This window comes from Streptomyces sp. NPDC055955 (assembly GCF_042270245.1).
Taxonomy (GTDB): Bacteria; Actinomycetota; Actinomycetes; order Streptomycetales; family Streptomycetaceae; genus Streptomyces.
Window position 1 is genome coordinate 402034 of the sequence record NZ_JBHJYS010000001.1, and the last position, 111719, is coordinate 513752.

The 111719-nt window shown below is 71.8% G+C and carries 102 protein-coding genes and 1 pseudogene (2 of these 103 only partly in view); 34 read left to right on the plus strand and 69 right to left on the minus strand.

Annotated elements, in window-relative coordinates:
• Together ACFC96_RS01635 and ACFC96_RS01640 are read right to left on the minus strand one after the other, a co-directional pair.
• Window positions 1–1329, minus strand: the 5' portion of a protein-coding gene (locus tag ACFC96_RS01635) for an MFS transporter (protein WP_376609555.1). The gene continues 1083 nt to the left of window position 1, outside the view; 1329 of the gene's 2412 nt are visible here — the first part of the coding sequence; it begins with the start codon at window positions 1327–1329; the stop codon falls past the left edge of the window.
• Between the two features lie 179 nt (window positions 1330–1508).
• The gene (locus ACFC96_RS01640) at window positions 1509–1952 is read right to left on the minus strand and encodes an SRPBCC family protein (protein ID WP_376251470.1); all 444 of its coding nucleotides are present in this window, start codon (window positions 1950–1952) and stop codon (window positions 1509–1511) included.
• Between the two features lie 143 nt (window positions 1953–2095).
• On the opposite strand from ACFC96_RS01640, the gene ACFC96_RS01645 reads away from it, so the two are divergent.
• The 3 genes from ACFC96_RS01645 to ACFC96_RS01655 all read left to right on the plus strand — a co-directional run bounded on the left by ACFC96_RS01645 (window position 2096) and on the right by ACFC96_RS01655 (window position 5481).
• Window positions 2096–3142 carry an Rv2578c family radical SAM protein gene (locus ACFC96_RS01645; RefSeq protein ID WP_376251469.1) on the plus strand — a complete coding sequence of 349 codons (1047 nt, stop codon included), beginning with the start codon at window positions 2096–2098 and terminating at the stop codon, window positions 3140–3142.
• Between the two features lie 135 nt (window positions 3143–3277).
• On the plus strand, window positions 3278–4852 hold the full coding sequence (locus ACFC96_RS01650) for an alpha/beta hydrolase (protein WP_376609557.1): 1575 nt from the start codon (window positions 3278–3280) through the stop codon (window positions 4850–4852).
• Between the two features lie 59 nt (window positions 4853–4911).
• On the plus strand, window positions 4912–5481 hold the full coding sequence (locus tag ACFC96_RS01655; RefSeq protein WP_376251465.1) for a GNAT family N-acetyltransferase: 570 nt from the start codon (window positions 4912–4914) through the stop codon (window positions 5479–5481).
• Here the strand turns inward: ACFC96_RS01655 and ACFC96_RS01660 are convergent.
• Window positions 5471–6070 carry an adenylosuccinate lyase gene (locus ACFC96_RS01660; RefSeq protein ID WP_376251463.1) on the minus strand — a complete coding sequence of 200 codons (600 nt, stop codon included), beginning with the start codon at window positions 6068–6070 and terminating at the stop codon, window positions 5471–5473. The two genes, ACFC96_RS01655 and ACFC96_RS01660, sit on opposite strands and share 11 nt — an antisense overlap.
• 354 nt (window positions 6071–6424) lie before the next feature.
• Between ACFC96_RS01660 and ACFC96_RS01665 the strand changes: the two genes are divergently transcribed.
• From ACFC96_RS01665 to pssA, 9 genes are all read left to right on the plus strand, one after another.
• Window positions 6425–8230: a 3-hydroxyacyl-CoA dehydrogenase family protein gene (locus ACFC96_RS01665; RefSeq protein ID WP_376609559.1), complete on the plus strand. Its 1806-nt coding sequence runs from the start codon at window positions 6425–6427 to the stop codon at window positions 8228–8230.
• A gap of 127 nt (window positions 8231–8357) precedes the next feature.
• Complete coding sequence (locus ACFC96_RS01670; RefSeq protein ID WP_376251460.1) at window positions 8358–9188, plus strand: TetR family transcriptional regulator; 831 nt, start codon at window positions 8358–8360, stop codon at window positions 9186–9188.
• Between the two features lie 826 nt (window positions 9189–10014).
• A complete protein-coding gene (gene ccrA, locus ACFC96_RS01675; RefSeq protein WP_376609561.1) occupies window positions 10015–11352 on the plus strand; it encodes a crotonyl-CoA carboxylase/reductase in 1338 nt (445 codons plus the stop codon).
• 20 nt (window positions 11353–11372) lie between these two features.
• Window positions 11373–13421, plus strand: a complete 2049-nt coding sequence (locus ACFC96_RS01680) for a protein meaA (protein WP_376251457.1) — start codon at window positions 11373–11375, stop codon at window positions 13419–13421.
• Window positions 13418–14383, plus strand: coding sequence for an HpcH/HpaI aldolase/citrate lyase family protein (locus tag ACFC96_RS01685; protein ID WP_376609563.1), 966 nt, complete (start codon window positions 13418–13420; stop codon window positions 14381–14383). The genes ACFC96_RS01680 and ACFC96_RS01685 overlap by 4 nt, the downstream gene beginning before the upstream one ends.
• 5 nt (window positions 14384–14388) lie before the next feature.
• The gene (locus ACFC96_RS01690; RefSeq protein WP_376251453.1) at window positions 14389–14892 is read left to right on the plus strand and encodes a MaoC family dehydratase; all 504 of its coding nucleotides are present in this window, start codon (window positions 14389–14391) and stop codon (window positions 14890–14892) included.
• 27 nt (window positions 14893–14919) lie between these two features.
• A complete protein-coding gene (locus ACFC96_RS01695) occupies window positions 14920–16125 on the plus strand; it encodes an acyl-CoA dehydrogenase family protein (protein WP_376609565.1) in 1206 nt (401 codons plus the stop codon).
• 171 nt (window positions 16126–16296) lie between these two features.
• Window positions 16297–16953 (plus strand): phosphatidylserine decarboxylase, encoded by a 657-nt coding sequence (locus ACFC96_RS01700; RefSeq protein ID WP_100591521.1) that lies wholly within the window; start codon window positions 16297–16299, stop codon window positions 16951–16953.
• Window positions 16940–17794 carry a CDP-diacylglycerol--serine O-phosphatidyltransferase gene (gene pssA, locus ACFC96_RS01705; protein WP_266935349.1) on the plus strand — a complete coding sequence of 285 codons (855 nt, stop codon included), beginning with the start codon at window positions 16940–16942 and terminating at the stop codon, window positions 17792–17794. The genes ACFC96_RS01700 and pssA overlap by 14 nt, the downstream gene beginning before the upstream one ends.
• Window positions 17795–17852: 58 nt before the next feature.
• Here the strand turns inward: pssA and ACFC96_RS01710 are convergent, their stop codons facing one another.
• Together ACFC96_RS01710 and ACFC96_RS01715 are read right to left on the minus strand one after the other, a co-directional pair.
• Entirely contained in the window at window positions 17853–18899 is a 1047-nt protein-coding gene (locus ACFC96_RS01710; RefSeq protein WP_376609567.1) for a zinc-binding dehydrogenase, read from the minus strand.
• Window positions 18896–20074 (minus strand): LLM class flavin-dependent oxidoreductase, encoded by a 1179-nt coding sequence (locus ACFC96_RS01715; RefSeq protein WP_376609569.1) that lies wholly within the window; start codon window positions 20072–20074, stop codon window positions 18896–18898. Before ACFC96_RS01715 ends, ACFC96_RS01710 begins: the two co-directional genes overlap by 4 nt.
• A gap of 123 nt (window positions 20075–20197) precedes the next feature.
• Between ACFC96_RS01715 and ACFC96_RS01720 the strand changes: the two genes are divergently transcribed.
• Complete coding sequence (locus tag ACFC96_RS01720; RefSeq protein WP_376251447.1) at window positions 20198–21049, plus strand: PaaX family transcriptional regulator C-terminal domain-containing protein; 852 nt, start codon at window positions 20198–20200, stop codon at window positions 21047–21049.
• Window positions 21050–21359: 310 nt separating this feature from the next.
• On the opposite strand, the gene ACFC96_RS01725 is transcribed toward ACFC96_RS01720, so the two are convergent.
• Window positions 21360–22511: a glycerate kinase gene (locus tag ACFC96_RS01725; RefSeq protein WP_376251445.1), complete on the minus strand. Its 1152-nt coding sequence runs from the start codon at window positions 22509–22511 to the stop codon at window positions 21360–21362.
• A gap of 258 nt (window positions 22512–22769) precedes the next feature.
• On the opposite strand from ACFC96_RS01725, the gene ACFC96_RS01730 reads away from it, so the two are divergent.
• The 3 genes from ACFC96_RS01730 to ACFC96_RS01740 all read left to right on the plus strand — a co-directional run bounded on the left by ACFC96_RS01730 (window position 22770) and on the right by ACFC96_RS01740 (window position 25201).
• A complete protein-coding gene (locus tag ACFC96_RS01730; RefSeq protein WP_376609571.1) occupies window positions 22770–23831 on the plus strand; it encodes an ADP-ribosylglycohydrolase family protein in 1062 nt (353 codons plus the stop codon).
• Between the two features lie 44 nt (window positions 23832–23875).
• Window positions 23876–24373 carry an NUDIX domain-containing protein gene (locus ACFC96_RS01735; protein ID WP_376609573.1) on the plus strand — a complete coding sequence of 166 codons (498 nt, stop codon included), beginning with the start codon at window positions 23876–23878 and terminating at the stop codon, window positions 24371–24373.
• Window positions 24374–24463: 90 nt separating this feature from the next.
• Window positions 24464–25201 (plus strand): NAD-dependent deacetylase, encoded by a 738-nt coding sequence (locus ACFC96_RS01740; protein WP_376609575.1) that lies wholly within the window; start codon window positions 24464–24466, stop codon window positions 25199–25201.
• 374 nt (window positions 25202–25575) lie between these two features.
• Here ACFC96_RS01740 and ACFC96_RS01745 read toward each other — a convergent pair whose 3' ends face one another.
• The 15 genes from ACFC96_RS01745 to ACFC96_RS01815 form a co-directional block, all read right to left on the minus strand.
• Window positions 25576–26814 (minus strand): cytochrome P450, encoded by a 1239-nt coding sequence (locus ACFC96_RS01745; RefSeq protein ID WP_376609577.1) that lies wholly within the window; start codon window positions 26812–26814, stop codon window positions 25576–25578.
• 24 nt (window positions 26815–26838) lie between these two features.
• Window positions 26839–28230, minus strand: coding sequence for an NAD(P)/FAD-dependent oxidoreductase (locus ACFC96_RS01750; protein ID WP_376251436.1), 1392 nt, complete (start codon window positions 28228–28230; stop codon window positions 26839–26841).
• On the minus strand, window positions 28220–28447 hold the full coding sequence (locus tag ACFC96_RS01755; protein ID WP_376251434.1) for a ferredoxin: 228 nt from the start codon (window positions 28445–28447) through the stop codon (window positions 28220–28222). The genes ACFC96_RS01750 and ACFC96_RS01755 overlap by 11 nt, the downstream gene beginning before the upstream one ends.
• Before the next feature lie 109 nt (window positions 28448–28556).
• Complete coding sequence (locus ACFC96_RS01760; protein WP_376609579.1) at window positions 28557–29195, minus strand: hypothetical protein; 639 nt, start codon at window positions 29193–29195, stop codon at window positions 28557–28559.
• A 457-nt stretch (window positions 29196–29652) separates the two neighbouring features.
• The gene (locus ACFC96_RS01765; RefSeq protein ID WP_376609581.1) at window positions 29653–30141 is read right to left on the minus strand and encodes a methylated-DNA--[protein]-cysteine S-methyltransferase; all 489 of its coding nucleotides are present in this window, start codon (window positions 30139–30141) and stop codon (window positions 29653–29655) included.
• 13 nt (window positions 30142–30154) lie between these two features.
• A complete protein-coding gene (locus ACFC96_RS01770) occupies window positions 30155–31621 on the minus strand; it encodes a DNA-3-methyladenine glycosylase 2 family protein (RefSeq protein ID WP_376251429.1) in 1467 nt (488 codons plus the stop codon).
• 88 nt (window positions 31622–31709) lie between these two features.
• Window positions 31710–32225, minus strand: a complete 516-nt coding sequence (locus tag ACFC96_RS01775) for an O-acetyl-ADP-ribose deacetylase (RefSeq protein ID WP_376251427.1) — start codon at window positions 32223–32225, stop codon at window positions 31710–31712.
• Window positions 32222–33631 (minus strand): phytoene desaturase family protein, encoded by a 1410-nt coding sequence (locus ACFC96_RS01780; protein ID WP_376251426.1) that lies wholly within the window; start codon window positions 33629–33631, stop codon window positions 32222–32224. Before ACFC96_RS01780 ends, ACFC96_RS01775 begins: the two co-directional genes overlap by 4 nt.
• A gap of 169 nt (window positions 33632–33800) precedes the next feature.
• Window positions 33801–34652, minus strand: coding sequence for an inositol monophosphatase family protein (locus ACFC96_RS01785; protein ID WP_376609583.1), 852 nt, complete (start codon window positions 34650–34652; stop codon window positions 33801–33803).
• Between the two features lie 111 nt (window positions 34653–34763).
• Window positions 34764–36608 (minus strand): gamma-glutamyltransferase family protein, encoded by a 1845-nt coding sequence (locus ACFC96_RS01790; protein WP_376251422.1) that lies wholly within the window; start codon window positions 36606–36608, stop codon window positions 34764–34766.
• A gap of 19 nt (window positions 36609–36627) precedes the next feature.
• Window positions 36628–37674 carry an ABC transporter ATP-binding protein gene (locus tag ACFC96_RS01795; RefSeq protein ID WP_376609585.1) on the minus strand — a complete coding sequence of 349 codons (1047 nt, stop codon included), beginning with the start codon at window positions 37672–37674 and terminating at the stop codon, window positions 36628–36630.
• Complete coding sequence (locus ACFC96_RS01800) at window positions 37671–38699, minus strand: ABC transporter ATP-binding protein (RefSeq protein ID WP_376609587.1); 1029 nt, start codon at window positions 38697–38699, stop codon at window positions 37671–37673. The genes ACFC96_RS01795 and ACFC96_RS01800 overlap by 4 nt, the downstream gene beginning before the upstream one ends.
• Complete coding sequence (locus tag ACFC96_RS01805; RefSeq protein ID WP_376609908.1) at window positions 38696–39517, minus strand: ABC transporter permease; 822 nt, start codon at window positions 39515–39517, stop codon at window positions 38696–38698. Before ACFC96_RS01805 ends, ACFC96_RS01800 begins: the two co-directional genes overlap by 4 nt.
• Window positions 39518–39567: 50 nt before the next feature.
• Entirely contained in the window at window positions 39568–40521 is a 954-nt protein-coding gene (locus ACFC96_RS01810; RefSeq protein ID WP_376252106.1) for an ABC transporter permease, read from the minus strand.
• A gap of 56 nt (window positions 40522–40577) precedes the next feature.
• Window positions 40578–42149 carry an ABC transporter substrate-binding protein gene (locus tag ACFC96_RS01815; protein ID WP_376609589.1) on the minus strand — a complete coding sequence of 524 codons (1572 nt, stop codon included), beginning with the start codon at window positions 42147–42149 and terminating at the stop codon, window positions 40578–40580.
• 325 nt (window positions 42150–42474) lie between these two features.
• On the opposite strand from ACFC96_RS01815, the gene ACFC96_RS01820 reads away from it, so the two are divergent.
• Window positions 42475–43335: a GyrI-like domain-containing protein gene (locus tag ACFC96_RS01820; protein ID WP_376251416.1), complete on the plus strand. Its 861-nt coding sequence runs from the start codon at window positions 42475–42477 to the stop codon at window positions 43333–43335.
• Window positions 43336–43371: 36 nt separating this feature from the next.
• On the opposite strand, the gene ACFC96_RS01825 is transcribed toward ACFC96_RS01820, so the two are convergent.
• Together ACFC96_RS01825 and ACFC96_RS01830 are read right to left on the minus strand one after the other, a co-directional pair.
• Window positions 43372–44055, minus strand: coding sequence for a response regulator (locus ACFC96_RS01825; protein ID WP_376609590.1), 684 nt, complete (start codon window positions 44053–44055; stop codon window positions 43372–43374).
• Window positions 44052–45215, minus strand: coding sequence for a sensor histidine kinase (locus ACFC96_RS01830; protein WP_376609592.1), 1164 nt, complete (start codon window positions 45213–45215; stop codon window positions 44052–44054). Before ACFC96_RS01830 ends, ACFC96_RS01825 begins: the two co-directional genes overlap by 4 nt.
• Before the next feature lie 200 nt (window positions 45216–45415).
• On the opposite strand from ACFC96_RS01830, the gene ACFC96_RS01835 reads away from it, so the two are divergent.
• Both ACFC96_RS01835 and ACFC96_RS01840 read left to right on the plus strand, forming a co-directional pair.
• A complete protein-coding gene (locus tag ACFC96_RS01835) occupies window positions 45416–46420 on the plus strand; it encodes a carboxymuconolactone decarboxylase family protein (RefSeq protein WP_376609594.1) in 1005 nt (334 codons plus the stop codon).
• 154 nt (window positions 46421–46574) lie between these two features.
• Window positions 46575–47228 carry a hypothetical protein gene (locus ACFC96_RS01840; RefSeq protein WP_376251409.1) on the plus strand — a complete coding sequence of 218 codons (654 nt, stop codon included), beginning with the start codon at window positions 46575–46577 and terminating at the stop codon, window positions 47226–47228.
• A 12-nt stretch (window positions 47229–47240) separates the two neighbouring features.
• Here ACFC96_RS01840 and ACFC96_RS01845 read toward each other — a convergent pair whose 3' ends face one another.
• The 9 genes from ACFC96_RS01845 to ACFC96_RS01885 all read right to left on the minus strand — a co-directional run bounded on the left by ACFC96_RS01845 (window position 47241) and on the right by ACFC96_RS01885 (window position 57967).
• A complete protein-coding gene (locus tag ACFC96_RS01845; RefSeq protein WP_376251407.1) occupies window positions 47241–48761 on the minus strand; it encodes an NCS1 family nucleobase:cation symporter-1 in 1521 nt (506 codons plus the stop codon).
• Between the two features lie 147 nt (window positions 48762–48908).
• Window positions 48909–49928 carry a TIGR03842 family LLM class F420-dependent oxidoreductase gene (locus tag ACFC96_RS01850; RefSeq protein WP_376251405.1) on the minus strand — a complete coding sequence of 340 codons (1020 nt, stop codon included), beginning with the start codon at window positions 49926–49928 and terminating at the stop codon, window positions 48909–48911.
• Between the two features lie 16 nt (window positions 49929–49944).
• Window positions 49945–51351, minus strand: a complete 1407-nt coding sequence (gene hydA / locus ACFC96_RS01855) for a dihydropyrimidinase (RefSeq protein ID WP_376609595.1) — start codon at window positions 51349–51351, stop codon at window positions 49945–49947.
• 25 nt (window positions 51352–51376) lie between these two features.
• Entirely contained in the window at window positions 51377–52219 is an 843-nt protein-coding gene (locus ACFC96_RS01860; RefSeq protein ID WP_376609597.1) for a nitrilase-related carbon-nitrogen hydrolase, read from the minus strand.
• Window positions 52220–52321: 102 nt separating this feature from the next.
• A complete protein-coding gene (locus ACFC96_RS01865; RefSeq protein ID WP_376609599.1) occupies window positions 52322–53866 on the minus strand; it encodes a PucR family transcriptional regulator in 1545 nt (514 codons plus the stop codon).
• 50 nt (window positions 53867–53916) lie between these two features.
• On the minus strand, window positions 53917–55203 hold the full coding sequence (locus ACFC96_RS01870) for an aspartate aminotransferase family protein (RefSeq protein WP_376252104.1): 1287 nt from the start codon (window positions 55201–55203) through the stop codon (window positions 53917–53919).
• Between the two features lie 47 nt (window positions 55204–55250).
• Window positions 55251–56093, minus strand: a complete 843-nt coding sequence (locus ACFC96_RS01875) for a nitrilase-related carbon-nitrogen hydrolase (RefSeq protein WP_376609601.1) — start codon at window positions 56091–56093, stop codon at window positions 55251–55253.
• Window positions 56094–56268: 175 nt separating this feature from the next.
• Window positions 56269–57597: a hypothetical protein gene (locus ACFC96_RS01880; protein ID WP_376609910.1), complete on the minus strand. Its 1329-nt coding sequence runs from the start codon at window positions 57595–57597 to the stop codon at window positions 56269–56271.
• A 118-nt stretch (window positions 57598–57715) separates the two neighbouring features.
• Window positions 57716–57967, minus strand: a complete 252-nt coding sequence (locus tag ACFC96_RS01885) for a helix-turn-helix domain-containing protein (RefSeq protein ID WP_227298150.1) — start codon at window positions 57965–57967, stop codon at window positions 57716–57718.
• A 52-nt stretch (window positions 57968–58019) separates the two neighbouring features.
• Between ACFC96_RS01885 and map the strand changes: the two genes are divergently transcribed.
• Window positions 58020–58787, plus strand: a complete 768-nt coding sequence (gene map / locus ACFC96_RS01890) for a type I methionyl aminopeptidase (RefSeq protein ID WP_376609603.1) — start codon at window positions 58020–58022, stop codon at window positions 58785–58787.
• 126 nt (window positions 58788–58913) lie between these two features.
• Here the strand turns inward: map and ACFC96_RS01895 are convergent, their stop codons facing one another.
• The 3 genes and pseudogenes from ACFC96_RS01895 to ggt form a co-directional block, all read right to left on the minus strand.
• Entirely contained in the window at window positions 58914–60167 is a 1254-nt protein-coding gene (locus ACFC96_RS01895) for a M48 family metallopeptidase (protein ID WP_376609605.1), read from the minus strand.
• 188 nt (window positions 60168–60355) lie between these two features.
• A pseudogene (locus ACFC96_RS01900) lies at window positions 60356–60574 on the minus strand (glycoside hydrolase family 75 protein); the annotation flags it as partial.
• 162 nt (window positions 60575–60736) lie between these two features.
• A complete protein-coding gene (gene ggt / locus ACFC96_RS01905; protein ID WP_376609607.1) occupies window positions 60737–62596 on the minus strand; it encodes a gamma-glutamyltransferase in 1860 nt (619 codons plus the stop codon).
• A 103-nt stretch (window positions 62597–62699) separates the two neighbouring features.
• On the opposite strand from ggt, the gene ACFC96_RS01910 reads away from it, so the two are divergent.
• Both ACFC96_RS01910 and ACFC96_RS01915 read left to right on the plus strand, forming a co-directional pair.
• A complete protein-coding gene (locus tag ACFC96_RS01910; RefSeq protein ID WP_165914593.1) occupies window positions 62700–63458 on the plus strand; it encodes a hypothetical protein in 759 nt (252 codons plus the stop codon).
• A 143-nt stretch (window positions 63459–63601) separates the two neighbouring features.
• A complete protein-coding gene (locus ACFC96_RS01915; protein WP_376609609.1) occupies window positions 63602–65167 on the plus strand; it encodes an alpha/beta fold hydrolase in 1566 nt (521 codons plus the stop codon).
• A 54-nt stretch (window positions 65168–65221) separates the two neighbouring features.
• Here ACFC96_RS01915 and ACFC96_RS01920 read toward each other — a convergent pair whose 3' ends face one another.
• The 5 genes from ACFC96_RS01920 to ACFC96_RS01940 all read right to left on the minus strand — a co-directional run bounded on the left by ACFC96_RS01920 (window position 65222) and on the right by ACFC96_RS01940 (window position 68964).
• Window positions 65222–66091: an amino acid ABC transporter permease gene (locus ACFC96_RS01920; RefSeq protein ID WP_376609611.1), complete on the minus strand. Its 870-nt coding sequence runs from the start codon at window positions 66089–66091 to the stop codon at window positions 65222–65224.
• Window positions 66088–66732: an amino acid ABC transporter permease gene (locus ACFC96_RS01925; protein ID WP_376251389.1), complete on the minus strand. Its 645-nt coding sequence runs from the start codon at window positions 66730–66732 to the stop codon at window positions 66088–66090. Before ACFC96_RS01925 ends, ACFC96_RS01920 begins: the two co-directional genes overlap by 4 nt.
• Before the next feature lie 9 nt (window positions 66733–66741).
• Entirely contained in the window at window positions 66742–67656 is a 915-nt protein-coding gene (locus ACFC96_RS01930) for a glutamate ABC transporter substrate-binding protein (RefSeq protein WP_376609613.1), read from the minus strand.
• A gap of 17 nt (window positions 67657–67673) precedes the next feature.
• Window positions 67674–68417 (minus strand): amino acid ABC transporter ATP-binding protein, encoded by a 744-nt coding sequence (locus ACFC96_RS01935; RefSeq protein WP_376251385.1) that lies wholly within the window; start codon window positions 68415–68417, stop codon window positions 67674–67676.
• Between the two features lie 106 nt (window positions 68418–68523).
• On the minus strand, window positions 68524–68964 hold the full coding sequence (locus ACFC96_RS01940) for a DUF6278 family protein (RefSeq protein ID WP_376251383.1): 441 nt from the start codon (window positions 68962–68964) through the stop codon (window positions 68524–68526).
• Between the two features lie 122 nt (window positions 68965–69086).
• On the opposite strand from ACFC96_RS01940, the gene ACFC96_RS01945 reads away from it, so the two are divergent.
• Window positions 69087–70904 carry an SGNH/GDSL hydrolase family protein gene (locus ACFC96_RS01945; RefSeq protein ID WP_376609615.1) on the plus strand — a complete coding sequence of 606 codons (1818 nt, stop codon included), beginning with the start codon at window positions 69087–69089 and terminating at the stop codon, window positions 70902–70904.
• Window positions 70905–70970: 66 nt separating this feature from the next.
• Here ACFC96_RS01945 and ACFC96_RS01950 read toward each other — a convergent pair whose 3' ends face one another.
• Window positions 70971–71750 (minus strand): exodeoxyribonuclease III, encoded by a 780-nt coding sequence (locus ACFC96_RS01950; RefSeq protein ID WP_376251379.1) that lies wholly within the window; start codon window positions 71748–71750, stop codon window positions 70971–70973.
• A gap of 192 nt (window positions 71751–71942) precedes the next feature.
• Between ACFC96_RS01950 and ACFC96_RS01955 the strand changes: the two genes are divergently transcribed.
• Window positions 71943–72515 carry an isochorismatase family protein gene (locus tag ACFC96_RS01955; protein ID WP_376609617.1) on the plus strand — a complete coding sequence of 191 codons (573 nt, stop codon included), beginning with the start codon at window positions 71943–71945 and terminating at the stop codon, window positions 72513–72515.
• A 24-nt stretch (window positions 72516–72539) separates the two neighbouring features.
• Here the strand turns inward: ACFC96_RS01955 and ACFC96_RS01960 are convergent, their stop codons facing one another.
• The 9 genes from ACFC96_RS01960 to ACFC96_RS02000 form a co-directional block, all read right to left on the minus strand.
• Window positions 72540–73175 carry an MBL fold metallo-hydrolase gene (locus tag ACFC96_RS01960; protein WP_340459644.1) on the minus strand — a complete coding sequence of 212 codons (636 nt, stop codon included), beginning with the start codon at window positions 73173–73175 and terminating at the stop codon, window positions 72540–72542.
• Between the two features lie 68 nt (window positions 73176–73243).
• Window positions 73244–74536, minus strand: coding sequence for a 4-carboxymuconolactone decarboxylase (gene pcaC / locus ACFC96_RS01965; protein WP_376609619.1), 1293 nt, complete (start codon window positions 74534–74536; stop codon window positions 73244–73246).
• Window positions 74537–74695: 159 nt separating this feature from the next.
• Window positions 74696–75274, minus strand: coding sequence for a sugar kinase (locus tag ACFC96_RS01970; protein ID WP_376251373.1), 579 nt, complete (start codon window positions 75272–75274; stop codon window positions 74696–74698).
• Entirely contained in the window at window positions 75274–76458 is a 1185-nt protein-coding gene (locus ACFC96_RS01975) for an ROK family glucokinase (RefSeq protein WP_376251371.1), read from the minus strand. The genes ACFC96_RS01970 and ACFC96_RS01975 overlap by 1 nt, the downstream gene beginning before the upstream one ends.
• Window positions 76459–76635: 177 nt before the next feature.
• The gene (locus ACFC96_RS01980; protein WP_376251369.1) at window positions 76636–77436 is read right to left on the minus strand and encodes an ATP-binding cassette domain-containing protein; all 801 of its coding nucleotides are present in this window, start codon (window positions 77434–77436) and stop codon (window positions 76636–76638) included.
• A complete protein-coding gene (locus ACFC96_RS01985) occupies window positions 77433–78482 on the minus strand; it encodes an ABC transporter permease (RefSeq protein WP_376609621.1) in 1050 nt (349 codons plus the stop codon). The genes ACFC96_RS01980 and ACFC96_RS01985 overlap by 4 nt, the downstream gene beginning before the upstream one ends.
• The gene (locus ACFC96_RS01990; protein ID WP_376251366.1) at window positions 78479–79483 is read right to left on the minus strand and encodes a sugar ABC transporter substrate-binding protein; all 1005 of its coding nucleotides are present in this window, start codon (window positions 79481–79483) and stop codon (window positions 78479–78481) included. Before ACFC96_RS01990 ends, ACFC96_RS01985 begins: the two co-directional genes overlap by 4 nt.
• A gap of 113 nt (window positions 79484–79596) precedes the next feature.
• Window positions 79597–80586, minus strand: coding sequence for a substrate-binding domain-containing protein (locus tag ACFC96_RS01995; RefSeq protein WP_376609623.1), 990 nt, complete (start codon window positions 80584–80586; stop codon window positions 79597–79599).
• A gap of 139 nt (window positions 80587–80725) precedes the next feature.
• Window positions 80726–81463, minus strand: coding sequence for a GntR family transcriptional regulator (locus ACFC96_RS02000; protein ID WP_376252100.1), 738 nt, complete (start codon window positions 81461–81463; stop codon window positions 80726–80728).
• Between the two features lie 127 nt (window positions 81464–81590).
• On the opposite strand from ACFC96_RS02000, the gene ACFC96_RS02005 reads away from it, so the two are divergent.
• Window positions 81591–82595, plus strand: a complete 1005-nt coding sequence (locus ACFC96_RS02005) for a Gfo/Idh/MocA family oxidoreductase (protein ID WP_376251362.1) — start codon at window positions 81591–81593, stop codon at window positions 82593–82595.
• 28 nt (window positions 82596–82623) lie between these two features.
• Here the strand turns inward: ACFC96_RS02005 and ACFC96_RS02010 are convergent, their stop codons facing one another.
• The 9 genes from ACFC96_RS02010 to ACFC96_RS02050 all read right to left on the minus strand — a co-directional run bounded on the left by ACFC96_RS02010 (window position 82624) and on the right by ACFC96_RS02050 (window position 93311).
• Entirely contained in the window at window positions 82624–83919 is a 1296-nt protein-coding gene (locus ACFC96_RS02010; protein ID WP_376609625.1) for an alpha/beta fold hydrolase, read from the minus strand.
• A gap of 65 nt (window positions 83920–83984) precedes the next feature.
• A complete protein-coding gene (locus ACFC96_RS02015; protein ID WP_376609627.1) occupies window positions 83985–85049 on the minus strand; it encodes a hypothetical protein in 1065 nt (354 codons plus the stop codon).
• A 59-nt stretch (window positions 85050–85108) separates the two neighbouring features.
• Entirely contained in the window at window positions 85109–86776 is a 1668-nt protein-coding gene (locus ACFC96_RS02020; RefSeq protein WP_376251356.1) for an OPT/YSL family transporter, read from the minus strand.
• Between the two features lie 222 nt (window positions 86777–86998).
• Window positions 86999–87775 carry an IclR family transcriptional regulator gene (locus ACFC96_RS02025; RefSeq protein ID WP_376609629.1) on the minus strand — a complete coding sequence of 259 codons (777 nt, stop codon included), beginning with the start codon at window positions 87773–87775 and terminating at the stop codon, window positions 86999–87001.
• Window positions 87776–88236: 461 nt separating this feature from the next.
• Complete coding sequence (locus ACFC96_RS02030) at window positions 88237–88683, minus strand: PaaI family thioesterase (RefSeq protein ID WP_376251352.1); 447 nt, start codon at window positions 88681–88683, stop codon at window positions 88237–88239.
• Between the two features lie 67 nt (window positions 88684–88750).
• Window positions 88751–89932 carry a cytochrome P450 gene (locus tag ACFC96_RS02035; RefSeq protein WP_376251350.1) on the minus strand — a complete coding sequence of 394 codons (1182 nt, stop codon included), beginning with the start codon at window positions 89930–89932 and terminating at the stop codon, window positions 88751–88753.
• Window positions 89933–89977: 45 nt separating this feature from the next.
• A complete protein-coding gene (locus ACFC96_RS02040; protein ID WP_376609630.1) occupies window positions 89978–91225 on the minus strand; it encodes an ROK family protein in 1248 nt (415 codons plus the stop codon).
• 82 nt (window positions 91226–91307) lie between these two features.
• Window positions 91308–91982, minus strand: a complete 675-nt coding sequence (locus tag ACFC96_RS02045) for a response regulator (protein WP_376609632.1) — start codon at window positions 91980–91982, stop codon at window positions 91308–91310.
• 126 nt (window positions 91983–92108) lie between these two features.
• The gene (locus tag ACFC96_RS02050; protein ID WP_376609634.1) at window positions 92109–93311 is read right to left on the minus strand and encodes a histidine kinase; all 1203 of its coding nucleotides are present in this window, start codon (window positions 93309–93311) and stop codon (window positions 92109–92111) included.
• A gap of 243 nt (window positions 93312–93554) precedes the next feature.
• On the opposite strand from ACFC96_RS02050, the gene ACFC96_RS02055 reads away from it, so the two are divergent.
• Window positions 93555–93755, plus strand: a complete 201-nt coding sequence (locus tag ACFC96_RS02055) for a hypothetical protein (RefSeq protein WP_376609636.1) — start codon at window positions 93555–93557, stop codon at window positions 93753–93755.
• 23 nt (window positions 93756–93778) lie between these two features.
• On the opposite strand, the gene ACFC96_RS02060 is transcribed toward ACFC96_RS02055, so the two are convergent.
• The gene (locus ACFC96_RS02060) at window positions 93779–94186 is read right to left on the minus strand and encodes a ribonuclease domain-containing protein (RefSeq protein ID WP_329569115.1); all 408 of its coding nucleotides are present in this window, start codon (window positions 94184–94186) and stop codon (window positions 93779–93781) included.
• Between the two features lie 177 nt (window positions 94187–94363).
• Complete coding sequence (locus ACFC96_RS02065) at window positions 94364–95266, minus strand: DMT family transporter (protein WP_376609638.1); 903 nt, start codon at window positions 95264–95266, stop codon at window positions 94364–94366.
• 357 nt (window positions 95267–95623) lie between these two features.
• On the opposite strand from ACFC96_RS02065, the gene ACFC96_RS02070 reads away from it, so the two are divergent.
• Window positions 95624–96355 (plus strand): SDR family oxidoreductase, encoded by a 732-nt coding sequence (locus tag ACFC96_RS02070; RefSeq protein ID WP_376609640.1) that lies wholly within the window; start codon window positions 95624–95626, stop codon window positions 96353–96355.
• Window positions 96356–96492: 137 nt separating this feature from the next.
• Here ACFC96_RS02070 and alc read toward each other — a convergent pair whose 3' ends face one another.
• Both alc and allB read right to left on the minus strand, forming a co-directional pair.
• Window positions 96493–97617 carry an allantoicase gene (gene alc, locus ACFC96_RS02075; protein WP_376251336.1) on the minus strand — a complete coding sequence of 375 codons (1125 nt, stop codon included), beginning with the start codon at window positions 97615–97617 and terminating at the stop codon, window positions 96493–96495.
• Window positions 97618–97622: 5 nt separating this feature from the next.
• On the minus strand, window positions 97623–98963 hold the full coding sequence (gene allB / locus ACFC96_RS02080; RefSeq protein WP_376609642.1) for an allantoinase AllB: 1341 nt from the start codon (window positions 98961–98963) through the stop codon (window positions 97623–97625).
• A gap of 304 nt (window positions 98964–99267) precedes the next feature.
• On the opposite strand from allB, the gene ACFC96_RS02085 reads away from it, so the two are divergent.
• Window positions 99268–100068, plus strand: coding sequence for an IclR family transcriptional regulator (locus ACFC96_RS02085; protein WP_376609644.1), 801 nt, complete (start codon window positions 99268–99270; stop codon window positions 100066–100068).
• Window positions 100069–100224: 156 nt separating this feature from the next.
• Here ACFC96_RS02085 and ACFC96_RS02090 read toward each other — a convergent pair whose 3' ends face one another.
• Window positions 100225–100980, minus strand: a complete 756-nt coding sequence (locus ACFC96_RS02090) for an ABC transporter ATP-binding protein (RefSeq protein WP_376609646.1) — start codon at window positions 100978–100980, stop codon at window positions 100225–100227.
• Window positions 100977–102053 (minus strand): ABC transporter permease, encoded by a 1077-nt coding sequence (locus ACFC96_RS02095; RefSeq protein ID WP_376251329.1) that lies wholly within the window; start codon window positions 102051–102053, stop codon window positions 100977–100979. Before ACFC96_RS02095 ends, ACFC96_RS02090 begins: the two co-directional genes overlap by 4 nt.
• A 135-nt stretch (window positions 102054–102188) precedes the next feature.
• Between ACFC96_RS02095 and ACFC96_RS02100 the strand changes: the two genes are divergently transcribed.
• Both ACFC96_RS02100 and ACFC96_RS02105 read left to right on the plus strand, forming a co-directional pair.
• Window positions 102189–103364: a sensor histidine kinase gene (locus ACFC96_RS02100; protein WP_376609648.1), complete on the plus strand. Its 1176-nt coding sequence runs from the start codon at window positions 102189–102191 to the stop codon at window positions 103362–103364.
• Entirely contained in the window at window positions 103361–103987 is a 627-nt protein-coding gene (locus ACFC96_RS02105) for a response regulator (RefSeq protein ID WP_376609650.1), read from the plus strand. Before ACFC96_RS02100 ends, ACFC96_RS02105 begins: the two co-directional genes overlap by 4 nt.
• A 174-nt stretch (window positions 103988–104161) precedes the next feature.
• Here ACFC96_RS02105 and ACFC96_RS02110 read toward each other — a convergent pair whose 3' ends face one another.
• Together ACFC96_RS02110 and ACFC96_RS02115 are read right to left on the minus strand one after the other, a co-directional pair.
• Window positions 104162–104695, minus strand: a complete 534-nt coding sequence (locus ACFC96_RS02110) for a universal stress protein (RefSeq protein WP_376609652.1) — start codon at window positions 104693–104695, stop codon at window positions 104162–104164.
• Window positions 104692–104835, minus strand: a complete 144-nt coding sequence (locus ACFC96_RS02115; protein ID WP_340459906.1) for a hypothetical protein — start codon at window positions 104833–104835, stop codon at window positions 104692–104694. The genes ACFC96_RS02110 and ACFC96_RS02115 overlap by 4 nt, the downstream gene beginning before the upstream one ends.
• Window positions 104836–104935: 100 nt before the next feature.
• On the opposite strand from ACFC96_RS02115, the gene ACFC96_RS02120 reads away from it, so the two are divergent.
• Window positions 104936–106429 carry a PLP-dependent aminotransferase family protein gene (locus ACFC96_RS02120; protein WP_376251323.1) on the plus strand — a complete coding sequence of 498 codons (1494 nt, stop codon included), beginning with the start codon at window positions 104936–104938 and terminating at the stop codon, window positions 106427–106429.
• A 50-nt stretch (window positions 106430–106479) separates the two neighbouring features.
• On the opposite strand, the gene ACFC96_RS02125 is transcribed toward ACFC96_RS02120, so the two are convergent.
• On the minus strand, window positions 106480–106794 hold the full coding sequence (locus tag ACFC96_RS02125) for a DUF5955 family protein (protein WP_376251321.1): 315 nt from the start codon (window positions 106792–106794) through the stop codon (window positions 106480–106482).
• A 224-nt stretch (window positions 106795–107018) separates the two neighbouring features.
• On the opposite strand from ACFC96_RS02125, the gene ACFC96_RS02130 reads away from it, so the two are divergent.
• Entirely contained in the window at window positions 107019–107624 is a 606-nt protein-coding gene (locus ACFC96_RS02130; protein ID WP_376251320.1) for an NTP transferase domain-containing protein, read from the plus strand.
• 226 nt (window positions 107625–107850) lie between these two features.
• Window positions 107851–109488: a malate synthase A gene (gene aceB, locus ACFC96_RS02135; protein WP_376609654.1), complete on the plus strand. Its 1638-nt coding sequence runs from the start codon at window positions 107851–107853 to the stop codon at window positions 109486–109488.
• Between the two features lie 89 nt (window positions 109489–109577).
• Here aceB and ACFC96_RS02140 read toward each other — a convergent pair whose 3' ends face one another.
• Window positions 109578–110492, minus strand: coding sequence for a HipA family kinase (locus ACFC96_RS02140; protein WP_376251316.1), 915 nt, complete (start codon window positions 110490–110492; stop codon window positions 109578–109580).
• Between the two features lie 168 nt (window positions 110493–110660).
• On the opposite strand from ACFC96_RS02140, the gene ACFC96_RS02145 reads away from it, so the two are divergent.
• Window positions 110661–111719: the 5' portion of an FAD-dependent monooxygenase gene (locus tag ACFC96_RS02145; protein ID WP_376609656.1), read on the plus strand. 201 nt of this gene lie beyond the right edge of the window; only the first 1059 of its 1260 coding nucleotides appear in the window; the start codon lies at window positions 110661–110663; the stop codon falls past the right edge of the window.

Here is a 111719-nt window from a genome sequence, read left to right on the forward strand (position 1 = left end):
GCCGACACTGCCGCCGATCTGCCGGAAGTAGTTGTTGGCGCTGGTCGCGGTGCCGATGTCGGCGGGGCGGACGGCGTTCTGCACGGCGAGGATCAGGACCGGCATGATCAGGCCGATGCCCGCGCCGAGTACGGCCATGAAGAGGCTGTAGTGCAGCCGCGTGGTGTCCACCTCGAGGCGGGACAGGAGCCACATGCCCACTGTCGCCAGGGCCCCGCCGACGATCGGGTAGATCTTGTAGTGCCCGGTGTGGCTGATGAGTTGGCCGGAGACGACCGAGGCGATGACGATGCCGCCCATCATCGGGAGCATGAGCAGCCCGGACTCGGTGGCGCTCGCGCCGTCGACCATCTGGAGGAAGGTCGGCAGGTAACTGGCCGCTCCGAAGAGGGCGACGCCGACGACCATGCCGACCAGGCCGGTGATGTTGAAGACGGGGTCGCGGAACAGCCGCAGCGGGATGATGGGTTCGGCGGCGAAGCGCTCGGCGACGACGAAGAGCACGGCCGTCACGGCCGCTCCGGCGGCGAGCCCCAGGATGACGCGCGAACCCCACGCGTACTCGGTCCCGCCCCAACTGGTCAGCAGCACGAGGCAGGTCGATGCCGCCGCGAGCAGCAGCGCCCCGAGGACGTCGAGCCTGGCCTTGACCTGGGGGCGGGGCAGTTTGAGTACCACGGTGACGACCGCGAGCGTGACCAGCCCGAAGGGCACGTTGATGTAGAAGCACCAGCGCCAGGTGAGGTGGTCGGTGAAGTAGCCGCCGAGCAGCGGGCCCGCGACGGACGCGAGGCCGAACGCGGCGCCGATGAGGCCCATGTAGCGGCCGCGTTCGCGGGGCGGCACGATGTCCGCGATGATCGCCTGCACGCCGATCATGAGGCCGCCTGCGCCGATGCCCTGGACGGCGCGGAACGCGATGAGTTCGTCCATGTCGCGCGACCAGCCGGCCAGCGCGGAGCCGACGACGAAGACCGCGATGGCGAACTGGAAGACGCCCTTGCGGCCGAAGAGGTCGCCGAGCTTGCCGTAGATCGGCAGACCGATGGTGGCGGTCAGAAGATAGGCGGTGATCGCCCAGGACATCTTGTCGAGGCCGTGCAGCTCGCCGACGACCTTCGGGAGCGCGGTGGCGACGATCATCTGGTCGAGCGCGGCCAGCAGCAGCGCCAGCATGAGTCCGATGAAGACCATCCGGACCCGGCTCGGGCTCAGGCCGTGGCCGGGGAACTGCCGCTGTTCCACGACCGGTTGGGGCTCGGCGTGCGGGGTCGGCTCCGTCGCCGGCACCGGCCCCGGCTCACTCGTCACCAGCGTCGTCGTGCCCACCTGCCGCTCCCCTCGTCGCGCCTGCGCCGCATATTTCTCGCATTACGCGACAACTGCGGGCAAGCGCGACGAGGGGCGGCTCCGGCGGGCTCCGGGCGCGAATGCGCCGGTGGGAGCCCTACGGCGTACAACCGCGCGCGAGCGGAAAACCACTCGAAACGGTGAGCACTACATCGGGGTCACTTCTCCACCTCGGCGGCGAGCTTCGCGAGGATCTGGTCGTAGATGCGGCCGAGGCCCTTGGGGGCGAAGGTCTTCTCGAAGAAGCCGCCGATGCCGCCCGCACCGTTCCACACGGTGCTGACGACGACGCGGGAGGCGCCCTCACCGGAGGGCGTCACGCGCCAGGTCGTGACCATCGAGGAGTTGCGGTCCTTCTCGACGAGCTCGCCGTCGGTGGGTTCGCCGACCTCCAGGAGGCAGTCACGGATCCGCTTGCTGGTGGCCTGGAGCTTCCAGTGGACGAGGGTGCCCTCGCCGTCGCCGCCCTCGCGGACCTCGTACTCACTGAAGTGCTCGGGCAGCAGCTTCGCGCGCGTGCCGCTGTAGTCGGCGAGCGCGTCGAATACGTCGTCCGGCTTGGCGGCGATGACCCGCTCCGTGATGGCCTCGACCTGCGCCATGACACTTCCTCCAGCAGTCGGTGTTCTCGGTGTTCGAGAGGGAGCCCAAGCCAACCACCCTCCGCGTCGGCCGCCAAAATCGGGGTCGCACGATCAAGGGAACATGTGTTCTATTCTGTGCCCAGTGCTAGCTAGGAGGCGTCATGCGCTGGGAGAACCTCACGGAGAATCCGGCCGAAATCCCTACAGGGAGGGTCACGGACGCCGCGCTGTTCGGCGCGGACACCGTGACGACCCGCACCTTCGACACACCCGAATTCGCCGGCGTGACCTTCCACGAGATCCGGGCCAGGTCGATCGTGAACCGCGTGCCCGGCGCCTCTCGCATGCCGTTCGAGTGGACGGTCAACCCGTACCGGGGATGCACGCACGCGTGCGTCTACTGCTTCGCCCGCAAGACCCACAGCTATCTGGACCTCGACACGGGCCTCGGCTTCGACAGCCAGATCGTCGTGAAGGTGAACGCGCCGGAGCTGCTGCGCCGTCACCTGGCCTCGCGCCGCTGGCACGGAGAGCACATCGCGATGGGCACGAACGTGGACTGCTACCAGCGCGCGGAGGGGCGCTACCGGCTGATGCCGGGAATCATCGAGGCGCTCAGGGACTACGCGAACCCGTTCTCGATCCTCACGAAGGGCACGCTGATCCTGCGCGACCTCGACCTGCTGCGGCAGGCCGCCGAGGTCACCGACGTCGGCGTCTCGGTGTCCGTCGGCTTCGTCGACCGCGAGCTGTGGCGCACCGTCGAGCCGGGCACGCCCGCGCCGGAGCGCCGGCTCGACGTCGTCCGCGCCCTCGGCGAGGCCGGCATCGGCTGCGGTGTCCTGATGGCCCCCGTGATCCCGTTCCTGGGAGACCACCCCGGGCAGCTGCGGGAGACCGTACGGGCCGTCGCGGCGGCCGGCGCGACCTCCGTGACCCCGCTCGTGCTGCATCTGCGGCCCGGGGCACGCGAGTGGTTCATGTCCTGGCTCGGGCAGCACCACCCGCACCTGGTGCGGCGCTACGAGCGGCTGTACGCGGAGGGCGCCTACGCGCCGAAGTGGTATCAGCGCCGGATCACCCGTCAGGTGCACGAGCTGGCGGAGGAGTTCGGCATCGGACCCTCGCGCGCGGAGGGCCCGCGACGGCTGCGCGCACGCCACGAGCCTGCGCCCGCCCCCGCGGCCACCCAGCTCACGCTCCTCTGATCGCGCGGCTCCCGGACACGTACACGCCAATCGGGTCAACTCTGCGCAGAATTGGACGATCTTGGTCTGGATGCGGGGACCATGCCGCGGGGGCCGCGCGCTCGCGGCCCCGAACCCTCCGTCCTGGGAGGCTCGATGAAGAAAAGCGCAGCCGCCGTGTGCGGCGCCGCCACCATGCTGGCCGGCATGCTCACCGCGGCACCGGCCGGCGCGGCACCGACCCTTTCCGTTCAGCGCGCAGCCCTCACCTGGAAGGACTGCGGCACCAAGAACTACCCGACGCTCCAGTGCTCCTCGGTGCGGGTGCCGCTCGATCACGACCGGCCCGGCGGTGAACAGATCACGCTCGCGCTGTCCCGGGTCCGGCACACCGCGAAGACGTCTCAGGGCCCGCTCCTGGTCAACCCCGGCGGCCCCGGCGGCAGCGGCCTGTCGCTGGCGGGCTTCGTGGCACGCCAGCTGCCGAAGAGCGTCGCCGCCCAGTACGACGTCGTGGGCTTCGACCCGCGCGGCGTCGGCAAGAGCAAACCGGCCCTGAACTGCCGGCCCAAGCACTTCGCCACCGTGCGCCCGCCCAGTGTGCCGGCCACCTCGGCGATCGAGCGCGCAGGCGTCGACCGCGCGCAGGCGTTCGCGAAGGCGTGCACCACGAAGTACGCGGACGTACTCCCGTACCTCGACACGGTGAGCACCGTCCGGGACATGGACGCGATCCGCAGGGCACTCGGCGCGCGGCAGCTCAACTACTTCGGCTACTCGTACGGCACCTACCTGGGCGCCGTCTACGGCAAGCTCTACCCGCAGCGTGTGCGGCGGCTGGTGCTCGACTCGATCGTCGATCCGGGCGGGGTCTGGTACGACGACAACCTGGGGCAGGACCTCGCGTTCAACGCCCGCCACCAGGCGTTCCTCGCCTGGGTGGCGCGGCACGACGCGGCGTACGCGCTCGGCAAGGACCCCGCGAAGGTCGAGGCCGAGTGGTACGCGATGCGCGAGGCCTTGCAGAAGAAGCCGGCGGGCAGGACGGTCGGTGCCGCCGAGCTGGAGGACACCTTCCTTCCGGGCGGCTACTTCAACGGCTACTGGCCCTATCTGGCCCAGGCGTTCGCGGCGTACGTGAAGGACAAGGACCCGGCCCCGCTCGTCACGGCGTACAAGAAGCTGGGCGCCGTCGACGCCGCGGGCGACAACGGCTACAGCGTCTACACGGCCGTGCAGTGCCGCGACGCCGGGTGGCCGCGCGACTGGAACCGGTGGCGCGACGACAACTGGCAGGTGGCCGAGAAGGCCCCCTTCTCCACCTGGAACAACGCCTGGTACAACGCGCCGTGCGCGTTCTGGCCGACCAGCCGGCTGGACCCGCCGGACGTGTCCAACGACGACCTGCCGCCGGCACTGCTCTTCCAGGCCACCGACGACGGGGCCACGCCGTACGAGGGCGGGGTCGCCGTCCATCACGAGCTGCGCGGCTCCAGCCTGGTGGTCGAGCGGGGCGGCGGGAACCACGGGGTCAGCCTGAGCGGGAACGCCTGCCTGGACCGGTACCTGGCCGACTATCTGCGCTCCGGGAAGGTGCCGCGCGGCAGCGGCGAGGCCGACGCGACGTGCGAGAAGCAGCCGGACCCGAAGCCGCTCACGAAGAAGGGCGCCCTCGGCCCGCCCCCGTCACGCGGTGTGCTCCTGCACGGACTGATGGGCTTCCGAGGCTGAGTACTTCCCTTTGACGCACACCCTGGCAGGGGCGGTGTCCGCCGGGTCACGATGGGCGCATGAGCGCTTCTCGGGCCCACGACACCGCCCCTGCTTCCCTCTCGGCGGCACAGATCCGCGTCCGGGACATGGCCGACGCCGACTGCGAGGCGGTGGCCGGGATCCGGATCCGCGGCTGGCGGACGGCGTACGCGGGCCTGATGCCCGCGTCCTTTCTGGCCGCGCTGAGCATCGAGGAGGACGCGGCTCGCCGCCGCGAGCGCCTCGCGCGGGCCGGTTCGTCCGTGGTGAACGTGGTCGCCGAGCGCGGAGGCGACATCGTCGGCTGGGCCTGCCACGGCCCGTCCCGCGACGACGATCTCCCGCCCGGGGAAGCCGAGTTGTACGCGATCTACGTGCACGACGGGCAGCTGTCCACGGGGGTCGGCCGCACCCTCCTGCGCAGTTGCCTGGACCGCTGCGCCGACGCCGGATACGAGCGGATCAGCCTGTGGGTGGTCAAGGGCAACACCCGCGCCCGCGGGTTCTACGAGCGCGCCGGGTTCACCCCGGACGGCGCCGAGGAGCCGTACGAGGTGGACGGGGAACTCGTGCCGGAGGTGCGCTACGCGCGCGCTGTCAGTCTCTGACGTCGCTCGGGCTCTCCCGCTGCCCGGGCAGTCGCGCGAGCGCGCGCACCGCGGCCTGTGCGAGCGCCGGGTGGGCGAGAGCCTCGGTCAGGACCGGCCGGGCGCGGGCGTCCCCGAGGCCGCCGAGCCCCTCCACACACGCGAGCGCGACCGCGCGGTACGGATCGCGGGGGCCGAGCCGCCGCTCCAGGGTGGTGATCAGCGCCGGCGCGGACTCGGGCGCGCGCAGTGCGGCCAGGAGCCGCACCGGGTGCAGCGCGTACGCCACCCGCAGCTCGTTCGTGGCGAGCGCCGCGGCCGCGCGTGCGGTGCGCGGATCGCCGAGCGCGGCCAGAGCGTGCGCGGCGGTGGCACAGCGTGCCGGGTCGCGGTGGTTGAGGAGCAGGACGAGCGCCTCGAACGCCCGGCGGTCCCCCGCCACTCCGAGGCGGTACGCGGCCAGCTCCCGCGCCCACAGCGGCTGCCCGGGCTCGGTCAGCGCGGCCGCGAGCTCGTCGACGTCGCCGGCCGCCGCGAGGCGGTCGAGAAGGGGGGAGGTGCCCGACTCGGCCCGTAAGCGCTCCGTGACCGAGCGCAACTCTTCGTCCATGCGGTCCAGCGTAGACAGGCCCGGGGTCCCGGCGACGTAGATCACAGGGACTGATGAACGCCGAGGACTGGCGCGCTCGTTACTCGCCGGTTAATCTCAATTGAGCGGGGCACACCCCCCGCACCCCACTCCTGGCGGCCTGGTGACGCAGCCGCCGAGAGTGTCAGTCGGTTCGGTGCCTCAGGTACCGCAGTACGGCGCGGCCCCGGGACAGGGCCCGCCGGATCTCCCTCTCAGTGATTCGCCGGACGCCTGTGTGCGCCGCGTCCGGGTTCGAATTCCCGCACTCCGTGCGCCTGTCGGCGTATCCGCGCGTGCCCCTCAGTCGTCACTCCTCCCTCCTGGAGTCCTCAGATGGACGCTCCCCTGTCCCCCGCATCCCCGGCCACCCTCCCGACCGTCGCGGTCGTCGGCCTCGGCACGATGGGCACCGGCATCGCCGAGGTGCTCACCCGCGCCGGCCGTGAGGTCATCGGTATCGACGTCAGCGAGGCCGCGGCCGCGCAGGCCGTCGCCGCGCTCGAGGCCTCGACGGCGCGTGCGGTGCGCCGCGAGCGCCTCACCGAGGACGAGCGCCGGGACGTCCTCGCCCGCTTCCGCACCTTCACGGACCTCCAGGCCGCGGCCGACGCCGACCTCGTCATCGAGGTGGCTCCGGAGTCGTACGAGATCAAGCAGCAGATCTTCCGGGAGCTCGACACCGTCGTGCGGCCCGAGACGATCCTCGCGACCGGTACGAACGCCCTGTCCGTGACGCGGCTCGCCGCCGACTCGGCCCGCCCCGAGCGCGTCCTCGGGCTGCACTTCTTCAACCCGGCACCCGCGATGAAGCTCGTCGAGGTGGTCTCGTCGGTGCTCACCGCGCCCACGGCCGTCGCGGCGGTCACGGATCTCGCCCTCGAACTGGGCAAGGAGCCCGTCGCGGTGGGCGACCGGCCCGGCTTCGTCGCCGACGGCCTGCTCTTCGGCTATCTCAACCAGGCCGCCGCGATGTACGAGGCCAAGTACGCCTCCCGCGAGGACATCGACGCCGCCATGAAGCTGGGCTGCGGCCTGCCCATGGGCCCCCTCGCGCTGCTCGACCTCATCGGCATCGACACCGCGCGCACGGTCCTCGACGCCATGTACGCCGAGTCGCGCGACCGCCTGCACGCGCCGGCGCCCGTCCTCAAGCAGCTCAGCGAGGCGGGTCTGACCGGCCGCAAGTCGGGGCGCGGCTTCTACACGTACACGGAGCCGGGCAGCTCCGAGGTGGTGCGGGACGCGCTCACCCCGCTCGCGGGCGAGGTCGCGGCCGACGCGCGCACGATCCGCTCGGTCGGCGTCGCGGGCTCCGGGACCATGGCGTCCGGCATCGCGGAGGTCTTCGCGAAGGCGGGCTACGACGTGGTGCTCGCCGCGCGCAGCGAGGAGAAGGCCGAGAAGGCCAAGTCCCGTATCGGCAAGTCGCTTTCGCGCTCTGTCGACAAGGGCCGCATGACCGCCGAGGCGGCGGCGCAGACCCTGGACCGGATCACTCCGGCCGGTTCGTACGACGCCTTCTCCGACGTCGACCTGGCCCTCGAAGCCGTGGCCGAGGACCTGGAGATCAAGCGGCAGCTCTTCGCGACGTTCGACAAGGTGTGCAAGCCGGGCGCGGTCCTGGCCACCACGACCTCGTCCCTGCCCGTCGTGGCCTGCGCCCGCGCGACCTCGCGCCCGCAGGACGTGATCGGCATGCACTTCTTCAACCCGGCCCCGGCGATGAAGCTCGTCGAGGTCGTGCGGACCGTGCTGACGGGCGACGACGTGCACGCCACCGTCCGCGAGGTGTGCGCGAAGATCCGCAAGCACCCGGTGGACTGCGGTGACCGCGCGGGCTTCATCGTGAACGCGCTGCTGTTCCCGTACCTGAACAACGCGATCAAGATGGTGGAGGAGCACTACGCGACGCTCGACGACATCGACGCCGCGATGAAGCTCGGCGGCGGCTACCCGATGGGGCCCTTCGAGCTCCTCGACGTGGTCGGTCTCGATGTCTCCCTGGCCATCGAGAAGGTCCTCCACCGCGAGTTCCGCGACCCGGGCCTGGCTCCCGCGCCGCTGCTCGAGCACCTGGTGGCCGCGGGCTGCCTCGGCCGCAAGACCGGCCGCGGCTTCCGCGAATATGCCCGGCGCTGACCGGCCCACGGGCAGCGGCACCGCCCGCCCCACGGACTGGGGCGGGCTGCTCCGGCCGCCCGGCCGCACACCCCCCGCCCCGGACCCGGGCGGGGGGAACCCCGCTCGGGCGCACGCCACCGCGCGTATGCAGTACGTTCATGGCATGTCCAAGGCCGCCAAGTCCTCCCGTACGACGCCCACGCCCGACGCTCCGGAGAGCGCCGCGGGGTCCCGCGCCGCCGCGCAGCGGCTCAAGATGCGCCGGGAGCTGGCGGCCGCGGCGATGGAACTCTTCGCGACCAAGGGCTACGAGGCCACGACGGTCGACGAGATCGCGGCCGCGGCGGGGGTCGCGCGGCGGACCTTCTTCCGCCACTTCCGCTCCAAGGAAGAGGCGATCTTCCCGGACCACGACGACACCCTGATCCGGGCGGAGGCGGTCCTCAACGCGGCGCCCGCGCACGAGCATCCGCTCGACACGGTGTGCCGCGGCATCAAGGAAGTCATGAAGATGTACGCGGCGTCGCCCGCGGTGTCGGTGGAGCGCTACCGCCTCACGCGCGAGGTACCCACTCTGCGCGAGCGCGAGATCGCCTCGGTGGCCCGCTACGAGCGGCTGTTCACCCGCTATCTCCTCGGCCACTTCGACGAGCACGCCCACCAGCACGGCAATGACGATCCACTGCTCGCCGAGGTCGCCGCGTCCGCCGTCGTCACCGCCCACAACCACGTGCTGCGGCGCTGGCTGCGGGCCGGCGGCCAGGGCGACGTCGAGAACCAGCTCGACCACGCCTTCGCGATCGTCCGCAAGACGTTCGGTACGGGCATCGGCGCGGGCCGGGACACCGCCACCGCCGCCTCTCCGGCCGCCTCGGTGAGTACCGGGGGCGACGTCCTGGTCACCGTGGCGCGTACGGACGCGCCGCTGGACGAGATCATGGGGACGATCGAGAAGGCGCTGCGGGACCGCGGCTAGCCTCCGTCGGAATTTTCTGAACTCCCCAGGAATCAGGGGCTGTTGACGCCTCTTTGAGGTCCGCCTCTTTGAGGTCCGCCTCGGAATTCCCGCCTCCACGGCACTCCACGACGCTCCCGGACGCTCCCGGACGCTCCCGGACGCTCCCGAGCATTCTCGGGCGGCGGCGCCCGCTCGGCGAGCGCCGCCGCCCCCGGCAGGCAGCCCGGCGCGATCGGCGCGCCTGACTCCCGGAGGGCGGCGGCACCCCTCCTCCACCACTCGGCCTGGAACGGACCCTGCCGAGCCGCCCGGTGAAGACCGGGCCTCCGCCCGGCCCCGCAGGGTGCGCGACCCGCCGTCCGGCCCCGAACGCGCGACCCGCCCACCGCCCTCTCGCCGCGTCTCACCCCTGCGTCGCCCCGGCCTCCCCAAGGCCCCTCGGAGGCCCTGTGGGCCCCCTCCAGAGCCCCTGAGGCGCAGTTCAGGGGCGTCGATGACCTTCGGTGCCACCGAGCCGCACCACCCCTGACCTGCACTGATCGATCATCGCTCAAAAAGTTGTGGCACCCAGTGTCTTGCCGACTGGCACGCGGTGCCATACGTTGAATGTGTCCGGGCGGCCGGCGTGCAGAGAACTTCCGTACGCCGGCTGTCCCCGCAAGCCACCCCAAACCGTGGCGAGTGCGCCCGGACGCCTGCGTCACAGGCAAACTTCTCGCGCCGACCAAGCGCTGCCGTAGCAACACCCCCGCCGAACCGACGGCACCTCTTCACCCACACAGCAGCACTCCACCCCGACGTACCCCTCAACGTCCCCCTGGGACGCATCGCCGGAGGCAATACCGTGAAGGAAATCCTGGACGCGATCCAGTCGCCGGAGTCGACCTCCGCCGACTTCGCCGCTCTGCCGCTCCCCGAGTCGTACCGCGCCATCACCGTCCACAAGGACGAGACGGAGATGTTCGCCGGCCTCGACACCCGGGACAAGGACCCCCGCAAGTCGATCCACCTGGACGACGTTCCGGTCCCCGAACTCGGCCCGGGCGAGGCGCTCGTGGCCGTCATGGCCAGCTCCGTGAACTACAACTCGGTCTGGACCTCGATCTTCGAGCCGGTGTCCACCTTCAGCTTCCTGGAGCGCTACGGACGCCTGTCGGAGCTCACCAAGCGCCACGACCTGCCGTACCACATCATCGGTTCCGACCTCGCGGGCGTCGTGCTGCGCACCGGTCCCGGCGTCAACGCCTGGAACCCCGGCGACGAGGTCGTCGCGCACTGCCTCTCCGTCGAGCTGGAGTCCTCTGACGGCCACAACGACACGATGCTCGACCCCGAGCAGCGCATCTGGGGCTTCGAGACGAACTTCGGCGGCCTCGCCGAGATCGCGCTCGTCAAGTCCAACCAGCTGATGCCGAAGCCGGACCACCTGAGCTGGGAAGAGGCCGCGGCCCCCGGCCTGGTGAACTCCACCGCGTACCGCCAGCTCGTCTCGCGCAACGGCGCCGGCATGAAGCAGGGCGACAACGTCCTGATCTGGGGCGCGAGCGGCGGACTCGGCTCGTACGCCACGCAGTTCGCGCTCGCGGGCGGTGCCAACCCGATCTGTGTCGTCTCCAGCCCCGAGAAGGCGGACATCTGCCGCTCCATGGGCGCCGAGGCCGTCATCGACCGCAACGCCGAGGGCTACAAGTTCTGGAAGGACGAGCGCACCCAGGACCCCAAGGAGTGGAAGCGCTTCGGCAAGCGCATCCGCGAGTTCACCGGCGGCGAGGACATCGACATCGTCTTCGAGCACCCCGGCCGCGAGACCTTCGGCGCCAGCGTCTACGTCACCCGCAAGGGCGGCACCATCACCACCTGCGCCTCCACCTCGGGCTACATGCACGAGTACGACAACCGCTACCTCTGGATGTCCCTGAAGCGCATCATCGGCTCGCACTTCGCCAACTACCGCGAGGCGTGGGAGGCGAACCGCCTGGTCGCCAAGGGGAAGATCCACCCCACCCTGTCGAAGGTGTACTCGCTCGAGGACACCGGGCAGGCCGCCTACGACGTGCACCGCAACCTCCACCAGGGCAAGGTCGGCGTCCTCGCGCTGGCCCCGAAGGAGGGCCTGGGCGTCCGCGACCAGGAACTGCGCGCCCAGCACCTCGACGCCATCAACCGCTTCCGCAACATCTGATCCCCAAGGAGTAGCGGAACATGACTGAGCGCCAGAAGGACCGGCCGTGGCTCATGCGCACGTATGCCGGTCACTCCACGGCTGAGGCGTCCAACGAGCTGTACCGGCGCAATCTCGCCAAGGGCCAGACGGGTCTGTCGGTCGCCTTCGACCTGCCGACGCAGACCGGCTACGACCCGGACCACATCCTCGCCCGCGGCGAGGTCGGCCGGGTCGGGGTGCCGGTCTCGCACCTCGGTGACATGCGCCGGCTGTTCCAGGACATCCCCCTGGAGCAGATGAACACCTCGATGACCATCAACGCCACCGCCATGTGGCTCCTGGCGCTCTACCAGGTCGTCGCCGAGGAGCAGGGCGCGGACATCACCCAGCTCCAGGGCACGACGCAGAACGACATCGTCAAGGAGTACCTGTCGCGGGGCACGCACGTGTTCCCGCCGGGGCCCTCCCTGCGGCTGACGACGGACATGATCGCGTACACGGTCCGGCACATGCCGAAGTGGAACCCGATCAACATCTGCAGCTACCACCTCCAGGAGGCGGGGGCCACACCGGTCCAGGAGATCGCGTACGCGATGTCCACCGCCATCGCCGTTCTCGATGCCGTACGCGACTCAGGGCAGGTCCCCGCCGAGAAGTTCGGGGACGTCGTGGCCCGCATCTCCTTCTTCGTGAACGCGGGTGTCCGCTTCATCGAGGAGATGTGCAAGATGCGGGCGTTCGGGCAGATCTGGGACCAGATCACACGCGAGCGATACGGCATCGAGAACGCGAAGCAACGCCGCTTCCGCTACGGCGTCCAGGTCAACTCCCTGGGCCTGACCGAGGCGCAGCCGGAGAACAACGTCCAGCGCATCGTCCTGGAGATGCTGGCCGTGACGCTGTCCAAGGACGCCCGCGCCCGAGCCGTCCAGCTCCCTGCCTGGAACGAGGCGCTCGGCCTGCCCCGCCCCTGGGACCAGCAGTGGTCCCTGCGCATCCAGCAGGTCCTCGCACACGAGAGCGACCTGCTGGAGTACGAGGACATCTTCGCGGGATCGCACGTCATCGAGAAGAAGGTCGACGAGCTCGTCGCCGACTCGTTCGCCGAGATCGAGCGGATCCAGGAGATGGGCGGCGCGATGGCCGCCGTCGAGTCCGGCTACCTCAAGTCGCAGCTCGTCTCCTCGCACGCCGAGCGGCGGGCACGGATCGAGGGCGGCGAGGAGAAGATCGTCGGCGTGAACATCCACGAGTCGACCGAGCCGAACCCGCTCACCGCCGACCTGGACGCCGCGATCATGACGGTGGATCACCAGGTCGAGTCGCGGGTCGTGCGGGCCATCGACGAGTGGCGCACCACGCGCCAGGAGTCGAGTGACCGGCAGGGCATGGGCGACCCGTTCCACTACCCGACCACCCAGCAGGCCGTGGAGCGTCTGAAGGAGGCCGCGGCCGGCTCCGAGAACCTGATGGAAGCCACGCTCGAGTGCGCCCGCGCCGGGGTCACGACCGGCGAGTGGTCGCAGGCGCTGCGCGAGGTGTTCGGCGAGTTCCGCGCCCCGACGGGTGTCTCGTCGGCGCCGGTCGCCGTCACCGCCGAGGAGGGCACGCCGCTCGCGCTCGTCCGCGAGAAGGTCCGCCGCACCGGCGACGAGCTCGGCGGCAAGCTGCGCCTCCTGGTCGGCAAGCCGGGCCTCGACGGGCACTCGAACGGCGCCGAGCAGATCGCCGTCCGGGCCCGTGACGCGGGCTTCGAGGTGGTCTACCAGGGCATCAGGCTCACGCCCGAACAAATCGTGTCCGCCGCGCTCGCCGAGGACGTGCACTGCGTCGGCCTGTCGATCCTCTCCGGGTCGCACTCCGCGCTCGTGCCCGACGTCCTCGACCGGCTGCGCGAGGCGGGCGCCGCCGAGATCCCGGTGATCGTCGGCGGCATCATTCCCAACGGCGATGCCGAGGACCTGAAGCGCGCGGGCGTGGCCGCCGTCTTCACCCCCAAGGACTTCGGCATCACGGAGATCATCGGACGTATCGTCGACGAGATCCGGCAAGCGAACCAGCTCGACCCTCTGGAGGTCCCCGCATGACCGCGCCCATCAACCGTCTCCGTCCCCGCCGCTCGTGTCTCGCGGTCCCGGGCTCGAACCCCCGCTTCCTGGAGAAGGCCCAGGGGCTGCCCGCGGACCAGGTCTTCCTGGACCTGGAGGACGCCTGCGCCCCGCTGGCCAAGCCGGAGGCGCGGCACACCATCGTCAAGTTCCTGAACGAGGGCGACTGGACGGGCAAGACGCGTGTGGTGCGCGTGAACGACTGGACGACCGAGTGGACGTACCGCGACGTGGTCACGGTCGTCGAGGGCGCGGGCCAGAACCTCGACTGCATCATGCTGCCGAAGGTCCAGGACGCCCAGCAGATCGTCGCGCTCGACCTGCTGCTCACGCAGATCGAGAAGACGATGGGCTTCGAGGTCGGCAAGATCGGCATCGAGGCGCAGATCGAGAACGCGCAGGGCCTCAACAACGTCAACGCGATCGCGACGGCCTCCCAGCGCGTCGAGACCATCATCTTCGGCCCGGCCGACTTCATGGCCTCCATCAACATGAAGTCCCTGGTGGTCGGCGAGCAGCCGCCCGGCTACGACGCCGACGCCTACCACTACATCCTGATGAAGATCCTGATGGCCGCCCGCGCCAACAACCTCCAGGCGATCGACGGCCCCTACCTGCAGATCCGCAACCAGGAGGGCTACAAGACGGTCGCGCAGCGCGCCGCGGCCCTCGGTTTCGACGGCAAGTGGGTGCTGCACCCGGACCAGGTCGCCGCGGCGAACGAGATCTTCTCGCCCTCGCAGGAGGACTACGACCACGCCGAGCTGATCCTGGACGCGTACGACTTCTACACGTCCGAGGCCGGCGGCAAGAAGGGCTCGGCGATGCTGGGCGACGAGATGATCGACGAGGCAAGCCGCAAGATGGCCCTCGTCATCTCCGGCAAGGGACGCGCCGCGGGCATGCAGCGCACCTCGAAGTTCGAAGCCCCGGAGGCCTGAGCATCATGCAGTTCGGACGCACGTACGAAGAGTTCGAGGTCGGCGCGGTCTACAAGCACTGGCCCGGAAAGACGGTCACGGAGTACGACGACCACCTCTTCTGTCTCCTGACGATGAACCACCACCCCCTCCACATGGACAGCAACTATGCGGAGAACACGACCGACTTCGGCAAGAACGTCGTCGTGGGGAACTACATCTACTCGCTGCTGCTGGGCATGTCCGTCCCGGACGTGTCGGGCAAGGCGATCGCGAACCTCGAGATCGAGTCGCTGCGCCATGTCGCGCCGACGTTCCACGGCGACACGATCTACGGCGAGACGACGGTCCTCGACAAGACGCCCTCCCGCTCGAAGAACGACCGCGGGATCGTCCACGTGGAGACCAAGGGCTACAAGCAGGACGGCACGCTGGTCTGCGTGTTCCGCCGCAAGGTCATGGTCCCCACCGAGACGTACATCAAGGAGCGCGGCGGCGAGCAGCCCGGCCGCCCGACGCCGTCCAATTAACCACGCAAAGTCGCAGGAGAAGCAGAGATGAGCCGACTCGCCCAGACCGCCGGTCTCACCGACGTCCAGCAGGAGATCCTCTCCACCGTCCGCGACTTCGTGGACAAGGAGATCATCCCGGTCGCGACCGAGCTGGAGCACCGCGACGAGTACCCGCAGCAGATCGTCGACGGCCTCAAGGAGTTGGGTCTGTTCGGCCTGATGATCCCCGAGGAGTACGGGGGCCTGGGCGAGTCCCTTCTCACGTACGCGCTGTGCGTCGAGGAGATCGCCCGCGGCTGGATGTCGGTCTCCGGCATCATCAACACCCACTTCATCGTGGCGTACATGCTCAAGCAGCACGGCACGCAGGAGCAGAAGGACTACTTCCTGCCGCGCATGGCGCTGGGCGAGACGCGCGGCGCGTTCTCGATGTCGGAGCCGGCGCTCGGCTCGGACGTGTCGGCGATCTCGTCGAAGGCGGTGAAGGACGGGGACGAGTACGTCCTGAACGGCCAGAAGATGTGGCTGACGAACGGCGGGTCGTCGTCTCTGGTGGCCGTTCTGGTCAAGAGTGACGAAGGACACCCCGAGGGGACCGCGCCCCACAAGTCGATGACGACCTTCCTCGTCGAGAAGGAGTCCGGCTTCGGAGAGGTCCGCCCCGGCCTCACGATCCCGGGGAAGATCGACAAGATGGGCTACAAGGGCGTCGACACGACCGAACTCATCATGGACGGACTACGCATTCCGGCCAATCGGGTGCTCGGCGGCGAGACCGGCCGAGGGTTTTACCAAATGATGGACGGAGTGGAAGTCGGCCGCGTGAATGTCGCGGCACGTGGCTGCGGCGTCGCGCAGCGTGCTTTTGAGCTGGGGGTTTCCTACGCCCAGCAACGCCAGACCTTCGGCAGGCCGATCGCCCAGCACCAGGCCATCCAGTTCAAGCTCGCGGAGATGGCTACCAAGGTCGAGGCCGCCCATGCGATGATGGTCAACGCAGCACGCAAAAAGGACTCCGGGGAACGAAACGACCTCGAAGCAGGAATGGCGAAGTATCTCGCCTCCGAATACTGCAAGGAAGTGGTCGAGGACGCCTTCCGGATCCACGGCGGCTACGGCTTCTCCAAGGAGTACGAGATCGAGCGTCTCTACCGCGAGGCGCCCATGCTGCTGATCGGTGAAGGTACCGCCGAGATCCAGAAAATGATCATTGGTCGCCGCCTGCTCGAGGAGTATCGATTCCAGGGCTGAATGTCCGCTACGGGGTGTTTTGTTCGAGAAGAAGATCACACCCTGTCAGCACTCTTCAGCCGCCGACTCAGCTTCCTGGCTTGCCCAGTTGTGGCTCGCAACCGATAGCATCCCGGAAAAGCCGCCGTCCCCCCGTACAGAGCGCGGCATCATCCGCTACGAAGGTCATCCATGCCCCACAGCCAAACCTCTGCACCACGCGACGGCGTCCTCGGTGGACGCATTGCGCGCGGAGCATCGCCGTGGCTCCTGCCGACCGTCGCCACAGCCGCCCTGAGCCTGGCCCGTTCGCGTCGCTCCAAGAAGGCCGCCGCAGTAGCCGTACCCGCCACCGCTCTGGCGGCCGGCATGCTGTGGTTCTTCCGCGACCCCGAGCGTGAGATCGCCCCCGGCCGGGTCATCTCCCCTGCCGACGGCGTGGTGCAGAGCATCATGCCGTGGAAGGACGGGAGGACCCGGGTCGCGATCTTCATGAGCCCGCTGAACGTCCACGTCAACCGCGCGCCCCTCGCGGGCACGGTGACGTCCGTGGAGCACATCCCCGGCGGGTTCGTCCCGGCGTTCAACAAGGAGAGCGAGAACAACGAGCGCGTTGTCTGGCACTTCGACACCGAGCTCGGCGACATCGAGATGGTGCAGATCGCCGGCGCGGTCGCCCGCCGGATCGTCCCGTACGTCCCGCAGGGCACCAAGCTCGAGCAGGGCGAGCGCATCGGTCTGATCCGCTTCGGGTCGCGCGTCGACATCTACCTCCCCGAGGGTGTCGAGGTCGCGCTCGAGGTCGGCCAGAAGACCGTGGCTGGGGTGACTCGCATTGACCGTGACTGATCCAGAGACGCAGGCCGGGTGGGTGCCCGAGGCCGAGGAGGCGGACGAAGCGGAGGAAATGCCGCTTTCACTGCGCCTGTCGATAGCGGACACCCTCACCCTCGGTAACGCGACGTGCGGTTTCATGGCCGTCTACTTCACGACGACCGGCATCCTGATCCCGCACATCCAGGGCAGCAACGACTCCGGCATGGCCCGGCACAGCGCTGCCACGGCCGTGATCCTGATGCTGGCCGCGGCGATCTTCGACCTGTTCGACGGCCTGGTGGCGCGCAAGCTCCGCTCGTCGCCGATGGGCGCCGAGCTGGACAACCTCTCGGACCTCATCAGCTTCGGCCTCGCACCCGCGTACTTCGTCCTCGTGTACGGCATGGTCGCGGACGACGCGCATCAGCGGGTCGCGGCGGTGGGCGCCATCGTGGTGCTCCTGGCCGTCGTGCTCAGGCTCGCGAGATTCTCGTGCGTGACGGTGAAGGACGGCACCTTCCAGGGCATGCCGAGCCCCTTCGGGGCGCTCACGGTCGTGTCGATCGTGCTCCTCGAGCTGCCCTTCGTGGCCACGGTCCTCGCGATCATCGGGACGGCCTGGCTGATGGTGAGCCGCGTCGAGTACCCGAAGCCGCGCGGTCCGCTCGCTGTCGCGATGCTGGGGTGGATCGTGGCGGCGATGGGGCTCCTGGCGGCCTGGGCGTTCGACGCCCCCGGCGGCCAGCTGCTGCTCCAGACCGGCTGCGCGCTCCAGCTGGTCCTCGGCGCCGTGATCCCGCTGTTCGCGACGGCCCGGAGGGTGAACAACTTCCGGGACAACCGCCGCGAGGCACGCGCCGCGCAGCTGCCGTAACCGGTACACGTAACGCCGAAGGGCCCCGAACCGCTTGGTTCGGGGCCCTTCGTCCGTCTCAGGGCGCGGGGTGCAGGCCGGTGCCGGGCAGGCCGGGGCGTACGAGGACCTTCACGTGGTCGTCGGGCCGGCGGAGCGTGTCCAGGGCCGCGGACACCCCGGCGAGGCCCACCTGGCCCGTGACGAGCGCGGCCGCGTCGATCGTGCCGTCCGCGATGCGCTCCAGGGTCCTGGCGAACTCCTCCGGCGGATACGCCATGCACATGGTCACGGTGATGTCCTTGTAGAGGCCCACCACGGGCGTGAAGACGTCCTCCGTCATGCAGGCCCCGATGAGGAGCACCCGCGTCCGGGGAGGCGCCCTGTGCAGGATCTCGTTGAACATGCCGGCCCGGCCGGAACACTCCAGGACCGTGAGCGGCGTGCCCGCGGGCGCGGCCGCCCGCCACGCGTCGAAGGGGTCGGCCGCCGCCGGGTCGACACACACGTGGGCGCCGAAGGCCTCGGCGAGGGCGCGCCGGCGCGGGGACGGCTCCGACACGACGACGGGCGCCACGCCCCGCTCCACGAGCGCGGCGACGGCTCCGAGGCCGATGGGCCCCGCTCCGATGACGACGGCCCCGGAGCCGGGCTCGGGCGCGGCCCGCGCGACGTTCCCGAAACCGACGGCGAGCGGCTCGGTGAGCGCGGCGACGTGCGGTGCCACGTGCTCGGGCACGGGGATCAGCGCGGCCTCCTGGAGCACGACGCGCTCCCCGAAGCCGCCCGGGAAGGCGGTGGCGTATCCGACGGTGCGCAGCGTGCCTGCCGTGTCGAGCGCCCAGGGCAGCCCGACGACGACCTTGCCCCGCCACTCGCCGGGGCTCAGCACCCGCGCGCACAGTTCGTGCCCCATGACCAGGTCGGCGTCGGGGTCGAACCAGAACGCCTCGGTGCCGGAGTCGCGGGAGGCGCGCAGGAAGGCGTCCGTGTGGCGGGCGGCGGACAGGTCGGAGCCGCAGATGCCGGTGGCGAGCGGCTCGGCGAGGACCTGGCCCGGTCCTGGCACGGGCTCGGGCACCTCGTCCTCGACGAACCGGCCGCGGCGCAGGACGGCGGCCCTCATCGGGCCTCTCCCCCGCCGCGCACGGCCGCCTCGGCGGCGCTGCGCATCGCGCCGACGAACCGCTCGCTGTTCTCGTGGGCCCAGGCGGCCGACGCGGTGCGGCGCCGGTTCGCGCCGGTGCAGTGCGGGACCACCTGTTCGGCGAAGAGCTCGTAGCTGCGGCGCTTGGCGGCGGGGGTGCCGGTCGGCAGGTCGAGCAGGAGGAGCGTGCCGAAGCCGCCGCAGGCCTCGGCGAGCGCCTCGATACGGGCCAGCGCGTCGTCCGGGGTGCCGATGGTGGCGACTCCGAAGACCGGGAAGCCGTCGGACGTCCACCGGTCGAGCGCGTCCTTCGCGGTCCGGCCCCAGGGCAGCTCCGTGCCGGACAGGCCCTCGATGTAGCGCACCAGATGCAGTACCCCGTACGCCGCCTGCTCCCGGGCGGCCTCGCGGGTCTCGGCGAGGTGCATCGGCACGACGAGGCGCCAGGCGGCGCGGTCGGCGGTGTGGCCGTGGCGGGCGCAGGACTTCTCGTACGCCGTCCAGTTCCCGTTCAGGGCCGCGAGCCCGGCCGGGTCCGCGGCGGCGAGGGACAGCAGGCCGATGCCGTGCCGGCCCGCCTGGACGGAGCCGGAGGGGGAGACGGTGGAGGCGACGGCCATGTCGAGGCCCTCGGGCCGGTAGGGGCCGAGCTGGAGGCGCGCGTCGGCGAGCTCGTACCAGTCGGTCCGCTGCGTCACCGTCTCGCCGCGCACCAGGCGCACGATCGCGTCGAGCGCCTCGGCCATCATGGCGCGCTGGCGCAGCGGGTCGATGCCCATCATGAACGCGTCGGAGGCCAGCTGGCCCGGGCCCGCGCCGAACATCACCCGCCCCATCGTCTGGTGGTCGAGCTGGAGCAGCCGGTCGGCGAGGATCAGAGGGTGGTGGTACGGCAGGGAGTTCACGCCCGTGCCGAGTCTGATCCGCCGTGTGAGCTCGGCGGCCGCCGCGATGAACACCTCGGGCGACGCGACGGTCTCGTGTCCGGCGGAGTGGTGCTCGCCGATCCACGCCTCGTCGTAGCCGAGGGTGTCGAGATGACGGACCAGATCGAGGTCGCCGCGGATCTGGAGGGCGGGGCTGCCGTCGGTGCCGTGGTACGGCGCGATGAACGCGCCGAAGCGCGTGGGCAGTCGATGCGCTGGAGAGTGCACGCGTACGCCTTTCGTCGGCGGAACATGAGACATAAGGTCGGGCATCGTGCTTCTTACGTCCTATAGCGGCGCGGCGTACAAAGCAACAGACGCACACGGCAACAGCGGCACAGGGAGCGGAAGTTGGAAGAGCCACGGACCCGGCGGCGGGGCGACGGTTCGCCCAGTGCGCGCACGCTCGCGCTCACCGTTCTCGGCGAGTACGTGCGCTATCCCGGCGACGGAAAGGTGTGGTCGGGGGCCGTCGTGGGCGCGCTCGGCGCCTGCGGCATCGGTGAGGCGGCGACGCGCCGGGCCCTGACGCGGCTCGCCCGGGAGGGCTGGGTGCGCACGGAACCGGCCGGACGCAGGACCCGACTCGTCCTGGAGCCGCGCCTGGTGACGCTGCTCACCGCGTGGACGCACCGGCTGGAGCGCGCGGTCCACGAGACCGCGTGGGGCGGCGAGTGGCAGCAGCTGCTGCTGCGGGTTCCGCCCGGAGCGTGGCGTGAACGGGCTCTGGTGGAGCAGCAGTTGGCGTTCGAGGGGTTCGGTCCGCTCGGGCAGGGGGTGTGGGTGGCCGCCGACGCCGGTGGTGTGCCGGTGCTGCGTGAGCTGCTGCGTGAACAGGGTCTCGCCCCGTACGCGCTGTGGCTGACGTCCCGCACGCCGGACGACGCGCGGCTCGTCGAGCAGGCCTGGGACCTGGCCGCGGTCCGGGAGAGCCACGAGCGGTTCGTGGCGCGCTTCGCCGACCTCGGCACAGCACGGAACGCGTCCGGCGACGCGGCCGCGTTCGTGGCGAGGACCCGGCTGGTGCACGCCTGGCGCGGGACCTTCGAGCGCGATCCGCGGCTGCCCGGCGCGCTGCTGCCGGACGACTGGCCGGGCCGCGCCGCGACCCGGCTGTTCGTCGACGCGTGGCGGACGCTGCGGGAGCCCGCCGACCGCTACTGGCGCGGCCTCACCGGGGATCAGGGCGCGGACGGTGTGTAGCCCCTCGGCGACCTCCGGCGCTCCGGGCCCGGTCTGCCGGAGCACGGTCCGTACGCGCGGTGGTGCTGCGCGCCGGCCGGCACGGCGGGCGTCCGCCGTTCCAGCGGCACGACGGGCGTGCAGCGGAAGCCAGAATCCGGACGTCCGGTTCATCCGGCGGATGCGGACGGCCGCGAGGTCGGTGTGGTCGCGCTCGGCAGCGGCGAGGGGTTCGACGAGCTGAATGCCCTGCCCCCCGACGCGCACCCGCTCGCGCCGGGATGCGAGTCACCCCTCACCCCGGCGCGCGTCAGATGTCAGGCGCCAGGCGTCACACGAGGAAATCGCGGGCGATCCGCTCCGCCACCGTCTCCAGGATCGGGCCCGCCTCGGCGATGCAGCGGGCCACGTCCGGCTCCACGTCCGTGAGGGCGTAGGCACGGCGGATGCCCGCACGGCCCAGGGCCTCCGGGGGGAGGGCGAGGCGGCCGCAGACCGCCACGACCTCGATGCCCGCCGCGCGGGCCGCCGCGGCGACGCCCGCCGGGGCCTTGCCGTGCAGCGTCTGCTCGTCGAGGGAGCCCTCGCCGGTGACGACGAGGGTCGCGCGGGCGAGCGCGGGCGCGAAGCCGAGGACGTCGAGCATGACCTCGATCCCGGCCCGGAAGCCCGCCCCGAGGCCCACGAGGGCGCCGTATCCGATCCCGCCGGCGGCTCCGGCCCCGGGCGACTCGGCGTACTCGAGTGCCTTCGGGCCGATCGCCTCGGCCAGGACCCGCGCGAAGTGGGCCAGCGCCGCGTCCAGGGCGGCGACGTCGTCCGCCGTCGCGCCCTTCTGCGGGCCGTACACCGCGGGCGCGCCCTTCGGGCCGGTCAGCGGGTTGTCGACATCGCTGGCGAGGACGATCTCCACGTCGGCCAGGCGCGGGTCGAGCCCCGAGAGGTCGGCCGTGGCCAGGTCGGCGAGGGGCCCGCCGCCCGGGCCGACGGGCTTGCCGTCCGCGTCCAGGAAGCGCGCGCCGAGCGCGGCCAGCATGCCGGCGCCGCCGTCGGTCGTGGCGCTGCCGCCCACGCCGAACACGATGGAGCGGGCGCCCGCGTCGAGCGCCGCGGCGAGCAGTTCGCCGGATCCGTACGTGGTCGAGGTCAGCGGCGCGAAGACGCCTTCGGGCAGCAGCTGGAGCCCGGACGCCTCGGCCATCTCGACGACGGCCGTGCCGTCGCGCAGGGCGTACGCCGCCGTGACCTCGTCACCGAGCGGCCCGGTCACCCGCACCTCGCGGCGCTCGAAACCGGCCGCCACGGCCGCGGCCACCGTGCCGTCCCCGCCGTCCGCGACGGGCACGGACTCGACCGTCACCCCGGGCGCGATCCGCCGCAGGCCGGCCGTGACCCGCTCGGCGACCTGCACGGCCGTGAGCGAGCCCTTGAACTTGTCCGCGGCGATGAGCACGTGCTCCGCCGTCACTCCAGCGTCCGCCACCTTGCATTCCCCTTGCTTTCGCGCCTTGCTCGCGCAAGGCAGTCGCGCCGCTGAGACCTTAACCGGAGGTGGGGGCCCCTGCCCATGGCTGTCCGGTCCGCGAAACGGCGCACGCGGACGATAAGCCCCGATATTCCCTCCCATAGCGGGGCGTCCTGAGCACGGAAATGATCGATCAGCCGGGCGCGTGCGGACGCTCCGGCGCCCGCGGCGGAACGCCTCGCCCCGCCACGCCCCCTCATCGGGTACACCAAGGACATGACCCCAGTGGGCAGCAACCTCCAGGACCGGGTGCACGGTGGCTGGCTCGGCCGGATCGCGGGCAACATGCTCGGCAAGCCGGTGGAGCAGGGCGAGTACTGGACCCGGGCGCGTATCGACGGCTATCTGCGGCGGGCCGCCGCCCTGCCGCTCACCGACTATCTGCCCGAGCCCGCCGACGAGTCCGACGGCCTCGCTCTGCGCCCCGAGTGGCGCCGGTGCGTGCGCGGCCGGATCCACGGCAGCTGCCGGGACGACGACGTGGACTACGCGATCCTCGGCCTGCACCTCCTGGAGACCTACGGCTTCGGCTTCTCCACGGAACAGGTGGGTGATCTGTGGCTGCTGAGGCTGCCGTATCTGCAGACGTTCACCGCGGAGCGGGTGGCGTACCGCAATCTCGCGAACGGGCTGAAGCCACCGCTCACGGCGACGTACGACAACCCCTATCAGGAGTGGATCGGCGCGCTGATCCGGGCCGACGTCTTCGGCTGGACCTGCCCGGGCGACCCGCGCCGCGCCGCCTCCCTGGCCCGCCGCGACGCGGTCCTGTCCCATACGGGAAACGGCGTGTACGGGGCGATGTGGGCGGCGGCGCTCGTCGCGGCGGCGTTCACGGCGCCGGGCCCGCGCGCGGCGCTCGACACCGCGCTCACCGTGATCCCCGCGAGCAGCCGCCTGGCCCGCACGGTGCGCCGCACGGCGTCGCTCCACGAGTCGCGGCTGAGCTGGGAGGAGACGCTGGCCACGCTGGAGGAGGAGACGGCCGGGCTCGGCTGGATCCACACGGTCCCGAACGCGGCCGTCATCACGGCCGGGCTCCTGTACGGCGACGGGGACTTCACCCGCACCCTCGCGCTCACGGTGCGCGGCGGCCTGGACACCGACTCGAACGGCGCGACGGCCGGGTCCGTGGCCGGAGTGCTGTGCGGGGCGGGGGCGATCCCGGCGCGGTGGAAGGACCCGCTGGAGGACCGGGTGCGCAGCGCGGTGTTCGGGTTCGACGGCGCGCGGATCAGCGAACTCGCAGCGCGTACGGTCGAGTTGGCCGAGGCCTAGTCCGGCGGGCGCGCGTTCCTGCACACGGTCGTTAGGCTTCCCGCATGACTGCCTCCGCCGAGTTCGCCGCGTACATCGCGGGTCTCCCCCGTGTCCTGTGCGGCGCCGCCGCGCTCTTCCGCGACTCCGGGGGGCGTGTGCTCCTCGTCGAGCCGAACTACCGCGACGGGTGGGCGCTGCCCGGTGGCACCGTCGAGTCCGACACCGGTGAGTCGCCGCGCCAGGGGGCCCGGCGCGAGACGGCCGAGGAGATCGGCCTCGACGTGGAGATCGGCCGGCTGCTCGCGGTCGACTGGGTGTCCGGCACGGCCGCGCGGCCGCCGCTCGTCGCGTACCTCTACGACGGCGGGGTGCTGGACGAGGACCGCATCAAGGCGATCAGGCTCCAGGAGGAGGAGCTGCTGTCCTGGCGCCTCGTGGACCGCGCCGACCTGCCGGAACATCTGCAGGGCTCGCTCGGACGGCGCGTCCTGGCGGCGCTGGACGTGCTCACCACGGGCGAGGGCACGGCCGAGCTGGAGGACGGCAACCGCGTGGCGTGACGCGGGCTCGCGCGGCAGGCGGCAGGCGGCAGGCGGCAGGCGGCGATATCGCCTCGCGGTTCCACCGGCGGGGCGCCTACCCTCGGCGGCATGAGCACGCAGCCTCTCGTCGCGATTCTCAGTGGTGCGGGCATCTCCACGGACTCCGGGATCCCGGACTACCGCGGGCCGAACGGTCTGTGGCGCACGGATCCCGAGGCCGAGAAGCTCGTGACGTACGAGTACTACATGGGCGACCCCGAGATCCGGCGGCGGTCGTGGCAGATGCGGCGCAGGAACCGGACGCTGAAGGCCGAGCCGAACACCGCGCATGTGGCGGTGGCGGAGCTGGAGCGGTCCGGGGTGCCGTTGCGGGTCATCACGCAGAACGTCGACGGGCTGCACCAGCTCGCCGGCATGCCCGCCCGCAAGGTGATCGAACTGCACGGCTCCGCACGGAGTTTCGTGTGTACCGGCTGTCATGCGCGTGGGCCCATGGAGGACGCCCTCGCCCGGGTCGAGGCCGGGGAGGACGATCCGCCGTGCCTGGAGTGCGGTGGCATCCTCAAGTCGGCGACCGTGATGTTCGGGGAGCGGCTCGATCCGGCGGTCCTGGGTGAGGCCGTCGCGATCACCAAGGCGTGTCAGGTGTTCGTCGCCGTGGGGAGCAGTCTCCAGGTGCAGCCCGCCGCCGGCCTCGCCGGTGTTGCCGCGGATCACGGGGCGCGGCTCGTCATCGTCAACGCCGAGGCGACGCCGTACGACGAACTGGCCGACGACGTCATCCGCGAACCCATCGGCACCGCACTGCCGAAATTGCTGCGCGAACTCGGCGTGGCGCGCTCCTAGGGCCTGTCGTCAGATTCCCGTCGTCCGCCCGAAGGGCGGGCCCGGCGGCGTCTGGTGCGTGCGATCGCAAGGCGCCGGAAAGTCCTTGTAGCGGAGCTGCCAGGGCTTTCCGGCAACGCCGCATGGGGGTCCCCCCTGCTCGAGCAAAGCCGAGAGCCAGGGGGAGTGCGTGCCAGACGCCGCCGGGCAGACGGGAAGGTGACGACAGGCCCTAGGGCCTGTCGTCTGGATCAGGCCGGATCAGGGAGCGGGTGCCGGAGCCGTGCGGGGCAAGGCGGACGCAGGAGCCCACCCGGAGCGTCGGCGACGCACGGACAACGCCCCGAGGCGCGGTGCCCGCACCCGCGAGCCCGGCGTGATCCGGACGGCAGACCCTAGGGGCGGATCCCGTCACAGGCGATGGGCAGATGCCGGGGCCCGCGCAGCACGGCGTTCTGCCGGTACGGCGGCGGGTCCTCCAGCAGCCGTGGGTTCTCCAGCCTCCTGGCCAGTTCCGACAGGGCGAACTGGGCCTCCAGCCGGGCGAGCGGTGCGCCGAAACAGCTGTGGATGCCGCTGCCCAGTCCCAGGTGCTGGATGTCCCGGCGGTCCGGGTCGAAGCGGTCCGGGTCCTCGAAGCGCTGGGGGTCGCGGTTGCCGGATGCCAGAACCAGCCACAGCGAGGCGCCCTTGGGAATGGTGACGCCGCGGACCTCGATGTCGGCGAGGGTGGTGCGCTGCGGCACGAGTTGCACCGGCGGCTCGAAGCGCAGCAGCTCCTCGACGATGGGCACGGCCAGCCGCGGATCCGCGCGCAGCCGCTCGAGGACATCGGGGTTGCGCAGCAGGGTCAGCATTCCGTTGGTGACCAGGTTGACGGTCGTCTCATGGCCCGCGATCAGCAACAGCGCCGCGGTGCTGAGGAGTTCCATCGTGGTCATCGAGCCGTCTTCGCCCTTGGCCGTCGCCAGCTCGGAGAGCATGTCGTTGCCGGGGTTCTTGCGGCGCTCCTCGATCAGGCCGGCCAAGTACATGCCCAGTTGCATCCGGGCGTCGCGCGACGTCTTGCCGCGCTCGGTGGGATCCGCGTCCGGGTCGGGGTCCAGGCTCGCGGCGATCGTGTCCGCCCAGGAGTGGAAGCGTGCCTCGTCCTCGCGCGGAATCCCGAGCAGCCGGCAGATCACTGTCACGGGGAAGGGGTAGGAGAACTGGTCCACCAGGTCGAACCGGCCCGGATCGCCGATGCCGTCGATGAGGCCGGAGACGATGCCCTGAAGTTCTCCGCGCATCCCGTCGATCCGGTGGGGGGAGTGCGGCGGGCCGAAGGGCCGGTTCGTCATACGCCGCAGCCGGTCGTGTTCCGGAGGGTCGAGCCTCAGGAAGCTGGGCGGCAGGGCACTCTCGTCCTCCTGGGCCGACTCGGCCAGCGGGTCGCCGGCGGTCGAGGCCAGATTGCGGGCGTCGGAGCTGATCCGGGGATCGTGCAGGAGGCTGCGGATCTCGTAGTAGGTGCTGACGACGTACGGCCCGTCCTCTTCGTGGTGGACCGGCGTCTTCCGCAGCTCTTCGTAGATCGGGTACGGGTTGGCGCGGTTGGCGTAGTCCAGGATCTGGTGCAGGGGGGATTGCGTCATGGCGAGTCCTCGTGGCCGTGCGGGTCAGTGCGCGGGGGTGAACGTGATCCGGCGGTCGGCCGGCGCGTAGCCGCCGAGGGTCACGGTCGGACCGTGGGTGGGGACCGACGGGTCGGGGAAGTCGGCGTCGACCGGCCGCTGTCCGTCCGCGCACCGGTCGACCGTGTGGAACGGCGGCGGGAACGCCGCGGTGGTCTCGATCAGCTCCTGGTAGAACGGCAGCCACCGGGCCTGGTCGAAGGCGACCGCGCCGATGACGCGGCCCTGGTACCCGTAGACGCCGATGAACCGTTGATCCTTGAGCGCCCCCTGCGAGATGAGGACCTCCGTACCCAGCGACGGCACCCCGACCGACTTGATGTTGACTCCGAACTGCGAGGACCAGAAGGCCGGCACCTCCATGTGGGGGATGCGGTCGGTGCTCTCGCTGACCATGTTGTGCGCCGCGACCCGGGCCTGGGAGACGGCGTTGCCCCAGTGCTCCAGAGAAAGGAACTGGTAGCCGAACAGGGGGTGCGGACTGCGGGCGACGTCGCCCGCCGCATAGATGTCGTCGGTGACGATTCCGCGGACGTCGAAGGCGCGGCAGCCGGCGTCACAGGCGATGCCGCGAGGGCCCGCCCCCAGTCCGGATCCGGCGAGCCAGTCGGTGTTGCGCACGGCGCCGAGCGAGACCACCACCACGTCGGTCTCCACGGTGGAGCCGTCGGACAGATGCGCGGCGCGCACCCGCCCCGAGGCATCACCCTCCAGAGCGGTCACCATGACCCCGCACCGCAGGTCCACACCGTGCTCGCGCTGCATCTCGGCGGCGACCGCGCCGACCACCCCGCCGAGAGCGCCGACCAGGGGCGCCGCGCCGCGCTCGGCGACGGTGACCGGGAGGCCGCGTTCGCGGCAGGCGGAGGCGATCTCCGAGCCGGTGAACCCGGCGCCGATGACGAGGACCCGCTTCGGCCCCTCGTCGAGCCTGCGGGCGAGCGCGGCCGCGTCGTCGCGGGTCCGCAGCACGAAGACGCCGTCCAGTTCCGCCTCGGCCTCGCGGGGCCACGGTCGCGCCCGTACCCCGGTGGCGATCAGCAGCCGGTCGTACGGCACTTCGTCGCCGTCGGCCAGCCGCACCCGTCTGGCGGGCATGTCCAGGCCGGTGGCCGGGACCCCGAGCCGCCAGGTCGCGTCGACGGACCTGGTCCTGGGCAGCGCAGTACGGTCGGCGGCCGCCCTGCCCAGCAGCACCTGCTTCGACAGCGGGGGGCGGTCGTACGGCTCGTGGGGCTCGTCACCGATGATGGTCAGGGAGCCCGCGAAGCCCTCGTCCCGCAGGGTTTCCGCAGCCCGCAGGCCCGCCAGCGAGGCGCCGACGACGACGATGCGGCCTTCGCGCTTGAGCCGTTCCAGGGTTCCGTCACCGTCCACCGGACACCGCCTCGGCCGGTACGTCCACGGCGTCGACGAGGATGGCCTGGACCGGGCAGGCCGCGGCGGCCTGGGCCAGCTTCGCGCGCTGCGCCTCGTCGGCCTCCGGTGCGTACAGCAACGCCTCATCGCCGTGCATGGTGAAGATCTCGGGGGCGAGGAACGCGCACTGCGCGTACCCCTGACAGCGGTTCAGGTCGACGGCAATCCTTACCACGGGATCGGTCCTCTCCAAGGGCCCGGTCAGCCCTCTGTGACCACCCTCGGTGGCCGGACGGGATGCGGCGACGAGAAGGAAGCCGTTCGGGTGAGCGGTGCGGATCGGCTCAGGCCGACGGGGCCGGCCGTGGCCGGGCGGGCCGCCCGTCCCTCAGGATGTTCAGACTGAGCAGCAGCGCCCAGGCCGGGAAGACCAGTTCGGACCAGGGCACGTTCGCTCCCAGCACGAGCAGCGCGAGGCCCGCCAGATAGCCGATGGCGACGAGCGGGCGCGGGAGGGTGCCGCGTCTGCGGCCGATGGTCGAGGTCGTGATGATGAACACGGCCGCCATCCGCATGGCGTACGTGGTCAGCAGGGCGTAGGCGAACTGCCGGCCGAAAGGAGGGTGCTGCTGACTCTCCCCGAGCACGGTGCCGGCTGCCGCGGCGGCGCCGAACAGAGTGGCGACGAAGACCAGGCCGCTGCCCAGGAACACGGTGGAGAAGAACCGGTCCTCACCCTCGCCGCCCTGCTCGCGCAGGGCGCCCATGAACCACAGGAAGGCGATCCCGGCGAACGGGAGCAGCGCCAGCGCCGTCCGCACGGCGCTGCGCTGTGCGGCATCGACGGTCACCTCGTTCCCCTCGGGGCCGGCGGGCAGAGCGAGGCGCATCAGGACGATCGCCGCGGCCATCAGGATCGCGAACACCACCCCGGCCACCCCGGCGGCCCAGAGCGTCGCGAGGCGCTCGTGCTTTCGCTCCATGGGTCACTCGCTTTCTGCCCGGTCCTCCTTCGTACAGACATCAGCGATCGGGGGCTCGCGCCACCGGGGTCACTCGGGAGGAAGACAGCGATGCGCCATACAGGCCATGGGCACCGGGGTGCGACGGCGGACGCCTTCGCACGGGTGGAGGCGGGCGAGGACGGTCCCGCCTGCCGGGCGTGCCGGGGGATCCCGAAGTCGGCGACCGTGATGTTCGGGGCGGCCCGACACGGTGGCGCCGGCGAGGCGGTGTCGGTCACGAAGGCGAGCCAGATGCTCTTCGCCGTCGGCGGGAACCTCCCGGCAGGGCCCGCCGCGGCACTCGCGGCGGGCCACGGAATGCGCCTCGTCGTCCCGCGTTCCGAGCCGACGCCTCACGACGACCAGGCCGCCGAGGTCCGCGCGAACCCATCGGGACGGCGCTCCCCCGGCTGCCCGGGCACTCACCCCGTAAGGACTAGAACAGCGCCGCGCCCCGTTCGAAGTCGAGGAGGCGCTGCTTGCGCTCCAGGCCGCCGCCGTAGCCGGTCAGGCCGCCGCTCGCACCGATGACGCGATGACAGGGGACGATGACGCCGACGGGGTTCTTTCCGTTGGCGAGGCCCACCGCGCGGGACGCGTTCGCGTTGCCGAGGGCCTCGGCGAGTTCCCCGTACGTACGGGTCTCCCCGTACGGGATGCGCTGGAGCTGCTCCCAGACGCTGCGCTGGAACGGGGTTCCCTCGAGGCGCAGCGGCAGGTCGAACTCCTTCAACTCGCCCTGGAAATAGGCTTCCAGCTGATCGACGACCGCCCCGAAGGGCCGTCCGTCGCGCTCTCCGAAGGTCTCCTCGGCGGGGCGGTGGCGCTGGTCGGTCATGTAGAGGCCGCTGAGCGTGCCGTCGGTGGCGACGAGCGTGAGCGGCCCGTAGGGGCTGTCGAGGACGTGGTGCTGCTTGGCTGTCATGGTGCCGAGTCCCTTACACGGGGAGGAAGTTGATCGGGTGGTCGTCGGTGGCCCACAGGTACTGGACGGCGTACGCGCGCCAGGGGCGCCAGGAAGCGGCCCGCGCGGTGAGCGCGGCCGGGGTGTGGGGAAGCCCCAGCTCCTGAGCGGCGCGGCGCATTCCGAGGTCGGTGGGCAGGAAGGCGTCCGGATCGCCGAGGGCGCGCATCGCGATGACCTCGACCGTCCACGGCCCGAAGCCGGGCAGCGCCATGAGCCGTTCGCGTGCCTCGTCCCAGTCGCTCTCGGGGCCGAGGACGAGGGTGCCCTCCGCGAGTTCGCGCACCAGCGTGGTCAAGGTGGTGCGGCGGCTGCGTGGCAGGGCCAGCGCGTCGGGGTCGAGGGCCGCCAGGGCCGCCGGTGAGGGGAAGAGATGGGTGAGGCCGCCCTCGGGGTCGTCGACGGGCTCGCCGTGCGCGGTGACGAGGCGGGCGGCGTGGGTGCGGGCGGCGGCCGTGGACACCTGCTGGCCGAGCACGGCGCGGACCGCGAACTCGGACTCGTCGACGGTGCGCGGCACCCGGCGGCCCGGCGCCTTGTCGACGAGCGGCGCGAGCAGCGGGTCGGCGCGCAGCTGCTCGTCGACGGCGACGGGGTCGGCGTCGAGGTCGAGCATGCGGCGGCAGCGGCTGATCGCGACGGTCAGATCGCGCTGGTCGGTGAGGACGAGGCGGCAGCCGATGTGGTCGGGGGCGGGTGTGAGGGTCACGATGCCGTGCCCGTAGGGCAGGCGCAGCGTGCGCCGGTACGCGCCGTCGCGCCACTCCTCCACGCCCGGTACGGCGGTCGCGGCGAGGTGACCGAAGAGGTTGTCGGGGTTGAGCGGGGCACGGAACGGCAGGCGCAACGTGATCGCGCCGGGCGCCGCAGCACCGTTCCTGGGCGCGCGGGTGCGCAGCTCGCTCGGGGACAGCGCGAAGACCTCGCGGACCGTGTCGTTGAAGGTGCGGATCGAGGAGAAGCCGGCGGCGAACGCGATGTCGGCCATCGGCAGCCCGGTCGTCTCGACGAGGATGCGCGCGGTCTGCGCGCGCTGGGCGCGGGCCAGGGCGAGAGGACCCGCGCCCAGCTCGGCGAGGAGCTGGCGTTCGACCTGGCGGGTGCTGTAGCCGAGGCGTCCGGCGAGGCCGGGCACACCCTCGCGGTCGACGACGCCGTCGCCGATGAGGCGCATGGCACGGGCCACCAGGTCGGCGCGCTGGTTCCACTCGGGGGAGCCGGGGCTCGTGTCGGGGCGGCAGCGCTTGCAGGCCCGGAATCCGGCCTGCTGACAGGCCGCGGCGCTGGGCAGGAAGGTCATGTTCTCGGGCTTCGGAGGCACTACCGGGCAGCTGGGCCTGCAGTAGATCCGGGTCGTCAGGACGGCGGTGAAGAACCAGCCGTCGAAGCGGGCGTCCTTGGACTGGACGGCCCGGACGCATCGGTCGGTGTCGGTGTGCATGAAGCAAGCATGGCCGAAGGCGGCCGCCCCCGGCTGGCGAGAATCCGACATCAACGTGTGCGCCGGTCCGGCACCCGAAGGAGGGCCGTCAGTCGGCGAGAGCCTCGGCGAAGGCCGTGTACGCCCTGTCGTCGAAGAGGACGAACCGCACTTCTTCGACCGGCGGCCCGGCGACCTCCCGCACGGTGCGGACCGCGATGCGCGCCCCGTCGTCCAGCGGCCAGCCGTAGATCCCGGTCGAGATGGCGGGGAAGGCCACGGTCCGGGCGCCGAGCCCGGCCGCCACACGCAACGACTCGCGGTAGCAGGAGGCGAGCAGCTCGGATCGGTCCAGGGAAGCGGACCACACCGGGCCGACGGTGTGGATCACATGCCCGGCGTCGAGGTTTCCGGCCGTCGTGGCGACCGCCTGCCCGGTGGCCAGGCCCTTGCCGTAGTGCGAGGCGCGAAGTCGGCGGCACTCGGCGAGGATCTCGGGGCCGCCGCGCCGGTGGATCGCGCCGTCGACCCCGCCGCCGCCGAGCAGCGAGGAATTGGCCGCGTTCACGATCGCGTCGGCGGTCTCGGCGGTGATGTCGCCCTTGACCAGTGTGATTCGGGTCATGACGCGCGGATCCTCCTCCACACGGCCTTGGCCGCGTTGTGCCCGGACATGCCGTGGACGCCCGGCCCCGGCGGGCTCGCGGACGAGCAGATGAAGACAGCGGGGTGCGGCGTCGTGTACGGCGACAGGGACAGTTTCGGCCGCAGCAGCAGCTGGAGACCGCTCACCGCGCCGCAGGCGATGTCACCGCCCACATAGTTCGCGTTCCGCGCGGCCAGCTCGGGCGGTCCCGCGGTGGCCCGCGCCAGGATCCGGTCGCGGAACCCGGGCGCGAAGCGCTCCAGCTGCCGCTCGACGGCGTCGGTGAGGTCACCGTCCCAGCCGCTCGGGACATGCCCGTACGCCCAGAAGACGTGCCGGCCCTCCGGGGCTCTGGAGGGGTCCATGACACTGGGCTGGACGGTGATGAGGAAGGGCTTGTCCGGGGCGCGGCCCTCGCGTGACGCGGCGCGCAGGGCCGCCGCGACGTCACGGCTGCCGGGCCCGACCTGGACGGTGCCCGCGCTGCGGGCCTCCTTCGCCGTCCATGGCACGGGTCCGTCGAGCGCGTAGTCGAGCTTGAAGACGCTCGCGCCGTACCGGAAGCGCTCGTAGTAGCCGCCGAGCCCGGCGATGCGGGCGAGCGCCGTGGGCGAGGTGTCGAAGATGTAGGCACGGGCGGGCGGCAGGTCGTCGAGGCGCTTGACCTCGTAGTTCGTGTGGACGGCTCCGCCGAGGTCCTTGAGGTACGCGGTGAGCGCGTCGGAGATCGACTGCGAGCCCCCACGGGCGACGGGCCAGCCGCGCGCGTGGCCGGCGAGCGCGAAGACGAGGCCGACGGCCCCCGTGCCGAGGCCGCCGAGCGGGGCGATGGCGTGGGCGACGAGGCCGGAGAACAGAGCGCGCGCCCGGTCGTCGCGGAACCGGCGCATCAGCCAGGTGGACGGCGGAAGCCCCGCGAGCCCGAAGCGGGCCAGGGTGAGCGGGTCGCGCGGCAGCGTGGTCAGCGGCAGCGCCATGAAGTCCCGCACGAGTGCGTCCCACTTGGGCAGGAGAGGGGCGACGAGACGGCGGTAGGCGCCCGCGTCGTGCGGGCCGAACGAGGCGGCCGTCTCGGCGACGGAGCGTGACAGCACGGCCGCGCTGCCGTCGGGGAAGGGGTGCGCCATGGGGAGGTCGGCGTGCAGCCACTCCAGGCCGTACCGGTCCAGCGGCATGTCCCTGAACGCGGGCGAGTTGATCCCCAGAGGGTGAGCGGCCGAGCACGGGTCGTGGCGGAATCCGGGGAGGGTGAGCTCCTCGGTGCGCGCGCCGCCGCCGACGGTGTCCCTGGCCTCGAAGACGGCCACGGAAAGACCTCGGCGGGCCAGCTCCACGGCAGCGGTCAGGCCGTTCGGTCCCGCCCCCACGACGACGGCATCGAGCATCGACGGCACCTTCGGACTCCTTTGTCAGCCGAGGTCACTGGCCGCCAGGATATGCCGCAGGGCTGACACTGCCGGGGCGCGGGGCGTTCCCGGACGGGCTGCGCGGGGGTGTGCCGAGGGTCGGCGCAGGTCATGGGCGCGGGCGCCGGTCGGGCGTCCGGCCGCCGGGTCACTCGCCGCCGAACAGCTCCACCACGCGCCGGGCCGTGGCCCTGTCCCGGGCCGCCGTGAACGGCAGCGCGTTCCCCCCGGTGATCCGGAAGGGCTCGCCGTCCTTCGTCAGGTGCGTGCCGCCCGCCTCCTCGACGAGCAGCAGCCCCGCCGCGTGGTCCCAGGCTGCTTCCCACGAGAAGGCGGTGGCGTCCAACTCGCCGCGGGCGACGGCCAGATACTCGAGGCCGGCCGAGCCGCACGGGCGCGGGCGCACCCCGTCGGCCCACAGGCCCAGGAGGTCGCGCTTCTGCGCGTCCGTCGTGTAGTCGGGGTGCGACGTCGCCACGTCGATGGGCTCGTCCGCATCGGGCGAACCGGCGTGCAGCGCCTCGCCGTTGAGCCAGGCCCCCTTGCCGCGGACCGCCACGGCGAACTCGCCGAGCGCGGGTGCGAACGTCCAGGAGGCGAGGACCGTGCCGTGCTGGGCGAGCGCGACGAGCATGCAGAACCCGGGGTCTCCGTGGACGAACTGGCGGGTGCCGTCGACCGGGTCGACGATCCACACCGGGGCGTCCTCGCCTATCGCGTCGTAGACCGCGTAGTCGGCGTGCACCGCCTCCTCGCCGACCACGACGGAGCCGGGCAGCAGGGCGCCCAGTTCACGGGTCAGGAATTCCTCGGCGAGCCGGTCGGCCGTGGTCACGAGGTCGTGCGGGCCGCTCTTCTGGGCGACGTCACCCTCGGCGAGCTGCCGGAAGCGGGGCATCACCTCTGCGGCTGCGGCGGCGCGCACGGCGCGCTCCACCTCGGTGACCCCGTGTACGAGAAAGTCGTCGATGCTTTCCGTCGTTTCCTGTGCTTCGATCATGCGTCCATGAGAGCACGCTCCACTGACAATGCGTACCCGCCCGGTGTACGCGGGGTGGAATCCCAGTGAAAACCGCGGAACTCCACCCCTGTCCGTACACCGCCCGATCCGTCAGCGGCCGACGGCGTACCCCTGCATGCCGCGCGGGTTGGCCGCGGCCGACAGGACGCCGGTCTGCGGGTCACGGGCGACGGCGCACAGGCGGCCCTCCGACCAGGGCTCGCCGACCGTCACGTCGTGGCCGCGGCGGCGCAGCTCCTCGACGACGTCCTCGCCGACGCGGGACTCGACGGTGACGCTGCCGGGCCGCATGCCGCGCGGGTAGAAGGAGCCGGGGAAGGAGTCGTTGTGCCAGTTCGGGGCGTCGACCGCGCCCTGGAGGTCGAGCCCGCCGCGCACGGCCGCGCGCAGGGCGACGGCGAGGAAGAAGTGGACCTGCCACTGGTCCTGCTGGTCGCCTCCGGGCGTGCCGAACGCGAGGACCGGCACGCCGTCCTTCAGCGCGAGAGAGGGCGTCAGCGTCGTCCGGGGGCGGCGTCCCGGAGTGAGCGAGTTCGGCAGGCCCTCCTCCAGCCAGGCCATCTGGAGACGGGTGCCGAGCGGGAAGCCGAGCTCGGGCACGACGGGGTTCGACTGGAGCCAGCCGCCGGAGGGCGTCGCGGCGACCATGTTGCCCCAGCGGTCGACGACGTCGAGGTGGCAGGTGTCGCCACGGGTCGCGCCGTCCGCGGCGACCTCCTGGTCCCCGCTCTTGGCGACGGTGGGCTCACCGGCGCCGGCGCCCGCTATCCCCATGGCGTCGAACCCGTCGTCGCCCGCCGCCACGGCGTGCGCGTGCGCGGAGATCCGGGGCTCGGCGCCGCGCGGGCTGCCCGGACGCAGCTCGTGGGACGCCTTGTCGCCGATGAGGGCGCGGCGCGCGGTGTTGTACTCGTCGGACAGGAGCTCGGCGACGGGCACGTCCTCGGGGCCGGCGTCCCCGTACCAGGCCTCACGGTCGGCCATGGCGAGCTTGCAGCCCTCGACGAGCAGGTGGACGTACTCGGCGGAGCCGTAGGCGGGCAGCTCGTCGGGGAGGAGGGCGAGCTGCTGGAGGAAGGCGGGGCCCTGGCTCCAGCCGCCGGCCTTGCACAGGGTCCAGCCGTTCCAGTCGTACGTGGCGGGCGCCTCGTAGGTCGCCGACCAGCCTGCCAGGTCGGCGGCGGTGAGCGTGCCGGTGTGGTGGGTGCCGCTGGTGTCCATGGTGGGCCGGCCGGCCTGCCGGACGAGGGCCTCCGCGATGAAGCCCTCGCGCCAGATCGCGCGGGCGGCCTCGATCTCGGCGACACGCTTGTCGGCGGCGTCGCCCGCGATCTCCTCGGCCTCCTCGATGACGCGTCGCCACGTCGCGGCGAGCTGCGGGTTGCGGAAGAGCTCGCCGGGCTTCGGGGAGGCGCCGTCCTTGAGGTAGACCTCGGCCGAGGAGGGCCACTCGTTCTCGAACAGGGCGCGCACGGTCTCGACGGTCTCACCGACGCGCTCCACGGGCGCGTGCCCGTCCTCGGCGTACCCGATCGCGTAACTCAGCACCTCCGCGAGGGACTTGGTGCCGTGGTCCTTCAGCAGGAGCATCCAGGCGTCGAAGGCGCCGGGCACGGCGGCGGCCAGGGGGCCGGTGCCGGGGACGAGGTCCAAGCCGAGGGAGCGGTAGTGGGCGACGGTGGCCCCGGCGGGCGCGACGCCCTGCCCGCACAGGACGCTGACGTCCCCGCCGGCGGGGGCGAGGATGATCGGGACCTCGCCGGCGGGGCCGTTCAGGTGGGGTTCGACGACGTGCAGGACGAAGCCCGCGGCGACGGCGGCGTCGTAGGCGTTGCCACCGCTCTCCAGGACGGCCATGGCCGACTGCGAGGCGAGCCAGTGGGTGGACGAGACCATGCCGAAGGTGCCTTGCAGGGTCGGCCGGGTGGTGAACAAGGGTGGAGCTCCTCGGGCGTCAGGCGGATGCGGGGCGGCTGTGAGGGATCGTACGAAGAGGGGTGTCGGCGTCAGCGGGACGGGGTGCCGCGGCGTCGGGCGCGGTGCCGTCGTCGGCGACGAGGTGGCAGGACACCTCGCGGCCACTGTCCAGCGTGCGCAGGGCCGGGACCTCGGTGCGGCAGCGGTCGACGGCGAGCGGGCAGCGCGTGTGGAAGCGGCAGCCGGGCGGGGGCGCCAGCGGGCTGGGGAGTTCGCCGCTGAGGACGATCCGTTCGCGGGTGCGCTGGGTGACCGGGTCGGGCACGGGCGCCGCGGACAGGAGGGCCTGCGTGTAGGGGTGCTTGGGGTCGGCGAACAGCTCGGCGGTGGGGGCCTGTTCGACGATCTGGCCGAGGTACATGACCGCGATCCGGTCGGCGAGGTACTCGACGGCGGCGAGGTCGTGGGTGATGAACAGGCAGCCGAAGCCTCGGTCGCGCTGAAGGTCGGCGAGCAGGTTGAGGACGGACGCCTGGACGGACACGTCGAGGGCGGACGTCGGCTCGTCGGCGACGAGGAGCGCCGGGTCGACCGACAGGGCGCGGGCGATGGAGATGCGCTGGCGCTGGCCGCCGGACAGCTCGTGCGGATGCCGGTCGGCGTGCTCGGGGCGCAGGCCCACCTGGGCGAGGAGTTCCGCCACACGCGCGCGTGCCGCCTCGCCCTTCGCGATGCCGTGCAGCCGCAGCGGCTCGGCGACGATCTGCCCGACGGTCATGCGCGGGTCGAGGGACGACGACGGGTCCTGGAAGACGAGGTGGAAGTCCTTGCGCAGGGGGCGCAGGGCGCGCCGGGACAAGGTCGTCACGTCGGTGCCGTCGATGCGTACGGTGCCGCCGGTGGGCTCGTCGAGGCGTACGGCGCAGCGTCCGACGGTGGACTTGCCGCTGCCCGACTCGCCGACCAGGCCGACGACTTCGCCGCGGCCCACGGTCAGGGTGACGCCGTCGGCGGCGCGAACGGTGCCGCCCGGCGCGCTGAAGTGCCGCTCCAGGGAATCGAGTTGCAGGACCGGGGTGCTCACTGTGCGGCCTCCTGGAGGGTGTTCGGGTGCCAGCAGGCGGTCAGGTGCGGGGTGCCGTCGCCGGCGTCGGCGGCGGACTCGAAGCCGGGCCTCGCCGTCGTGCACCGCTCGTCGGCGCGGGCGCAGCGCGGGGCGAAGGTGCAGGCGTCGGGCTGGGAGTCGAGGCTCGGCACGAGGCCGGGGATCTCGGGCAGGCGCCGCTTGCCGGCACCGTCCTCGGCGGCCGAGGCGCCGGGCCGCAGGACCGCGGAGAGGAGCCCGCGGGTGTACGGGTGGCGGGGCGCCGCGAACAGCTCGTCCACGGGGGCCTGTTCGACGGGCCGGCCCGCGTACATGACGAGGACCCGGTCGGCGATGTCGGCGACGACGCCGAGGTCGTGCGTGATGAGGACGATCGCCGTGCCGAGGCGTTCGCGCAGCGACTGGAGGACCTCCAGGATGCCCGCCTGCACGGTGACGTCGAGGGCGGTCGTCGGCTCGTCGGCGATGAGGACGGCCGGGTCGCAGGCGACCGCGATGGCGATCATCACGCGCTGGCGCATACCGCCGGAGAGCTGGTGCGGGTACTCGTCGACGCGCTGGGCCGGGGCGGGGATGCCCACGAGGTCGAGGAGTTCGACGGCACGCGCGCGTGCCTCCTTCTTGCTCAGGCCCTGGTGGCGGCGGAGCACCTCGCCGATCTGCCGGCCGATGGTGAGGACCGGGTTCAGGGAGGTCATCGGCTCCTGGAAGATCATCGCGATGTCCTTGCCGCGGATCTTCCCGTACGCCTTGTCGTCACCGCCCGCGAGTTCGCGTGTCCCGAGCCTGATGGACCCGGTGATGTGCGCGGTGGGCGGGAGCAGGCCCATGACGGCCATGGAGGTGACGGACTTGCCGCAGCCCGACTCGCCCACCACGGCGAGCACTTCACCGGCGGCGAGGTCGTAGGAGACGTGGTCGACGGCGTGCACGGTGCGGGCGTCGGTGCGGAACGAGACCGACAGGTCACGGACGCTGAGCACGGCTTCGGGATTCGGGCTCATCGGGTCGCTCCACGGGGGTCGAGTACGTCACGCAGGCCGTCGCCGAGCAGGTTGAACGCCAGGGTGGCGGCGACGACCGCGAGGCCGGGGAAGACCGCCATCCAGGGCGCGGGGGCGAGGAATGCCTGGGCGGAGGACAGCATCACGCCGAGGGACGGCTCGGGCGGCTGGACGCCGAGGCCGAGGAAGCTCAGCAGGGCCTCGCCGATGATCGCGGCGGGGATGCCGACGGTCGCCTGGACGACGAGCGCCGAGGTCGCGTTGGGCAGGATGTGGCGGAACAGGACGGTGCCGTCCCCTCCCCCGTTGGCGACGGCGGCGTCGACGTAGTCGACGTGCTTGAGCCGCAGGGTCTCCGCGCGGGTGATGCGGATGACGGCCGGGATCTGTGAGATGCCGATCGCGATCGTCGCATTGGTGAGGGACGGGCCGAGGACGGCGGCGAGACCGACGGCCAGGACCAGGAAGGGGAACGCGAGCATCGTGTCGGTGACGCGCGAGACGACGCTGTCGGCGACCTTGCCGTAGTACCCGGCGAGCAGCCCGAGAGGGACGCCGACGACGAACGCGAGGATCACCGCGAGGACGCCGACCTGCATGGACGCGCGGGCACCGAACACGACCCGGGAGAGCTGGTCGCGTCCGAGGTCGTCGGTGCCGAGCCAGTGCGACCAGTCCGGCGCGGCGAGCACGTTGCCGAAGTCGGGCTGCGCCGGGTCGTAGGGGGCGACGAGCGGGGCGAGGAGCGCGGCCAGGACGAAGACGGCGGCGATGACACCACCGGTCATCGCGAGCCGGTTCTTGCGCAGGGCGCGCAGCTTGGCGCTGCCCGCGGCCCGCGAACGGACAGCTGTCAGGGAAACCGTGGTCACTTGGCGCCTCCGAGCCGGATGCGCGGGTCGATGACCGAGTACGCGACGTCGACCAGCAGGTTGATGAGGATGTAGGCGGCGGAGGTGCACAGCACCACGCCCTGGAGGGTCGCGTAGTCGCGGGTGAAGACGGCGTCGATGGTGAGCTTGCCGAAGCCGGGCAGGACGAAGATCTGCTCGGTGACCACGGCGCCCGAGATGAGGTGGCCGAGCTGGAGTCCGAGCACGGTCACCACGGTGACCAGGGAGTTCCTCAGCGCGTGGCCGCCGATGACCTCGCGGCGCGTCAGGCCCTTGGCGCGGGCGGTGCGCACGTAGTCGGCGGAGAGGGAGTCGAGCATCGCGGCCCGGGTCTGCCGCATGACGACGGCGGCGAGTCCGGAGCCGAGCACGATCGCGGGCAGCACCATGCGGCGCAGGTTGTCGAGCGGGTCGGTGCCGAAGGGGACGTAGCCGGAGGCGGCGAAGACCGGTACGGCGATGGCGAACGCGAGGACCAGGACCATGCCGAGCCAGAAGGTGGGGACCGAGAGGCCGAGCAGGGCGAGACCGTTGGCGATCCACTCGGCGGGCCTGCCGCGGCGGACGGCGGCGACGACGCCCGCGCCGATACCCAGCACGACCGCCAGCAGGAGGGAGAGCGCGGCGAGTTCGAGGGTGACGGGCAGGGCCTGGCCGATGGCGTCGGAGACCGGCAGGCCGGTGCGCGACGAGGTGCCGAGGTCGCCGGTGAGGGCGTGCCCGATGAACCGGCCGTACTGGATGACGATGTTGTCGTCGAGGCCGTACTCGGCGCGGATCGCGGCGAGCGCGGCGGGGCTGCGCTCCTCGCCCGCGAGCGCGAGGGCCGGGTCGCCCGGCAGCGCGCGGATGCCGGCGAAGACGACGATCGAGACGAGGAAGAGGGTGATGACGGACTGGCGTACGCGGGTCAGCACGTAGGCGGCCATGGGATGCCCCGCGAAGAAACCGGACCGCGCCTTGGGCAGGGCTATTTCGCTGGTCGTCACTTGGTGTACCCCGCATCCTTCACGCGGACGAGGCCGTCGCCGTAGACGCGGACGCCCGCGACGTCCTTCCCTGCGACGACGTAGTTCTTCTGGCGGTAGAGGTAGATGAGCGCGTGGGCGTCGTTCGCGCGGCGGGTCAGCTTGCCGTAGATCTTGGCGCGTTCGGCGGGGTCGGCCTCGGTGCGGCCGCGCTCGATCAGCGCGTCGGTCTCGTCGTCCGAGAACCCGTAGGCGTTCATGGCACCCTTCGTCTGCAGGAAGCTGGCGATGTTGCCGTCGGGGTCGAGGCGCCCGGACCAGCCGCTGGTGAAGGCGTCGTAGTGACCGGAGTCGGTCTCTTCGAGCATCGTCGCGTACTCGGTGGGGCGCAGGGAGACGGCGAAGCCGGCCTCCTTGGCCATGGCCTGGACGACCTGGCCCAGACGGCTGTTCTCGGGCGTGGTGGAGGTCTTGAGTTCGATCTTGAGCGGGGTCTTCACGCCCGCGGCCTTGAGCAGTCGCTTCGCCTTGGCGACATCGCGCTTGGGGCAGGCGGAGGCCGCGACACCGGGCGCGATGGCGGACTCGGGCGAGACGGGCCCGCAGGCGGGCTCGTACATGCCCTGGAAGACGACCTTGTTGATCAGGTCGCGGTCGATGGACAGCTCGAAGGCCTCCCGCACGCGCACGTCGCGGGCGAGGGGGGTGTCGAGCTTGCCGGGCTTCTGGCCGAGGCCCTTGACGTTGCCGACGTTGAGCCCGATGCCCTGATAGCCGAGCGAGGGCGAGTTGAACAGCTGGAGCTTGGGCTCGGTGAGCGCGCTCTTCACGTCGACCGGGGCCATCTGGTCGCCGACCTGGACGTCTCCGGAGCGCAGGTTGGCGAGGCGGACGCTGCCGTCGGGGATCGGCTTGTAGATCACCTTGTCGAGGTGGACGTCGCGCGCGTCGTAGTAGTTCGGGTCCTTGGCGAGCACGATGCGGTCACCGCCGACGCGCTCGACGAACTTGAACGGGCCCACGCAGGAGGGGTGGTTGGTGAAGTTCTTGCCGTACTTCTTGAGCGCGGCCGGGGACATCACCATGCCGGAGCGGTCGGCGAGCACGGCGGTCAGCGGGACGTAGGCCTGCTTGAGGGTGAGTTTCACGGTGTACGCGCCGGTGGCCTCGACCGCCTTCAGCGGGGCGAGTTCGGTGGCGCGGGCCGATCCCGGCAGGTCGCGGTGGCGCAGCAGCGAGGTGACGACTGCGGCCGCGTCGAGGGAGGTGCCGTCGCTGAACTTCAGGCCCTTGCGGACGGAGAAGGTGACGGTGCGGCCGTCGGACGAGGTCTTCGGCAGCGCGGTGGCGAGCTGCGGGACGACCTTGCCCGCCTCGTCGACGTCGTAGAGCTTCTCGCACATCCCGGCGAAGACCGTGCGGCCTACGAGGGTCTGGGCGAGCGAAGGGTCGAGTTTGTCCGGGTCCGCGTTGAGGGCGACGGTGAGCGTGCCGCCGTCCCGTACGGGCCGGTCGTCGGTCATGCGCTCCCCGCCGACCTCGGTGGCCGAGGACTGGAGGGAGCCGCAGCCGGCCGTTGTGGACAACACCAGGGCAACTGCCGTGCAGGCAACCGCTGTTCGGCGCACGAGGAGATACCTCCGCCAGGGGACGAGTGTGCGGGACATCCTGTGGGTGATCCGTGTGTGATCAAGGAATACCGCAGAACGTATTTCGCATACAGTCCACAGGCAAGGGGGTTGTCCGCATGGCGGAACACATTTGATGAAGATTGAATAACCGGCCCCGACAAAGAAGGTCACAAGGCCCCAAGCGGCCGGAACGGGCACGTCCGACCGGAACGGGCACAGGATGTCGGGTCCGCGACCATGGGTCCTCCCTAACGTGAGCGAGGTCAACAGGAAGGAGCCCGGGGTGCTTGACCGGCTCAACGAGGCCATGGACCACATCGAGCGCCACCTCGACCGGCGGATCGACATCGCCGATCTGGCCCGCATCGCGGCGACGTCGGAGTACCACTTCCGGCGGATGTTCTCCGCGCTCGCGGGACTGCCGCTCTCCGAGTACATCCGGCGCAGGCGGCTGACCGTCGCGGGCGCGGAGGTGCTCTCCGGGGAACCGACGCTCCTCGAGATCGCGGTGCGCTACGGCTACGGCTCCGGCGAGGCGTTCGCGCGGGCCTTCCGGGGGCTGCACGGCGTGGGCCCCGGCGAGGCCAGACGAACCGGTGCGGCCCTGCGGTCCCAGCCCCGGATGTCCTTCCGACTCATCGTCGAAGGGAGCAGCACCATGCGATACCGGGTGACGGAGAAGCCCGAGTTCCACGTGGTCGGCAGGAAGGCACGGGTCCCCCTCGTCCACGAGGGCGTGAATCCCGCGATCGCCGACTTCATCAGGGGCATCGACAAGGAGACCGTGCGCCGGATCCACGCGCTGTCCGACCAGGAGCCCGAGGGGATCGTCTCGGTGAGCGACGGGCTCGACCCGAGCCGCGCGGAGGGCACCGAACTCGACTACTACCACGCGGCGGTGGCCTCCGCCGCCGGCCCCGACGACCTGGACACCCTCACCGTCCCGGCGGGCACCTGGGCCGTCTTCGACAGCTCGGGCCCGTTCCCGCAGACGCTCCAGCATCTGTGGCGGGACGTGTTCACACAGTGGTTCCCGTCCAACCCGTACCGGAGCAGGCCGGGCCCCGAGATCCTCAGCACCCGCCTGTCACCCGACGCGGCGCAGGCGGACGCCCAGCTGTGGATCCCGGTCGAACGGGAGTAGCCCCCGCACGGGCGCGCACCCCGGGCGCCCCGCGTCTCACCGTGTGCGCGCCGCGACCAGGCCCGACTCGTAGGCGAACACGACGAGTTGGGCCCGGTCGCGGGCGCCGAGCTTCGTCATCGCACGGCTGACATGGGTCTTGGCCGTGAAGGGGCTCACGACCATGTGCGCGGCGATCTCCTCGTTCGTCAGGCCGCGCGCCGCGAGCGCGGTCACCTCGCGTTCGCGGCGCGTGAGGCACTCCAGACCCGGCGGCGTGGCGCGGTCGGGTGGCCGGGACACGAACTCGCCGATGAGGCGGCGCGTCACGGCCGGCGACAACAGGGCGTCCCCGCGGGCCACGACCTCGATCCCGGCCAGCAGGTCCTCGGGCTCGGTGTCCTTGAGCAGAAAGCCGGACGCCCCGGCGCGCAGCGCGTCGAAGACGTACTCGTCCAGGCCGTAGTTGGTGAGGATGACGACGCGGACGCCACTCAGGCCCGGGTCGGCGGCGATCCGGCGGGTCGCCTCGATGCCGCTCATCACGGGCATCTGCACGTCCACGAGGGCGATGTCGGGCACACGCTCGCGCACGACGGCGACCCCCTGCTCCCCGTCGGCCGCCTCGCCGACCACGTCGATGCCGTCCTCCGCCTCCAGGAGCGCGCGGAACCCGGCCCGCATGAGGGCCTGGTCGTCGACGAGCACGACCCGGATCACGGGACGCCCACCACCACTCATCCGACCGCCTTCTCCGCCATGTCCCTCTCCTTTTCGGGGAGGTGCGCCGAACCGTCCACCGGAAGCCGGGCCCGCACCGCGAAGCCGCCCTCCGGGCGTGGCGCGGCATGGAGGACTCCGCCGAGCGCGGCGACCCGTTCGGCCATACCCTTCAGGCCGTTGCCCGAGACCGGTGGGCACGCGGGGTCGGCGGCGCCGCCGTCCTCGACCCGGATCAGCAACTCGTTCTCTCCGTATGCCAGTTGTACGGACACTTCGGTCGGGCCCGCGTGCCGGGCGACGTTCGTCAAAGACTCCTGGACGATGCGGTACGCGGCACGGTCCAGGGCTGCCGGAAGCAGCCGCTCGCGGCCCGTCACCACCAGCTCCACGTCGAGGCCGGCCGAGCGGGCACGCTCCACGAGGAGTGCCGGGCTGCCCGTGGGCTCGTCGGCCCGCAGCACATCGAGGGTGGAGCGCAGCTCGCGCATCGCCTCGCCGCTGGCCTCCTGGATCGCGAGCAGCGCGGGCGACACCTCCTCGCCGCGCTTGCGCGCCAGGTGCACGGCGACACCCGCCTGCAGCTTGACGATCGAGATGCTGTGCGTCAGCGAGTCGTGCAGCTCGCGGGCGATGCGCAGGCGCTCCTCACCGGCCCGGCGCAGCGCGGCCTCCTCGCGGGTGCGCTCCGCCTCCAGGGCGCGCTGCTCGGTCTGGCGCAGATACGCCTGCCAGTTCTTGTCGGCGAGCCCCGTGACGACGGCGCACAGGAACCAGCCGGCAAGGAGCAGACAGCTCTCCAGTGGCCGTCCCGCCGCGCCGCACACGACGAGGAACGCGGCGCCCGCCAGCGCGGCGAGCAGACGGTGCCCCGCACGAGAGGCCGTGTGGACGGACGCCAGGACGGGCAGCGCGGCGAGGGCTCCCGGCTCCGCGTGGAGGACGTAGCCCGCGGTGCACGCCGTGCTGAGCGCGAGGACCGTGCGCGGCGCCCGCCGGTAGGCGGCGAGCGTGAGCGAGCCCGCGGTGATCAGGACGGCATCGGGCGGCGTCACTCCCCCGTCGGCCATCGCGGCGGCCACGACGAGCGCCCCGATGACGACGGCCAGTGTGACGTCGCCGATCAGAACCTTGCGGTCCGCGCCGACCGGACCTGTGCGGCGCCTTCGGTCCCCCTCCATGCCAGCACCATAGACCGGGCCGCCGACAAGGGCGTCACCCCTGGGGACCGCCCCTGGACTACTCCCTGTGCAGTAGTGGGCGGCCGGTTCGGCCTCCGGGGCGCAGCTCGGACCCACCCCCGTCGTACGACGCGTGAGGGTGCCGTGTCCGGCCACTGTGGGGCGTGCCGGAAGCGGCTCGCAGCCACCAGGAGGACCCGATGTCACGGACGTTCCGCTACACCAGCCCGCCACCCCCTCGGTCGGCCACCGGTCGCGTGGCCGAGGTCTACCGGCAGCTCGGCGAGGACTTCGGGATCGAGCGCGCCGCCACCTTCGTGGTCCTGGCGTCGGCCCCCGAACTCCTCGTCCCCGCCTGGGCGCTGATGCGGGAGTCGCTGATCGCGGGTGCGGGAACCCGTACCGACAGGGAGCTGGTCGCGGCCGGGGTGTCGCTCGCAAACCGATGCCCGTTCTGCGTGGACGCGCACACCATGCTGCTGCACGCCACGGGCGACCACACACTCGCCGAGTCCCTGGCGCGCGGCGAGGCCCCGTCCGAGGAGCGGCACGCGCGCGTGCTCGACTGGGGCCGCGCCACCCGCACACCCGGCTCCCCCGGACTCACCCCGCTCCCCTTCCCGAGTGCCGAGGTCCCCGCACAGCTCGGGACCGCGTTCGCCTTCCACTTCATCAACCGCGTCGTGTCCGCCCTGCTCAGCGAGAACCTGCTGCCCTGCAACGCCCAGCGCCTGCGCCCCGTGCGCAGCCTCGGGGGCCGGAGCCTGGCGCGGACGGTGCGCCGGGACCACGTGTCGGGCGCGAGTCTCGCCCTGCTGGACGATCCGGGCCCCGGCCCCGCCTGGGCGGCCGGCACGGCTGTGGGCCCGGCGTACGCCGCGCTGCTCGACGCCGCGTCCACGGGCGCGGGGCTGCTCGACGACGTCGACATCGCTCTGGTCGAGGAGGCCGTCGCCGCCTGGGACGGCTCGCATCCACCGCTCGCGTGGGACGAGTTGCCCGACCGCGACCGGCGGCCCGGGGCGCGCCTGGCCGTGCTGGCCGCTGTCGCCCCGTACCGCATCACCGACGAGGACGTGGCGGCCTGGCTGAAGCCGCCCTTCACCGATCACTGTCTGGTCCATCTGATCGCGTACGGCGCCTTCGCCGCGATCGACCGCATCGAGTCCGCGCTGCCCCTGCCCGCCCTCATGGAGAGGCCCTGACCGCGTGCGCGGAAGGCCTCTTCGGGGTGAAGGCGCGGCGGTGCGAGCGTACTGAACTGCGTGGGGGACGCATGAGGGGCGAGGGGGCGGTGTTGTCACGGGGTAACTCGTGTGACACTGGCGTCCCCTCCCCCTCGCACAAGGGGCGTACGCCGTGCGTTCTCTCCCTCTCCCCCTCGCGCTGACCGTGCGGGTCCTGCCGGTCGTGGTGCTCGCATGCGCCGGCTGGGCCTGGTCCTCGGGCCCGATGGCGGACTCGTCCGCTCAGCCCGCCGCTGCCCCGCAGCCCACGCCGAAGCGTGCCGCGCAGTCGACGGGGTCCGCGACGAGCCGCGCCTACGACAAGCCGCCCGAGCCGTGCTCCGCCGTCACGGCGGACACGATCGCGGACCTGGTGCCGAAGGCCGACCCGGCGGGCAAGGAACTGGCCGCCGCCGACCGCTCGTTGCGCCGCGGCTGCTCGTGGAGCGCGCTGAAGGACTACGACTACCGCTGGCTCGACGTCTCCTTCGAGATCAAGGAGTCGGCCGCCGCGGCGAACACCTCCTTCGCCGTGCGCGGCAAGGGCGAAGTGGCGCCCGGCCTCGGTGACGAGGCCCGGATCGCCGTCGCCCTCACGACGCACGACAAGCAGAACACCCGGGAGGCCGTGGTGACGGTCAGGGCCGGCAACGCCCTGGTGACCGTCACCTACAACGGCAGCAACTTCGAGTCCCACGGCGCGCCCCCGACGGACGGCATCTACAAGGGCGCCCTGAAGGCGGCCGGGGACGCGGTGGCGGCGCTGACCGGCAAGGAATCCGGCTGAGATCGGCGGGCCCTAGGTCCGGGCCCCGCGCGCCTTGGTCAGAGCCACGTAGAGGATCAGCGAGGAGCCGAGCCCGACCGCCCAGCCGTAGTCCGCGAGCGGCTTGAGGAACGGGATCAGGCCGTCCACCGGGAACGGGCCCTGCTTGGCGCCCTTCGCGTCGACCGTCGAGTACGAACCGCCGACCGCGAGGACGCCGCCCACGGCGAAGGCGATCACCGCGTTCCAGTTCCAGCCGCCGGAGTACCAGTACCGGCCGTTCGGCAGATACAGGTCGGCGAGGTGGAGCACCGTGCGGCGGACGATCCAGTAGTCGGCGATGAGGATGCCGGCGACGGTACCGAGCAGTCCGCCGACGACGCCGAGCCAGGTGAAGATGTACAGCTCGGGCGTGGACGTCAGCTTCCACGGCATGACGAGGACGCCGATGACACCGGTGATCAGCGCGCCGGTGCGGAAGTTGATGAGCTTGGGCGCGAGGTTCGCCAGGTCGTACGCGGGTGACACGACGTTCGCGGCGATGTTCACGGAGATGGTGGCGACGAAGACCGTGATGAGCGCGAACAGCAGCCCGAAGACGTTGTCGGTCTTGCCGGCGAGCGCGACCGGGTCCCAGATCGCGGCGCCGTAGACCTTCTCGGATCCGGACGTCACCAGGACGGACATCAGGGCGAACAGCGTCATGGTCGTCGGCAGGCCGAGGGTCTGCCCCCAGACCTGGGCGCGCTGTCCTTTGCCGAAGCGGGTGAAGTCCGGGATGTTGAGGCTGAGTGTGCTCCAGAAGCCGATCATGCCCATGAGGCCGGGGAAGAAGATCTTCCAGAAGTCGGCACCCCAGCCGACCTGGGACGGTTCGTCGAGGAGTGTGCCGAAGCCGCCCGCCTTGTGCGCGATCCACACGAGCAGGACGACCGCGCCGACCAGGACGAAGGGCGCCGCCCAGTTCTCGAAGCGGCGCAGGGTGTCCATGCCCCGGTAGATGATGGCGAGTTCGAGGACCCAGAAGAGCACGAAGCACAGCCACAGGGTCCACGGGTAGCCGCCGACCTTCGACACGTCGGCCCAGCCGCCGAAGACCTTCCCCAGCAGGACGAACACGCCCTGCCCGCCGATCCAGGTCTGGATGCCGAACCAGCAGCAGGCCACCGCCGCCCGGATCAGCGCGGGCAGATTGGCTCCCCGCAGGCCGAACGAGGCGCGGGCGAGGACGGGGAAGGGTATGCCGTACTTGGGTCCCGCGTGCCCGGTGAGCAGCATCGGCAGGAGCACGATGACGTTGGCGAGGGCGATGGTGAGGACGGCCTGCTTCCAGTCCATGCCCAGCGCGACGAGGCCCGAGGCGAGGGTCCAGGACGGGATGCAGTGGGCCATGCCGATCCACAGGGCCACGAAGTTGTAGGTGGTCCAGCGGCGTTCGGCGAGGGGAACGGGTCGCAGGTCGTCGTTGGCGTAGCGGCTGTCGGAGGGGTAGGCGTCGGCGCTGAGGTCGATGCCGCCGCCCGCGGGCAGCGTGGGTGGCACGGTGTCGGTCATGAGCAGGCCATTCGTTCGGGAGCCGGGGGCTCGGACAGCGGGGAGGTGCGAACGGGCCGTGCGGGTGCGGGCGGTGGGGACCCTGGCGGGGAGGACGGGGTGACGGGTGCACCGAGATGGGGCTCAGGTGCGGCCCGGGGGATCACCTCAGGCGTTCACCGCCGCGATGATGTGCTCCCCGTACGCGTCGATCACCTCCTCCTTCGCGTCGTGCATCGCGTAGAGCGCGAACTGGTCGACGCCGAGGTCACGCAGGGCGCGCAGCTTCTCGACGTGGTCCTGTGCGGTCCCGATGACGCAGAACCGGTCGACGATCTCGTCCGGTACGAACGCGGTGTCGGGGTTCCCGGTCCTGCCGTGGTGGGCGTAGTCGTAGCCCTGTCGGGCCTTGATGTAGTCGGTGAGCTCGTCGGGGACCATCGACGAGTGCTCGCCGTACTTGGTGACGAGGTCGGCGACGTGGTTGCCGACCATGCCGCCGAACCAGCGGCACTCCTCCCGCGCGTGGGCGAGGGCCTCGGGCGAGTCGTCGGCGGTGACGTAGGCGGGCGCCGCCACACAGATCTTCACCTCGGACGGGTCGCGGCCCGCGCCGGCGGCCGCGTCCCGCACGGCCTTGATCATGTACTGGGTCAGATACGGGTCGGCGAGCTGGAGGATGAACCCGTCGGCCTCCTCGCCGGCCATCTTCAGAGCCTTGGGCCCGTAGGCGGCCATCCAGACGGGCAGTCGGGCACCGTCCCGCACCCACGGGAAGCGGATCACCGTGCCGCCGAGGTCGGCCTCGTCGCCGCTGCCGAGGGCCCTGATGACCTTCATGGCCTCGCTGATCCGGGCGAGCGTGTTGGGTTTGCGTCCGGCGACGCGCATCGCGGAGTCCCCGCGGCCGATGCCGCAGACGGTGCGGTTGCCGTACATGTCGTTGAGGGTGGCGAAGGTGGAGGCGGTGACCTCCCAGGTGCGGGTGCCCGGGTTGGTCACCATCGGGCCGACGGTCAGGTGCGAGGTCTCGGCCAGGATCCGGCTGTAGATGACGAAGGGTTCCTGCCACAGCACGGCCGAGTCGAAGGTCCACCCGTAGGTGAAGCCCTCGCGCTCGGCGCGCTGCATCAGGGAGACGACGCCGGAGGCCGGGGGGTCGGTCTGGAGGACGAGTCCGAAGTCCATGGGATCCACCACGTTTCTAGTTCAGGTACTGGCAGGTGGAGCGCGCGGTGTACACGCCGTGACCGGCGCGGCCCGTGAACTCCCTCTCGGAGATGACGAGTTCGCCGCGGGAGAGCACGGTCTCCACGCGGCCGGTGATCCGCTTGCCCTCGTACGCCGAGTAGTCGACGTTCATGTGGTGGGTCTCGGCGGAGACGACCTGCTCGGCGTGCGGGTCGTAGATGACGACGTCGGCGTCGGCGCCGGGCGCGATGGTGCCCTTCTTCGGGTAGAGCCCGAACATGCGGGCCGGGGTCGCGCAGGCGATCTCGATCCAGCGGCGGCGCGAGATGTGCCCGTCGACGACGGCCTGGTGCAGGAGGTCCATGCGGTTCTCGACACCGGGCATGCCGTTGGGGATCTTCGAGAAGTCGCCGCGGCCCAGCTCCTTCTGCCCGGTGAAGCAGAACGGGCAGTGGTCGGTCGAGACGACCTGGAGGTCGTTCGTGCGCAGGCCCCGCCACAGGGCCGCCTGGTGGTCCTTGGGCCGCAGGGGCGTGCTGCACACGTACTTGGCGCCCTCGAAGTCCGGCTCGGCGAGGTTGTCCGTGGACAGGAAGAGGTACTGCGGACAGGTCTCGCCGAAGACGTTCAGACCCTCGTCGCGGGCGCGCGCGATCTCGGCGAGCGCCTCCTGCGCCGAGACGTGCACCACGTACAGGGGCGCGCCCGCGACCTGGGCGAGCTTGATGGCGCGGTGCGTCGCCTCGGCTTCGAGGAGCGCCTTCCTGACCTCGCCGTGGAAGCGCGGGTCGGTCTCGCCGCGCTCCAGAGCCTGCTGCACGAGGACGTCGATCGCGATGCCGTTCTCGGCGTGCATCATGATGAGGCCGCCGTTCTCGCCGGCCCGCTGCATGGCGCGCAGGATCTGCCCGTCGTCGGAGTAGAAGACGCCGGGGTACGCCATGAACTGCTTGAAGGACGTGACCCCCTCGGCGACGAGCAGGTCCATCTCCTTGAGCGTCTCGTCGTGCACGTCGGAGACGATCATGTGGAAGCCGTAGTCGATCGCGCAGTTCCCGTCGGCCTTGGCGTGCCAGGCGTCCAGGCCCTCGCGCAGGGTGTGCCCGACGGACTGGATGGCGAAGTCGACGATGGTGGTCGTGCCGCCCCAGGCCGCGGCCCGGGTGCCCGTCTCGAAGGTGTCGGCGGCGAAGGTGCCGCCGAACGGCATCTCCATGTGGGTGTGCGCGTCGACACCCCCCGGGATGACGTACTTCTGCCGGGCGTCGATCGTCCGGTCCGCGGTCCAGGATTCCGCGGCGTCGGTGCCCGCAGCGGCGAGGGCGGCGATGCGCCCGTCCTCGATGAGTACGTCGGCGTGGATCTCGTCGGCGGCGGTGACGACGAGTCCGCCGCGGATGACCGTACGGCTGCTGCTCATGCTCCCTCTTCCGTGTCTGCGCTTCCTACGGGTTGGTCAGCGGCGTGTACGCGCCCGGCGCGCGGTCGCGGTAGAACTGCCAGCGGTCGCGGACCTCACGCAGCTTGGCCATGTCGAGGTCCCGTACGACGAGTTCGGGTTCCTTGTCCCCGGCGACCTCACCGACGAACCGGCCCTCCGGGTCGACGAAGTAGCTCGTCCCGTAGAAGTCGTTGTCGCCGTACTCCTCCTGGCCGACGCGGTTGATCGCGCCGACGAAGTACTCGTTCGCGACGGCGGACGCCGGCTGTTCCAGCTGCCACAGGTAGCCGGACAGGCCGCGTGAGGTCGCCGACGGGTTGAAGACGATCTGCGCGCCTTCGAGGCCGAGCGCGCGCCAGCCCTCGGGGAAGTGCCGGTCGTAGCAGATGTAGACGCCGACCTTCCCGACGGCCGTGTCGAAGACGGGCCAGCCGGAGTTGCCCGGGCGGAAGTAGAACTTCTCCCAGAACCCCTTCACCTGAGGGATGTGGGTCTTGCGGTACTTGCCGAGGTAGGTGCCGTCGGCGTCGATCACGGCGGCCGTGTTGTAGAGGACGCCGGGCTGCTCCTCCTCGTACATCGGCAGCACGAGGACGATGCCGTGCTCGGCGGCGAGCGCCTGGAAGCGGCGGACGGTGGGGCCGTCGGGGATCGCCTCGGCGTATTCGTAGAACTTCGCGTCCTGCACCTGGCAGAAGTACGGGCCGTAGAACAGCTCCTGGAAGCAGAGGACCTCGGCCCCCTGCGCGGCGGCGTCGCGGACGGCCTGCTCATGGACCTGGATCATGGACTCTTTGTCGCCCGTCCAGGCGGTCTGGAAGATCGCGGCGCGGATCACGGTGCTCATCGGGGACCTCCGGTCGCTCGGTGTGCCGTGAGCCTAGGAAGTCCGCGCCGCGTACCGGAGTTGCACCGTGTCACGTCTGGAGCCGTACGGCGTTCCACGCTGTCACCCTCTCTGCGCGTCATGGGCGAGGAGGGCGATGTGGACGGACGCGGCCTGCTCGAAGTCGTCGAGGTCGAGGCCGAGGAGCGACTCGATCGCCTCCAGCCTGCGGTAGAGGGCGGGTCGGCTCATGTGGTGGAGCTGCGCCGTGCGCGACTTGTTGCGCCCGGTCGCGAGGTAGGTCCGCAGCACGGGCAGCAGCCCCGGGTCGTCGGCGTACAGGAGCCCGTCCAGCTCGCGTTCGGCGAAGGCCTGGACGTGCGGGTCGTCGCGCAGGAGCCGCACGAGGCCCCGCAGGCGTACGTCGCGCAGGCGCACGACGGGCGGGACGTCCGGGGTGCCGGCCGCGGCCTGCGCGATGTGCAGCGCCTCGCGCAGCCCGGCGGGCACGTCGTCCCAGCCGGTGCACGGCTCGGCGGCCGCCACGACGACCCGCTCCCCCGCCCCGGTGCGCAGGCGGGCCGCGAAGTGCTCGGTGAGCGGTCCGGCCGCCTGGTCGCGGGCGAGGCTGAGCAGGACGGCGGTGGCCCCGTCCGCGAGTTCGGCGGCGAGTCCCGGCAGTCCCAACAGGCGCAGTACGCGGTCGAGTTCGGCCGGGTTGCCGTCGCGCACGACGAGCGGGGCGAAGGTGCGGCGGTTGACGGGGAGCCCGGCGGCCCTGGCCCGGGGCAGGAGCTGGCGGGCCGGTACGACGCCGGAGACGAGGTCGGTGAGGATGCTCTGCGCCGACTGCTCCTCCCAGGTGTGGGCGGCGCCGCCGAGCATGCGGTGCAGGACGAGGGCCTCGGCGGCGCGTTCGGCGAGGAGCCGTCCGGTCGGGCCGTCGCCCCGGTAGCCGCACAGCACGACGCTGCCCCAGCGCTCGCCGCGCCCGTCGAGGTCGGCGCGGTACCAGTCGGCGCCGTCCGCGCAGCCCGCCCGGCGCGCGATGCGTTCCCAGTCGCGCAGCACGTCGTCCACCGCGGACCTCTCACCGGCGGTGGCGAGGACACGGTGGGCGAGGTTGGCGACGACGACGGGACAGCCGCTGTGCGCGGCGACCTCGTCGAGGAGCCGCTGGAGCGGGGCGCCCGCCGTGATGAGTCCGGTCAGCGCGGTGCGGATCCCCTCGGAGAGGCTGACGGCGGCGAACTTCCGCCTCACGAGCCTCGACTGGACCTCCTCCGTGAGTTCGGCGAAGGGGAACGGGCGGTGCAGGACGACCATCGGCAGCCCGTACCGCTCGGCCGCGCGCCGCATGTCCTCGGGCGGTGCCGGGAAGGCACGGCCGAGCCCGAGGACGACGGCCGCCGCTTCCGCGCGGTGCAGCGACTTGATGTACTCGGTCCTGGCGTGGGCGTTCCCGGCCAGGAGGACGCCGGTGGTGAGGACCATCTCGCCGCCGCTGAGCATCACCCCGACGTCCGCGGCCTCGGCGACGTGCACCCAGCGGACGGGCCGGTCGAGGTGACCGGCCCCCGCGACCACCTCGGGGTCCCCCGCCGCGATCCGCTCCAGGGCGAGTATCTGCCGTACGGACAGGGCGTGTTCGGCGGCGGTGACGGTCATCGGGGCCCCTTCTCTAGCACTGCCTTCGGCCGGCAGACCCGCTGCCTCGGCTAACAGGCGCCGCGCAGGGCCCGCTCCAGGACGGCCGCGCCCTCTTCCGCCTCGGCGACGGTGAGCGTCAGCGGTGGCGCGATGCGCAGCACGCTGGTGTTGTGCCCGCCGCCCTTGCCGACGAGGAGTCCGCCCTCGCGGGCCGCCTCGATCACGCGCGCCGCCGCGTCCGGGTCGGCCTCGTCCGTGCCGGGTTTCACCAGCTCGATGCCGATCATCAGGCCCCGGCCGCGCACTTCTCGTACACACTCCGTGGTGGCGCCGATGGCCCTCAGCCGCTGGATGAGGAGGCCGCCGACGCGGCGGGCGTTGCCCTGGAGGTCGTGTTCGAGGAGGTAGATGAGGTTGGCGAGGCCGGCGGCCATCGTCACCGGTGAGCCGCCGAACGTCGAAATGGAGTTGGAGTCGAGGCAGTTCATGACCTCGGCGCGCGCGACGACACCGCCGATGGACATGCCGTTCCCGATGCCCTTGGCGAAGGTCAGGATGTCGGGGGGACCGTTCTGTCCGTGCGCCTGCCAGCCCCAGAAGTGGTCGCCGGTGCGGCCCCAGCCGGTCTGCACCTCGTCGGCGATCCACAGGATGCCGTGCTCCCGCAGCACCTCGCGGAACGCCGCGTACAGTCCGTCGGGCGGCGAGGTGAACCCGCCGACGCCCTGGATGGGTTCGGCGATCAGCGCGGCGACGCCACGGGTCTGGCCGAGGATGTCCCGCAGGTCGTCGACGCACGCCTCGATGAACTGGGCGTCGGTCAGCTGGGCGTACGGACCCCGGCTGCGCACCCCGCCGTGGACGTACAGCGTCTGGAGCGGGGAGAGGCTGGTCGGGGACCAGCCGCGGTTGCCGGTGATGCCGACGGCGGAGAAGGACCGGCCGTGGTAGCTGTTGCGCATCGCGAGGATCTGGTTCGAGCGGCGGTACGCGGTGGCGAGCAGCAGCGCCGTGTCGTTGGCCTCGGTGCCGGAGGTGGTGAAGAAGACGCGGGCGTCCGGGATGCCGGACAACGAGGCGACGCGCTCGGCGAGTTCGACCATCTGCCGGTTGAGATAGAGGGTCGAGGTGTGGATGATGCGTCCGGCCTGTTCGCTGACCGCCTTGGTCACCTCCGGCAGGGCGTGCGCGGTCATCGTCGTCAGGATGCCGCCGAAGAAGTCGAGGTACTTGTTCCCCGCGGCGTCCCAGACGTGGCGGCCCTCGCCGTGGGTGATCTCGAGGGGACGGTCGTAGTACAGGGCGAGCCAGTCCGGCAGGACGGCGCGGTGACGGGCGTGGAGGTCGGGGGTCATCGAGGTCGCACGGGTCCCTTCGTCGGCTCCTTCACGAGTGTCAGTGGTCATGGCTGCACCAGCCCTTCGTACGCGTCGGGCCTGCGGTCCCGGTAGAACGCCCACTGCTGGCGTACCTCGTCGATGAGGCCGAAGTCGAGGTCCCGTACGAGGAGTTCCTCCTCCTTGTCGCTCGCGGCGTCGCCCACGGTCTGCCCACGGGGGTCGACGAAGTAGCTCGTGCCGTAGAAGTCGTTGTCGCCGTACTCCTCCACGCCGACGCGGTTGATCGCGGCGACGAAGTACTCGTTCGCGACGGCCGCGGCCGGCTGCTCCAGCTGCCACAGGTACGCCGAGAGGCCGCGGCTCGTGGCGGACGGGTTGTACACCAGCTGGGCGCCGTTGAGGCCGAGCTGTCGCCAGCCCTCCGGGAAGTGCCGGTCGTAGCAGATGTAGACGCCGACGCGGCCGACGGCGGTCTCGAAGACCGGCCAGCCCAGGTTTCCCGGCTTGAAGTAGTACTTCTCCCAGAAGCCCTTCACCTGCGGAATGTGGTGCTTGCGGTACTTGCCGAGGTACGTGCCGTCGGCGTCGATCACGGCAGCGGTGTTGAAGTAGAACCCGGACTGCTCGACCTCGAAGACCGGTACGACGACGACCATCCCGGTCTCGCGGGCCAGCGCCTTCATCCGGGTCACGGTCGGCCCGTCCGGCACGGGCTCGGCCCAGCGGTAGTGCTCCGCCTCCTGGACCTGGCAGAAGTAGGGGGCGTTGAAGACCTCCTGGAAGCCGATGATCCGGGCGCCCTGCCGGGCTGCCTCCCGCGCATGTTCCTCATGCTTGGTGATCATGGATTCGGTGTCGCCCGTCCAGGTCGCCTGGACCAGCGCGGCGCGTACGACGTGGGCCATGTGCCGCTCCTTTGCCTGTTGCCCCCGCCGGGGGGACGTCAGAGAGCCTCTACGCCCGTAGACACAGGCCGTAGAGGGACGAACGTAAGCCTCACCGGCGGCCTTGCCAAGACCATCGCCGTTAACCGGCGGAATCGATCATGTTTCGCACCCGTGCGGGTGAGAAGCGACCGGACTACGCGTGAAACCCGGCGACTCTGAGCGCGTGCACGACGTCCCAGTACCGCTCGTCGGACACGCCGCGCGCCGCCTCGACGAGGAGCGGGACGAGGCGCCCGGGGTCGTCCCGCACACTGCGGGCGGCCTCTTCCGGGGTGCGTACGCGAACGTACGCGTCGAGGAGCGCGCGGGTCTCGCGATGACGGCCCTCGTCGGCGAGACGGAGCACGGACGCGCCGATCTCGGTGGCGGGGCGGGCCACCCCCTGGCGCAGGATCTGCTGCGCGTCGGCGGTGCGTCCCGCGGCGGCGAGCGCGTCGGCGGCGGCCACGAGGAGGTCGGCCGGGAGCGAGGCCGTCTCCCAGAGCAGGGTCGCCCAGTCGGCACCGAGGCCCACGCGGTTCAACTCGGCGGCGAGCAGCGGGAATCGGGCTGCGGGCCAGTGGGCGGCCTCGACGAGCACGCCGTGCGCCTCCCCGCCGCGGCCCTCGGCGCGCAGCCGCTGAAGGGTGCCGACGCAGGTGGCGATGGCGGCGCGCGCCTCACTGTCGAGGTGCTGCGGGGCGGGCTGCGCCGTCGCCTCCCCTTCGGCGGCTCCGGCGAACCGGGCGCCGCGCGGGCTCGCGGCGGAGTCCCGTAGCAGGCCCTGCGCGGCGAGGGCGGCGGGCAGGGGCGCGTCGGCGGCGGGCGCGGCCTCGTCGAGCATCCCGGCGAAGCGGGCGCTGCCGCGGGGGCGGCGCTTGCGTTCCTTGGGCGGTTTGGAGCGCCCCAGAGGTTCGGGCGGCTCCGGCCGCCGGCGCTGCTGCGGTACGGGCACGGGTGGCGGCGGCGCCTGGCGGTCCAGGTCCGCGATCCTGCGGTGGAGCTCCGCGCAGCGGGCCGTCGCGCGTTCGTGGTCGTCGCGCGCCCAGGCCAGGTCGAGACGCACCGCCTCCGCCTGCTCGCGCGCGTCGGCCGTCCGCAGGAGCCGGGCCAGTTCCACCTGGCGCTCGGCGGCGTACCGCTGCTCACGGAGCATCACGTCGAGCCGGTCACCGAGCAGGTCACGGCCGCCGGGCCGCGCGTCGAACGCGGTGAGCGAGGCACGGTGCAGGACACGGGCCCGTTCGGTCTCCGCCTCGATCTCGGCCCCGTGGGACCCCCCGCCCCCGCCCAGGTCCTCGAGCAGGGCTTCCACGACATCCCAGGGAGGCACCTCGGCGCCCGTGAGGCAGACCCGCATCCCGTCGGGGTCGCGCTGCCAGAAGATGCCGCACCAGCCGGCGTCCTGGTCCAGCCGGGCCAGCAGGTTCCGCAGGTACACCGCGAACTCCCGGACCCGGTCGGGGAGTTGTTCCACTTCCATCACACGCCGCCCGATCCCTCCGCAAAGTGGAGTCTTCCGGTTCGGAAGAAAACACCCTTCGTGTTTCGAGGGGGCTACGGGCGCTTTTCCGGAGTGGCACCGTCCTCACTCGCCGCAGCTAGACGGTCACCGGTGAGCAGCTCGCCACGATCTCGTCCATGGAGAGGCCGAGGGTCCGGGCGAGGGCCGCGACCGTGAAAAAGGCGGGGGTGGGCGCACGGCCGGTCTCGATCTTGCGGAGCGTCTCGGCGGACAGGCCCGCGCTCGCGGCGACCTCGACCATGCTCCGCCCACGCCGGGCCTCGCGCAGCAGCAGCCCGAGCCGCTCGCCGCGCTCGCGCTCTTCGGGGGTCAGGGGGGTTCGGACCATGCGCCCAGTCTACTGGCAGAAGCCCCATTCAAATACCGGTATTGTAATTGGCATGGTGGAACTCAAGACAGACACATCGATCGACGAGATGCGAGAAGCGGGCAGGGTCGTGGCCCAGGCGCTCGCGGCGGTCCGCGAGAAGGCGGCCGTAGGGGTCTCGCTCCTGGAGCTGGACTCGGTGGCGCACGACGTGCTGCGCGCGGCCGACGCGAGCTCTCCCTTCCTCGGCTACCGCCCCTCGTTCGCCCCGACCCCCTTTCCGGCGGTCCTGTGCGCGTCGGTGAACGACGCGATCGTGCACGGCATCCCCGACGGGTACCGGCTGCGCGACGGCGACCTGCTGTCGGCCGACTTCGGCGCCCAACTGGGCGGCTGGGCCGGGGACTCGGCGATCAGCTTCACGGTCGGCACGGCGCGGCCCGAGGACGTACACCTCATCGAGACGGCGGAGCGCGCCCTCGCGGCGGGCATCGCGGCGGCGGTCGTCGGCAACAGGATCGGAGACATCGCCCACGCCATCGGCAGGGTGTGCCGGGCGGAGGGGTACGGCATCCCGGACGGCTTCGGCGGGCACGGCATCGGCCGCGCGATGCACGAGGACCCAGCCGTCCCGAACGAGGGACGGGCGGGCCGGGGCATGCGCCTCAAGCACGGCATGGTGCTCGCCATCGAGCCGATGGTGATCGCCGGAGGCATGGACGACTACTACGCGGCCCCGGACGGCTGGACCCTGCGCACGGGCGACGGCACCCGCGCCGCCCACGCCGAACACACGGTGGCCATCACGGACGCGGGGCCGCGCATCCTGACGGCACTGTGAGCGGGGCGCGCCCGGGGCACGTCCCGGCGGATGCCTTCCGCCGGGCGGAGGTGCGGCAAAGACCGCTGGGGCTTCCGTTCAAATCAGGCCTCGCCGCCTTGTGAGGCCCGATCCGAACGACAGGCCCTAGCCGCGCAGCACGCGCCGCGCCACCACGTGGCGCGCGTCGGCCAGCTCAGCGGTGATGGCGGCCACCGCAGCGGCATCGACGCGGACCGCGGCCGGTTCGGCCGCCCTCGCGAGGAGGCAGGCGCGGCGCAGGTGGGTCGGCGGGTGGGTCGCGTCGACGCTGTGACCCCGCAGGCCCCCCACCCGGCGCCTGCGCTCGTACTCGCCCTCGGGGATCGACTCGATGTACGCGGCAAGGCGGTCCCACAGACCCCGCTCGGGCTGCTCACGCTTCGCCGAGCCGCGCACCTGGCGCGCGTTGGACTCTCGCAGCAGCCAGGTCTCGGCCGAACCGCACACGAGGAGACGGTCCTGGAGGGTCACCGCCGCCTCCGTGGAGGCGGTGCGGGCCGAGGTCGCGTCGGCCAGGTACTCGGCGCGTTGCGCGGCACGCAGCGTCAACTGGTCGAGAAGCATCGTCACGCCCTGGACGGCGAGGAACGGCGGCAAGTAGAGGGCGTTGAGGATTACTTCGAGACCACTCGGGTTGCTGATGGGCGCCACGAGGTAGCGCCAGGAGTTCAGGGAGTGCAGCGCGTTGGCGATGATCACGCCGTGGCGCGTGTCGCCGTGTGCGAAATGGCCGAGCTCGTGCCCGAGCAGCGCGACGCGCTCCTGCGGTGTCGTGATTTCCCACAGCCCGAGCCCGAGGGTGAGCAAGCGGCGCTGCCGGACCCCGTACGTGCTCACGCTCGCGTTCACCTCGGCCGTGACCGCGACGGCGTGCACCCCGGAGGTCGGCGCGCAGGCGGCGACCTCGTCGATCAGGGCGAACAGCCGGGGCGCGTCGGCCCGGTGCAGTACGGGAACCTCATCGGGAAGCCGCCCGAACCTGGGCCGAAGCAGCCAGGCGAGACCCAGCAGGAAGGCACCGAGCACGGGCAGCGCACCGCCCCAGCCGAGCGTCACGAGCAGCACAGCCGCGACGAACAGAGCGACCGTCACTCCGTGCACGCACAGCGCGACGGTGTAGGCGAGGACGCCCGCCACGTCACGCCGTGGCCGTGGCGACTGCCCGCGGGTCACCTCGTCGAGCAGCCGCTCACCGTAACGGTGGGCGATGCCGCGCCGCACCCTCTCGACGCGGCCCGGCCGCTCGTCCGGCCCGACCGGGTCGACGTTCCAGTCGCACGCGGAGCACCACGTGGTGAACCGCCGGTCGGTCCTGATCTCCGTCCCGCACTGCGGGCATGGCTGAACGGTCTGTTCCATGGTGCTGTGCACCTGCGAGGCCCCCCTCGTCCGGCGACCCTCCCCCGGGCCGCACTGTCCCGTCGACGCATTCGAACGAGCACGCGACAGCGCAGCGTAAACCTGGAGGAGGCCCTCTGGGGCAGGGGCGTCACCTTCGTCCGCAGTTGCCCTGAAGGGACCCCTTGAGTCGTCCTGGCGGGACTCGTTCAGTTGTCCCGCAGGAACTTCCTCGCCAGGGAGTCGCCCAGGGTCACCGCCGCGTCGTGGCTCTCGATCGGGGACGTCTGGTTGTTCTTGAACACGATGTACGTGACGCCGGAGTCCGTACCGCCGGTCTCCGGGTCCGGGTCGATGCCGAGGGCCTTCGCGGTGGCGTAGGACGCCTCGCCGATGATCTCGTCCGGGCCGGTGTCGCCGACCACCGCATTCTGTTAGGAAAGTTCCCTTACCTTCTGGCTCCCCAAATTTCGCGTCACCTCAGGTACCTGTCAACCCCTCGAATGCACCAAGAGGCCCGCGGCTCCCGCCAGTTGACGTCGATCACCCGTCAACCGGCGAGACCCACGGGCCCCTCACCGCACGTTCGGTCAGCCGCCGGAGGCCGGCGTCACCACCATCGCCGAGCCGCCGCCACGCCGCACCTTCTCGGCCGCCGCGAGCCACTCGCCGTTCTTCAGGCGCTGCACACCCGTGGCCGCGCCGATCTCCGGGTTCTGCTTGAAGACGTGGCCGAGCGCCTCCAGGCGCGCCCGCACCGGCGAGTCCCACAGACCCGGTTCGAGCTCCGTCGCCGCCGCGTTGCGCTGGCTGGCGCGGGGCGCGGCGATCGCGTCCACCAGGGGCAGCCCGCGGTCGACGAAGCCGGTCAGCGTCTGCAGGACGGTCGTGATGATCGTCGCGCCACCGGGCGAGCCGAGGGCCACGACCGGCCGGTCGTGCCGGTCGAGCACGATCGTCGGGGAGATCGACGAGCGCGGGCGCTTGCCCGGCCCCGGCAGGTTCGGGTCATGCACCGCCGGGTTGGCCGGCGCGAACGAGAAGTCCGTGAGCTCGTTGTTGAGCAGGAAGCCGCGCCCCGGGACCGTGATGCCGCTGCCGCCCGTCGACTCGATCGTCAGCGTGTACGCGACGACGTTGCCCCACTTGTCGGCGACCGTCAGATGGGTCGTGTTCTCGCCCTCGAACGTCGTCGGGGCGGCCTTGTCACCCGGCTCACCGCACGTGCCGGGGTGCCGCGGGTCGCCGGGCGCCAGCGGGCTCGCCAGGACCGCGTCGTCCTTGATGAGGCACTCCCGCGAGTCGGCGAACCGCTGCGAGAGCAGCTCCTTCGCCGGCACGTCCTCGAAGGCGGGGTCGCCGACCCAGCGCCCGCGGTCGGCGAACGCGATCCGGCTCGCCTCGATGTAGCGGTGCAGATACTGCTCCTGCGTGGCCTTCGACAGGTCCGTCCGCTCAAGGATGTTGAGCGCCTCACCGACCGTCGTGCCGCCCGAGGACGACGGCGCGATCGAGTAGACACCGAGCCCGCGGTACGAGGTCCGCGTCGGGGCCTGGAGCTTCGCCGCGTACGCCGCGAGGTCCTTGACGGACAGCTTGCCGGGCCGCGCGACCCGGCCCGACGCCGGGTCCACGGGCGGCTTGTTCACGGCGCGTACGACGTCCTCGCCGATGTCCCCCCGGTAGATGGCGCCGACGCCCTTGTGCGCCAGCTCCTCGTAGGTGCGGGCGAGATCGGGGTTCTTGAACGTGGAGCCGACCACGGGGAGCGCGCCGCCCGGCAGGAACAGCTCGGCCGTGGCCGGGAAGTCCTTGAACCGCGCCTGGTTCGCCTCGGTCTGGGAGCGGAACGTGCCGTCGACGGTGAACCCGTCCCGCGCCAGCTTCTGCGCGGGCCGCAGCACCGTGCCGAGGCGCTCACTGCCCCAGGTGTCGAGCGCGGTCTGCCAGGTGGCGGGCGTGCCCGGCGTCCCGACGCTCAGTCCGCTCGTCACCGCGTCGTTGAAGTCGAGCGGCTTGCCGTTCTCCAGGAACAGTCCCGAGTCCGCGGTGAGCGGGGCCCTCTCCCGGCCGTCGATCGTGTGCACCTTGCGGGTCTTCGCGTCGTAGTACACGAAGTAGCCGCCCCCGCCGACGCCCGCCGAGTACGGCTCGGTGACGCCGAGCGCCGCGGCCGTGGCGACGGCGGCGTCGACGGCGTTGCCGCCCTTGCGCAGGACCTCGATGCCGGCGGCGGACGCGTCCGCGTCGACGCTGGAGACCGCGCCCCCGTAGCCGACGGCCAGCGGCACCTTCTGCGCGGGCGCGTCATGGGCCTCGGACGCGGGGGAAACCGGAGGCGCGGCAGCGCCCACCGTCACCAGCGTGGCCGCGACGGCCAGCCCCGAGAGATTCCGCAGATTTCGCCGGCTTCGCCGATTTCGTATCTGCCGCGCAACAGGACGTCTCATCCGTACCTCCAGTCAACAGCCGTCCGCGCAGCGTAACTTCAGTTCCGGATGGCGTCAGGACCCCCTCGAACAAGGATCCGCCCGACCGCTACCATGCGCCCCCATGACGGAAGACGTGCGCAACATCGTCCTCGGCGTGATCGCAGCCGGGATCAGCGCCGCCCTTGGCTGGCTCGCCCGCACCTACCTGTGGAAGCGCAAACTCCGCCGCAGGCAGGCCTTCTTCGGGCTGCCCGACAACTCCGAGTCGCTCCTCGTGGTCAACCGCGACGCGGGCGGCCCCGAACTGACGGTGAAGCGTCATGACGTCTTCGCCCTGCTCGAACTCTCGGCGATCATCAAGGACTGCGGGGCGCACGCGCAGGTCGTCGCGCACGACACGGCCCAGCAGGGCTTCGGGGAGCGCACGGAGTTCTGCGTGGGCGGACCGGCGTCGAACCGCCGGATGGCCGCCCACATGCACAGCCTTCTGCCGGGCGTACGCGTCAACACGGACCCGGAGCCCGGCCCCGACCGCGGCGCGTTCCAGATAGGCAGCGAGCGCTACCGCCTGGAGCCGGGGATCACGGAGTACGTGCTGCTCGCCCGGCTGACGGCGGGCCAGGGGCAGGGCTCGCGCCCCGTCTTCCTCTTCTGCGGCCAGCTGCCGGTCACCAACCAGGCGGCCACCCGCTATCTCGCCCGCCACCACGAGCGCCTGGCCCGCAAGCACGGCGGGAACGCGTTCGCGCTCCTTCTGAAGGTCGTCAACTCCCAGGCGTACGGCCCCGACGTGGTCGAGCTGGTCGGTGACGTCACCCGCGCCGCCCAGGCTCCGGCTCCGGCGGCGACGCCCCGCGCCTCCTCGCACCGGGCGAAGTGACGCACGCCCGGCCTGCCGTCCGGCGGACGCCGTTGAACAGCTAAATATCGTTACCCGTACGTAACTTACCGACGGGTTACCTACGGTAAGACACCACGGTTACCGTCGGGTCACTTTGCACTGACACGAGTGAGGAGTGACCCGTGGGACACCCGCGCAGAGCGCTGCGTACGACCACTGTTGGCGCCGCGTCCGCGACCCTGATCGCCGGGGCGGCACTCGGTCTGGCCCCCGCCGCGCAGGCGGCGCCGGGGCCGGGCGTGCGCTTCGTCGACATCAGCGGCGCCGGCGGAACCGTCCTCAAGGCCAATGTCGTGGCCCCCTCCGACACCTCGCGCAGATACCCGGTCGTCGTGCTCCCCACGAGCTGGGCCCTGCCGCAGGTCGAGTACCTCGCCCAGGCCAAGCAGCTCGCCGACTCCGGCTACGTCGTGGTGAGTTACAACTCGCGCGGCTTCTGGCAGTCCGGCGGCGAGATCGAGGTCGGCGGCCCCGAGGACATCGAGGACGCCTCGAAGGTCATCGACTGGGCCCTCGCGAACACCCGGGCCGACCCGGACAAGGTCGGCATGGCGGGCGTCTCCTACGGCGCGGGCATCAGCCTGCTCGCCGCGGGACACGACAAGCGCATCAAGGCCGTGGCGGCGCTCAGCGGCTGGGGCGACCTGATCGACTCGATCTACTCGGGCCGCACCCAGCACTTCCAGGCCGCCGCCCTGCTGTCCGGCGCCGGCTACCTCACGGGCCGCCCGAGCCCCGAACTCCAGCAGGTCATGAAGGACTTCCTCGGCTCGAACCTGGCCAAGGAGGACGACATGATCGCGTGGGGCAAGAAGCGCTCCCCCGACACGTACATCGACAGCATCAACAAGAACGGCGCCGCCATCCTGCTCGGCAACGCCTGGGGCGACACCATCTTCCCGCCCAACCAGTACGCGGACTTCTACGAGAAGCTGACCACACCCAAGCGCCTGGAGTTCCGCCCCGGCGACCACGCCACGGCCGAGGCGACCGGACTGCTCGGGCTGCCCAACGACACGTGGCAGGACACACACCGCTGGTTCGACCACTACCTCAAGGGCGACGACAACGGCGTCGACCGCGAGCTCCCCGTCCGCATCAAGTCCCGCTCCACCGGAGCGTACGAGAGCTACCCCGACTGGAAGTCGGTCGGCGCGACGAAGAAGAAGATCGCCCTCACGGGCACGACCACGATCCACACGAACGTCGACTCGGGCGCCGACGGCGGGATCCTGGAACTGTCGAACATCCTCGACCAGTTCCTGCGACTGCCCCCGACGGCCTCGGTGCCACTGCTGCCGCGCCGCTGGGCGGGCGTGTGGCAGTCGGAGAAGTACACGTCCGAACAGCTTGTGCGCGGGACGGCGAAGCTGCACACGACGCTCACCCCGACCAAGGAGAGCGGAACCCTCGTCGCGTACCTCTACGACGTGGGCCCGCTCGGCCTCGGCAAGCTGGTCAGCAACGCGCCGTACACCTTCCACGGCAAGACACCCGGTGCTCCGTTCGGCGTGGACCTGGAGTTGTTCTCCACGGCCTACGACGTCCCGGCAGGGCACCGGCTCGCCCTGGTCGTCGACACGGTCGACCCGCTCTATATCGAGCACAACCCGACCGGCGCGCAGCTGACCTTCTCCTCGCCGAAGGACGACCCGTCATACGTGTCGATCCCCCTGCGCAGGCAGTGATCTCCGGCTGCTGCCGGGCGGGCATGGCCCTGTGGTCTGTGCAAGGAGCCCTTGCTACTGCACCCCCGGCAGCAGCGTCCCCGGTTCGGCCGGGGCGACTTCGGCCGCCTCGACCTTGGGGTTGCGCCGCTGGCGCTTGGACACCCACTGGGCGAACCACGAAAGGAGCATGCACATCCCGATGTAGATCGGAGAGATCACCATCACCACGGGGATGAAGGGCAAATCGTAGTCGAGGTTCGAGGCGATGAGTTTCCCGGCGTGGAGGAACTCCTCGTAGGTGATGAGATAGCCGAGCGAGGTGTCCTTCAGGGCGACCACCAGCTGGCTGATGATGGCGGGCAGCATGGCTCGCACGGCCTGCGGCACGAGGACGTGCGTCATGACCTGGGTCTTGCGCATGCCGAGCGCGAACGCGGCCTCGCCCTGGCCGCGTTCGACGGAGTTGACGCCGGAGCGGAAGACCTCGGCGAGCACCGAGCCGTTGTAGAGGGCGAGCCCGGCGACGAGGGCGGGCAGCGGCTGGACCTTCAGCGCCACGAAGATGAAGAAGATCATCACCAGGACGGGCATCGCGCGGAAGAACTCCACGACGAGCGTCGCGAGCCAGCGCACCGGCCGGTGGACGGACAGGCGCCCCACCGCGAGGACGGTCCCGAGCACGAGCGAGAGCACCGCGGCGAGGGCGAAGGCCTTCAGCGTGTTGCCGAGCCCGCGCAGGAGCAGCTCCTGGATGCCCTTGTACTCGAACGGCATCCACTTCGTGTACGTGAACTGGTCGGTGTCGAACAGGAGGTAGAAGATCCAGGCGAGCAGGCCGAGCACGATCAGCGTGGACAGCACCCCGTACAGCCGGTGCCGGCGCTCGGTCTTCGGTCCCGGTACGTCGTAGAGGGCCGTCGCGTCGTGGGCGAGAGCTTTCATCGGGGAACTCCCCAGCGCTTCTCGAGCAGGTTGAAGATCGCGCTGATGGTGAGGGTGATGATCAGGTAACCGACGGCGATCCAGAAGAAGGTCCAGATGATGTTGTAGCCCAGCTCGCTGAGGGTCTTGTAGGTGCCGAGCAGCTCGTTGACGCTGAACGCGCCGGCGATCGCCGAGTTCTTGGCGAGGGCGATGAGGGTCGAGCCGACGGGCGGGATGACGGACCGGAAGGCCTGCGGGAGCACCACCATCGACAGCGTCTGGCCGAAGGTCATGCCGAGACTGCGGGCCGCCTCGCCCTGTCCCCTCGGCACGGTGTTGATGCCGGACCGCAGCGCCTCGCAGATGAACGCGGAGGTGTAGCAGCCGAGCGCGAGGATCGCGAACACCTTGAAGGGCAGCACGAGTCCGAAGCGCGGCAGGCCGAGCAGCACGGCGAAGAACAGCAGGGTCAGCGGGGTGTTGCGCAGGACCGTGACCCACACCGTCCCGAAGGCCCGGAAGGATCCGACGGGCGCGACCCGGAACGACGCCATCACGAAGCCGAGGACGAGCGCGAGGATCGAGGCGTAGACGGTCAGTTCGACGGTCCCGAGGAACCCCTTGGCGAAGGTGGAGAAATTGCTGGTCAGTACGTCCACCGGGCCTCCTCAGCTCGCCGGGTAGCGGTCGATGGGGGGCGGCTTGGGCGCGGGCACTCCGGACAGGCCGAGCGTCGCGTCGTACGCCTTCTTCCAGTCGCCGTCGTTCTCGCGGGTCTGGAGCGCGGTGTCGATCGCGAACCGCAGCGCGTTGTCGCTCTTCGGTACGCCGATGCCGTAGGGCTCTTTGGAGAACGGCTTGCCGACCACCTTGAGCTCGTCGGGCACCTTGGCCGCGTAGCCGAGCAGGATCGCGTCGTCGGTGGTGACGGCGTCGACCTGGTAGGTGAGCAGGTTGTCGACGCAGACCGAGTACGTGTCGTAGGCGACGAGCACCGCCTTCGGGTAGTCCTTCTGGATGCGCTGGTAGGGGGTCGAGCCGGCCGCGGAGCAGACGCGTTTGCCGTCCAGGTCCTGCGGTCCGTTGATGTCGTGCTCGTCAGTGCGGACGAGGAGCGACTGGCCGGCCATGTAGTAGGGGCCGCCGAAGCCGACGAGCTTCTTGCGGTTGGCGTTGATCGTGTAGGTGCCCACGTAGTAGTCGATCTGCCCGTTCTGCAGGGCGGTCTCGCGGTTGGCCGAGGCGATCGTCCTGAAGGAGATCGACGAGGGCGCGAAGCCGAGGGACGCCGAGATCATCTTGGCGATCTCGATGTCGAAGCCGGAGTAGACACCGGTCGCCGGGTCCTTCTCGCCGAGATAGGGCTGGTCCTCCTTGGCCCCCACGACGAAGTGCCCGCGCTTCTTGGCCTTGCGCCATGTCTTGGAGTCGGGCAGCTCAAACCCTTGTGCCACCTGGTACTTGGGCAGTTGCGCGTCCGACGGGCCCTTGGTCGGCGGGCTGCCCTCCTTGCCGCAGGCCGCCGCCAGGGCGGTGAGCGCGAGGGTGGCGACGGCACGGAACACACGTGTCTTGCGCAGCATGGATCGGTCCACCCCCGTCAGTGCTTGAGGATCTTGGAGAGGAAGTCCTTGGCCCGCTCGCTGCGAGGGTCGGTGAAGAAGTCCTCGGGGGTGCGGTCCTCGACGATGCGGCCGTCGGCCATGAACACGACGCGGTTGGCGGCGGAGCGGGCGAAGCCCATCTCGTGGGTGACCACGACCATGGTCATGCCCTCGCGGGCGAGCTGCTGCATCACTTCGAGGACCTCGTTGATCATCTCCGGGTCGAGCGCCGAGGTCGGCTCGTCGAAGAGGAGGGCCTTGGGGTCCATCGCGAGGGCGCGGGCGATGGCCACGCGCTGCTGCTGGCCGCCGGAGAGCTGGGCCGGGAACTTGGCCGCCTGTGAGGCGAGCCCCACCCGGTCCAGGAGTTCGCGGGAGCGTTTGTCGGCCTCGTCCCTCTTGCGGCCCCTGACCTTCATCTGGGCGAGGGAGACGTTCTGCAGGACCGTCTTGTGCGCGAAGAGGTTGAAGGACTGGAAGACCATCCCCACCTCGGCCCTCAGATGGGCGAGGGCCTTGCCCTCCTCCGGGAGCGGCCGGCCGTCGAGCCTGATGTCCCCCGACTGGATCGTCTCGAGCCTGTTGATCGTCCGGCAGAGCGTCGACTTTCCCGACCCCGAAGGGCCGATGACCACCACCACCTCCCCCTTGCCGACGGTGAGGTTGATGTCCTGGAGGACATGCAGCTCCCCGTAGTACTTGTTGACGTCACGCAGCTCGATCAACGGATCGACGGTCATGGCAGACCTGCCCACTCTCAGCTGTGTCGGTCCGCGCAAACTATCCGCGCCAATTTTGGACGTGACCGACGACACGCACGTAGGGGCATTAACAGTATTTGCGGGTCTACGTCTCCGATGTCTCGGCGTAGAACTGGGACAGCTCGGGAGCCCCGCTCGTCGCCCACTCGTGGCCCGCGGCGACGACGTCGACCTCGCGGCCGGAGCTGAGCCGCACCACCGGCTGCCCGTTGGGCCAGATCACCCACCGCGCGCCCGGCACCCGGCGGACGAGGACCGTACCGAGGTACAGGCCCGCGTCGTTGCCGAGCCACGGCAGCGCTTCCTCGTCCTCGCGCCAACGCGGCACCAGTTGGTCGAGTGCCTCCAACGACGCGACGGTGTCGTCCAGTTCGATCCCCGCCTCGTGCGCCTGCGAGCGCAACAGTTCGCACTCGGAGAGAAGCTCCGCGACGCCCTCGGCCCCGCCGTCACCCTCGGTGAAGACGGCCACTCCGAAAGCGGAGCCGTGCTTCTTGCGCCAGTTGTCCAAGAAAGGGATGTTCATACCACTCACCCTGACATCCCCGCAGGCCGTCGCACCACAGGGCGCGCGGAGCCCCGGCACGGAGAGTTCGGGCCACGTTCGCACGCGGCTCATTGACGCGAACCCGTCCCGTCTTTAGCTTCATGGCGCACCTGTCACGTCTCACCCACCAGCGGAGGGAGTCGGTCGTGCGCCGACGCGTCTGGGGAACGGCAGCTGTTCTGGCGCTCTTTACGGGCTTCGCCCCCACCGCCGTCGCGCAGGCCACCCCGCACAGACCCGAGCCGCTCCCCCTGGAGCGGCTCTTCGACAACAGGGCGGTCAGCGCCGACGACCGGGCCCAGGAGGCCGACTTCGACGGCTCGGGCAGCTCGCTGTCCGCCGGGGATCTGACGGCGGCCGGCTGGACTCCCGGGCGCGCCCTGGGTGTTGAGGGCGCCCGGCTCACCTGGCCGCGCACGGCGTCGACGGGCCCCGACAACGTGCGCGCCGACGGCCAGCGCGTCCGCGTGCACGGCCGGGGCGACGCGCTCGCCTTCCTGGTGGCCGGAACCGGCGGCGACGCGACCGGTTCGGGCACCGTGCGCTACCGGGACGGCTCGCGCTCCACGTACCGCCTCACCGCACCCGACTGGCGTACGGGGCCGCTCGCGACCAAGTCCGTGGCGCTTCCCCACCGCAACACGCCCGACGGCCAACTCACCGAGAAGACACGCCTGTTCGTCGTCACCGTGCCGGTGACCAAGGGACGCGCGATCTCCTCCGTGGACCTGCCCCTGGACCCCGGCGCCCCCGATCTGCATGTCTTCGCCCTGTCGGTGCGCTCGCCCGCGCTGGGGTGGACCGGCACCTGGTCGGCGTCCACCGCCGGATACACGGCCGTCGGGCCCTGGGCGGACCGTACGGTGCGGCTGGTCGTGCACACCAGCGTGGGCGGGCCGCGCGTGCGGATCCGGCTCGACAACACGTTCGCGTCAGCGCCGGTGCGGGTCGGGAGCGCGACGGTGGCGGCGCAGGAGGCGGGCGCCGGGGCCGAGGCCGACCCGGTGCCGCTGACGTTCCGGGGCTCGGCGGGTACGGAGATCCCCGCGGGGGCACAGGCCTTCAGCGACGCGGTGGGCTTCGATGTGCCGGCGGGCGCGAATCTCCTGGTCAGCTTCCATCTGCCGGAGACGGTCGCCACGGCGCCGGTGCACAGCCAGGCGATCCAGCGCTCGTACGTGAGCCTGCCGGGTGATCACGCGGCGGAGGCCTCGGCGGCCTCGTACACGTCGACGATCACGTACTGGCCGCTGCTCACCGGTGTCGACGTGAGCGGCGGGCCCGGGTCGGTGGTCCTGCTGGGCGACTCCATCACGGACGGCGTGAAGTCGACGCCGGACGCGAACCACCGCTGGCCCGACGTTCTCGCCACCCGGCTGCGCGAGCAGGACGCGGTGCCGCACTACGGGGTCCTGAACCAGGGGATCTCGGCGAACCGGGTGACGGGCGACCGCTACGCGGGGGACGGCGTCTCCACGGACACGGGCGGCGTGAGCGCGCTGCACCGCCTCGACCGTGACGTGCTGTCCCAGACGTCGGCCCGCACGGTCGTCGTCTTCCAGGGCGTCAACGACGTACGGGCCGGCTTCTCCGGGGCCCAGGTCGTCGCCGGGCTGAGGGAGATCGCCGCCCGCGCCCACGCGCGGGGCCTGCGCGTGGTCGGGGCGACGGTCACTCCGTGCGAGGGCGAGACCCTGTGCACGGCCGCGGCGGACCGGGAGCGGGAGGTCGTCAACGCGTATGTGCGGGACAGCGGGGGCGACTTCGACGCGGTGGTCGACTTCGACGCCGTGGTGCGCGATCCGGCACATCCCGCGCGGATCCGGCCCGAGTACGACAGCGGGGACCACCTGCACCCCGGGGACGCGGGGCTCGACGCGATGGCCCGGGCGGTGGATCTGGGGGCGCTGAAGCCGTAGGACTCCGGGCCTCTCGGATCGCGGGGCGTTCGGGCCTTCGCCTCCGGCCCCCGGAGCGACCTCGCCCTACACGTCCAGGTCCACGACCACCGGCGCGTGGTCCGAGGCACCCTTGCCCTTGCGCTCCTCGCGGTCCACGTACGAGTCCTTCACGGCCTTGGCGAACGGCTCGTTCCCGTAGACGAGGTCGATGCGCATGCCGCGGTTCTTGGGGAATCCGAGCTGGCGGTAGTCCCAGTACGTGAAGGGGTGGTCGTACTTCAGGGGGCGCGGGACCACGTCGGACAGGCCCGTCTCCCGGAGCGCGGAGAGCGCGGCGCGCTCCGCGGGGGTGACGTGCGTGGCGCCGTCGAAGAGGGAGATGTCCCAGACGTCGTCGTCCGTCGGCGCGACGTTGTAGTCGCCCATCACGGCGAACGGGCGGGAGCCCGCGGCGTCGCCCGCGACGGCCGCCTTGAGCGCTTCGAACCACTGGAGCTTGTACGCGTAGTGCGGGTGGTCCACCTCGCGGCCGTTCGGCACGTACACCGACCAGACGCGCGCGGGGCCGCACGTGGCGGAGATCGCGCGGGGTTCGTGGACGCCCTCGTAACCGGGGTCGCCGGGCAGGCCGGTGACGACGTCCTCCAGGCCGACCCGGGAGATCAGCGCCACGCCGTTCCACCGCCCGGTCGCGTTCACCGCGGACTCGTAGCCCAGCTCGCGCAGCTCGTCCGCGGGGAACTGCTCGGCCGTGCACTTGGTCTCCTGGACGCACAGCACGTCCGTCCCGGTGCTCTCCAGCCAGGCGAGGAGCCTGGGCAGCCGGGCGGTGATCGAGTTCACATTCCAGGTAGCAATCCGCATGCCCACAACCTACCGGGCGGGTACGACAACGCCCGCCGACCCCAGGTGCGGCCGCCGCAGACGAACAGACAGCCCGGCACGCAGGCCCGCAGGCCCGCAGACAGGGCGCGATAGGCAGGCTACCTTGCAAGTTTCCCTGCTCGAAAGTTAGCCTGTCGAAGCATCTCCCCCGGATCCGCAAGGAGCACCCCCATGCCCGCCACCACTCTCGACGAGCGCACCGCCCTCGTCCTCATCGACCTCCAGAACGGCATCCTCGGCCTGCCCACCGTGCACCCCGCCGACGCCGTCCTGAAGAACGGGGTCACGCTGGCGGAGGCTTTCCGCGCCAAGGGCCTGCCCGTCGTGCGGGTCCGCGTCGCCTGGTCCCCCGACGGCGGCGACCTGCCGGTGAGCCGGTCGGCCGCCCCGGGGCTCACCCAGGCGCCGCCCGCCGCGTTCTCCGAGTTCCCGGACGAGCTCGGCCCGCTCGGCGACGACATCGTGATCACCAAGCGCCACTGGGGCGCCTTCACCGGGACGGAGCTGGACCTCCAGCTGCGCCGCCGCGGAGTGACCCAGATCGTGCTCGCGGGAATCTCGACCTCGATCGGCGTCGAGTCCACCGCCCGGTCCGCGTTCGAGCTGAGCTACCACCTCACCGTGGTCGAGGACGCGACGACGGACACGGACGCCGCCTCCCACGAGCACAGCTTCGGCAAGATCTTCCCGCGGATCGCGGAACTCGCCACGACCGACCAGGTCGTCGAACTCCTCGGCCGGTAAAGGAAGTTCGCGGGCGGGAAACGCTCAGAGCGTCGCGTACTCCTCCGGCGTCAGCCGCAGGTTGTCCGTGCCGCCGAGCGCCCCGATCTGCCCGTCGTAGATGGGCCACGCGAGGTCGGTCAGCAGCGCGTCGTGAATGTCGTACGCGCGCTGCGGACCGACCTCGCGGAGGTAGTCGATGACCTCGGAAATCTTGTTCCAGGGGGCCATCACCGGCACGAGGAGCGTCTCGACGGGCTGGTCGGGGACGGTGAACGCGTCGCCCGGGTGGAAGACGCGACCGTGGTCCAACAGAAAGCCGACGTTCGTGATGCGCGGGATGTCCGGGTGGATGACGGCGTGCAGTTCGCCGTGGACCTGGATGTCGAAACCGGCCGCCTCGAACGTGTCCCCGTGCCCGACCGTGTGCACCCGCCCCGGGAACGCCGACGAGATCTTGTCGGCCACGGACTTCAGGGTCCAGATCTCGGTGGCCGGGTCGGCGTCGAGAGCCGCCCGCAGCCGGGCCTCGTCGAAGTGGTCGGCATGCTCGTGCGTGACGAGGATCGCCTCGGCGCCGACAGCCGCGTCCTCCTCGCAGAAGCCGCCCGGGTCGATGACGAGCGTCCGCCCGTCCTTCTCCAGGCGGACGCAGGCATGGATCTTCTTCGTGAGCTTCATACGAACCATCCTGCGCTCCCCGCCCGCGTCCGGCCCCTCCCGGCGCCCGTCTTCCACTCCTGCGGCCGCTACTCCTGCGGCGTGGTCTCCTCGCGGATCACGGCCTGGGCCACCTTGAACGCCGAGTTCGCCGCGGGCACACCGCAGTACACGGCGGCCTGGAGCAGCACCTCCTTGATCTCGTCGGCGGTGAGGCCGTTGCGCAGGGCGGCCCGGGTGTGGAAGGCCAGCTCGTCGAGGTGGCCGCCGGCCACGAGCGCGGTGAGCGTCACGCAGCTGCGCATGCGGCGGTCGAGGCCGGGCCGGCTCCAGATCTCCCCCCACGCGTAGCGGGTGATGAACTCCTGGAAGTCGCCGGAGAAGGCGTCCGAGGAGGCCAGGGCCCGGTCGACGTGCGCGTCGCCGAGCACCTCGCGACGCACCTTGAGACCCAGGTCGTGCCGGTCGGGCCGGGTAGCCGCCTCGGGCTGGCTCTCCGTGGGGCCGATCTCCGCGACGGGGGCGACCGGCGGGGGCGGCGGCGCGAGGACGGGCTTGACGGGCGCGGCGGGGATCGCGTGCTGCCCGGTCTCGTACGCGGGCTGCCAGGCGGTGGAGAAGTGCCGTACGAGGAGGTCGGTGACGGCGGCGGGCTGCTCGACCGGGGCGAGGTGCGAGGCGGCGGGCACCACGGCGAGCCGGGCGTCCGGGATGCCGGCGACGAGCGTGCGCGCCTGGGCGGGGCCCGTCACCTGGTCGTCGGAGCCGACGAGGACGAGCGTGGGGGCCCCGATGGAGCCGAGCTCGGCCCGTACGTCGAAGGACGCGAGCGCCTCGCAGGCCGCGATGTAGCAGCCCGGGTCGGTGGTGCGCACCATCTGCACGGCCCAGTCGGTGATGGCGGGCTGGGCGGCCGCGAAGCCGCTGGTGAACCAGTGCTCGGGGGAGGTGCGGGCGATGGGGTCGAGGCCGTTGCTACGGACGATCACGCCGCGCTGGCGGAACTCGTCGGCGGTGCCGAAGCGGGGCGAGGCCGCGATCAGCGCGAGGGACGCCACGCGCTGGGGGTGGCGCAGGGCCAGCTCCGCGCCGATGGCGCCGCCCAGGGAGCAGCCCGCGTAGCCGAAGCGCTGCACGCCGAGTTCGTCGAGCGTGGCCAGGAGCCGTGCGGCGAGGTCGGCCACGGAACCGGCCGGATGGGCGGGGGCGCCGCCGTGCCCGGGAAGGTCGAAACGGAACACCCGCCACTGCCGGGCGAGCTCGGGTACCTGCCGGTCCCACATGTGCCAGGTGGTGCCGAGCGAGGGCCCGAGGATGAGCACCGGGGCGTCGTCCGGGCCGTCGAGGCGGTACTGGAGGGCAGGTGTCTTCGTCTCACTCACTTGCTCCACGCTATCCAGTCGCTCTGTGAGGGTTCGGGGCGGGGCCCGTGAGTGTGCACAGGATGTACGTCTGGGGCTGATGGTGCAGAGGGTTCGGGGAGACGGCGTGAAGGCCGCCGACGGCGAGGGGCCGTGGGCGGCGCCGGGCACGCGCCGGAGCTACGGCGTCGTCGTCGACACCACGTACACGAAGGGCTTCGCGGGGTTCGCGCGGTTCACCACGATGTCCAGGGTCGGCTCGGGGTTCTTCTGTCTGTGCGTGAGGCCCCAGTACGGGCCGGGCCCGTCGAAGACCCAGCCGACGACCTTCTGGTTGCGCGGGCTGATGGCCATCTCGTCCTTCTTCAGCTGGGACGAGCTGGTACCGATGGTCTTCAGGAACTTGTCGAGTCCCGCGTCGGTCGTGCGGAAGCGCGCGTAGAGGCGGCTCGTCCTGAGGTTGTTCGTCTCGTAGTACGCGACGCCCTTGGCGGAGGAGACCGGGATCGGCACCTGGTACAGCCGGCGCTGGACCTTGGAGGGCCAGCCGATGGTGAGGCCCGTCGCGGAGTACTTGGCCTCCTTGTCCTTGCCGCTGCTGCGGCTCTGGTCCGCGGAGATCACCAGATAGCCGGCGGGCACGCCGATGAGCAGCACGATCGTGAGCAGCGTGAGCGCGCGGCGGCGTATGACCCGCCGGCGGCTCTCAGGGGGGCGCTGCCCTTCGTCGGGGGACGAGGGCTGGCGGGGCACGGTCATTACTTGGGTCCCTGATTCTCGCCGGCGGCGCTCGCCGGGCTTTGCGGGCCGGGGCCGAAGTCCTGACCCTGGTGGTAACGCTCGTAGCGCTCGTACCGTTCCACGCGACGGCGCTTGGCGCGGCGGAAGCGGCGGGCCACGAGCCGGGCGAGGTCCGCGGCGCCGACCATACCGGCCTCGGGTCCGAGCTGGGCGCGGGCGATGCGGGCCTCGGGGCGGTAGCCGCGGCCGGTGAGGTGGCGCTTGAAGGCGTCGCGGGCCGGGCCGATCAGAAGGTCGTCGGCCGCGGAGACGCCGCCGCCGATGACGAAGCAGGACGGGTCGAGGGCGGCCGCGAGGTTCGCGATACCGACGCCGAGCCACTGGCCGATGTCCTGGAGCAGTTCGATGCACATGGCGTCGCCCTCACGGGCGAGCTCGGTGATGAGGGGGCCCGTGATGTCGGGAACGTTGCCCTTGACGCGCTCGATGAGCCCGTACGCGACCGGGGAGTCCGCCGCGGCGAGTTCGCGGGCCTCGCGCACGAGCGCGTTGCCGGAGCTGTACTGCTCCCAGCAGCCGCGGTTGCCGCACGGGCAGCGGTGACCGCCGGGGACGACCTGCATATGGCCGAATTCACCGGCGACTCCGAACTTGCCGCGCTTGACCTGACCGTCCTCCAGGATCGCGCCACCGATGCCGGTGCCCAGCGTGATCATGACGAGGTGGTCCTCGCCACGGCCCGCGCCGAACCGCCACTCGGCCCAGGCGGCCGTGTTCGCGTCGTTGTCGACGAGTACGGGGACGGAGAGACGGCCGGCGAGACGGTCGCGCAGCGGCTCGTTGCGCCAGGACAGGTGCGGGGCGAAGAGGACCCGGTTGCGGTCGGCGTCGACCCAGCCGGCCGCGCCGATGCCGACGGCGTGCACGTCGTGCCGGTCGGAGAGGTCGAGCACCAGCTCCGTGATGGTGTCCTCGACGACCTTGGGGCTCTTGGACTTGTCCGGCGTCTCGGTGCGCAGGGTCTCCAGGATGTTGCCGTCGGCGTCGACGACACCCGCCATCACCTTCGTACCGCCGATGTCGATACCGACGGTCGGGACGCGGGGCGCCGTCAGGTGCGAACGGCGCTCACGCGTGCCGACGGTCCGCAGGACGGTGGCTCGTGCGGAGCCGCGGTGTGCGAGGTCGCGGTAGGTGCTCATCGCGCCGATTGTGCCATTTCGCTGTCGCGGGAGCGTATTCGCGCGGTGCCGGTCACTCGCGGTGGGCGGGACGCCACCGCGGGTCCGACCGCGGCCGCGGACTGTTCTCGGCCGGGCGTGCCCGGGGGCGGAGCCGCAAGATGTCACAGCCCCGCGCCCCTTTCGGGGGCGCCTTGCTCAAGGGGCGTCCCGGCCCTCCAGCTCGTGGCGCAGGTCGTCCAGTTCGCTGCCGCCCGCCATCTGTCGGGTCAGTTCGTCGAGGGTGATCTCGTCGCGCGCGTAGCTGCCGAACATCGTGCCCCTCTTCAGGAGGACGAAGCGGTTGCCGACGAGGTAGGCGTGGTGCGGGTTGTGCGTGATCAGGACCACACCGAGGCCCGCGTCGCGCGCGGCGGCGACGTACTTGAGGACGACGCCGGACTGCTTGACGCCGAGGGCGGCGGTCGGCTCGTCGAGTACGAGGACCTTGGCGCCGAAGTAGACGGCGCGGGCGATCGCCACGCACTGGCGCTCGCCGCCGGAGAGCGTGCCGATGGGCTGGTCGACGTCGCGCAGGTCGATGCCCATCCGGAGCAGCTCCGCGTGGGTCGTCCGGCGCATCAGGTCGACGTCCATGCGCTTGAACGGGCCGGAGCCCTTCGTCGGCTCGGAGCCGAGGAAGAAGTTCCGCCAGACCGGCATCAGCGGGACGACGGCGAGGTCCTGGTAGACCGTGGCGATGCCGCGGTCGAGGGACTCGCGCGGGTTGGCGAGCCGCGCCGGTTCGCCCTCGATGCTGAAGGACCCGGAGTCGTGCTTGTGCAGACCCGCGATGATCTTGATGAGGGTCGACTTGCCCGCGCCGTTGTCGCCGAGGACACAGGAGATCTCGCCCGCGTGCACGACGAGGGAGACGTCTTCCAGGGCCCGGATGTTGCCGTAGTACTTACTGACGCCGTCGAGCTCCACCAGCGCCGTGCGGTCTGCGGTCTCGGTCATTTCGTCGCCTCCGCGCGCTTGCGGACCCACGCGTTGAGCAGGGTCGCGAGGAGCAGCATCGCCCCGAGGAAGAACTTGAACCAGTCCGGGTTCCACTCGGCGAACACGATGCCCTTGCTCGTCATGCCGAAGATCAGGGCGCCGATGGCCGCGCCGACCGCGGACCCGTAGCCGCCGGTGATCAGGCAGCCGCCGATGACGGCCGCGATGATGTAGATCAGCTCGTTGCCGACTCCCTCGCCGGACTGCACGACGTCGAACGAGAACAGCAGATGCTGCCCCGAGATCCAGGCGCCGAGGGCGACGCCCATGTACAGGCCGATCTTGGTCTTGTTGACCGGGACACCGACGGCGCGGGCCGCGTCCTCGCCGCCGCCGACCGCGTAGATCCAGTTGCCGACGCGGGTGCGCAGCAGGATCCAGGTGGCGACGACGACCAGGGCGAGCCACCACAGGATGGTGATCTTGAAGTCGACGCCGCCGATGGTGAGCGTGGAGGCGAAGACGTCCTTCGCGGAGGAGAAGCCCTCCATGTCGGAGATCGACTTGGTGGAGACGGTGCCGCTGATCAGCTTGGTGAAGCCGAGGTTCATGCCGGTCAGCATCAGGAACGTGCCGAGCGTGATGATGAAGCTCGGCGGGTCGGTGCGGGTCAGCATGACGCCGTTGAAGACGCCGATGGCGAGCGTGACAAGGAGCGAGACGCCCACGCCGACCCAGACGTTCGCCGTCATCTGGTAGCTGAACATCGACGAGACCAGCGCGGACGTGGTGACCATGACGCCGGCGGAGAGGTCGAACTCGCCGCCGATCATCAGCAGGGCCACGGGTACGGCCATGATGCCGATCGTCGACGACGCGTACAGGACCGTGGCGAGGCTGGAGGCCCGCAGGAAGCTGTCCGCGAAGACCGCGAAGAAGAGGAACACGGCGACGGCGCCGACGACCGAGCCGAGTTCGGGTCGGCCCATGAGCTTGCGCAGCGGCGACGTCCTCAGGAGGCGCTCGTCCGTCAGCGGCGGGGTCTGTGGTGCGGCGGCGCTCATCGGGTCCCCCGCTTCGCGTACTCCTCGAGCTTGGCCGCCTGGTCCTTGGTCACGATCTGCGGCCCGGTGAGGACCGGCTTCCCGCCGCCGAGGACGTCCGCGTTGTAGCGGTAGAGCCAGAGCAGGTCCACGGCCTCGTAGCCCTGGAGGTAGGGCTGCTGGTCGACGGCGAAGCCGAGCGTGCCGTCCTTCAGGCCGGCGGCGACCTTCTCGTTGAGGTCGAAGGTGTCGATCTCGGCCTTGCTGCCCGCGTCCTGCTTGGCCTTCACGGCGGTGGCGGCGAAGGGCGCGCCGAGCGTGACGACGGAGTCGATGGACTTGTCGGCCTGGAGCTTGGCGCCGATGGAGGACTGGACGTCGGGCATGTTGGTGCCCTCGACGTACAGGTTCTGCATCTGGCCCTTGAAGGTCTCCTTGGCGCCGGCGCAGCGCTGCTCGTGACCGACGTTGCCCTGCTCGTGCAGGACGCACAGGGCCTTCTTGCGGCCGCGCTTGTTCAGCTCCTCGCCGACGGCCCGGCCCGCGATCGTCTCGTCCTGGCCGATGTGCGTGAGCGCGCCGAACTTCTTGGACTCCTCCGAGCCGGAGTTCACGGTGATCACGGGGATGCCGGCCTTCTCGGCGCGGGCGACGGCGGCCTTCATGGCGTCGGGCTTGGCGAGCGTGACGATCAGGCCGTCGACCTTCTTGTCCACGGCCGCGTCGACGAGCTGGGCCTGCTGCTGCGCCTCGTCGCTGTGCGAGTACAGGAAGTTGATGTTGTCCTTGACGGCGGCCTGCTTGGCGCCGCTCTGGACGATGTCCCAGAAGGTGTCGCCGTCGCCCGAATGGGTCACCATCGCGACGGTCCAGCGCGGGGTGTTCACCGCGGCCTTGCCCTGGGCCGAGGCCGCCTTCCTGGCGTCCTCCGCCCGCTTGCCGCCGGTGCTGCTGCACCCCGCCAGGGTGAGACCGACCGCCCCTGCGAGGGCGATGCTCACCCAGCTCCGAAACCGTGCCACGAGGCCGTGCCCTTCTTCTGGTGCCTGGTTCTGCGGGGCCGGCGGACCTGCCCCGGGGGCACGACGACCGGCCCCAAACGTCCAAGTATCAGGCACCGGGATCACGCGTCCGTTCACCGGGTACCGCGCGCGGTGTACTTCTCGAGCTTCGGCACGTCCTTCTCGGTGACGATCGCCGGGCCTGTCAGGACGGGCTTTCCGCCGCCGATGACGTTGGCGTTGGTCCTGTAGAGCCACAGTTCGTCGACGGCGAGGTAGCCCTGGAGGTAGGGCTGCTGATCGACGGCGAAGCCGACGTCCTTGGCCTTGAGACTCTTGACCACGGCCGCGTTCAGGTCGAAGGTGTCGACCTCCGCCTCGCTGCCCGCGTCCTGCTTCGCCTTGACCGCGACGGCCGCGACGGGGGCGCCGAGCGCGACGACCGCGTCGATGTCCTTGGCCGCCTGGAGCTTGGCCTCGATGGACGACTGGGACGAGGGGGCGTCGGTGCCGTCCACGTTGAGGTTCTCGACGGTGCCCTTGAAGGTCTTCCTGACGCCGGCGCAGCGCTGCTCCAGGGAGACGTTGCCCTGTTCGTGGATGACGCAGAGCGCCTTCTTGCGGCCGCGCTCGTCGAGTTCTCTGCCGACGGCCTCGCCGGCCACGGACTCGTCCTGCCCGATGTGGGTGAGCGCGCCGAACGCTTGCGAGAACTCGCCGCCCGAGTTGATCGTGACGACCGGTATCCCGGCGTCCTTCGCCTTGGCGAGCACGGCCTTCATGGCCTCGGGCTTGGCGAGGGTGACGACGATCCCGTCGACCTTCTTGTCGATCGCCGACTGGACCAGCTCGGCCTGCCCCTTGGCCTCTTTGTCGTTCGAGTAGAGGAACTGGACGTTGTCCTTGGCCGCGGCCTGCTCGGCGCCGCTCTGGACGATGTCCCAGAAGGTGTCGCCCTCGCCGGAGTGGGTGACCATCGCGATCTTCAGGCGGGGCGTGCCGACGGACTTGCCGCCGGTGGAGCCGTCGGCCTTGTCCTCGGAGGTCTTGCCTCCGGAGCTGCTGCATCCGGCCGCGAGTGCGACGACCGCCATGAGGGTTGCTGCCGTGCGGGCTGTGCGCATGGTGTGCCACCTCTCTCCTCGCCGCCCGTGTGCGGCTGGAGGAGTTCTAGCGGTGGGTACCCGACACCGTCAATGACTTTGTCATAACATTCTTACGGCCTGTCTTCGGTGGCACGTCCACGGCGCTTCGGCGACGCCGTTACGGCCGCACGAGGAGCTGGAACTCGAAGGAGTAGCGGGACGCCCGGTACATGTGCGACCCGAACTCGACAGGTCTGCCGGTGTCGTCGAACGTGGTCCGCTGCATCGTCAGGAGCGGGGCGCCCGCGGGCTCGGCGAGCCGCTCGCCCTCCTCCACCGTGGCCGCGCGGGCGCCGACGGACTGGCGCGCGCTGTGCAGGGTTATCCCGGCGGCGCGCATCAGCCGGTAGAGCCCCGTCGCCTCCAGCCGCTCCGTGTCGAGCGGGAGCAGCCCGGTGGGCAGGTGGTTGCAGAGGTACGCGACCGGGTCGCCGTGGGTGAGCCGCAATCGCTCGACCCGGTGCACCTCGTCGCCCTCCCCCACCCCGAGCGCGGCCGCGACCTCGGCGGACGCCGGCACGAGCGTGTTGGCCAGGACGCGGGTCTCGGGCTTCTGGCCGGCCGCCTCCAGGTCGTCGTAGAGGCTGCTCAGCTCCAGCGGGCGCTTGACCTGGCTGTGCACGACCTGGGTCCCGACGCCGCGGCGGCGGACGAGGAGACCCTTGTCGACGAGGGACTGGATCGCCTGGCGCACGGTGGGCCGGGACAGACCGAGCCGGCCCGCGAGTTCGATCTCGTTGCCGAGCAGGCTGCCGGGGGTCAGGGAGCCGCGCTCGATCGCCGCCTCCAGCTGCTGGGAGAGCTGGAAATAGAGCGGGACCGGACTGCTGCGGTCCACGCTGAGCTGGAGCGACACGGTCGGATCGACTACTGGTTTGGCCACGGGCCGAGCGTAGTCGCAAGCAATGTTGACGGGAAGTCGTGAAGTTCGGTTGTCCGGACAAACCGTTGACAGCGGGTTCCCCGGGCGGCACCTTGACTGCATGCGCATCGGACTTATCGGGACGGGCCGTATCGGCACCTTTCACGCAGCAGTTCTGGAGCGATACCGCGAGGTCGGCTCGCTCGTCGTCACGGACGCCGACCCGGAGCGCGCCGTCGCGCTCGCGGACCGGATCGGCGCGACGGCGGCACCCACGGTGGACGAGATCTTCTCGTGGGGCGTGGACGCGGTGGTCATCACGGCGGCGACGTCCGCTCACGGCGAGTTGATCGGGCGAGCGGCGCGGGCCGGGCTCCCGGTGTTCTGCGAGAAGCCCATCGCCCTCGACCTGCCGGGCACACTGACCGCGCTCGCCGAGGTCGAGCGGGCCGGGACGGTGCTCCAGCTGGGCTTCCAGCGCCGCTTCGACGCGGGGTACACCGCGGCGCGCGAGGCGGTGCGCTCGGGCCGCCTCGGCCGGCTGCACACCGTACGGGCCATGACGAGCGACCCGGCGCCGCCACCGGCCGCGTATCTGCCGCTGTCCGGCGGCCTCTACCGGGACTGCCTCGTCCATGACTTCGACATCCTGCGCTGGGTGACCGGCCGCGAGGTGACGGAGGTCTATGCGACCGGGTCCGACGCAGGACCCGCGATGTTCCGCGAGGCCGGGGACGTCGACACGGCGGCCGCCGTCCTCACACTGGACGACGGCGCGCTGGTCACGGCGACGGCGACGCGCTGCAACGGCGCGGGCTACGACGTCCGCATGGAACTCTCCGGCGAGCTGGACACCGTCGTCGTCGGCCTCGACGACCGCACGCCCGTCGCCTCCACCGAGCCCGAGGGCCCGCCCGCCGCGTCCAAGCCCTGGCCCGGCTTCCTGGAGCGCTTCGCCCCCGCCTACGAGGCGGAGCTCGTCGCGTTCGTCGACGTGGTGCGCGGTGAGCGCGAGAACCCGTGCGACGGGCGCGAGGCCCTGCACGCGCTGCGGATCGCGGAGGCCTGCGAACTGTCCCGCAGGGAAAGGCGGTTGGTACGGATGGAGGAGATCCCCGGGGGCTGATCCCCTCGGGCTCCTCGGCGGGCCCGGCTCAGGCCTCCCCGCGCGCCGTCGCGATCAGCCGGTCGAGGACCGCGGGGTCCGCCTTCACGCCGTCGTGGGCGTGCGCGTCCGAGACCCAGGCGCGCAGCCCCCGTACGAGCTTCGCCGTCTCCAGGGACTGCTCGCGGTCGACGAACATGTCGTCCTGGTAGACGGCTGCGGCGACCGGCACCTCGTTCGCGGCGAGCCGGTCGAGGTCGTACAGGGCGGGCCAGTCCGTGCGGCGGGCCAGGCGCTCGGCCGTGTCCTTGAGGGGGACGAGGGCGGGGTCCTCGTCGAACTGCCAGGGGTAGATCATCTCGCCGGTGAAGCGGAGGGCGTCCGCGGCGGCGCCGGTCCCGGCTGTGCCGGGGGCGTCGAACTGCGGGAACTCGTCGCGGATCCGGTGGGCCGACCAGTCGGTGGCGCGGCCGCCCTGGGCGTAGATCGGCTCGTGCAGGACGGCGTAGAGGGGGCGCGGGGCGAAGGAGACCGTGGCGTCGACGCCGCGCAGGAACGGGTCGGACAGGGCGGGTCCGCGGGCGCCGTCGACGAACGCGGTCTCCAGCAGGTAGTGGAGTGCGTCGAAGCCGGCCGAGGTGCCGAAATTGATGCCCATGGTCTGGAAGCGGCGCACGGTCAGGCGCTCCCCGCCGGGCAGCCGGACGTCGTGGTCCGCCAGATGCGCGGCAACCGCGTCGGCGAGCCGCTGGTCGCCCGGATAGCGGGCGAAGTAGCGGTCGTTGTGCGCGAGGGTGCGGCGGTACGCGGCACGGTAGACGTCGTCCGCGTGGCCGGTGAGCGTGGGCAGGCCCCCGGTGATGAACACCTGGCCGAGGCCCTCGGGCGCCAGGCTCAGATAGGTCAGGGCGCAGAACCCGCCGAAGCTCTGGCCGAGGACGGTCCAGGGGCGGTCGCCCTGGAGGTGGCGGCGCAGGAGTTCGGCGTCGCGCACGATCGAGTCGGCGCGGAAGTGGGCGAGGCGGTCGGCCGGGTCCTCGACGGCGGCGAGCGTGGTGCGGTCGGCCGGTGCGGAGCGGCCCGTGCCGCGCTGGTCGAGGAGGACGACCCGGTGGTCCTCGAGGGCGCGGCGCAGCCAGGCGCCGGCCGCGTTGGGCCGCTCGGCGCGGCCTCCGGGTCCGCCCTGGAGCCACAGGAGGCGGGGCAGGTCGCGGCGTTCGTGCTCCTCGGCGACGACCTCGCGGGCGAACAGGGAGATCGCCGGGCCGTCGGGGCGCGCGTGGTCGAGCGGCACGTCGAGGGTGTGGTCGTGGCAGACGAGACCGCTGTGGCGGTAGGTGATCATGGCTGGCTCCAGGAGGTCGTACGGCAGCGGGGCGCCCCTGGCGAGGGACGCCCCGGTGGGGTCGGTCAGTAGCCCTCGACGCCCAGCTCCTTGCAGATGGCGACCAGTTCAGGGTGCACGTACACGCCGTCACGCTCTATGCACTCGCCGTCGAGGTAGATCGACGGGCCGAGGACGGAGCCGTCGGTGTGGGCGGCGGACACCCAGGGCTCGCCGCCGATCCAGGCGCCCTTGGTGCCGATGCCGAGCTCGACGCAGCCGAAGACGCGCTCGTCCTCGACGATGCGGCCGGTCGGCGCGAGGACGCCCGGGTTGAAGCCGAGCGACCAGTGGGCCACGCGGTACATGTTCGGGTCGTCCCAGGACTCCATCCAGCGGCGGAAGACGTCCGCGTCCTGACCGCCCTCGATCTTGGTGACGATGCCCTTCTCGACGGTGCAGCGCACCGGGGAGCGCAGCAGACCGAGCTGGTCCGGCGGCCACAGCGCGCCGTCGAACACGAGGACGCCGTCCTGGGTCTCCTCCAGGGGGTTCCAGGAGATCTGCCCGGAGAGCATGACCGTCTCGCCCGGCTTCTCGGCGGGCTTGCCGCGCAGGTTGATGGGCCGGTCCCCGTTGCGGCCGGTGATGTCGGTGCCGTTCGCGGAGGTGATGCGGACCTCGTCTGCCTGCTCCAGGAGACGGACGAGGGCCTTGCCCAGGCGGATCACGCCGTCGAAGTCGGGGCGTCCCACGGTCGCCACGAGCATGTGGACGTCCATGGCCGTGAGGTTGGTGTAGCGGCAGCCGTTCGCCATCGCCGTACGGAAGGCGTCCGAGTGCATGACGTAGGAGACCGCGAACTCGATCCACACGTCCGCGTCCGCGATGGCACCGGCGACCGGGCGCGGCGGCTCCATGGAGGAGCTGGGCATCGTCTCGTACCAGACGACGACGGGGTGGGCGCCCGCCGCGGCGACGGCCTGCGCCGTCGCGTCGACGACACGGCGGTCGCTGCTGGTGTCGCCCGTCAGGACGACGTGCTCGCCCGGCTTGACCAGCATGACCTGCTCGACCAGCTTGCGGGCGGCGAGGGCGAGTTCGAAGCTCAGGTACTCGCCGCGGGGTTCGAGGCGGCTGAACATCTCCATGGGGGTGCTTCTCCTTGCACTTGCGGTACAGCGTGAACTGCGGTGGTGGGAAAGGGCGTTCAGCCGGCCTTGACGATCTGGGCCGAGTCGCCGAGTGAGCTGCCCGCGATGAGGCCGGCGCCGACGAGGTTGAGCTCCTCGTCCGCGCGGGGTCCGCGGATCCTGCGGTAGACGACACGCACGGCGAGTGCGGCGAGGACCAGCCAGCAGGCGTTCGGGGTGAGGATCAGGAGGCCGGTCGCCAGCATCACGCCCATCTGCCGGCGGGGGCCGCCGAGCAGCTGGATCAGGGCTCCGGGGATCGCCCAGAGCAGCATGGTGCGCAGGACCCCCGGGTCCCCCAGGCCGTGCTTGACCGTGTCCGCGTACACCTTGGCGACGGGCGGGATCAGGCCCTGGCGGAAGTACGACTGCCACAGGACGGCGACCACGACGAGGGCGGCGGCGAAGCCGATGAGCGCGGCACGGAACTGCTCGCGGCGGCCCTCGCGCTCGTAGGGGTCCCAGGGGCTGTGGTCACGGCGCAGGAGCCAGCCGGCCTTGAGGTCGTAGCCCATGTCGGCGAAGGCGGGGCCGGTGGCGGACACATAGCCGACGAGGAGGGCGAGCGGCACGGACGGGATGCCGATGAGCAGGCCGAAGACGAGGAAGATCAGGGTGACGGCGAAGGACGGGAACCAGCCCGACTGCATCGCGGCGAGTCCGACGATCAGCTCGTGCACGAGGGCGGCGAACGCGGCGAACAGGACCCAGCCGACGAGGCCGAGGGGGCTCATCTCGCCGATCAGTCCGCCCGCGACGGCGAGGACGACGGCTCCGCCGGTGAAGAGGGCGTAGCCCCGCAGGAGGGTGCGGCGCAGCGTGCGCTCGTCGACGGTGAAGGCGGTCGTGGGGTCCGCGGCGGGGCCGCCGGGCGCCTCGGGCCCGGCGAGGGCGGTCGTCCTGGAGGGGCGGCGGCGCATGAGCAGCCGGACGGCCTGCCCGAGGGCCACGACGCCCGCCCCGACCATCACGCCGTGCGGTACGTAGCCCGCACCGAGGTCCGTGTGGAACAGGTCGGGGCTGAACTCCCGCAGTCCCAGGCCGACACCGAACATCAGCAGGGCCCAGACGTTGCCGAGGAAGGCGACACCGGCGGCGGACAGGGGCAGGCTCAGGAGGGTGCCGCCGAGCCCTACGAGGGTGCCCGCGCCCAGGACGAGGGCCCGCTTGCCGCCCTTGTCACCGGCCTTGATGGTCTCGGCCGCGGCGGTGCCGGGCGGCCAGGCCGCGTCGGCGGGCAGCAGCCGGGAGCCGAACGCGCGGTAGAGCACCCAGGTGTCGATGAGCAGGCCGATGAACGCGCCCGCCAGCATCGGCCAGACCAGGTCCTCGCGGCCGAAGACGTACGGCACCGCCACCGAGGTGAGCAGGGCGTTGGCCGAGGCGAAGGTGGCGGCGGAGATGGCGCTCTGGGCGAGGTTCTGCCGGTGCACCGAGCGCATCTTGCGCAGCCCGGCGACGGGAATGCGGCCGACCAGCATGGCGATGAGGGCGCCGACCACGGAAGTGTTGGCGGAGATGCCGAGCTTGGCGACGAGGTCGGCGCCGATCAGCGCGCCGACGACGGAGAGCGCGGCGAGCACGACGAGGACGACGGGTTCACGGACGCGCGGGTGTCCGGAGCCGGGGCTGTCCCCCGGGGGTGGTGCGGCGTTGGCGGTGGTGACTGAGGTGTGGTGCGACACGGGACACCCCTTTGCGGGCAGGCGGGACCGGGCGGCGTGCGCGGGGCGGCGCACGACGCGGGGACAGGTGGGGACGGGTGGAGACGGGTGGAGACGGGTGGAGACGGGTGGGGACGGGTGGGGACAGGTGGCGAGGCAGATGCGGCGGGTGTGGCAGTTGCGGTGCGGGGCCGGAGCCGCCGGGTGACAGCGGCCCGAGCCGGCCGGGAGCGGCGGGAGGCGTCAGGGGCCGAAGGCGGTCGTGGCCTCGCGTGCTCCCTCGACGACGAGCCGGGTGATCCGGTCGGCGTCGCGCACGATGCGGTGCGAGGGCCCGATGACCGTGAGCGACGCCGCGACGGTGCCGTCCTGGAACACGGGTGCCGCGATGGCAGCTACCGCCTCGTCGTACTCGCCGAGGCTGACGCTGTGGCCCTTCTCCCGTACGTCGCCATAGACGCGGAGCAGGTCGTCGAAGTCGGTGACGGTGTGGTCGTTGAAGCGCTGGAGCGGGGTCGCGCCGAAGATCTTCCGGATCTCCGCCTCGGGGTAGTGGGCGAAGATCGCGTGTCCCGAGGCTCCGGCGTGGCCGGGCATGAGGGCGCCGACTATCGCCGTGTAGCGGACGGGACCGGTGCCGTCGACGGCTGCGGCACAGCGGTAGCCGCTGCCGTTGGGCACGTTCAGGACGACGCTCTCCCCCGTCTCGCGCAGCAGCCCGGCGAGGACGGGCCGGACCAGGGACGGCAGGACACCGCTGTGCTCCCCGACGCGGGCCAGCCGGGACACGGCGGGCCCGAGTCGGTAGCGCCGTGTCGTACTGTCACAGGTCAGGAAGGCGCGCGCGGTGAGAGTGGTGAGAATGCGCTGGGCGACGGCCTTGTCCCAGCCGTGTTCCCTCGCGATCTCGCTCACACCCCATTCGGGGCGGCGCTCCGTGAAGGAGAGCAGTGCGAGCAGGGCGCGATCGGCACCCTGGAGGACTCCGGGTCCACCGGTCTTCGGGCTGTTCTCGGTCATGGCCCGCTCCTCCTGACGCCTGGTTCTCACTCCGGTTCGGTGCGCTGAGCGCAACGTCGTTGCGCTCAGCGGCGAGAACTATGGGCGTGCGGCATCGCGGGTGTCAAGGGTTTCCAGCCCTCGAATGAAACTGGGGTGAACGCCGTCGGCCGAGCCCTGCGCGACCGGCGGGATCGGCTTTGCGGGATCGGCGGTATCGGCTTTGCCGACGGTATTGGCTTTGAGCGACCGGTCTATGCGACCGGCGGGATCGGGTTTGTACGAGTGACAGGCTCGCGCCCGGACGACCGGCGGACTCAACTCAGTGCGACCGGCAGGCTCGCTCACCGGACAACCGGCAGCTCAGCCCCGCACCACGCGCAGGCTCACGTCCCGCCCCACCCGAGAGGCTGAGCCCCGCACCACCCGCAGACCCACGCCCCGGACAACCCGGCAGGCTCACCCCGCACCACCCGGCGGGCTCAGCCCCGCGCCACCGGCAGGATCGTGCCCTGAGCGACGGCGCACAGCTTCTCCGTGCCTTCGTCGTCCACGGTCGACAGGTCGCAGCGGACGACGGCCTGGCGTCGGCCGCCGTGCAGGACCTGGGCGCGGGCGATCAGGGTGCGGCCCGCGGCGGGGCGGAGGTACTGGATGGAGAAACCTCCGGTGAGCACGCCCGCGCCGAGAACCGTGCCGCCCGCGAACGTCAGCGCGTTGTCGGCGGCGTAGGACAGGACCCCACCGTGCAGGAACCCGTTCTGCTGGTGCAGGTCCGGTCTGATGTCGACCTCGATGGTGGCCGCGCCGTCACCGAACAGGGTGAGCCGGGCGCCCAGGAGACGGCTGAACGGCTGGGCGTCCAGGACCTTCGCGGCCAGGGCGAGGTCCAGCTCCGGGGTGCCGTCGTTGTCGCGTGATGCGGTCATGGAGATCTCCGGGCAAGTCGGCGGGACGGGTACCACCGGCCGGCCGTGCCGCGCGCGGGGGCGTCGGTCACCAGCGGACCGGCAGGCTTCGCACGCCGCGTATCAGCATGCCGGGCAGCCAGTCGTCCGCCGGGCCGTCGAGGGCGAGCGCGGGGGCGCGGTCCAGGAGTGCGCGCAGGGCGATCTGGCCTTCGAGGCGGGCCAGCGGAGCGCCGAGGCAGTGGTGGAGGCCGTGTCCGAAGGCGATGTGCCCCCGGGCGTCGCGCCGGATGTCGAAGCGGTCCGGCTCCGGGAAGCGCTCCGGATCGTGGTCGGCGGCGGCCAGGCCGACGAGGACGGCGGAGCCGCCGGGGATGACCGTGCCGCCGACCTCGGTGTCCTCGACCGTGAAGCGGTACGTCGCGTTCTCCACGGGGCCCTCGTACCGCAGCATCTCCTCGACGGCGCCGTCGAGGAGAGTCATGTCGGCGCGCAGCGCGGCCAGTTGGTCCGGATGGGTCAGCAGGGCGCGCACACCGCTCGCGATCAGGTTCACCGTCGTCTCGTGGCCCGCGATGAGGAGGATGAAGGCCATCGCGCACAGCTCGTCGGGCGAGAGCCGGTCGCCGTCCTCCGCGGTCGTGCGGATCAGGGCACTCAGCAGGTCGTCGGCGGGGGCCGACGCCCGCTTGTCCTCGATCAGGTCGCGCAGGTACGCGGCGAGTTCCACGAACGTCGCGTACTCGCCCTCGCGGTCGCTCGGCGCGACCACCTCGTTCGACATGCGCCGGAAGTCGGCGCGGTCGATGTCCGGGACTCCGAGGAGCTCGCAGATGACCGTGAGCGGCAGCGGGAAGGCGAACGACTCGACGAGGTCGGCGCTGCCGTGCGGGAGCATCGCGTCGAGCAGGTCGTCGGTGACGCGCTGGATGCGCGGGCGCAGCGACTCGACGCGGCGCGCGGTGAAGGCGCGGGTGACGAGGGAGCGCAGGCGCGTGTGGTGCGGCGGGTCGGTGATCAGCAGATGGATGCCGATCAGCTCTTCGTCGAGGCCGGAGAAGCCCAGCTTGGCGGGGGACTTGACCAGGCGTGGGTCGGTGAGCGCGGCGCGCGCCTCCTCGTGCCCGACAATCAGCCACGCCTCGCCGTCGTCGGCGGGCTTGGGCAGCAGCACCCGGTGCACCGGGCCGCGGGCGCGCAGCTCCTCGTAGACGGGGTACGGATCGGCCGTGAAGCCCGCGTACGCGCCCAGATCGATCGCCTCGCCCATGGCACCGCCCCTCGCAACGACCCTGCTCCTCGGCTTCTGCTGAATCTAACTCGCGCCACTGACGATCGGTTCCCGTGACGTGATCGCCGCGCCGCCCTCGGCGAGGAAGCGCGCGAGCGGCAGGGTCGCCGCTCCGACCGTCACGGCATCGGGTCCGAGGCGCCCGATCTCGATCGTGGTCTGCGCGTACGGGTGGCGCAGGGCGTACGCGGCGGCCGCCCGCCGGACCGGTTCGAGGAGGCGGGGACCGAGGAGGAGCCCGGCCCAGCCACCGACGACGATGCGCTCGGGGTTGAAGAGATTGACGAGGTCGGCGATGCCCGCGCCGAGGAACTCCGCTGTCTCCTCGAGGAGTTCACCGGCGTCGGGGTCGGCGAGGAGTTCGGCGAGCGCCCCTTCCTCGTCGGTCGAGGTCCGCCGGCCACCGCTCTCGCGCCATCGTTCGAGCAGCGCCTCGGCGCCCACGTACGCCTCCAGACAGCCGCGCGCCCCGCACCGGCAACGGCGCCCGCCGACCTGGAGCGTGGTGTGGCCCCACTCCCCCGCGCTGCCGGACGAGCCCTGGTAGGGGACGCCCTCCGCGATGACGCAGGCCCCGACGCCGGAGCCGATGAGGGTGACGACGGCGGTGCGGGCACCGCGGCCCGCGCCGAACCACATCTCGGCGAGACCCAGTGTCTTGGCGCCGTTGTCGACGAACAGGGGTACTTCCGCGGGGAGTTCACCGAGATCACGGAGCATCGCTTCGAGGGGGACGGCGTCCCAGCCGATGGCCTGCCCGTGCACGACGGCTCCGACGGCGCCGCCCGCGTCGGAGGCGTCGACGATGCCGGGCACGCCGACGCCGACGCCGATGAGAGCGCCCGGGGCGACCTCCGCCGCGCCGAGCACCTTCGCGAGGCCGGCCGCGACGATGCGTGCGACGTCCTGCGCGTCATGGTGTGCGTCGGGCAGCGGGGCGTCCACGCGCGCGAGTTCGTTCAGGGTGAGGTCGAACAGCTCCACGCGCACGCGTGTCTCGCCGATGTCGACGCCGACGAGGTGGCCGCAGCGCGGGGCGACGCGCAGGAGCGTGCGCGGTCTGCCGCCGTCGGAGTCGACCGACCCGGCCTCCTCCAGGAGGCCGTCGGCGACGAGTTCGGAGACGACGTTGCTGATGGACCCCGAACTGAGTGCGGTGAGGGGGCCCAGCTCCTGTCGGCTGAGGGGCCCGTCGAAATAGAGCTTGCGCAGCACCGTGGCGCGGTTGTTGCGTCTGAGGTCACGCACCGTGCGCCGGCGTGGTCCGGCCATCGTCATCCTCCCCCGTACGGCGGACCCTGGGCGCTGTTCGCCCGCGCCCGGGTCACGTCTGAATTTACCCGTGCCGCGCAGGTCAGTCGTCCAGGAGTCCCGCGTCGTGCGTGAGGAGGGCGATCTGGACGCGGTTGTTCAGACCGAGCTTCGCGAGGATGCGGGAGACGTGAGCCTTGACGGTGGCGACACTCATGTAGAGCTCGGCGGCGATCTCCGCGTTGGCGGCGCCGCGGCCCACGGCGATGGCCACCTCCCGTTCGCGGTCGGCCAGTTCGGCGAGCCGTTCACGCGCGCGTGCTCTGCGGTCCTGCTGCGGGTCGGGGCCGGTGGCCCGTGTGACGAGCTGCCGGGTCACGGTCGGCGACAGGACGGGCGCTCCGGAGGCGACCCGGCGGACCGCCTCGACGATCTCGGCCGGCGCGGTGTCCTTGAGGACGAAACCCGCGGCCCCGGCGCGCAGCGCGCGCAGTACTTGTTCGTCGGCGTGGAACGTGGTGAGGACGATGACCTCGGGCGCGTCGGACCGCGCCCGCAGCGCCTCGGTGGCGGCGAGCCCGTCCACGTCCGGCATGCGGATGTCCATGAGGACGACGTCGGGACAGGTCCCGGCGACCAGGGAGGGGACCTCCGAGCCGTCGCCCGCCTGGCCGACGATCTCGATGTCGGGCGCGCCCCCGAGCATGAACGAGAGGCCCGCGCGCACCAGCGGGTCGTCGTCGACGAGGAGCACCCTGATCGGTTCCACCGAGTTCATCCAGTCCCGCCTTCCCGCCGTCGTACCGCAGCCGTCACCATCACCGTCGCCGCCGCCACCGTCCCCGGGGGCCACCGTAGCGAGGCGGTGATCACCTGGTCCACGGGTGGCCGCCGCGGGCGGGGGTCACCCGGGCCACGGCAGCCACGCCTCAATCGCGAAGCCTCCGTCGTCGGCGGCGCCGTGGCCGAGGCTGCCGCCGGCCAGGGTCGCGCGTTCCGTCAGACCGATCAGGCCCTGCCCCGAGCCCGGCACGTGCGGGACCTCGCCGGGGGGCGGCGGGTTGCGGACCGAGACGGTGACACCGTCGCCCGGCGCGCCGAGGACGAGGACCTCGACCTCGGCGCCCGGGGCGTGTTTGCGGGCGTTGGTCAGGCCCTCCTGGACGATGCGGTAGGCGGTGCGGCCGACGGACGCGGGGACGACGTCCGGGTCGGTGACCCGTTGGTCGAGGACGATCTTCATGCCCGCCTCGCGGGACTCGGCGACGAGGGCGTCGAGCGCGGCCAGCGTCGGCTGGGGCCGCCCCGACTCCTCGCCGTGGTCGTCGGCCCGCAGGACGCCGATGATCTCGCGCAGGTCCTGGAGCGCCTCGTGGGCGCTTTCACGGATGACGCCGGCCGCGCGGGCGACCTCCTGCCGGGGCGCGTCGGGCCGGAACTCCAGGGCGCCCGCGTGGACGCTGAGCAGCGTGAGCCGGTGGGCGAGCACGTCGTGCATCTCGCGGGCGATGGCCTCGCGGGCGAGGCGCTGTGCCTGCTCGGCCCGCAGTCCGGCCTCGGTCTCGGCGCGCCGCGCCCGGTCGCGCAGCGACAGCAGGAGCTGACGGCGGGAGCGTACGAACATGCCCCAGCCGACGACGGTGACCGTGAGGATGATCGTGAAGGCGACGGAGACGACGTACGGCGAGTCCGGGTCCGGCCGGATCCAGAAGAAGAGCGGGATCAGTGCGCAGGAGGCGCCGGCGACCCAGGCGACGTATCGGAAGGGGCGGTGCACGGCGAGGGTGAAGACGGCGACCAGAGTGGCGCCGCCCGCGCTGTTCGACACCATGCTGACGGCCGACAGCGCGACGGCCAGGCCCAGGGGCCACCGCCTGCGCAGCCACACGCAGGCGCAGGCGAGCGCGCCGAGCCACTGGTCGAGGGCGGCGAGGCCCTCGGAGGTGTTCGGGTCGTTCGAGACGGAGTGGGCGCCGAGCAGACCGATGCCCACGGCGACGCCGAAGCAGGTGAAGTCGACGACCCAGTCGCGCAGGGTGCGGCGCCTGCGGCCGGGGCGGCCGTCCGGGTCCAGGTCGAGCTCGTCGGCGACGGCCGAGGGCAGCATGTTGCGCCGCCATCGGTACCTCTCCCCCGGTGGGGCCGTCCCTGTCCGTTCCTGAACCTCCATGGTCGACAAATCTACGCACCTGGGGCGTCCGGGACCGCCTCGTCGGGCGGACCGTGGACGAAAGTCGCGGCGGCAGCTACTTCGGTAGCCGTGCCCGTCCGGAAGTCGCGTCCTGCGGCGGGACACGCCTCGCCCCGCGGCCGATGTGCGTGGGAGGTCCGCGGGGCGAGGTTGTCACCTATGAAGAAGGTTCTGGAGTTCATCGGCGCGATCGCGCTCATTCAGGGCGCGGTCGGCCTGCTGCACGAATTAACCGGGTGGCTGAGCTGGGGCGTCATCCAGCATCTCGGCTTCCTCGACGGCTACGAGGTGTACGGGAGCATCGCGCTGATCGTGCTCGCGTTCGCCCTGTTCGCCGCGTCGGAGAGCATCAAGGGCTGACGGCGCCCGCCGGCGCGGGCGGTTCAGCAGCCGTAGTCGACGAGGTCGAACGTCGCGTAGTGGTCGCCGGTGTAGTAGTCCTCCTGGGACTGCTCACCTGTGACGATGCGACGGGCGCCGCGGGTCGGGGAGCCGGGGGTGATGACCGTGTACTCGTGGTAGTAGCCGGTGGACTGCGAGGGCAGGACCCCTTCCCGGTTCTGGAAGACGGTGCCGTCCTGGTCGTACGGGTAGGGGCCGCCCTGCTCGATGAGGTCGAGGGTGTCGTGGGCCTGGGAGGGCAGCGCCGAGTAGCAGATGTCGCCGACGGCGGTCACGGAGTACGTGACGGGGGCCGGGGCCGCGGTGGCCGAACCGGCGAGGACGGGGCCGCCGATGAGCAGGGCGGCGGCGAGGGCAGTGACACTGGCGATTCGTGGGGGGATTCGCATGGCCCCTAGTGTGACGCGCGTAGAGCATGTCGTGTCAATGTCAAGTCAGCGGAGTTTTCCGGAAGTTAACCCATCGGAGGTGCCACTTCAGGCGCGCCCAGGGCGCGTTCGAGGCCCGCTCGGGGCGCGCTCGGGGCGCGCTCAGGCGGTGGTTCAGGCGGTGGTTCAGGCGGTGGTTCAGGCGGTGGCCCGACGCCCCCATGCCGTCCCTGCCAGCACGAACACGGCTCCCAACAGGCCCAGCGGTCCCAGGCGTTCGCCACCGATGACGATGCCGGCCGCCGCGGCCCACAGCGGCTCCGTGCCGAGGAGCAGGCTCACCCGGGACGGCGACGTCCGATGAACCGCCCACATCTGCACGAAGAAGGCGAAGAGCGTACAGAAGACGGCCAGGAACACGAGTCCCGCCCACGCGCGCGCACCGAAGTCCGCGGCCGCCTCCCACGGCGCGGCACCGGCCCCTGGCGCTGCGCACAAAAGCGCGAACACGACGACGGACGAGCCCAGTTGGACCGTCGTCAGGAGCAGCGCGTCCGCGCCCCGGACGGACTGCATCCGGGCCATGGCGAGGACGTGGACGGTGCGGGCGAGGGCCGCGAGCAGCATCAGGAGGTCGCCGGCGGACGGCGCCGTGAAGCCGCCGCCCTGGGTGAGCAGGACCACGCCCGCCACGGAGAGGGCCGCCGCGGCGAGGAACGTCCGGGACGGCCTGGTCCGGGTCACCGCGGCCTCGGCGAGGGGCGTGAAGATCATGGTGAGGCTGATGATGAGGCCCGCGTTCGTCGCGGACGTGTGCACGACACCGTAGGTCTCCAGAAGGAAGATGCCGCTGAGGATCAGCCCGAGGAGTCCCGCTCCGCGCCACTGCGCGGCGCACAGCCCGCGCAGCGCGCCCCACCCGACCACCGCGAGCGCCGGCAGGACGGCGCCGAAACGGAGCACGAGCACCGCGAGGACGGTGGTCTGTGTGGTGATCCCTTTGGCCGCGAGATAACTGGCGCCCCAGACGACGGCCACGAGGAGCACGGGCAGGTCGGTGAGCCAGGCGCGACGGGGCGCGGTGACGGTGAGCGTGGTCAAGGTGCGGTCTCCGGCGGCGTACGGCGGGCGTGGAGACGGCGGCGGCTCGCACGGGGGCGGCTCACCGTACCCGCGGCAAGATCGTCCGGGCCAGCGCTTTCCACCCACCGGGCCAGGGGCGGGGCTTTCGTCCGATCCGGACGAGAGGCCCTGGCGCCCACCTCCGCACCCGGATCTCCAGCCGCGCCCGCACCGCACCCGCACCCGCACCCGCACCCGCACCCGCACCCGCACCCGCAAGGCAACGGTCTGCCCGCGTGGCCGGGGCGGCGGCATAGGTGTCCGTTTGCCGCCAGCAGCAGGGACCGCCCGTCCATTTACTTGAAGTCATAACGACCGATGACTTCAGGAGGACCCATGAACGGCAAGGCGGCACTCGTCACCGGTGGCAGCCGTGGGATCGGCGCGGCGACCGCGCTGCGGCTCGCCCGTGAGGGCGCGGATGTGGCCGTCACCTACGTGAACGGCAAGGAGGCGGCCGAGGAGATCGTGCGCCGCGTCGAGGCACTGGGGCGGCGCGGCCTCGCCCTGCGCGCCGACTCGGCGGACGCCCGCGAGGCGGCCGGCGCCGTGGAGCAGGCGGCGAAGGCGTTCGGCAGGCTCGACGTGCTGGTGAACAACGTGGGCCTGGGGGTGCTCGGACCGCTGGAGGGCTTCTCCCTCGCCGCGATCGACCACGCGCTCGCGGTGAACGTGCGGGGTGTCCTGCTGGCTTCGCAGGCCGCCGCGGCACGGCTGTCCGAGGGCGGCAGGATCGTCACCGTCGGCACCTGCATGACCCAGCGCGTACCGGGTCCCGGCGGGACGGTGTACGCGACGACCAAGGCGGCCCTGATCGGCCTGACGAAGGCGCTGGCGCGCGAGTTGGGCGGCCGCGGCATCACGGCGAACATCGTCCACCCGGGCCCGATCGACACGGACATGAACCCGGCGGACGGCCCTCACGCCTCGGGCCAGACGGCCTCCGTCGCCCTGGACCGGTTCGGCACGGCCGAGGAGGTGGCGTCGATGGTCGCCTATCTCGCGGGCCCCGAGGCCACATACATCACGGGCGCGGAGTTCGCCGTGGACGGCGGGCACGCGGCGTGACGTGATGCGCGCGGGGGCGTACCGGTGCTGTCGGGCCGGTACGCCCCCGCGCGGGTCTGTGCCCGGGCGTGCCTTCACATTCCCCGCCGCCCCGCGGGCGGACGGCAGGGAGGTGAGGACAGGCCCCGGCGACGGGATCAGCCGCCGAGCTCCTGATGGCGGGCCGTCAGGCGGGCCGTGCCCTCGTCGGTCAGCGAGCCGAACAGGCGCAGGCGGGAGATGCCGCCGTCCGGGTAGATGTCCACGCGCGCGTGGGTACCGACCGCGGGGGTGTCGAGCACGAAGCGGTGGTTGGTGTCGGGCTGGAGGCGTGTACGGGGCAGGACCTCGACCCACGCGTCTTCGTCGGTGGACTCGCCGTCACGCACCGAGACCGAGGCCCAGCCCGCGGAGTTGCCCTTGAGGTACGCGGTGTCGATCTCCAGGGCGCGGATCTGCGACTGGGCGACCAGGCGGTAGCTGATCCAGTCGTTGCCCTGGTCGCGGCGGCGGCGGGTCTCCCAGCCGTCGTCCATCTTGCGGGAGCGCCCCGGCTGGATGGTGTTGCTCGCGGGCGAGTAGAAGAGGTTGGAGGCGTCCTCGGCGCTGCCGCCGTTCTCCAGGGCGACGACGTCGAAGGTGCCGAGCGTGGCGAGCCACTTGGGGTCGGGCACGACCTCGCCGTGGACGCGCAGGCGGGCGATGCCGCCGTCGGGGTGCTGGTTGACCCGCAGGTGCGTGAAGCGCTGCTCCACGTCGACGGCGAAGCCGTTGGCCGCGTGGCCGCCGACCGCGGTGCGCGGTACGAGCGTCGTCCACTTGACGTCGCCCGACAGGAGCTCCTGCGGGGTGGGCGCGCCCTCGACGGACGCGGCCTCGACGGAGACGGCCTGCGGGTAGTTGCCGCGGAAGTGGGCGGTGTCGACGACGATGCCGCGGATCACGCCGGGGGCGCCGAGCCGGACCAGCGCCCAGTCGTGGTCCTCGGCGGTCGGCCACGGGTGGTCCGCGCCGGTGCCGCGGCGACGGCGGGTCTCCCAGCCGTCCATGATCTTGCCCTTGTGGCCGAAGTGCTCGGGGTCGAACTCGGCGCGCTCGGGCACGAGGAGGTTCTCGCGCTGGGCGAAGAACTCGTCGTTGGCGGCGATGACACCGGCGCCGAGCTGTCGCGCGGCGAGGTCGGCGTACTGCGTGAACGGGAAGTCGGCGGTGCGGTAGTCGGCGTAGGGGTCTCCGCCGCCGTAGGGGTTCGCGTCGCCGGTGAAGCTGGGGATCGCCGTCACAGTGATCAGTTGTTCCTTTCGAGGAGCCGGCCGGCGGGAGCGGTGAACTCGCCCTCGGCGACGATGCGTTCACCGCGCAGCCAGGTCGACTTCACGACGCCGTGCAGCGTCTTGCCCGCGTAGGCGGTGACGCGGTTGCGGTGCTGCAGTTCGGCGGGGTCGACGGTGAACGTCTCCTCGGGGGCGAGGACCGCGAAGTCGGCGTCGCGGCCGGCGGCGACGGCGCCCTTGCGGTCGTCGAGGCCGACCAGCTCCGAGGTGCGCGCGGACATCCAGCGCACCACGTCGTCGAGGGAGTGACCGCGCCTTCGGGCCTCGGTCCAGATGGCGGAGAGGCTCAGCTGGAGGCCGGAGATGCCTCCCCAGGCGGTCGCGAAGTCGTCGGTCTTCAGGTCGGCGGTCGACGGCGAGTGATCGGTGACGACACAGTCGATGGTGCCGTCGGCGAGCGCCTGCCACAGCAGGTCCTGGTTGGCGGCCTCACGGATGGGCGGGCAGCACTTGAACTCGCTCGCGCCGTCCGGGACTTCCTCGGCGGTGAGCGTGAGGTAGTGCGGGCACGTCTCGACGGTGAGCTTGACGCCCTCGGCCTTGGCCTCGGCGATCAGCGGCAGCGCGTCGGAGGAGGACAGGTGCAGGATGTGGACACGGGCGCCGATCCGCTTGGCGGTGTCGATGAGGCCCTTGATCGCGACGTCCTCGGAGATCCGCGGCCGGGTCGCGAGGTAGTCGTCGTACTTGGGACCGCTGTGGTGCGGGGCGACGTCCAGCTCGTGCGGGTCCTCTGCGTGCACGATGAGCAGGCCGCCGAACCCGGCGATCTCGGCCATGGAGGCGGTGAGCTGGTCACCGTTCAGGTGCGGGAACTCGTCCACGCCGGACGGCGAGAGGAAGCACTTGAAGCCGAAGACGCCGGCGTCGTGCAGCGGGCGCAGGTCCTTGACGTTGTCGGGCAGCGCGCCGCCCCAGAAGCCGACGTCGATGTGCGCCTTGGCGGCGGCGACGTCCTGCTTGGTGCGGAGGTTGGCCGCGGTCGTCGTCGGCGGCAGCGAGTTGAGCGGCATGTCGACGATCGTGGTGATGCCGCCGGCCGCAGCGGCGCGGGTGGCCGTCCAGAAGCCCTCCCACTCCGTGCGCCCCGGGTCGTTCACGTGGACATGGGTGTCCACGAGGCCGGGCATGAGGACATCGTCACCGAAGTCCTCGAGCCGGGCGCCGGCCGGTACGTCCGCGTCGTGCGGAAGGACGGCCGCGATCTTTCCCCCGGCGACGGCGACCGACGCGGGCCGCGTGCCTTCGGGGGTGATGACGCGGGTCGAGCGCAGGACCAGTTCGACGTCGGACACCCGAGCCCCTCTCAGTAAATTCAACGTTCTGTTGAAGGAGTTTTCACCCCGGTCCAGGGTCCGTCAAGACCCGTCTCGTACGGGACGACGTCGTCCTGGACGTTTCCACAAAGTGGAATTAGAATTCCGTAAGCCAGAACGTAGCTATCTACGACGACACCGTCAAGGGAGCACGGGTATGGCCCGGCGACACCCGGACAAAGACGCCCTGACCGGCCGGAACAACCCGGGCCGTGCCACACCCCCCGCGGTGACCGCCGGGTAGGCTGCAGCCTTGCCCTTCCGCCCCGAAAGGAACGCGCCCGTGCCGACGTCAAGCGCCAGCACCAAGTCCTCTGGCCCTTCCGCCCCGACCGGCGGAGTCCAGTCCCTCGAGCGCGCCTTCGACCTCCTGGAGCGGATGGCCGACGCCGGGGGCGAGGTGGGTCTCAGCGAGCTCTCCGCGAGCAGCGGCCTGCCCCTGCCGACGATCCACCGACTGATGCGCACACTGGTCGCCTGCGGGTACGTGCGCCAGCAGGCCAACAGGCGCTACTCGCTCGGCCCCCGCCTGATCCGCCTCGGCGAGTCCGCCTCGCGCCTGCTGGGCACCTGGGCCCGCCCCTATCTCGCCCGCCTCGTCGAGGTGACCGGCGAGACGGCGAACATGGCGCTGCTCGACGGGGACGAGATCGTGTACGTCGCGCAGGTGCCGTCCAAGCACTCGATGCGGATGTTCACCGAGGTGGGCCGCCGCGTCCTGCCGCACTCGACGGGCGTGGGCAAGGCCCTGCTCGCCGACACCCCGGCCGACGAGGTGCGCGCGCTGCTCGCGCGGACCGGCATGCCGGCCGCCACGGAGAAGACGATCACGACGCCCGAAGGTTTCCTCGACGCGCTCGCCCAGGTGCGCAGCGCCGGGTACGCGGTCGACGACAACGAGCAGGAGATCGGTGTGCGCTGCCTCGCCGTCTCCGTGCCCAACTCCCCCACGGCCGCCGCGATCTCGATCTCGGGCCCGGCGGGACGCGTCACCGACGCGGCGACGGAGAAGATCGTGCCGGTGCTTCAGCAGGTCGCCGAGGAGCTGTCGGTGGCGCTGTCGAGCTCCGGGGTGGGCGTGTAGGGCCTGTCGTCACATTCCCGTCGTCCGCCCGAGGGGCGGGCCCGGCGGCGTCCGGTGCGTGCGATCGCAAGGCGCCGGAGAGCCCTTGTAGCGGAGCTACCAGGGCTCTCCGGCAACGCCGCATGGGGGTCCCCCCTGCTCGAGCAAAGCCGAGAGCTAGGGGGAGTGCGTGCCAGACGCCGCCGGGCAGACGGGAACGTGACGACAGGCCCCGGCACCGCCCGCAACGTCGCGGGACGGGCCGGCCGCCGTGAGCCGCCCGTCCACCATTTCGCACACCTCGTCCGCCACCGCGAGATGCGCCCGGTCGTGAGTGACCAGGACCGTCGCGGTGCCGCGCTCCCTCGTGAGGCGGGCGAGCAGGTCCAGTACGGCCGCCCCTCGCTCGTGGTCGAGGGCGCTCGTCGGCTCGTCCACGAGCAGGACCGACGGCTCGTTCATCAGGGCGCGGGCGATGTTGACGCGCTGGCGCTGGCCGCCGGACAGCTGGTGGGGGCGACGGCGCGCCTGGTCCGTGAGCCCGACCGCGGCCAGCAGCTCCCCCGCCCGCTCCCGCACCTCGCGCGGCCTGCGGCCGTCCAGATGGGCCATGACCTGGAGCTGTTCGAGGGCGGTCAGGGACGGCAGCAGATTGGGCTGCTGGAAGACGATGCCGAGGGAGCGGCGGCGCAGCTCGGCGCGTTCGGCGGGGCCGATCGAGCCCGTCGGCGTGCCGCCCACCGTCACGGACCCGCTGTCGGGCGTGACCAGCGTCGCCGCGACCGCGAGGAGGCTGGACTTGCCCGAGCCGGACGGGCCGACGACGGCGGTGACGGTGCCGGCCGGGACGTGCAGCGTGACCCTGTCGAGCGCCGTGATGCGGCCGTCGCCGTCCGGGTAGGTCAGGGTGATCTCGTCGAGGTCGAGGCTCATCGGGCGCTCCCGAGTGCGGTGAGGGGGTCGACGGCGGTGATGCGCCGGATGGACAGGGCGGCGCCGGCCGCGCCGAGGACCGTCATGACGGCGGCCGGGCCGAGCGTGGTGAGCGGCTCCATGACGAACGGCACGCCGTCGGGCACGAACACGGCGATGAGCGCCGCGAGCGCCGTACCGAGGGCCGTACCGCCGACGAGCATGACCACGGCCTGCCCGAGCGCGTCCCTGAGCAGATAGGGCGTCGAGGAGCCGAGTGCCTTGAGGACCGCGATGTCGCCGCTGCGCTGGATCGTCCACACGGTGAAGAACGCGCCGATGACCATCGCCGAGATGACGAAGAGGAAGCCCCGCATCAGCTGGAGCGAGCCGTTCTCGGCCTGGTAGGACCCTATGGCCTCCAGCGCCCCGTCCACGGTCCGCGTCTCGGTGCCCGCGGCACGGTCCGCGGCGCCCAGGTCCGCACCGCCCCCGGTGCGCAGAGCGATCACGGTGGCCTGCTCCCCGTGGCGCTGCCCGCTCGGCGCCACGCTCTGCCAGTCGCCGAGGTCGATCCAGACGACAGGCGTGTGGCTGTACGAGGCGTCGCCCGCGACCGCGCTCACCGTGAGGGACGTACCGGACAGGGCGATGCGGTCGCCGGGCCCCGCGCCCAGATCGTCCGCCGCCTGCTGCGAGAGGACGGCCGTGCCGGGTGCCGTCGTGTCGGGCGCGAGCCCCGAGCGGGGCCGCACGCCGAACGCGGACACGGCCGCCGTGTGACGGCCCGCCTCGGCGTTGACGGTGCTGATGCCGAGCGGCTGCGCCGCGTCCACCCCGGGGCGCGCGGCGAGCGCGCGCCACTGCTCGGCCCCGACCGTCGACCCGGTGAACGACACCGCCTGGCCGTCCGGGGGCCGGGCGAAGGCCAGGTGGTCGGCGGACAGCCCGGTCAGCGCCGAGGTGTTGTCCCGGGCCAGGCCCGCGGTCAGGCCGGACAGCAGGCCGACGAGCAGCGTGATCAGCACGACCACGCTCCCCATCAGCGCGAACCGGCCCTTGGCGAACCGTAGATCTCTCCATGCGACGAACATGGTCCCCAGCCTGCGGCCGGGCCCCCGTCCCGGGCATCGCGCCACAGCACGCTTCACCCGAATCGAAGGAAGGAGCCGCCTTTCAAACTTTCGGTTGACCGCGGGCCGGGGTCTTCTGCCTACGCTGGAGACGGTATGGATCCACGTTCCCTGACCCCCGTTCTGCGCGTCCTGCGCCTGTGCCTGCATCTGCTGATGGCCGGGCTGCTCATGCTGGTCGCCGGCCGGGCACTGGCCGGCGACTCCACGGGGGCGGGCGCCGTGGTGGCCGCCGCGGTCGTGATGGCCGTCGTGTACGGCGCGGGCCCGCTGATCCCGGACGTACGGGCCACGCGGGCCGGAGCCGCGTGGTGGCTCGGGGCGCTGTGCGCGGTGTGGCTGGTGCTCCTCGCCCTCTCCCCCGACGCCCTGTGGCTCGCGTTCCCGCTGTACTTCCTCCAGCTGCATCTGCTGCCCGCCCGCTGGGGCGTGCCCGCCGTGACGCTCACCGCGGGCGCGGCCATCGCCTCGTACGTACGTCATGGGCAGCCGCTCAACCCAGGGGCCTTCATAGGGCCTCTCCTCGGCGCGGCCGTGGCCGTGGCGACGGTCATCGGCTACCAGACGCTCTACCGCGAGAGCGAGCGCAGACGGCGCCTGATCGAGGAACTGATCGCGACGCGCGCCGAACTCGCCGCCGCGGAGCGCACGGCGGGCACCCTCGCCGAGCGGGAGCGCCTGGCCCGCGAGATCCACGACACCCTCGCGCAGGGCCTGTCCTCGATCCAACTCCTGCTGCGCGCGGCCCAGCGCGCGCTGCCACCGCAGTCCCCGGCCGCCCCGCACATCGAACAGGCGCGCGCGGCCGCCCAGGACAACCTGGCGGAGGCCCGCCGTTTCGTACGGGCCCTGTCGCCGCCGGACCTGGAGAACGGGTCACTCGCCGGGGCCCTGGAGCGCCTGTGCGCGACGGCTCCCGGGCTCACCGTCCGCTTCACGGAGAGCGGCACGCCGGCCGGGCTGCCGACGCCGTACGAGGTCGCGCTGCTGCGGATCGCGCAGTCGGCGCTCGCGAACACCGTGCGGCACGCGGACGCGCGCCGCGCCGAGATCACCCTCAGCTTCATGGACACGGCCGTGGCGCTCGACATCGTGGACGACGGCCGCGGCTTCGACCCCATGTCGGCCCCGGCCGGTGACGGTGGGTTCGGCCTGCCCGCGATGCGCTCACGCGCCGAGTCCCTCGGGGGCACGTTCACGGTGGAGTCGGCGCCCGGTCAGGGCACGGCGGTCGCGATCACGCTGCCGCTCCCGGCGGGAGGGACGACATGAGCATCCGGCTCCTGCTCGCCGACGACCACCCCGTCGTACGCGCCGGGCTCCGCGCGGTCCTCGACGCCGAACCCGACTTCGAGATCGCCGCGGAGGCCGCCACGGCGGAGCGGGCCGTGGAGCTCGCCGCGGCCGGCGGGGTCGACGTCGTCCTCATGGACCTCCAGTTCGGCGCCGGGATGCACGGCTCGGAGGCGACCGCGGCCATCGCGGCGAGGCCCGGTGCGCCGCACGTCCTCGTCCTGACCACGTACGACACGGACGCGGACATCCTGGCCGCGGTGGAGGCGGGCGCGTCCGGCTATCTGCTGAAGGACGCGCCGCCGGAGGAACTCGCGGCGGCGGTCCGCACGGCGGCCTCCGGCCAGTCCGCGCTCGCGCCCGCGATCGCGCACCGCCTGATGGACCGCATGCGGGCCCCGGCCGAGGCGCTCAGCCGCCGCGAGCTGGAGGTCCTCCAGCTCGTCAGGGACGGCCTGTCGAACCAGCGGATCAGCAAGGAGCTGTTCCTCAGCCAGGCGACGGTGAAGTCCCATCTGGTGCACATCTACGCCAAGTTGGGTGTCGATTCGCGCACGGCGGCGGTCGCCGCGGCCACCGCCCGCGGCCTGATGCGCCGCTGACCCGCCGGACCCCCACCACCGCGCATCCTGATGTCACCGCCGCAGCCCGCGGCGTCCGCAGTGGCACGGGCACCGTCAGCACCGGCCGACGCGCGCGCCCCGCGACCGCGCCGAAGGTCCGCCCCGCGCCCAGCGGCCGTCACCTCACACGGGCTCGTGCGGCGCTGCCCCCGTTCACCCTGCCGGACCCGCCGCCGCGAAGTCGTGTGCGCTCGCCCGGCGCAGCGCGCGCAGCTCGTGCCGTGCCAGTGGCGGCGCGGGCACGGTCAGGACCGGGCAGCCGGCGTGTGCGACGACGTAGCGGTGGATCCGTCCACGCCACATGCGGCGGGCGTGCACCCCGATGACGAGCAGGTCGTCCGGGCCGGTCACCGCGTCGCGCAGGGCCCGGCCCGGCCTGGCCCTGACCACACGGCGTACCAGGTCCACGTCCCGGGGAGGCCCGCCGAGGGCTTCGGCGAAGGCGCGGTCGAGGCGGGTGCGGGCCTCGCCGTGCCAGTGTTCGGCCCACTGCCGGTCGGGGCGGCGGGCGTACATGCCCTCGCCCTCGGGCGGTTCCCAGGCGAGGACGGCGACGAGGACCCGGCCCGAGCGGCGCGCCTGCTCGGCGGCCGCGCGCAGTGCCGCGAGGCCGCCGAGCGAGCCGCTCACCCCGACGACGACCTGCCCGGCCACGTTCTCGGAGCGCCGGGCCGCGACCCCGCTCACGACGTGCTCCCCTTGCGCCGCTTCCTGTTCACGAGCGCGCGCACCCAGGTGCCCGCAGGGCGCACGGTGCGTGCTTCCGCGCGACGCTGCATCTCCCGTTCGAAACGGTCCGTGACACAGCCCGTCCCGTATCCGTCCATGGCATGCCTCCTCAGCCGCTCCCCAGGCCAAAGCCCCTGACCTCTGTCGAGTCTGTACGCTGATTGGCCTGGACAGCAGGGCCAATAACGGAGAGTTGGCATGGCAGGCAATCGAGTGGTCCACGCCTTGAACACGCCGGGCACGGACAGCATGAACAGATCCCTGGGCAGCCGCCGCCTCGCCGCCCTCCTCGTGGTGACCGCCGGGGAGCGGCCCGGCTACCGCGCCCTCGCCCAGGGCGTGCGCACCCTGCTGCTCGACGGCCGCATCCCGCTGCACACCCGGCTGCCCGCCGAGCGCGAGCTGGCCACGGCACTCGGTGTCAGCCGCGCCACGGTCACCGCCGCCTACGACCTGCTGCGCGAGGGCGGCTACGCCCGCAGCAGGCGCGGCGCGGGCACCTGGACCGAGCTGCCCGAGGGGCAGCGGCCCGCCAGCGTGGCCGTCTTCCCCGCGGGCGACGACGTGATCGACCTCGCCGTCGCGGCGCCCGGCGCGCCCGAGGCGGAACTCGCCGACGCGCTCGCTGCCGCGAGCACACTGCTGCCCCGGCACGCGTCGACGCCCGGCTACCACCCGTACGGGCTTCCCGAGCTGCGGGCCGCGGTCGCCGAGCGGTTCACGCGGCGCGGCCTGCCGACGCTCCCCGAGCAGATCCTCATCACCTCGGGCGCCCAGCAGGCGGTGTCGCTCACCCTGGGGCTGCTCGCGAGGGCGGGCGACCGCGTCCTGGTCGAGAACCCGTCGTACCCGAACGCCCTGGACGCGCTGAACAGGGGCGGGATGCGGGCCACGCCGGTGCCGGTCACGGACGGCGGCTGGGACACGGACCTGTTCGAGTCGGCGCTGCGCCAGACCGCGCCCCGGCTCGCCTATCTGATCCCGGACTTCCACAACCCGACCGGGCGGCTGATGCCGCGCGAGCAGCGGGTGCGGCTCCTCGAGGCGGCACGGGCGACGGGGACCTGGCTGGTCGTGGACGAGACGGTCGCCGACATCGCCCTGGACGTGCCGGCGCCCGCGCCCTTCGCCTCGCTGGCCTCGCACGGCGCGGGCGAACAGGTCGTCACCGTCGGCTCGTTGAGCAAGACGCACTGGGGCGGCCTGCGCATCGGCTGGGTGCGGGCCGGGTCTCGGCTCATCACGGAACTGGCCACGGCACGGGTGCCGTTCGACATGTCCGGTTCCGTGCTCGACCAGCTCGTCGCGCTGCGGCTGCTCGACCGGATGGACGAGATCCTGAGCGAGCGCCTGCCCCGGATGCGGGCCCAGCGGGACGCGCTCGCCGAGGACCTGGCCCGTGAACTTCCCGAGTGGCGCTGGCAGTTGCCGCCCGGAGGCCTGTCGCTCTGGATCGACCTGGGCCGCCCGGTCGCCTCCGCTCTCGCCCGGGCCGCGCTGCGGCACGGGGTGCGCATCGAGGGCGGCTCCCGCTTCGGCGCCGACCCGGGCACGCACGAGCACCGGCTGCGCTTCCCGTACACCCAGCCGCCCGAGGTCGCCAGGGAGGCGGTGCGCCGCCTGGCGCAGACGCTCGCGGACGGTCTCGGCACGACGGGGGACGAGCCGGGCCGGCCCCACTGGGTGGCCTGACGCCGGGCCGAGGGGCCGTCAACTCGCTCACGAGGTCGTCGCTCACGAGGTCAGTGAAGGGGTGGCCCGCCGAACAGCTCCACCGCGTTCCGTACGTCGCCGAGGCTCTTCGCCAGGGCGCTGACCGAGCCGATCGCGCCCGTGATGAGCAGCAGCGAGCGGCGCAGGCGCGGGATCTCGGGCAGGCCCCCGGCAGCCATCGCGTCCAGGGCGGCCAGTTCGTCCTCGGCGACCGCCCGGTCGGGGAACTCGGCCGGATGGCCGGCCAGTTCACGGCGCAGCCTGGACACCGCGGTGCGTAACTCCGTCACCCGCGGATCCTCTTCGCTGACCGCCACCAGCTTCTGCCCCACGCTCCGCAACACCGCTCTCCCCCCTCGCACGCCTTTGTGCGACCGCAGACGTGCGCGTTCCGCACGCTGTACGCCTTCCGCGGCCCCGGCGGGGCGTCGGCCGGACTCGCCGCATCGGGGTCGCCGGCCAGTAAACGCCACTTTCTGCCGCGCCCGCCACCGTGCCGACCGAATTCCGGCCTCACGAGTGTCCCGGGGGTCGGCGCGCGGGGCGCCCGGTGAGGTATCCAGGCTTCATGACACACGCAACGGATGACGCTCCGGTGACGGGACTGCTGCTCGCGGCGGGCGGCGGGCGCAGGCTCGGCGGGCGGCCGAAGGCGCTCCTGACGCACCGCGGGCGCCCCCTGGTGGAGCACGCGGTGGCGGTGCTGCGCGCGGCCGGCTGCGAGCGCGTCCACGTCGTGCTCGGCGCCGCCGCCGACGACGTACGGGCACGGGCGGACCTCACGGGGTGCGTGCTCGTGGAGAACCCGGCATGGGAGGAGGGCATGGGGTCGTCACTGCGGGCGGGCCTCGGCTCGCTCGCCGAGACGGGGGCGTCGGCCGCGCTCGTACTCCTGGTGGACCAACCGGGCATCGGGGCGCCCGCGGTGGCCCGGGTCCGGGCCGCGTACCGGTCGGCGGGGTCGCTCGCGGCGGCCGCGTACGACGGGGAACGCGGGCATCCGGTCCTGTTCGGGGCGGAGCACTGGCCGGGGATCGCGGCGAGCGCGGCCGGGGACCGCGGGGCGCGCGCGTACCTGAAGGAGCACGCGTCGGAGCTGACGCTCGTGGAATGCGGCGATGTGGCCGATGACTACGACATCGACACGGAGGCCGACCTCAAGCACCTTGAATGAGTGTGAGTAAGGGACATGAACGGGGCGTGAGGAGCCTGGCACCCAGCGCCACGTTATGTCGACCCGAAGAATCTCGACGTCAACAAACCATTGAACTTCCACAATGAGGAAACTAGTATCCACTGTTCAGAAGGGCCGGTCCCCCCGCGCGGGGTCCGTAGTCGTATCCCGGCGCCCACGGCACTCGGTGCCGCCCGCGCCCGTTCGCTGAAGGAAGTGACAGCTCATGTCCGCACCAGCGCCGTCCCCGCTGGCCATCGTCGACGCAGAGCCCCTGCCCAGGCAGGAAGAGGTGCTCACGGACGCGGCCCTCGCCTTCGTGGCCGAGCTGCACCGGCTGTTCACGCCCCGGCGTGACGAGCTCCTCACCCGCCGCGCGGAGCGTCGCGCCGAGATCGCCCGCACCTCCACGCTCGACTTCCTCCCGGAGACCGCTCATATCCGCGAGGACACCACCTGGCGCGTCGCGCCCGCCCCGGCCGCGCTGAACGACCGTCGCGTCGAGATCACCGGTCCCACCGACCGCAAGATGACCATCAACGCCCTCAACTCGGGCGCCAAGGTCTGGCTCGCGGACTTCGAGGACGCCTCGGCCCCCACCTGGGAGAATGTCGTCCTGGGCCAGGCCAACCTGATCGACGCCTACACGCGCAACATCGACTTCACGGACGAGCGCACCGGCAAGTCGTACTCCCTCAAGGGCGACGACGAGCTCGCGACCGTCGTGATGCGCCCCCGCGGCTGGCATCTGGACGAGCGCCACCTCACGGACGGGGCCGGCCGTCCCGTTCCCGGCGCGCTCGTCGACTTCGGCCTCTACTTCTTCCACAACGCCAAGCGTCTGATCGAGCTCGGCAAGGGCCCCTACTTCTACCTCCCGAAGACGGAGTCGCACCTGGAGGCCCGCCTCTGGAACGAGATCTTCGTCTTCGCGCAGGACTACGTCGGGATCCCCCAGGGCACCGTCCGCGCGACCGTCCTCATCGAGACGATCACGGCCGCGTACGAGATGGACGAGATCCTCTACGAGCTCCGCGACCACGCCGCCGGCCTGAACGCGGGGCGCTGGGACTACCTGTTCTCCATCGTCAAGAACTTCCGTGACGGCGGCGCCAAGTTCGTCCTGCCGGACCGCAACCTGGTCACGATGACGGCCCCGTTCATGCGCGCCTACACCGAACTCCTCGTCCGCACCTGCCACAAGCGGGGCGCGCACGCGATCGGCGGCATGGCGGCGTTCATCCCGTCGCGGCGCGACGCCGAGGTCAACAAGGTCGCGTTCGAGAAGGTCAAGAACGACAAGGACCGCGAGGCCGGCGACGGCTTCGACGGCTCGTGGGTCGCCCACCCCGACCTGGTCCCGATCGCGATGGCGTCCTTCGACGCGGTCCTCGGCGACAGGCCGAACCAGAAGGAGCGCCTGCGCGAGGACGTGTCCGTCGCGCCCGGCGACCTGATCGCGATCGACTCCCTCGACGCCCGGCCCACCTACGACGGCCTGGTCAACGCCGTCCAGGTCGGCATCCGCTACATCGAGGCGTGGCTGCGCGGCCTCGGCGCCGTCGCCATCTTCAACCTGATGGAGGACGCGGCCACCGCCGAGATCTCCCGCTCGCAGATCTGGCAGTGGATCAACGCCGGTGTCGTCTTCGAGGGCGGCGAGCACTCCGGCACGACCGTGACGGCCGACCTGGCCCGCGAGGTCGCGGCCCAGGAGCTCGCCGACATCAAGGCCGAGATCGGCGAGGAGGCCTTCGCGGCCGGCAAGTGGCAGCAGGCCCACGACCTCCTCCTCCAGGTCTCCCTGGACGCGGACTACGCGGACTTCCTGACGCTGCCCGCGTACGAGCAGCTCGCCGGCTGAGTCCTGCCCCGCACCACCCGAGCCCTCGGCACCGCACAGCGCCGGGGGTTCGGTCGTGTCCGGGACGGATTCCTCCCGAGCGGCCGAGGTCAGCCGAGGTGGACGGACCAGTCCTGTTCGGCGGCCGGCTTGCCGTGCAGGTCGGGGACGCGCTTGAGCCAGTCCGGGCGGCCCTTCTCCGTGTCGGCGGCGCGGCGCGCGTCGGCGGCCGCGAGCTGGTCGCGCGACGGGAAGTCCGTGGGCAGCCAGGCGGCGGAGGTACGGGCGCGGGCCGCGAGGTAGGAGACGTAGGCCGCGCGGACCTCGTCCGGCGAGGTGAAGCCCGGCTCGTCGGTCAGCCACGCGTCGGGGACGAGGGCGGTGATCTCGCGGAGCATCTCCTCGGTGACGAGGGGGGCCAGCTCCGCGTCGGCGGCCGCCGTGTCGGGCCCGTAGGCACCGAGGGCGTGATGGCGGAAGTCGTACGCCTTGCCGGGCGCGGACGCGTCCCAGCGGTGGTGGAAGATCAGGGCCGCGCCGTGGTCGATCAGCCACAGCTTCGGCTCCTGGATGCCGAAGGTGGGCCAGATCATCAGGTTGGAACTGTGGATCGTGCGGTCCACATTGACCGTGAGGGCGTCGAGCCACACGATCTTCCCGGCCTCCAGAGGGTCGACCGTGAAGGCGGCGGCGACCTCGGGCGTGAAATCCTTCGCGCCCGGCAGGAAGTCCATTCCGAGGTTGAGCCCGTCGCTCGCGCGCAGCAGGTCCTGGACCTCCTGGTGCGGCTCGTGGGCGGCCACCTCGGGGTCGAAGTGCGTGAGGACCAGCTCGGGGAAGCGCAGGCCGAGGCGGCGCGCGAGTTCACCGACGACGATCTCCGCGACGAGTGCCTTGCGGCCCTGCGCGGAGCCGGTGAACTTCACGACATAGGTCCCCAGGTCGTCGGCCTCGACGACCCCCGGCACGGAGCCGCCGGTCCGCAGGGGGGTCAGATACCGGACAGCCGTCACTTCTCGCAGCACACCGGCCAGCCTAACCGGCGGCTCCCACGACCGAGGGGTGGCCGGGATCGCACCGTCCGGGGTCCGGGTCCGCGCGGCGCCCGGCGGCTGCCGGTAGCGTCGTCCCGACTGCGGAGATCTTCCTGCGCCATCTCCCTTGCGCGGGACCGAGGACGGGGACGGGGACGCATGGTGGACGGTGGCCGGGTCGCGGTCGTGGGCGGGAGCATCGCCGGGTGCGCGGCGGCTCTCGCAGCCCATCGCGGGGGCGCGGACGAGATCGTCGTGTACGAGCGGGCCGCGGGCTCCCTCGCGGAACGTGGCGTGGGGCTCGCGGTGCACGACGCACGGTACGCCGAGCTGGAGTCGGCCGGGTACATGAACGCGGGCATGCCGTGGGTGGGCCTGGTGCGCCGTCGCTGGTACGTGCGCGCCGGGGACGGCGGGTCCGCGAGGGACACAGTGCTCGGCCGCGAGATCGCCACCATGCCGTTCCCGTTCCGTACGTACAACTGGGGGCCGCTCTGGCGCGAGCTGCGCCGGGCGGTGCCGGCGGGCGTCGAGTTCCGGACGGGTGCGGCCGTGGCACGGGTCGAGGCGACGGCGGGCGGGGCCCGCGTGCACCGCGCGGACGGCGGCGCCGAGGAGTTCGGCCTCGTCATCGGCGCGGACGGCTATCGCTCGGCGGTCAGGGCCGGCGCGTTCCCCGACGTACAGCCCCGGTACGCGGGATACCTGGCGTGGCGGGGCGCGTTCCCCGCGCAGCGCCTCGCCGAGCCCGGGCTGTGGGCCGAGGAGGACTGCGCGTACGTCGTGTTCCCCGGCGGGCACCTCATCGTCTACCGGATCCCGGACGGCGGCCCGGCCGGCGGTCGGCGCGTGAACTGGGTTCTCTACACGGCTCCCCCGCCGGGCGTCGACGCGGCGCTGCGCGTCGACCTGCCGACGAGCCTGCCGCCCGGCACCCTCACCGACGCGCTGCGCTCCCACCTCGCCCACGTGGCCGAGGAGTTGCTTCCGCCGTACTGGGGCGACCTGGTCCACCTCACCGCCCCGGACGAGCTCTCGCTCCAGCCCATGTACGACTTCACGGCCCCGCGGTACGCGACGGGCCGGTTCATGCTGACCGGGGACGCGGCGACGGTCGCGCGTCCGCACACGGGGGCGGGCGCGGTGAAAGCTCTCCAGGACGGCGCCGCTCTCGAATCGGCGTTCCGCGCCGCGTCCTCCTGGGACGAGGCGCTCGCC

What these genes read in the sequence shown, in the direction of transcription:
- ACFC96_RS02100 (WP_376609648.1), top strand. Translation starts at nt 102,189, where the DNA reads ATGGATCCACGTTCCCTGACCCCCGTTCTGCGCGTCCTGCGCCTGTGC.
- map (WP_376609603.1), top strand. Translation starts at nt 58,020, where the DNA reads ATGGTGGAACTCAAGACAGACACATCGATCGACGAGATGCGAGAAGCG.
- ACFC96_RS02025 (WP_376609629.1), bottom strand. Translation starts at nt 87,775, where the DNA reads ATGACCGAGAACAGCCCGAAGACCGGTGGACCCGGAGTCCTCCAGGGT.
- ACFC96_RS01955 (WP_376609617.1), top strand. Translation starts at nt 71,943, where the DNA reads ATGCCCGCCACCACTCTCGACGAGCGCACCGCCCTCGTCCTCATCGAC.
- ACFC96_RS01950 (WP_376251379.1), bottom strand. Translation starts at nt 71,750, where the DNA reads ATGCGGATTGCTACCTGGAATGTGAACTCGATCACCGCCCGGCTGCCC.
- ACFC96_RS01650 (WP_376609557.1), top strand. Translation starts at nt 3,278, where the DNA reads ATGAAGAAAAGCGCAGCCGCCGTGTGCGGCGCCGCCACCATGCTGGCC.
- ACFC96_RS02105 (WP_376609650.1), top strand. Translation starts at nt 103,361, where the DNA reads ATGAGCATCCGGCTCCTGCTCGCCGACGACCACCCCGTCGTACGCGCC.
- ACFC96_RS02015 (WP_376609627.1), bottom strand. Translation starts at nt 85,049, where the DNA reads ATGGAGATGTTCAGCCGCCTCGAACCCCGCGGCGAGTACCTGAGCTTC.
- ACFC96_RS02040 (WP_376609630.1), bottom strand. Translation starts at nt 91,225, where the DNA reads ATGGCCGGACCACGCCGGCGCACGGTGCGTGACCTCAGACGCAACAAC.
- ACFC96_RS01870 (WP_376252104.1), bottom strand. Translation starts at nt 55,203, where the DNA reads ATGACCCCCGACCTCCACGCCCGTCACCGCGCCGTCCTGCCGGACTGG.
- ACFC96_RS01935 (WP_376251385.1), bottom strand. Translation starts at nt 68,417, where the DNA reads ATGACCGTCGATCCGTTGATCGAGCTGCGTGACGTCAACAAGTACTAC.
- ACFC96_RS01685 (WP_376609563.1), top strand. Translation starts at nt 13,418, where the DNA reads ATGACCGCGCCCATCAACCGTCTCCGTCCCCGCCGCTCGTGTCTCGCG.
- ACFC96_RS02050 (WP_376609634.1), bottom strand. Translation starts at nt 93,311, where the DNA reads ATGCTGCCCTCGGCCGTCGCCGACGAGCTCGACCTGGACCCGGACGGC.
- ACFC96_RS01825 (WP_376609590.1), bottom strand. Translation starts at nt 44,055, where the DNA reads ATGAGTGGTGGTGGGCGTCCCGTGATCCGGGTCGTGCTCGTCGACGAC.
- ACFC96_RS01970 (WP_376251373.1), bottom strand. Translation starts at nt 75,274, where the DNA reads ATGACCGTGCCCCGCCAGCCCTCGTCCCCCGACGAAGGGCAGCGCCCC.
- ACFC96_RS01700 (WP_100591521.1), top strand. Translation starts at nt 16,297, where the DNA reads ATGCCCCACAGCCAAACCTCTGCACCACGCGACGGCGTCCTCGGTGGA.
- ACFC96_RS01930 (WP_376609613.1), bottom strand. Translation starts at nt 67,656, where the DNA reads ATGCTGCGCAAGACACGTGTGTTCCGTGCCGTCGCCACCCTCGCGCTC.
- ACFC96_RS02035 (WP_376251350.1), bottom strand. Translation starts at nt 89,932, where the DNA reads ATGGGCGAGGCGATCGATCTGGGCGCGTACGCGGGCTTCACGGCCGAT.
- ACFC96_RS01780 (WP_376251426.1), bottom strand. Translation starts at nt 33,631, where the DNA reads ATGCTCGATGCCGTCGTCGTGGGGGCGGGACCGAACGGCCTGACCGCT.
- ACFC96_RS02115 (WP_340459906.1), bottom strand. Translation starts at nt 104,835, where the DNA reads ATGGACGGATACGGGACGGGCTGTGTCACGGACCGTTTCGAACGGGAG.
- ACFC96_RS02055 (WP_376609636.1), top strand. Translation starts at nt 93,555, where the DNA reads ATGAAGAAGGTTCTGGAGTTCATCGGCGCGATCGCGCTCATTCAGGGC.
- ACFC96_RS02005 (WP_376251362.1), top strand. Translation starts at nt 81,591, where the DNA reads ATGCGCATCGGACTTATCGGGACGGGCCGTATCGGCACCTTTCACGCA.
- ACFC96_RS01800 (WP_376609587.1), bottom strand. Translation starts at nt 38,699, where the DNA reads ATGAGCCCGAATCCCGAAGCCGTGCTCAGCGTCCGTGACCTGTCGGTC.
- ACFC96_RS01835 (WP_376609594.1), top strand. Translation starts at nt 45,416, where the DNA reads ATGTCACGGACGTTCCGCTACACCAGCCCGCCACCCCCTCGGTCGGCC.
- ACFC96_RS02070 (WP_376609640.1), top strand. Translation starts at nt 95,624, where the DNA reads ATGAACGGCAAGGCGGCACTCGTCACCGGTGGCAGCCGTGGGATCGGC.
- ACFC96_RS01740 (WP_376609575.1), top strand. Translation starts at nt 24,464, where the DNA reads ATGAGCACGCAGCCTCTCGTCGCGATTCTCAGTGGTGCGGGCATCTCC.
- ACFC96_RS01995 (WP_376609623.1), bottom strand. Translation starts at nt 80,586, where the DNA reads ATGCGCACAGCCCGCACGGCAGCAACCCTCATGGCGGTCGTCGCACTC.
- ACFC96_RS02030 (WP_376251352.1), bottom strand. Translation starts at nt 88,683, where the DNA reads ATGACCGCATCACGCGACAACGACGGCACCCCGGAGCTGGACCTCGCC.
- ACFC96_RS01730 (WP_376609571.1), top strand. Translation starts at nt 22,770, where the DNA reads ATGACCCCAGTGGGCAGCAACCTCCAGGACCGGGTGCACGGTGGCTGG.
- ggt (WP_376609607.1), bottom strand. Translation starts at nt 62,596, where the DNA reads ATGAGACGTCCTGTTGCGCGGCAGATACGAAATCGGCGAAGCCGGCGA.
- ACFC96_RS01660 (WP_376251463.1), bottom strand. Translation starts at nt 6,070, where the DNA reads ATGGACGAAGAGTTGCGCTCGGTCACGGAGCGCTTACGGGCCGAGTCG.
- ACFC96_RS02060 (WP_329569115.1), bottom strand. Translation starts at nt 94,186, where the DNA reads ATGCGAATCCCCCCACGAATCGCCAGTGTCACTGCCCTCGCCGCCGCC.
- ACFC96_RS01830 (WP_376609592.1), bottom strand. Translation starts at nt 45,215, where the DNA reads ATGGAGGGGGACCGAAGGCGCCGCACAGGTCCGGTCGGCGCGGACCGC.
- ACFC96_RS01775 (WP_376251427.1), bottom strand. Translation starts at nt 32,225, where the DNA reads ATGACCCGAATCACACTGGTCAAGGGCGACATCACCGCCGAGACCGCC.
- ACFC96_RS01665 (WP_376609559.1), top strand. Translation starts at nt 6,425, where the DNA reads ATGGACGCTCCCCTGTCCCCCGCATCCCCGGCCACCCTCCCGACCGTC.
- ACFC96_RS01710 (WP_376609567.1), bottom strand. Translation starts at nt 18,899, where the DNA reads ATGAGGGCCGCCGTCCTGCGCCGCGGCCGGTTCGTCGAGGACGAGGTG.
- ACFC96_RS01985 (WP_376609621.1), bottom strand. Translation starts at nt 78,482, where the DNA reads ATGAGCGCCGCCGCACCACAGACCCCGCCGCTGACGGACGAGCGCCTC.
- ACFC96_RS01690 (WP_376251453.1), top strand. Translation starts at nt 14,389, where the DNA reads ATGCAGTTCGGACGCACGTACGAAGAGTTCGAGGTCGGCGCGGTCTAC.
- ACFC96_RS01880 (WP_376609910.1), bottom strand. Translation starts at nt 57,597, where the DNA reads ATGGAAGTGGAACAACTCCCCGACCGGGTCCGGGAGTTCGCGGTGTAC.
- ACFC96_RS01875 (WP_376609601.1), bottom strand. Translation starts at nt 56,093, where the DNA reads ATGGCCCACGTCGTACGCGCCGCGCTGGTCCAGGCGACCTGGACGGGC.
- aceB (WP_376609654.1), top strand. Translation starts at nt 107,851, where the DNA reads ATGTCCGCACCAGCGCCGTCCCCGCTGGCCATCGTCGACGCAGAGCCC.
- ACFC96_RS01945 (WP_376609615.1), top strand. Translation starts at nt 69,087, where the DNA reads ATGGCGCACCTGTCACGTCTCACCCACCAGCGGAGGGAGTCGGTCGTG.
- ACFC96_RS01765 (WP_376609581.1), bottom strand. Translation starts at nt 30,141, where the DNA reads ATGACAGCCAAGCAGCACCACGTCCTCGACAGCCCCTACGGGCCGCTC.
- ACFC96_RS01645 (WP_376251469.1), top strand. Translation starts at nt 2,096, where the DNA reads ATGCGCTGGGAGAACCTCACGGAGAATCCGGCCGAAATCCCTACAGGG.
- ACFC96_RS01895 (WP_376609605.1), bottom strand. Translation starts at nt 60,167, where the DNA reads ATGGAACAGACCGTTCAGCCATGCCCGCAGTGCGGGACGGAGATCAGG.
- ACFC96_RS01735 (WP_376609573.1), top strand. Translation starts at nt 23,876, where the DNA reads ATGACTGCCTCCGCCGAGTTCGCCGCGTACATCGCGGGTCTCCCCCGT.
- ACFC96_RS01910 (WP_165914593.1), top strand. Translation starts at nt 62,700, where the DNA reads ATGACGGAAGACGTGCGCAACATCGTCCTCGGCGTGATCGCAGCCGGG.
- ACFC96_RS01695 (WP_376609565.1), top strand. Translation starts at nt 14,920, where the DNA reads ATGAGCCGACTCGCCCAGACCGCCGGTCTCACCGACGTCCAGCAGGAG.
- ACFC96_RS01920 (WP_376609611.1), bottom strand. Translation starts at nt 66,091, where the DNA reads ATGAAAGCTCTCGCCCACGACGCGACGGCCCTCTACGACGTACCGGGA.
- ACFC96_RS02095 (WP_376251329.1), bottom strand. Translation starts at nt 102,053, where the DNA reads ATGTTCGTCGCATGGAGAGATCTACGGTTCGCCAAGGGCCGGTTCGCG.
- ACFC96_RS01980 (WP_376251369.1), bottom strand. Translation starts at nt 77,436, where the DNA reads ATGACCGAGACCGCAGACCGCACGGCGCTGGTGGAGCTCGACGGCGTC.
- ACFC96_RS01640 (WP_376251470.1), bottom strand. Translation starts at nt 1,952, where the DNA reads ATGGCGCAGGTCGAGGCCATCACGGAGCGGGTCATCGCCGCCAAGCCG.
- ACFC96_RS01960 (WP_340459644.1), bottom strand. Translation starts at nt 73,175, where the DNA reads ATGAAGCTCACGAAGAAGATCCATGCCTGCGTCCGCCTGGAGAAGGAC.
- ACFC96_RS01785 (WP_376609583.1), bottom strand. Translation starts at nt 34,652, where the DNA reads ATGATCGAAGCACAGGAAACGACGGAAAGCATCGACGACTTTCTCGTA.
- ACFC96_RS01845 (WP_376251407.1), bottom strand. Translation starts at nt 48,761, where the DNA reads ATGACCGACACCGTGCCACCCACGCTGCCCGCGGGCGGCGGCATCGAC.
- ACFC96_RS01865 (WP_376609599.1), bottom strand. Translation starts at nt 53,866, where the DNA reads ATGACCGTCACCGCCGCCGAACACGCCCTGTCCGTACGGCAGATACTC.
- ACFC96_RS01655 (WP_376251465.1), top strand. Translation starts at nt 4,912, where the DNA reads ATGAGCGCTTCTCGGGCCCACGACACCGCCCCTGCTTCCCTCTCGGCG.
- ACFC96_RS01810 (WP_376252106.1), bottom strand. Translation starts at nt 40,521, where the DNA reads ATGGCCGCCTACGTGCTGACCCGCGTACGCCAGTCCGTCATCACCCTC.
- ACFC96_RS02130 (WP_376251320.1), top strand. Translation starts at nt 107,019, where the DNA reads ATGACACACGCAACGGATGACGCTCCGGTGACGGGACTGCTGCTCGCG.
- ACFC96_RS01670 (WP_376251460.1), top strand. Translation starts at nt 8,358, where the DNA reads ATGCAGTACGTTCATGGCATGTCCAAGGCCGCCAAGTCCTCCCGTACG.
- ACFC96_RS01745 (WP_376609577.1), bottom strand. Translation starts at nt 26,814, where the DNA reads ATGACGCAATCCCCCCTGCACCAGATCCTGGACTACGCCAACCGCGCC.
- hydA (WP_376609595.1), bottom strand. Translation starts at nt 51,351, where the DNA reads ATGAGCAGCAGCCGTACGGTCATCCGCGGCGGACTCGTCGTCACCGCC.
- ACFC96_RS02010 (WP_376609625.1), bottom strand. Translation starts at nt 83,919, where the DNA reads ATGATCACCTACCGCCACAGCGGTCTCGTCTGCCACGACCACACCCTC.
- ACFC96_RS02120 (WP_376251323.1), top strand. Translation starts at nt 104,936, where the DNA reads ATGGCAGGCAATCGAGTGGTCCACGCCTTGAACACGCCGGGCACGGAC.
- ACFC96_RS01940 (WP_376251383.1), bottom strand. Translation starts at nt 68,964, where the DNA reads ATGAACATCCCTTTCTTGGACAACTGGCGCAAGAAGCACGGCTCCGCT.
- ACFC96_RS01850 (WP_376251405.1), bottom strand. Translation starts at nt 49,928, where the DNA reads ATGGACTTCGGACTCGTCCTCCAGACCGACCCCCCGGCCTCCGGCGTC.
- ACFC96_RS01860 (WP_376609597.1), bottom strand. Translation starts at nt 52,219, where the DNA reads ATGAGCACCGTGATCCGCGCCGCGATCTTCCAGACCGCCTGGACGGGC.
- ACFC96_RS01975 (WP_376251371.1), bottom strand. Translation starts at nt 76,458, where the DNA reads ATGAGCACCTACCGCGACCTCGCACACCGCGGCTCCGCACGAGCCACC.
- ACFC96_RS02045 (WP_376609632.1), bottom strand. Translation starts at nt 91,982, where the DNA reads ATGAACTCGGTGGAACCGATCAGGGTGCTCCTCGTCGACGACGACCCG.
- ACFC96_RS01680 (WP_376251457.1), top strand. Translation starts at nt 11,373, where the DNA reads ATGACTGAGCGCCAGAAGGACCGGCCGTGGCTCATGCGCACGTATGCC.
- ACFC96_RS01885 (WP_227298150.1), bottom strand. Translation starts at nt 57,967, where the DNA reads ATGGTCCGAACCCCCCTGACCCCCGAAGAGCGCGAGCGCGGCGAGCGG.
- ACFC96_RS02090 (WP_376609646.1), bottom strand. Translation starts at nt 100,980, where the DNA reads ATGAGCCTCGACCTCGACGAGATCACCCTGACCTACCCGGACGGCGAC.
- ACFC96_RS01770 (WP_376251429.1), bottom strand. Translation starts at nt 31,621, where the DNA reads ATGCACACCGACACCGACCGATGCGTCCGGGCCGTCCAGTCCAAGGAC.
- ACFC96_RS01760 (WP_376609579.1), bottom strand. Translation starts at nt 29,195, where the DNA reads ATGGAGCGAAAGCACGAGCGCCTCGCGACGCTCTGGGCCGCCGGGGTG.